Source organism: Microbacterium sp. Y832 (genome assembly GCF_057669765.1).
The window spans coordinates 1-113,838 of sequence record NZ_JBYHFM010000003.1 but is presented as its reverse complement, the minus strand read 5'-3'; the positions used below and the strand labels follow the sequence as shown (position 1 = coordinate 113,838).

At 68.1% G+C, this 113,838-nt stretch carries 110 protein-coding genes, 1 tRNA gene and 1 pseudogene (1 of these 112 only partly in view); 29 read left to right on the top strand and 83 right to left on the bottom strand.

Annotated features, from left to right (window positions below):
* Positions 1–155 carry the end of an FUSC family protein gene (locus tag AC25YV_RS06255; protein ID WP_488122979.1) on the top strand. The gene continues 883 nt to the left of window position 1, outside the view, so only the last 155 of its 1,038 coding nucleotides appear in the window; the start codon falls outside the window, past its left edge; its stop codon occupies positions 153–155.
* Here AC25YV_RS06255 and AC25YV_RS06250 read toward each other — a convergent pair.
* On the bottom strand, positions 145–516 hold the full coding sequence (locus AC25YV_RS06250; RefSeq protein ID WP_488122978.1) for a hypothetical protein: 372 nt from the start codon (positions 514–516) through the stop codon (positions 145–147). The genes AC25YV_RS06255 and AC25YV_RS06250 overlap by 11 nt on opposite strands.
* Positions 517–621: 105 nt before the next feature.
* On the opposite strand from AC25YV_RS06250, the gene AC25YV_RS06245 reads away from it, so the two are divergent.
* From AC25YV_RS06245 to AC25YV_RS06235, 3 genes are all read left to right on the top strand, one after another.
* Positions 622–1,164 carry a hypothetical protein gene (locus tag AC25YV_RS06245; protein WP_488122977.1) on the top strand — a complete coding sequence of 181 codons (543 nt, stop codon included), beginning with the start codon at positions 622–624 and terminating at the stop codon, positions 1,162–1,164.
* A gap of 8 nt (positions 1,165–1,172) precedes the next feature.
* The gene (locus tag AC25YV_RS06240; protein ID WP_488122976.1) at positions 1,173–1,925 is read left to right on the top strand and encodes a hypothetical protein; all 753 of its coding nucleotides are present in this window, start codon (positions 1,173–1,175) and stop codon (positions 1,923–1,925) included.
* A gap of 87 nt (positions 1,926–2,012) precedes the next feature.
* On the top strand, positions 2,013–2,945 hold the full coding sequence (locus AC25YV_RS06235; protein WP_488122975.1) for a 5'-3' exonuclease: 933 nt from the start codon (positions 2,013–2,015) through the stop codon (positions 2,943–2,945).
* A gap of 3 nt (positions 2,946–2,948) precedes the next feature.
* On the opposite strand, the gene AC25YV_RS06230 is transcribed toward AC25YV_RS06235, so the two are convergent.
* The 4 genes from AC25YV_RS06230 to trpD are packed head-to-tail and all read right to left on the bottom strand — an operon-like array spanning position 2,949 to position 6,886.
* Positions 2,949–4,247 carry an MFS transporter gene (locus tag AC25YV_RS06230; protein WP_488122974.1) on the bottom strand — a complete coding sequence of 433 codons (1,299 nt, stop codon included), beginning with the start codon at positions 4,245–4,247 and terminating at the stop codon, positions 2,949–2,951.
* A 19-nt stretch (positions 4,248–4,266) separates the two neighbouring features.
* A complete protein-coding gene (locus tag AC25YV_RS06225) occupies positions 4,267–5,262 on the bottom strand; it encodes a PHP domain-containing protein (protein ID WP_488122973.1) in 996 nt (331 codons plus the stop codon).
* 4 nt (positions 5,263–5,266) lie between these two features.
* Entirely contained in the window at positions 5,267–5,752 is a 486-nt protein-coding gene (locus AC25YV_RS06220; protein WP_488122972.1) for an aromatic ring-opening dioxygenase LigA, read from the bottom strand.
* A 45-nt stretch (positions 5,753–5,797) separates the two neighbouring features.
* On the bottom strand, positions 5,798–6,886 hold the full coding sequence (trpD, locus tag AC25YV_RS06215) for an anthranilate phosphoribosyltransferase (RefSeq protein ID WP_488122971.1): 1,089 nt from the start codon (positions 6,884–6,886) through the stop codon (positions 5,798–5,800).
* A gap of 166 nt (positions 6,887–7,052) precedes the next feature.
* Here trpD and ctaE point away from each other — a divergent pair, with 166 nt between their 5' ends.
* From ctaE to qcrB, 4 genes are read left to right on the top strand one after another with little or no spacing between them, the layout of a single operon-like run.
* The gene (gene ctaE, locus AC25YV_RS06210) at positions 7,053–7,694 is read left to right on the top strand and encodes an aa3-type cytochrome oxidase subunit III (RefSeq protein WP_488122970.1); all 642 of its coding nucleotides are present in this window, start codon (positions 7,053–7,055) and stop codon (positions 7,692–7,694) included.
* Positions 7,695–7,712: 18 nt separating this feature from the next.
* Positions 7,713–8,513 (top strand): cytochrome bc1 complex diheme cytochrome c subunit, encoded by an 801-nt coding sequence (gene qcrC, locus AC25YV_RS06205; protein WP_488122969.1) that lies wholly within the window; start codon positions 7,713–7,715, stop codon positions 8,511–8,513.
* Between the two features lie 40 nt (positions 8,514–8,553).
* Positions 8,554–9,633: a cytochrome bc1 complex Rieske iron-sulfur subunit gene (gene qcrA / locus AC25YV_RS06200; protein WP_488122968.1), complete on the top strand. Its 1,080-nt coding sequence runs from the start codon at positions 8,554–8,556 to the stop codon at positions 9,631–9,633.
* Entirely contained in the window at positions 9,630–11,423 is a 1,794-nt protein-coding gene (gene qcrB, locus AC25YV_RS06195; protein ID WP_488122967.1) for a cytochrome bc1 complex cytochrome b subunit, read from the top strand. The genes qcrA and qcrB overlap by 4 nt, the downstream gene beginning before the upstream one ends.
* Before the next feature lie 101 nt (positions 11,424–11,524).
* On the opposite strand, the gene AC25YV_RS06190 is transcribed toward qcrB, so the two are convergent.
* From AC25YV_RS06190 to AC25YV_RS06165, 6 genes are all read right to left on the bottom strand, one after another.
* Positions 11,525–11,827 (bottom strand): putative quinol monooxygenase, encoded by a 303-nt coding sequence (locus AC25YV_RS06190; protein WP_488122966.1) that lies wholly within the window; start codon positions 11,825–11,827, stop codon positions 11,525–11,527.
* Positions 11,828–12,445: 618 nt separating this feature from the next.
* Positions 12,446–12,910 carry an aa3-type cytochrome oxidase subunit IV gene (ctaF, locus tag AC25YV_RS06185; protein ID WP_488122965.1) on the bottom strand — a complete coding sequence of 155 codons (465 nt, stop codon included), beginning with the start codon at positions 12,908–12,910 and terminating at the stop codon, positions 12,446–12,448.
* Positions 12,911–14,674, bottom strand: coding sequence for an aa3-type cytochrome oxidase subunit I (gene ctaD / locus AC25YV_RS06180; protein WP_488122964.1), 1,764 nt, complete (start codon positions 14,672–14,674; stop codon positions 12,911–12,913).
* Between the two features lie 2 nt (positions 14,675–14,676).
* Positions 14,677–15,564, bottom strand: coding sequence for an aa3-type cytochrome oxidase subunit II (ctaC, locus tag AC25YV_RS06175; RefSeq protein WP_488122963.1), 888 nt, complete (start codon positions 15,562–15,564; stop codon positions 14,677–14,679).
* A gap of 159 nt (positions 15,565–15,723) precedes the next feature.
* The gene (erpA, locus tag AC25YV_RS06170; protein ID WP_488122962.1) at positions 15,724–16,089 is read right to left on the bottom strand and encodes an iron-sulfur cluster insertion protein ErpA; all 366 of its coding nucleotides are present in this window, start codon (positions 16,087–16,089) and stop codon (positions 15,724–15,726) included.
* Between the two features lie 82 nt (positions 16,090–16,171).
* Positions 16,172–17,566 (bottom strand): M20/M25/M40 family metallo-hydrolase, encoded by a 1,395-nt coding sequence (locus AC25YV_RS06165; RefSeq protein WP_488122961.1) that lies wholly within the window; start codon positions 17,564–17,566, stop codon positions 16,172–16,174.
* 48 nt (positions 17,567–17,614) lie between these two features.
* Between AC25YV_RS06165 and AC25YV_RS06160 the strand changes: the two genes are divergently transcribed.
* The gene (locus tag AC25YV_RS06160; protein ID WP_488122960.1) at positions 17,615–18,196 is read left to right on the top strand and encodes a DUF3043 domain-containing protein; all 582 of its coding nucleotides are present in this window, start codon (positions 17,615–17,617) and stop codon (positions 18,194–18,196) included.
* Here AC25YV_RS06160 and AC25YV_RS06155 read toward each other — a convergent pair.
* The 24 genes from AC25YV_RS06155 to AC25YV_RS06040 form a co-directional block, all read right to left on the bottom strand.
* Positions 18,171–19,205 (bottom strand): quinone-dependent dihydroorotate dehydrogenase, encoded by a 1,035-nt coding sequence (locus AC25YV_RS06155; protein ID WP_488122959.1) that lies wholly within the window; start codon positions 19,203–19,205, stop codon positions 18,171–18,173. The genes AC25YV_RS06160 and AC25YV_RS06155 overlap by 26 nt on opposite strands.
* A 29-nt stretch (positions 19,206–19,234) precedes the next feature.
* Positions 19,235–19,708 (bottom strand): transcriptional regulator NrdR, encoded by a 474-nt coding sequence (nrdR, locus tag AC25YV_RS06150; protein WP_488122958.1) that lies wholly within the window; start codon positions 19,706–19,708, stop codon positions 19,235–19,237.
* Positions 19,709–19,721: 13 nt separating this feature from the next.
* Positions 19,722–21,023, bottom strand: a complete 1,302-nt coding sequence (gene hisD, locus AC25YV_RS06145) for a histidinol dehydrogenase (RefSeq protein ID WP_488122957.1) — start codon at positions 21,021–21,023, stop codon at positions 19,722–19,724.
* A gap of 27 nt (positions 21,024–21,050) precedes the next feature.
* The gene (locus AC25YV_RS06140; protein ID WP_488122956.1) at positions 21,051–22,088 is read right to left on the bottom strand and encodes a hypothetical protein; all 1,038 of its coding nucleotides are present in this window, start codon (positions 22,086–22,088) and stop codon (positions 21,051–21,053) included.
* Positions 22,089–22,137: 49 nt separating this feature from the next.
* Positions 22,138–25,653 (bottom strand): DNA polymerase III subunit alpha, encoded by a 3,516-nt coding sequence (gene dnaE / locus AC25YV_RS06135; RefSeq protein ID WP_488122955.1) that lies wholly within the window; start codon positions 25,651–25,653, stop codon positions 22,138–22,140.
* Between the two features lie 290 nt (positions 25,654–25,943).
* Positions 25,944–26,864: an RluA family pseudouridine synthase gene (locus AC25YV_RS06130; protein ID WP_488122954.1), complete on the bottom strand. Its 921-nt coding sequence runs from the start codon at positions 26,862–26,864 to the stop codon at positions 25,944–25,946.
* A gap of 1 nt (position 26,865) precedes the next feature.
* A complete protein-coding gene (locus AC25YV_RS06125) occupies positions 26,866–27,573 on the bottom strand; it encodes a signal peptidase II (RefSeq protein WP_488123423.1) in 708 nt (235 codons plus the stop codon).
* Positions 27,574–27,634: 61 nt separating this feature from the next.
* Positions 27,635–28,231 (bottom strand): DivIVA domain-containing protein, encoded by a 597-nt coding sequence (locus AC25YV_RS06120; RefSeq protein ID WP_488122953.1) that lies wholly within the window; start codon positions 28,229–28,231, stop codon positions 27,635–27,637.
* 123 nt (positions 28,232–28,354) lie between these two features.
* Entirely contained in the window at positions 28,355–28,657 is a 303-nt protein-coding gene (locus AC25YV_RS06115; RefSeq protein WP_488122952.1) for a YggT family protein, read from the bottom strand.
* A 3-nt stretch (positions 28,658–28,660) separates the two neighbouring features.
* Positions 28,661–29,122 carry a cell division protein SepF gene (locus tag AC25YV_RS06110; protein WP_488122951.1) on the bottom strand — a complete coding sequence of 154 codons (462 nt, stop codon included), beginning with the start codon at positions 29,120–29,122 and terminating at the stop codon, positions 28,661–28,663.
* A gap of 32 nt (positions 29,123–29,154) precedes the next feature.
* A complete protein-coding gene (locus AC25YV_RS06105; protein WP_488122950.1) occupies positions 29,155–29,865 on the bottom strand; it encodes a YggS family pyridoxal phosphate-dependent enzyme in 711 nt (236 codons plus the stop codon).
* 40 nt (positions 29,866–29,905) lie between these two features.
* On the bottom strand, positions 29,906–31,060 hold the full coding sequence (gene ftsZ / locus AC25YV_RS06100; RefSeq protein WP_488122949.1) for a cell division protein FtsZ: 1,155 nt from the start codon (positions 31,058–31,060) through the stop codon (positions 29,906–29,908).
* A gap of 168 nt (positions 31,061–31,228) precedes the next feature.
* A complete protein-coding gene (locus AC25YV_RS06095; protein ID WP_488122948.1) occupies positions 31,229–32,185 on the bottom strand; it encodes a cell division protein FtsQ/DivIB in 957 nt (318 codons plus the stop codon).
* Positions 32,186–32,188: 3 nt separating this feature from the next.
* Complete coding sequence (murC, locus tag AC25YV_RS06090) at positions 32,189–33,598, bottom strand: UDP-N-acetylmuramate--L-alanine ligase (protein WP_488122947.1); 1,410 nt, start codon at positions 33,596–33,598, stop codon at positions 32,189–32,191.
* 55 nt (positions 33,599–33,653) lie between these two features.
* Positions 33,654–34,742, bottom strand: coding sequence for an undecaprenyldiphospho-muramoylpentapeptide beta-N-acetylglucosaminyltransferase (murG, locus tag AC25YV_RS06085; RefSeq protein WP_488122946.1), 1,089 nt, complete (start codon positions 34,740–34,742; stop codon positions 33,654–33,656).
* Complete coding sequence (gene ftsW, locus AC25YV_RS06080) at positions 34,739–35,986, bottom strand: putative lipid II flippase FtsW (RefSeq protein ID WP_488122945.1); 1,248 nt, start codon at positions 35,984–35,986, stop codon at positions 34,739–34,741. The genes murG and ftsW overlap by 4 nt, the downstream gene beginning before the upstream one ends.
* Positions 35,937–37,487, bottom strand: coding sequence for a UDP-N-acetylmuramoyl-L-alanine--D-glutamate ligase (gene murD, locus AC25YV_RS06075; protein WP_488122944.1), 1,551 nt, complete (start codon positions 37,485–37,487; stop codon positions 35,937–35,939). Before murD ends, ftsW begins: the two co-directional genes overlap by 50 nt.
* Positions 37,484–38,593: a phospho-N-acetylmuramoyl-pentapeptide-transferase gene (mraY, locus tag AC25YV_RS06070; RefSeq protein ID WP_488122943.1), complete on the bottom strand. Its 1,110-nt coding sequence runs from the start codon at positions 38,591–38,593 to the stop codon at positions 37,484–37,486. The genes murD and mraY overlap by 4 nt, the downstream gene beginning before the upstream one ends.
* Positions 38,590–40,002, bottom strand: coding sequence for a UDP-N-acetylmuramoyl-tripeptide--D-alanyl-D-alanine ligase (locus tag AC25YV_RS06065; RefSeq protein ID WP_488122942.1), 1,413 nt, complete (start codon positions 40,000–40,002; stop codon positions 38,590–38,592). Before AC25YV_RS06065 ends, mraY begins: the two co-directional genes overlap by 4 nt.
* Before the next feature lie 26 nt (positions 40,003–40,028).
* The gene (locus AC25YV_RS06060; protein WP_488122941.1) at positions 40,029–41,816 is read right to left on the bottom strand and encodes a peptidoglycan D,D-transpeptidase FtsI family protein; all 1,788 of its coding nucleotides are present in this window, start codon (positions 41,814–41,816) and stop codon (positions 40,029–40,031) included.
* A gap of 4 nt (positions 41,817–41,820) precedes the next feature.
* Positions 41,821–42,411 carry a cell division protein FtsL gene (gene ftsL, locus AC25YV_RS06055; protein ID WP_488122940.1) on the bottom strand — a complete coding sequence of 197 codons (591 nt, stop codon included), beginning with the start codon at positions 42,409–42,411 and terminating at the stop codon, positions 41,821–41,823.
* The gene (gene rsmH, locus AC25YV_RS06050; protein WP_488122939.1) at positions 42,408–43,361 is read right to left on the bottom strand and encodes a 16S rRNA (cytosine(1402)-N(4))-methyltransferase RsmH; all 954 of its coding nucleotides are present in this window, start codon (positions 43,359–43,361) and stop codon (positions 42,408–42,410) included. The genes ftsL and rsmH overlap by 4 nt, the downstream gene beginning before the upstream one ends.
* A gap of 108 nt (positions 43,362–43,469) precedes the next feature.
* Complete coding sequence (mraZ, locus tag AC25YV_RS06045) at positions 43,470–43,901, bottom strand: division/cell wall cluster transcriptional repressor MraZ (protein WP_376126190.1); 432 nt, start codon at positions 43,899–43,901, stop codon at positions 43,470–43,472.
* A gap of 209 nt (positions 43,902–44,110) precedes the next feature.
* On the bottom strand, positions 44,111–44,482 hold the full coding sequence (locus tag AC25YV_RS06040) for a DUF3040 domain-containing protein (RefSeq protein WP_488122938.1): 372 nt from the start codon (positions 44,480–44,482) through the stop codon (positions 44,111–44,113).
* Positions 44,483–44,546: 64 nt separating this feature from the next.
* Here AC25YV_RS06040 and AC25YV_RS06035 point away from each other — a divergent pair, with 64 nt between their 5' ends.
* Positions 44,547–45,644, top strand: coding sequence for a polyprenyl synthetase family protein (locus AC25YV_RS06035; RefSeq protein ID WP_488122937.1), 1,098 nt, complete (start codon positions 44,547–44,549; stop codon positions 45,642–45,644).
* 6 nt (positions 45,645–45,650) lie between these two features.
* Here AC25YV_RS06035 and AC25YV_RS06030 read toward each other — a convergent pair whose 3' ends face one another.
* Positions 45,651–46,001 carry an Rv2175c family DNA-binding protein gene (locus AC25YV_RS06030; RefSeq protein ID WP_488122936.1) on the bottom strand — a complete coding sequence of 117 codons (351 nt, stop codon included), beginning with the start codon at positions 45,999–46,001 and terminating at the stop codon, positions 45,651–45,653.
* 184 nt (positions 46,002–46,185) lie between these two features.
* Between AC25YV_RS06030 and AC25YV_RS06025 the strand changes: the two genes are divergently transcribed.
* Complete coding sequence (locus AC25YV_RS06025; protein WP_488123422.1) at positions 46,186–47,292, top strand: LysM peptidoglycan-binding domain-containing protein; 1,107 nt, start codon at positions 46,186–46,188, stop codon at positions 47,290–47,292.
* A 67-nt stretch (positions 47,293–47,359) separates the two neighbouring features.
* On the top strand, positions 47,360–49,303 hold the full coding sequence (gene pknB, locus AC25YV_RS06020; protein ID WP_488122935.1) for a Stk1 family PASTA domain-containing Ser/Thr kinase: 1,944 nt from the start codon (positions 47,360–47,362) through the stop codon (positions 49,301–49,303).
* A 45-nt stretch (positions 49,304–49,348) separates the two neighbouring features.
* Here pknB and AC25YV_RS06015 read toward each other — a convergent pair whose 3' ends face one another.
* Genes AC25YV_RS06015 through AC25YV_RS06005 form a run of 3 tightly spaced genes read right to left on the bottom strand, consistent with a single transcriptional unit; the run spans position 49,349 to position 52,372 of the window.
* Complete coding sequence (locus AC25YV_RS06015; protein ID WP_488122934.1) at positions 49,349–50,686, bottom strand: class II 3-deoxy-7-phosphoheptulonate synthase; 1,338 nt, start codon at positions 50,684–50,686, stop codon at positions 49,349–49,351.
* A gap of 50 nt (positions 50,687–50,736) precedes the next feature.
* A complete protein-coding gene (locus AC25YV_RS06010) occupies positions 50,737–51,423 on the bottom strand; it encodes a lysophospholipid acyltransferase family protein (protein ID WP_488122933.1) in 687 nt (228 codons plus the stop codon).
* Positions 51,424–51,427: 4 nt separating this feature from the next.
* Positions 51,428–52,372 (bottom strand): ROK family protein, encoded by a 945-nt coding sequence (locus AC25YV_RS06005; protein WP_488122932.1) that lies wholly within the window; start codon positions 52,370–52,372, stop codon positions 51,428–51,430.
* 198 nt (positions 52,373–52,570) lie between these two features.
* Between AC25YV_RS06005 and AC25YV_RS06000 the strand changes: the two genes are divergently transcribed.
* Positions 52,571–54,397: an AMP-dependent synthetase/ligase gene (locus AC25YV_RS06000; RefSeq protein ID WP_488122931.1), complete on the top strand. Its 1,827-nt coding sequence runs from the start codon at positions 52,571–52,573 to the stop codon at positions 54,395–54,397.
* Between the two features lie 118 nt (positions 54,398–54,515).
* Here the strand turns inward: AC25YV_RS06000 and AC25YV_RS05995 are convergent, their stop codons facing one another.
* Genes AC25YV_RS05995 through AC25YV_RS05985 form a run of 3 tightly spaced genes read right to left on the bottom strand, consistent with a single transcriptional unit; the run spans position 54,516 to position 59,903 of the window.
* Positions 54,516–55,007, bottom strand: coding sequence for a peptide deformylase (locus AC25YV_RS05995; RefSeq protein ID WP_488122930.1), 492 nt, complete (start codon positions 55,005–55,007; stop codon positions 54,516–54,518).
* A 1-nt stretch (position 55,008) separates the two neighbouring features.
* Positions 55,009–56,448, bottom strand: coding sequence for a MinD/ParA family ATP-binding protein (locus AC25YV_RS05990; protein ID WP_488122929.1), 1,440 nt, complete (start codon positions 56,446–56,448; stop codon positions 55,009–55,011).
* A gap of 47 nt (positions 56,449–56,495) precedes the next feature.
* A complete protein-coding gene (locus AC25YV_RS05985) occupies positions 56,496–59,903 on the bottom strand; it encodes a pyruvate carboxylase (RefSeq protein ID WP_488122928.1) in 3,408 nt (1,135 codons plus the stop codon).
* A 73-nt stretch (positions 59,904–59,976) separates the two neighbouring features.
* Between AC25YV_RS05985 and AC25YV_RS05980 the strand changes: the two genes are divergently transcribed.
* Entirely contained in the window at positions 59,977–60,777 is an 801-nt protein-coding gene (locus AC25YV_RS05980) for a ParA family protein (RefSeq protein ID WP_488122927.1), read from the top strand.
* 79 nt (positions 60,778–60,856) lie between these two features.
* Here AC25YV_RS05980 and AC25YV_RS05975 read toward each other — a convergent pair whose 3' ends face one another.
* The 3 genes from AC25YV_RS05975 to AC25YV_RS05965 all read right to left on the bottom strand — a co-directional run bounded on the left by AC25YV_RS05975 (position 60,857) and on the right by AC25YV_RS05965 (position 62,659).
* Positions 60,857–61,402 (bottom strand): MerR family transcriptional regulator, encoded by a 546-nt coding sequence (locus tag AC25YV_RS05975; protein WP_488122926.1) that lies wholly within the window; start codon positions 61,400–61,402, stop codon positions 60,857–60,859.
* Between the two features lie 88 nt (positions 61,403–61,490).
* Positions 61,491–62,174 carry a transcriptional regulator FtsR gene (ftsR, locus tag AC25YV_RS05970; protein ID WP_488122925.1) on the bottom strand — a complete coding sequence of 228 codons (684 nt, stop codon included), beginning with the start codon at positions 62,172–62,174 and terminating at the stop codon, positions 61,491–61,493.
* Complete coding sequence (locus AC25YV_RS05965; RefSeq protein ID WP_488122924.1) at positions 62,174–62,659, bottom strand: FHA domain-containing protein; 486 nt, start codon at positions 62,657–62,659, stop codon at positions 62,174–62,176. Before AC25YV_RS05965 ends, ftsR begins: the two co-directional genes overlap by 1 nt.
* Before the next feature lie 228 nt (positions 62,660–62,887).
* Here AC25YV_RS05965 and AC25YV_RS05960 point away from each other — a divergent pair, with 228 nt between their 5' ends.
* Positions 62,888–63,178 carry a hypothetical protein gene (locus AC25YV_RS05960; protein ID WP_488122923.1) on the top strand — a complete coding sequence of 97 codons (291 nt, stop codon included), beginning with the start codon at positions 62,888–62,890 and terminating at the stop codon, positions 63,176–63,178.
* Here the strand turns inward: AC25YV_RS05960 and AC25YV_RS05955 are convergent, their stop codons facing one another.
* Positions 63,179–63,445 carry a four-helix bundle copper-binding protein gene (locus AC25YV_RS05955; protein WP_488123421.1) on the bottom strand — a complete coding sequence of 89 codons (267 nt, stop codon included), beginning with the start codon at positions 63,443–63,445 and terminating at the stop codon, positions 63,179–63,181. It lies immediately after the preceding gene.
* Here AC25YV_RS05955 and AC25YV_RS05950 point away from each other — a divergent pair.
* The 3 genes from AC25YV_RS05950 to lpdA are packed head-to-tail and all read left to right on the top strand — an operon-like array spanning position 63,357 to position 65,743.
* Complete coding sequence (locus AC25YV_RS05950; protein WP_488123444.1) at positions 63,357–63,623, top strand: hypothetical protein; 267 nt, start codon at positions 63,357–63,359, stop codon at positions 63,621–63,623. The genes AC25YV_RS05955 and AC25YV_RS05950 overlap by 89 nt on opposite strands.
* A gap of 46 nt (positions 63,624–63,669) precedes the next feature.
* Complete coding sequence (locus AC25YV_RS05945) at positions 63,670–64,335, top strand: copper resistance CopC family protein (protein ID WP_488123420.1); 666 nt, start codon at positions 63,670–63,672, stop codon at positions 64,333–64,335.
* A gap of 10 nt (positions 64,336–64,345) precedes the next feature.
* Complete coding sequence (lpdA, locus tag AC25YV_RS05940; protein ID WP_488122922.1) at positions 64,346–65,743, top strand: dihydrolipoyl dehydrogenase; 1,398 nt, start codon at positions 64,346–64,348, stop codon at positions 65,741–65,743.
* Between the two features lie 48 nt (positions 65,744–65,791).
* On the opposite strand, the gene AC25YV_RS05935 is transcribed toward lpdA, so the two are convergent.
* From AC25YV_RS05935 to AC25YV_RS05915, 5 genes are all read right to left on the bottom strand, one after another.
* Positions 65,792–66,436 (bottom strand): CYTH domain-containing protein, encoded by a 645-nt coding sequence (locus AC25YV_RS05935; protein WP_488122921.1) that lies wholly within the window; start codon positions 66,434–66,436, stop codon positions 65,792–65,794.
* A complete protein-coding gene (locus tag AC25YV_RS05930) occupies positions 66,420–66,647 on the bottom strand; it encodes a response regulator (protein WP_488122920.1) in 228 nt (75 codons plus the stop codon). The genes AC25YV_RS05935 and AC25YV_RS05930 overlap by 17 nt, the downstream gene beginning before the upstream one ends.
* 23 nt (positions 66,648–66,670) lie before the next feature.
* Positions 66,671–67,771 carry a YhjD/YihY/BrkB family envelope integrity protein gene (locus tag AC25YV_RS05925; protein ID WP_488122919.1) on the bottom strand — a complete coding sequence of 367 codons (1,101 nt, stop codon included), beginning with the start codon at positions 67,769–67,771 and terminating at the stop codon, positions 66,671–66,673.
* 30 nt (positions 67,772–67,801) lie between these two features.
* Positions 67,802–68,308, bottom strand: coding sequence for a prepilin peptidase (locus tag AC25YV_RS05920; protein WP_488122918.1), 507 nt, complete (start codon positions 68,306–68,308; stop codon positions 67,802–67,804).
* A gap of 102 nt (positions 68,309–68,410) precedes the next feature.
* A complete protein-coding gene (locus tag AC25YV_RS05915; RefSeq protein ID WP_488122917.1) occupies positions 68,411–68,707 on the bottom strand; it encodes a DUF1905 domain-containing protein in 297 nt (98 codons plus the stop codon).
* A gap of 232 nt (positions 68,708–68,939) precedes the next feature.
* Between AC25YV_RS05915 and AC25YV_RS05910 the strand changes: the two genes are divergently transcribed.
* The gene (locus tag AC25YV_RS05910) at positions 68,940–69,596 is read left to right on the top strand and encodes a hypothetical protein (RefSeq protein WP_488122916.1); all 657 of its coding nucleotides are present in this window, start codon (positions 68,940–68,942) and stop codon (positions 69,594–69,596) included.
* 26 nt (positions 69,597–69,622) lie between these two features.
* Here the strand turns inward: AC25YV_RS05910 and AC25YV_RS05905 are convergent, their stop codons facing one another.
* Positions 69,623–70,006 carry a ribosomal maturation YjgA family protein gene (locus AC25YV_RS05905; protein WP_488122915.1) on the bottom strand — a complete coding sequence of 128 codons (384 nt, stop codon included), beginning with the start codon at positions 70,004–70,006 and terminating at the stop codon, positions 69,623–69,625.
* 240 nt (positions 70,007–70,246) lie between these two features.
* Here AC25YV_RS05905 and AC25YV_RS05900 point away from each other — a divergent pair, with 240 nt between their 5' ends.
* Positions 70,247–70,894: a dihydrofolate reductase family protein gene (locus AC25YV_RS05900; RefSeq protein WP_488122914.1), complete on the top strand. Its 648-nt coding sequence runs from the start codon at positions 70,247–70,249 to the stop codon at positions 70,892–70,894.
* A 42-nt stretch (positions 70,895–70,936) separates the two neighbouring features.
* On the opposite strand, the gene AC25YV_RS05895 is transcribed toward AC25YV_RS05900, so the two are convergent.
* Complete coding sequence (locus tag AC25YV_RS05895) at positions 70,937–71,923, bottom strand: aldo/keto reductase (RefSeq protein WP_488122913.1); 987 nt, start codon at positions 71,921–71,923, stop codon at positions 70,937–70,939.
* A 225-nt stretch (positions 71,924–72,148) separates the two neighbouring features.
* Here AC25YV_RS05895 and AC25YV_RS05890 point away from each other — a divergent pair, with 225 nt between their 5' ends.
* Positions 72,149–72,949, top strand: coding sequence for an SDR family NAD(P)-dependent oxidoreductase (locus AC25YV_RS05890; RefSeq protein ID WP_488122912.1), 801 nt, complete (start codon positions 72,149–72,151; stop codon positions 72,947–72,949).
* 182 nt (positions 72,950–73,131) lie between these two features.
* On the opposite strand, the gene AC25YV_RS05885 is transcribed toward AC25YV_RS05890, so the two are convergent.
* Positions 73,132–74,130, bottom strand: coding sequence for a diacylglycerol/lipid kinase family protein (locus AC25YV_RS05885; RefSeq protein WP_488122911.1), 999 nt, complete (start codon positions 74,128–74,130; stop codon positions 73,132–73,134).
* A gap of 234 nt (positions 74,131–74,364) precedes the next feature.
* The gene (locus tag AC25YV_RS05880) at positions 74,365–74,829 is read right to left on the bottom strand and encodes a hypothetical protein (RefSeq protein ID WP_488122910.1); all 465 of its coding nucleotides are present in this window, start codon (positions 74,827–74,829) and stop codon (positions 74,365–74,367) included.
* A 190-nt stretch (positions 74,830–75,019) separates the two neighbouring features.
* Here AC25YV_RS05880 and AC25YV_RS05875 point away from each other — a divergent pair, with 190 nt between their 5' ends.
* Complete coding sequence (locus tag AC25YV_RS05875) at positions 75,020–75,187, top strand: hypothetical protein (protein ID WP_488122909.1); 168 nt, start codon at positions 75,020–75,022, stop codon at positions 75,185–75,187.
* A gap of 450 nt (positions 75,188–75,637) precedes the next feature.
* Here AC25YV_RS05875 and AC25YV_RS05870 read toward each other — a convergent pair whose 3' ends face one another.
* Together AC25YV_RS05870 and AC25YV_RS05865 are read right to left on the bottom strand one after the other, a co-directional pair.
* The gene (locus AC25YV_RS05870; RefSeq protein WP_488122908.1) at positions 75,638–76,141 is read right to left on the bottom strand and encodes a hypothetical protein; all 504 of its coding nucleotides are present in this window, start codon (positions 76,139–76,141) and stop codon (positions 75,638–75,640) included.
* A gap of 221 nt (positions 76,142–76,362) precedes the next feature.
* On the bottom strand, positions 76,363–76,890 hold the full coding sequence (locus AC25YV_RS05865; protein WP_488122907.1) for a MerR family transcriptional regulator: 528 nt from the start codon (positions 76,888–76,890) through the stop codon (positions 76,363–76,365).
* A 378-nt stretch (positions 76,891–77,268) separates the two neighbouring features.
* Here AC25YV_RS05865 and AC25YV_RS05860 point away from each other — a divergent pair, with 378 nt between their 5' ends.
* Positions 77,269–78,981: a DUF5979 domain-containing protein gene (locus tag AC25YV_RS05860; RefSeq protein WP_488122906.1), complete on the top strand. Its 1,713-nt coding sequence runs from the start codon at positions 77,269–77,271 to the stop codon at positions 78,979–78,981.
* Positions 78,982–79,065: 84 nt separating this feature from the next.
* Here AC25YV_RS05860 and AC25YV_RS05855 read toward each other — a convergent pair whose 3' ends face one another.
* A complete protein-coding gene (locus AC25YV_RS05855; RefSeq protein ID WP_488122905.1) occupies positions 79,066–79,350 on the bottom strand; it encodes a hypothetical protein in 285 nt (94 codons plus the stop codon).
* Positions 79,351–79,535: 185 nt separating this feature from the next.
* Here AC25YV_RS05855 and AC25YV_RS05850 point away from each other — a divergent pair, with 185 nt between their 5' ends.
* Positions 79,536–80,102, top strand: a complete 567-nt coding sequence (locus tag AC25YV_RS05850; RefSeq protein WP_488122904.1) for a hypothetical protein — start codon at positions 79,536–79,538, stop codon at positions 80,100–80,102.
* A gap of 67 nt (positions 80,103–80,169) precedes the next feature.
* Here the strand turns inward: AC25YV_RS05850 and AC25YV_RS05845 are convergent, their stop codons facing one another.
* Both AC25YV_RS05845 and AC25YV_RS05840 read right to left on the bottom strand, forming a co-directional pair.
* On the bottom strand, positions 80,170–85,596 hold the full coding sequence (locus AC25YV_RS05845; protein WP_488122903.1) for a DUF4011 domain-containing protein: 5,427 nt from the start codon (positions 85,594–85,596) through the stop codon (positions 80,170–80,172).
* Between the two features lie 97 nt (positions 85,597–85,693).
* The gene (locus AC25YV_RS05840; protein ID WP_488122902.1) at positions 85,694–89,095 is read right to left on the bottom strand and encodes a DEAD/DEAH box helicase family protein; all 3,402 of its coding nucleotides are present in this window, start codon (positions 89,093–89,095) and stop codon (positions 85,694–85,696) included.
* A 190-nt stretch (positions 89,096–89,285) separates the two neighbouring features.
* Between AC25YV_RS05840 and AC25YV_RS05835 the strand changes: the two genes are divergently transcribed.
* On the top strand, positions 89,286–90,203 hold the full coding sequence (locus AC25YV_RS05835) for an Ltp family lipoprotein (RefSeq protein WP_488122901.1): 918 nt from the start codon (positions 89,286–89,288) through the stop codon (positions 90,201–90,203).
* Between the two features lie 64 nt (positions 90,204–90,267).
* On the opposite strand, the gene AC25YV_RS05830 is transcribed toward AC25YV_RS05835, so the two are convergent.
* The 4 genes and pseudogenes from AC25YV_RS05830 to AC25YV_RS05815 all read right to left on the bottom strand — a co-directional run bounded on the left by AC25YV_RS05830 (position 90,268) and on the right by AC25YV_RS05815 (position 93,815).
* Complete coding sequence (locus tag AC25YV_RS05830) at positions 90,268–90,516, bottom strand: restriction endonuclease (RefSeq protein ID WP_488123419.1); 249 nt, start codon at positions 90,514–90,516, stop codon at positions 90,268–90,270.
* 23 nt (positions 90,517–90,539) lie between these two features.
* Positions 90,540–91,250 (bottom strand): annotated as a pseudogene (locus tag AC25YV_RS05825) (restriction endonuclease); the annotation flags it as partial.
* Positions 91,198–92,349, bottom strand: a complete 1,152-nt coding sequence (locus tag AC25YV_RS05820; RefSeq protein ID WP_488122900.1) for a restriction endonuclease subunit S — start codon at positions 92,347–92,349, stop codon at positions 91,198–91,200. The pseudogene AC25YV_RS05825 and the gene AC25YV_RS05820, both read right to left, overlap by 53 nt.
* Positions 92,346–93,815, bottom strand: a complete 1,470-nt coding sequence (locus AC25YV_RS05815; RefSeq protein ID WP_488122899.1) for a type I restriction-modification system subunit M — start codon at positions 93,813–93,815, stop codon at positions 92,346–92,348. The genes AC25YV_RS05820 and AC25YV_RS05815 overlap by 4 nt, the downstream gene beginning before the upstream one ends.
* A gap of 270 nt (positions 93,816–94,085) precedes the next feature.
* Between AC25YV_RS05815 and AC25YV_RS05810 the strand changes: the two genes are divergently transcribed.
* A complete protein-coding gene (locus tag AC25YV_RS05810; RefSeq protein WP_488122898.1) occupies positions 94,086–94,658 on the top strand; it encodes a tyrosine-type recombinase/integrase in 573 nt (190 codons plus the stop codon).
* Here the strand turns inward: AC25YV_RS05810 and AC25YV_RS05805 are convergent.
* Together AC25YV_RS05805 and AC25YV_RS05800 are read right to left on the bottom strand one after the other, a co-directional pair.
* Positions 94,636–95,346, bottom strand: coding sequence for a hypothetical protein (locus tag AC25YV_RS05805; RefSeq protein WP_488122897.1), 711 nt, complete (start codon positions 95,344–95,346; stop codon positions 94,636–94,638). The two genes, AC25YV_RS05810 and AC25YV_RS05805, sit on opposite strands and share 23 nt — an antisense overlap.
* A 111-nt stretch (positions 95,347–95,457) precedes the next feature.
* Positions 95,458–95,531, bottom strand: a tRNA-Pro gene (locus AC25YV_RS05800).
* Positions 95,532–95,671: 140 nt separating this feature from the next.
* On the opposite strand from AC25YV_RS05800, the gene AC25YV_RS05795 reads away from it, so the two are divergent.
* Genes AC25YV_RS05795 through AC25YV_RS05785 form a run of 3 tightly spaced genes read left to right on the top strand, consistent with a single transcriptional unit; the run spans position 95,672 to position 97,335 of the window.
* Positions 95,672–96,253, top strand: coding sequence for a GNAT family N-acetyltransferase (locus tag AC25YV_RS05795; RefSeq protein ID WP_488122896.1), 582 nt, complete (start codon positions 95,672–95,674; stop codon positions 96,251–96,253).
* Between the two features lie 54 nt (positions 96,254–96,307).
* Entirely contained in the window at positions 96,308–96,979 is a 672-nt protein-coding gene (locus AC25YV_RS05790) for a lysoplasmalogenase family protein (RefSeq protein ID WP_488122895.1), read from the top strand.
* Positions 96,976–97,335: an RNA-binding S4 domain-containing protein gene (locus tag AC25YV_RS05785; protein ID WP_488122894.1), complete on the top strand. Its 360-nt coding sequence runs from the start codon at positions 96,976–96,978 to the stop codon at positions 97,333–97,335. The genes AC25YV_RS05790 and AC25YV_RS05785 overlap by 4 nt, the downstream gene beginning before the upstream one ends.
* Here AC25YV_RS05785 and AC25YV_RS05780 read toward each other — a convergent pair whose 3' ends face one another.
* From AC25YV_RS05780 to AC25YV_RS05700, 17 genes are read right to left on the bottom strand one after another with little or no spacing between them, the layout of a single operon-like run.
* Positions 97,336–98,232: an NUDIX domain-containing protein gene (locus tag AC25YV_RS05780; protein WP_488122893.1), complete on the bottom strand. Its 897-nt coding sequence runs from the start codon at positions 98,230–98,232 to the stop codon at positions 97,336–97,338.
* Positions 98,229–99,752: a ribosome biogenesis GTPase Der gene (der, locus tag AC25YV_RS05775; RefSeq protein WP_488122892.1), complete on the bottom strand. Its 1,524-nt coding sequence runs from the start codon at positions 99,750–99,752 to the stop codon at positions 98,229–98,231. Before der ends, AC25YV_RS05780 begins: the two co-directional genes overlap by 4 nt.
* The gene (gene cmk / locus AC25YV_RS05770; RefSeq protein WP_488122891.1) at positions 99,742–100,452 is read right to left on the bottom strand and encodes a (d)CMP kinase; all 711 of its coding nucleotides are present in this window, start codon (positions 100,450–100,452) and stop codon (positions 99,742–99,744) included. The genes der and cmk overlap by 11 nt, the downstream gene beginning before the upstream one ends.
* Positions 100,445–101,575: a prephenate dehydrogenase gene (locus AC25YV_RS05765; RefSeq protein WP_488122890.1), complete on the bottom strand. Its 1,131-nt coding sequence runs from the start codon at positions 101,573–101,575 to the stop codon at positions 100,445–100,447. The genes cmk and AC25YV_RS05765 overlap by 8 nt, the downstream gene beginning before the upstream one ends.
* Positions 101,572–102,378: a pseudouridine synthase gene (locus AC25YV_RS05760; RefSeq protein WP_488122889.1), complete on the bottom strand. Its 807-nt coding sequence runs from the start codon at positions 102,376–102,378 to the stop codon at positions 101,572–101,574. Before AC25YV_RS05760 ends, AC25YV_RS05765 begins: the two co-directional genes overlap by 4 nt.
* Positions 102,375–102,941: an SMC-Scp complex subunit ScpB gene (gene scpB, locus AC25YV_RS05755; RefSeq protein ID WP_488122888.1), complete on the bottom strand. Its 567-nt coding sequence runs from the start codon at positions 102,939–102,941 to the stop codon at positions 102,375–102,377. The genes AC25YV_RS05760 and scpB overlap by 4 nt, the downstream gene beginning before the upstream one ends.
* The gene (locus tag AC25YV_RS05750; protein WP_488122887.1) at positions 102,931–103,752 is read right to left on the bottom strand and encodes a segregation and condensation protein A; all 822 of its coding nucleotides are present in this window, start codon (positions 103,750–103,752) and stop codon (positions 102,931–102,933) included. Before AC25YV_RS05750 ends, scpB begins: the two co-directional genes overlap by 11 nt.
* Entirely contained in the window at positions 103,736–104,620 is an 885-nt protein-coding gene (locus AC25YV_RS05745; RefSeq protein ID WP_488122886.1) for a ParA family protein, read from the bottom strand. Before AC25YV_RS05745 ends, AC25YV_RS05750 begins: the two co-directional genes overlap by 17 nt.
* A gap of 59 nt (positions 104,621–104,679) precedes the next feature.
* Positions 104,680–105,603 carry a site-specific tyrosine recombinase XerD gene (xerD, locus tag AC25YV_RS05740; protein WP_488122885.1) on the bottom strand — a complete coding sequence of 308 codons (924 nt, stop codon included), beginning with the start codon at positions 105,601–105,603 and terminating at the stop codon, positions 104,680–104,682.
* Positions 105,604–105,607: 4 nt separating this feature from the next.
* The gene (locus AC25YV_RS05735; RefSeq protein ID WP_488122884.1) at positions 105,608–106,195 is read right to left on the bottom strand and encodes an NUDIX domain-containing protein; all 588 of its coding nucleotides are present in this window, start codon (positions 106,193–106,195) and stop codon (positions 105,608–105,610) included.
* Entirely contained in the window at positions 106,188–107,891 is a 1,704-nt protein-coding gene (gene pyrG / locus AC25YV_RS05730; protein ID WP_488123418.1) for a CTP synthase, read from the bottom strand. The genes AC25YV_RS05735 and pyrG overlap by 8 nt, the downstream gene beginning before the upstream one ends.
* 17 nt (positions 107,892–107,908) lie before the next feature.
* On the bottom strand, positions 107,909–109,600 hold the full coding sequence (gene recN, locus AC25YV_RS05725; protein ID WP_488122883.1) for a DNA repair protein RecN: 1,692 nt from the start codon (positions 109,598–109,600) through the stop codon (positions 107,909–107,911).
* Positions 109,597–110,547, bottom strand: a complete 951-nt coding sequence (locus tag AC25YV_RS05720; protein ID WP_488122882.1) for an NAD kinase — start codon at positions 110,545–110,547, stop codon at positions 109,597–109,599. The genes recN and AC25YV_RS05720 overlap by 4 nt, the downstream gene beginning before the upstream one ends.
* Positions 110,544–111,344 carry a TlyA family RNA methyltransferase gene (locus AC25YV_RS05715; protein WP_488122881.1) on the bottom strand — a complete coding sequence of 267 codons (801 nt, stop codon included), beginning with the start codon at positions 111,342–111,344 and terminating at the stop codon, positions 110,544–110,546. Before AC25YV_RS05715 ends, AC25YV_RS05720 begins: the two co-directional genes overlap by 4 nt.
* Positions 111,341–111,502, bottom strand: coding sequence for a hypothetical protein (locus AC25YV_RS05710; protein WP_488122880.1), 162 nt, complete (start codon positions 111,500–111,502; stop codon positions 111,341–111,343). The genes AC25YV_RS05715 and AC25YV_RS05710 overlap by 4 nt, the downstream gene beginning before the upstream one ends.
* A gap of 38 nt (positions 111,503–111,540) precedes the next feature.
* Positions 111,541–112,581: an HAD-IIA family hydrolase gene (locus tag AC25YV_RS05705; protein WP_488122879.1), complete on the bottom strand. Its 1,041-nt coding sequence runs from the start codon at positions 112,579–112,581 to the stop codon at positions 111,541–111,543.
* Complete coding sequence (locus AC25YV_RS05700) at positions 112,581–113,519, bottom strand: hypothetical protein (RefSeq protein ID WP_488122878.1); 939 nt, start codon at positions 113,517–113,519, stop codon at positions 112,581–112,583. The genes AC25YV_RS05705 and AC25YV_RS05700 overlap by 1 nt, the downstream gene beginning before the upstream one ends.
* Between the last annotated feature and the right edge of the window lie 319 nt (positions 113,520–113,838).

Below are 113,838 nucleotides of genomic sequence, written 5' to 3'. Positions count from 1 at the left end.
AGCACCTGCCCGTCGACGACCGCGAGCCGGCACTCACGTCACCGCTGACGGTGCACATGCCGGACTCCTCCCACTGGATGCTGATCGGATCCCTGCTCGAGGACCTCCGCCGCATCCATGAGACGTTGAGCGCGCCGGCGGAACCTACTCGGTGACGCGCACCGTGAAGACGACGTCTGGGATGCCGCCGTCGGAGTTCTCGAGCGTCACTTCGGTCTCGCCCTCGGCGAGCGCCGTGATGCCGGGATTGAACGTCGCCGTGGCGTCTGCGTATCCCTCCACGAACTCGGCGACGGCGGGGTCGGCGATCGTCGCGGTATAGCTGTCGACGGCGAGGTCGCCCGTGTCGATGTTGAGCACCTGCCCGACGACGAGGTCGACCGTCGTGCCTTCGAGCTCGCCCGCCCCCTTCGTGACGGGAGCGATGACGTCTCCTTCGACGGATCCGGAACACGAGGTGAGTGCGAGAGCCGAGACGGCGAGCACACAGACGGCGGCGAAGCGAGTGAACTTCATATGGTCAGCCTGACGGTGCGGATGCCTCGGCGCCAGGGCGAGATCGGGAACACCGGCTGTGGATAAGTGCTCATCGGCACCGGCGCTGCGGATTACGGTGGTCGCGTGTTCAGCCGCCTTCGCTCCGTCACCGCCGCGTGCGCCCTCGCGCTCGCGCTGGGTGGCTGCGCCACGTCTTCCGACCTCACCGAGCCCTCACCCGCCTTCTCTTCCGAGGCCGACGCATTCGCCGCCGCAGAAGAGACCTACCGCGCATACGTCGATGCGCTGAACCAGGTGGATCTGAGCGACCCCGAGACGTTCGAAGCGGTGTACGCATGGACGACCGGCGAGGCGAACGCGGGAGCGCGGGAATCCTTCTCACGGATGCATGCCGATGCCTGGACTGTGGAGGGCGTTACAACAGTGGACCTCGTTGCACGTGGGCCCATCGACCTAACGGCCGGCACGCTCGAAATGGTCGTGTGTTTGAACGTCGCGGACGTGACCCTCGTCGAGGAGGAGGGGGAATCCATGGTGAGTACGGACCGCTGGGACGTGCAACCAATGCGGATCTCGTTCCAGACACAACCCAGCGGCGAGAACGACAACCCGATGCGGATCTCGAGCATTGCAGGCCGAAACGGTGCACCGGAATGTGGTCGCTAGGGGCCTGGGTGGTCACTGTGCTTCTTGCGACGCCCGGTGCACTCATGAACGGGTCAGGCTTGCCCGACGACTGCAACTCGGCAGGCTGGGCCGGAAACTGCGTTTCAAACTCAGGCACGTCCGTTGAGATCGGCGCATCCACGATGCGGCCGGGCGGCTCCGCCGGGCCCAGCACGCCCAGCAGCGACCGGCCCGCCCCCGAACTCGCCCTGCCCACCGCCCCGGAGACGTGCGGGCCGCTGGGATGCCGCCCGACCTACTCCGTCGTCATGGTCCCCGACGTCACGATCGACGATCTCGCGTCGTTCCGCCCGGCGGCACCCTCGCTCGCGGGTGAGCCGATCGGATTCGCGGTCGCCGGGCTGCCGGCGAACTTCGTGGCGACGGCATCCGAGCAGCGCATCGCAGGTGAACTCCTCGGGTGGGATGTCACGGTGCGGTTCGTGCCCGTCGGCTTCGTCTTCGACTACGGAGACGGCACATCGCATCCGTCGCCGACGGGCGGCACGACGTGGGCGGCGAGCGGAGCGCCGCAGTTCGCGCCGACGGCGACGAGCCATGTCTACCGCGGGCGCGGCGAACACACCGTGACCGCGGCGGTTCGCTATGCGGCATCCGTCGATTTCGGCACGGGCTCGTGGCGCCCTGTTCCCGGGCACGTCGTCGCGACGAGCCCGGGCTACGGCGTGCGCGTCGTCGAGGCGTCGACAGCCCTCGTCGACCGCACGTGCCGTGAAGGAGCCCCCGGCCCCGGCTGCTGACGGCGTCGACGCGACGGCGACCGCGTCCACAGCCACCGCGTCGACCGCCACTGCCCCTCGCGATTCGGCGGACAGTACCCTGTCGATGTGTCCCACCGTCCACAGAAACTGCTTCTACTCGACTCCGCGTCGCTGTACTTCCGCGCGTTCTTCGGCGTACCCGACACCGTCCGGGCGCCCGATGGGCAGCCCGTCAACGCCGTGCGCGGGTTTCTCGACATCATCACGAAGCTCGTGACGACGTACGAGCCGACGCACGTCGTCGCCTGCTGGGACGACGATTGGCGCCCGCAGTGGCGCGTGGACCTCATCCCCTCGTACAAGACCCACCGCGTCGCTGAGGTCATCGCGGGCGCACCCGATGTCGAAGAGGTCCCGGATCCGCTCGAAGTGCAGGTCCCGGTGATCCGCGAAGCGCTCGCCGCGGTCGGCATCGTCGTCGTCGGGGCCGCCGAACACGAAGCCGACGACGTCATCGGCACACTCGCAACGCGTGCCGAGATGCCCGTCGATGTCGTGACGGGCGACCGCGATCTCTTTCAGGTCGTCGACGACGCGCGCGGCGTGCGAGTCATTTACACGGCGCGCGGTATGAGCAATCTCGACGTCGTGACGGACGACGTCGTCATGACCAGATACGGCGTGCGGCCCGACCAGTACGCCGACTTCGCGACGCTGCGCGGCGACGCCTCTGACGGGCTGCCGGGCGTCGCGGGCGTCGGCGACAAGACCGCCGCGAAGCTGCTGCAGGCCCACGGCGATATCGCCGGCGTCATCGCCGCAGCCGCTGCGGGCGAGGGGATGTCCGCGGGACTCCGAGCCAAGATCGAGGCGGCTCTGCCGTACCTCGAGGTCGCCCCCACGGTCGTCGGCGTCGTGCGAGACCTCGACCTGCCCGATGTCGACGCCCGCCTGCGGCCGCTCGACGATCAGCAGAAGACGGATGCCACGGCCCTGGCCGAACGCCGCGGTCTCGGCACGTCGATGAACCGCCTCATCACGGCGCTCGACCGCGTCTGATCCTCAGCGCAGCGGCGTCGAGCGAGCCGTCGCCGCCAGAAGCAGCCCGCAGTAGACCACCGACAGTGCGACGCACACGACCAGCGGCGTGTTCCATCCGCCCGAGACGTCGTGCAGCCATCCGATGAACGGGCCGCCGGCGGCGCCGAGCGCATATCCACCGCCCTGCACGAACGCCGACATGCCCGCCGCTTCGCGGTCGGACCGCGAGACGCCGATGAGCGCCGTGAAGACGACGACGAAGCCTCCCGCGTGGCCGACCGCGCCGATCATGAGCCACAGCCACAGCATCTCGGGCGCGAAGACGAGTCCCACCGTGAGAATGAGCCAGGACGCGCAGATCGTCAGGGCGGGCACGTAGCGCGGCGCGTAGCGGGCCAGCAGCGGCACGATGAAGGCGCCCGCGATGCCGGCTCCCTGGTAGAGCGACGACAGCGCGCCGGCCGCCGACGCACCGAGGCCCAGCTCATCGGCCGTGAGCGCCGGGAGCCACGTCGTCAACCCGTAGTAGATGAGGCATTGCGCACCGAACGCGCCCACGAGCAGCCACGCGATGGGCCGCCGCAGGATGCCTTGTTCGTCCCGGCGGCTCCCCACGACAGGCAGCGGGCCGGTGATCGTCTCGGCCAGTTCCACTGTGCGCTGCTCTTCCGCCGAGCGCGGCGGGCCCCGATGCGCCGCCGGTTCGCCCGACAGACGGTCCTCTGCCCCTGCGTGCCATTGCCGACGCGCGTGAACGGTCCACAGCGCCAGCCCGCCGAGCGTGAGACCCGACCACATCAGCAGCGCCCAGGACCAGCCCACGAGGTCAGCCAGCGGCACCGTGAACAGCGCCGTCACGAGCGAGCCGACGTTCGTCGCCGCCGCGTACGCCGCGGTGACCGTCGCGACCCGTTCGGGCGGAACGTCGCGCCGGATGATCACGGGGATGACGATGTTGCCGATCGTGATCGAGGCTCCGATCACGACCATGCCCGCGAGCATCCACCCGAACCCCGGGATGGCGCGCACGAAGGTGCCGACGAGCACACCCGCGAGCGACGTGAAGAGGGCGATCTCGGCGCCCGTGCGCCGGATGATGATCGCCGCGACCGGGGTGAGCACGGCGAACATCAGCACGGGCAGCGACGTGAGCAGCCCGGCCGCGACGGACCCGACGCCGTAGTCGTGCTCGATCTCGCGCAGCACGGGGGTCGGCGCGATGATGGGTCCGCGAAGGCTCAGCGCGGCGACGAGCACACCGGCCACGACAAGCCAGGGGATGCCCCGCCGCGCGCCTCCGGCAACGGGGAACGAGCTCATCCGGCGAGCCTATCCCCGGTCACCGGCGACGCTGCGTCCACGCGCGCAGACGCTCGAGCGGCCAGGTCGTCACGATCCGCTCCGGGGGCACGCCGGCTCGCTCTGCCCTCTCGGCGCCGTAGTCGAGCAGGGACAGCTGGCCGGGCGCGTGAGCATCCGAGTCGATCGAGAACAGGCAGCCTTCGTCGAGCGCGACCGCGATCAGCTCGTCGGGCGGGTCCTGGCGTTCCGGGCGCGAGTTGATCTCGACGGCGACACCGCGCTCGGCGCATGCGGCGAACACGGCGCGCGCGTCGAGATCCGATGGCGGCCGCGTGCCCCGCGACCCTTCGACCAGGCGACCCGTGACATGGCCGAGCACGTCGACCCGCGGATTCGACACGGCCGCGACGATGCGCCGCGTCATCGGGCGGCGCTGCATCCGCAGCTTCGAGTGCACGGATGCCACGACGATGTCGAGTTCGTCGAGCAGGCCTGGTTCCTGGTCGAGGGCACCGTCGTCGAGGATGTCGACCTCGATACCCGACAGCAGCGTGAAGCCGTTGTCGCTCAATCCCGCGACGATCTCGAGCTGCGCGCGCAGCCGCTCGGGCGACAGGCCGTTCGCGACGCGAAGCCGTGGCGAGTGGTCGGTCAGTGCGAGGTACTCGTGCCCCAATCGGCGGGCCGCATCGACCATCAGGTCGATCGAGGTGAGCCCGTCGGACCAGTCGCTGTGCGCGTGCAGGTCGCCGCGCAGGAGCGCACGCAGCGCCGAGGAGCGCTCGATGCCCGCGCGCTCACGGAGCTCGACGAGGTACTCGGGCACCTCGCCGGCGAGAGCCTGCCGGATGACCGCGAACGTGGATTCCCCGATGCCTTTTCGTCGCCGCAAGGATGCGGCATCCCGCAGCTCGTCCTCGGTGAGCGGCGCGATGGTGTCGGCTGCCGCGCGGAAGGCTTTGGATTTGTAGCGCGACGACCGCTCGCGCTCGAGGAGCGTCGCGATCTCGGCGAGGGCGTCGTGTGGCCTCACGCCCTCACGCTCCGGCGGCGAACCTCGAGGTCTTGACGACGACAGGAGCCGCGGCTATTCGGTTGAGAGCCCAGCCGAACAGGATCGACAGCACGCCCATCCCCATCGCGAACGCCGCGACGCCGAACGAGACGACCGAGGTGAACAGCGAGGCACGCAGGAACGAGGCGTTCATCATCGTCGCGCGCACGGGGTCGTCCTGCGGCAGTTCGGCATACGTCTTGCCGCCCGAGGCCTCCAGGGCGTGGTGCTGGATGATGTCGGCCTGCACATAGGCCGTCAACGGCCCCTGCACGATCTGTCCCTGGAATGCCGCCGCATCGTCGGGGATCGTGATGTTCTCGGCACGGAGCTGCGACGACACCATGATCCACACGATGACACCGACGACGATGAGGACGATGCCGCCCACGATCCCGAGCGTGCCCACCACCTTCACTGCACCGAGGTTCCGGGCGGGGGCTTCGACTGCTGCTGGTGCATCGCTCATTGCGTTCTCCTCAGGTCGTTGCTGCCGCTTTCACGCTAGCCCCGGTCAGCCCCCCTGCGGAAGAGCACTCGCGCCCGCGGCCAACGCGCGTGTCGCCTCGATCCACTGGTCGAGCTTCGTCTGCGCGGCGCCGCTGTCGATCGCCGCGGCCGCCTCGTCGCGGGCCTCAGCGAGGCGCTCGAGCATGGACCGCTGCACCTGGGCGGGATCGCGGAAGAGCCGGTACGAGACGATTCCCGCCGCCGCATTCAGCAGGACGATGTCACGGACCGCACCCGTCTCACCGCCGATGACGCGGCGCACGACCGCGGCGTTGTGCGCGGGATCGCCCCCGAGCAGATCGCCGATCTCGGCAAGGGGGATGTCCAGGTCGCGCGGGTCGACGTCGTGCTCGTGAATGTCGCCGCGGCTGACCTCCCACAACCGGCTGTGGCCGGTCGTGGTCAGCTCATCCAGTCCGTCGTCGCCGCGGAAGACGAGTGCCGTCGCGCCGCGCGTGCGGAAGACGCCGGTGATGAGCGGCACCCGGTCCAGCTGCGCGACGCCCACCGCGTTGGCCTCGGCACGCGCGGGGTTGCACAGGGGGCCCAAGAAGTTGAAGACCGTCGGCACACCGAGTTCGGCACGCGTCGTTCCCGCGTGCCGGAAGCCGGGGTGAAACGCCGAGGCGTACACGAACGCGATGCCGGCACGCGCCAGCGTCTGCGCGACGGCGTCGGGGTTGAGGGTGATCTCGATCCCCAGCGCACCCAGCACGTCGGAGGAGCCCGACGACGAGCTCGCGGCACGATTGCCGTGCTTGACCACGGGAACACCGGATGCCGCGGCGACGATCGCTGCCATCGTCGAGACGTTCACCGTGCCGAAACGGTCGCCGCCCGTGCCCACGATGTCCAGAACGCCAGGGTCGACCGGGAGCGGCAGCGCGGCCTCGAGGATCGCGTCGCGGAAGCCCACGATCTCGTCGACCGTCTCGCCCTTGGCTCGCAGCGCGAGCAGGAAGCCGGCGATCTGCGACGGCGTCGCCTCGCCGTTCATGATGCGTCGCATCGCCCACGTCGATTCCGACACGCTGAGGTCACGTCGCTCGAGAAGCGAGGTCAGAATGCCGGGCCACGCGTACAGATCCACCATGGGAAAAGAGCCTACCCACCGCGCCAGCCGCATGACTGCGCGGCGTCCGGTCGCGTCCTCATTCACTTCACAGCGCGCTCTCGGCGTTCTCTTAGGCGCCCCTAAGTCCGCACTCGGGTGGCGATAACCACCTGAGTGGGAAAATCTCGGCGCAGTTTCAGCAATAATGGGGAGCGTGACGACCACCCCAGCTACGTACTCTCAGGCGATGAGGTCCGTTAAGCGACCCGATCCGGTCGCCGTCGGCACCATCGTGTGGCTCGGCAGCGAGGTGATGTTCTTCGCGGGCCTTTTCGCGATCTACTTCACCCTTCGCAGCACTTCGCCCGAATTGTGGGCCGAACGCTCCGATCTGCTGAACATCCCCTACGCGACCGTGAACACGATCATCCTCGTGCTCTCATCGGTCACGTGCCAGATGGGGGTGTTCGCTGCCGAGCGGTTCCAGCCTTACTCGAACAAGAAGCGCGGCTGGCTCGGCTGGGGCATGGTCGAGTGGTTCTGGCTGACCTTCATCCTGGGCGCGATCTTCGTGTCAGGTCAGGTGTGGGAGTACGCGCAGCTCGTGTACGAAGGCATGCCGATCGCCTCCGACGCCTACGCTTCGGCCTTCTACCTCACGACGGGCTTCCACGCCCTGCACGTGACGGGAGGACTCATCGCATTCCTCCTCGTCATCGGACGCGCCTACGCCGTCAAGAACTTCGGGCGCAAGGAGATGACCACCTCGATCGTCGTGTCGTACTACTGGCACTTCGTCGACGTCGTCTGGATCGCCCTGTTCCTCGTCATCTACTTCCTGAAATAGAGCGGAGCTGAATCCCCCATGGCACGAGACAAGACGCGCCGCTCGAACGGTCGTCGCAGCCCCTTGGCTGCGGCCGCAGTCGTCGGAATCGGACTGCTGCTGACCGGTGGCCTGTATGCGGGTGCATCTGCGGCGATGGCCGCGACCGATGACACGCAGACCACGACCGTCCTGACCGTCGACGACGGCAAGAAGCTGTTCGACGCCAACTGCGCGACCTGCCACGGCCTCGACGTGCAGGGCACGTCCGACGGACCGTCGCTGTACGGCGTCGGCGAGCTCGCCGTGCACTTCCAGATGAGCACCGGTCGCATGCCGCTGCAGATGCAGGGGCCGCAGGCTCCGCAGAAGCCCGTGCAGTTCACCGATGCCCAGATCGAAGCGATCGGCTCCTACATCCAGTCCATCGCACCGGGACCTGGCTTCCCGAGCGACCGGGTGCTCGACGGCGAGGGCAACCTGTCCGAGGGCGGCGATCTGTTCCGCATCAACTGCGCCATGTGCCACAACGTCGCGGGCGCCGGCGGCGCCCTCACCGAGGGCAAGTACGCACCTGCTCTGCACGGGACCTCGGCGCTCAACATGTATGCGGCGATGGTCACCGGCCCGCAGGCGATGCCGGTCTTCAACGACATGACGCTTACGGCCGAAGAGAAGCGCGACGTCATCTCGTACCTGCTGTATCTGCAGCAGAGCGAGTCGGTCGGCGGCTTCACGCTCGGTTCACTCGGTCCCGTCTCAGAGGGACTCTTCATCTGGATCTTCGGGATCGGCGGCCTCATCGCCATAACCGTGTGGATCACGGCGAAGTCCAACTGATCGACCAGACGACGACATTCAGGCACTAACGAGGAGCAGCATGGCACACGAGGACGACCCGCTCGAGCTGGAGAGGGCTTCTTGGCAGCCCTCCCCCGGGCTCGCCGTCGCGGTCACCGATCCGGTGCGCAACCCGGGGCTCCCGCCGCATCGCGCGCGGGTGACCGACAAGGATCCCGCCGCGATGAAGCGTGCGGTACGGACGGTGTACACGCTCTTCTACATCTCGGTCGCCGCGAGCATCTGGGCGGTCGCGGCGTACATGATCTTCCCGATCGAGAGTGGCCGGTTCATTGATATCCGGCACAACAACCTCTTCATCGGTCTGGGCATCGCGCTTGCACTCCTGGCGATCGGCATCGCGGCGATCCACTGGTCCAAGGCGATCATGTCCGACAAGGAGTTCACCGAGCCTCGTCACGCCACGCGTGGACGCGACGAGACGCGCGAAGCGGCCATTCAGGTCTTCGCCGACGCGAACGAGGAGTCCGGTTTCGGTCGCCGCACGATGATCCGCAACTCGCTGATCGCAGCGGTCGTCGCCTCGGTGGCACCGGGAATCGTGCTGTTCCGCGGTCTCGCGCCGCACAGCTCCGAAGAGCACCCCTTCGCGGGCGACCCGGTTCACCTGCTCGAGCACACCATGTGGAAAAAGGGCATGCGTCTTGCGCACGACCCCTCGGGTGAACCCATCCGCGCCTCGGACCTGACACTCGGTTCTGCCGTGCACGTCATCCCCGAACCGCTCGCTGATCTCTCTCACCACGACGGCTACCTCGAAGAGAAGGCAAAGGCCATCGTGCTGCTGATGCGTCTGCTCCCCGAGCAGCTCATCGAGTCCGAGGAGCGCAAGGACTGGTCGTATGACGGCATCGTCGCGTACTCCAAGGTCTGCACGCACGTCGGATGCCCCGTCGCCCTCTACGAACAGCAGACACACCACCTGCTGTGCCCGTGCCACCAGTCGCAGTTCGACGTGACGGATGAGGCCAAGGTCATCTTCGGCCCCGCCGCCCGCGCACTGCCTCAGCTGCCGATCATGGTCGACGACGAGGGCTACCTCGTCGCACGCAGCGACTTCACCGAACCCGTCGGCCCGAGCTTCTGGGAGCGTCATTGAGCACCGCAACCGTCACCGAGAAGACCCAAGAGCGCGATAAGCCGCTCGGGGGCCGCTTCGTCGGCGCCACGGCGAACTATCTCGACGAGCGCACGAGCATTTCGGGCATCGTCAAAGAGCTGGGCCGCAAGGTCTTCCCCGACCACTGGTCGTTCATGCTCGGCGAGATCGCGCTGTGGAGCTTCGTCGTCGTGCTCCTCTCGGGCACATTCCTGACCTTCTTCTTCGATGCGTCGATGTCGCCGGTTCACTACCACGGCGCTTACCTGCCGATGCGAGGCCTCGAGATGTCGGCGGCCATGGCCTCGACGCTCGAGATCTCGTTCGACATCCGCGGCGGCCTGCTCGTTCGCCAGATGCACCACTGGGCGGCTCTCGTCTTCGTGGCCGGCATCGGCGTGCACATGCTGCGCGTCTTCTTCACGGGTGCGTTCCGCAAGCCCCGTGAGCTGAACTGGGTCATCGGCTTCGTGCTGTTCGTCCTGGCGATGGGCGAAGGCTTCACCGGCTACTCGCTCCCTGACGACGTGCTCTCGGGCAACGGCCTGCGCATCATCGACGGCATGATCAAGGGCATCCCGCTGATCGGCACGTGGACCTCGTTCCTGCTCTTCGGCGGCGAGTTCCCCGGCACCGAGATCGTCGGACGCCTGTACGCGCTGCACATCCTTCTGCTGCCGGCGATCCTCGTGGCGCTCCTCGCGCTGCACCTCATGCTCATGATCATCAACAAGCACACGCAGTTCGCCGGCCCCGGCCGCACGAACGACAATGTCGTGGGCTACCCGATGATGCCGGTGTACATGTCGAAGATGGGCGGCTTCTTCTTCGTGGTCTTCGGCTTCATCGTCCTGATCGCCTCGTTGTTCTCGATCAACGCCATCTGGGCGTACGGGCCGTACGACCCGTCCCCCGTCTCGGCGGGAACCCAGCCTGACTGGTACATCGGCTTCGCCGACGGCGCGCTTCGCCTCGTGCCGCCGCATCTGGAGACCGTGTTCCTGGACCGCACGTGGTCGTGGAACATCCTGATCCCGCTCGGCGTGCTCGCCGTGTTCATCCTGCTCGTCGCGATCTACCCGTTCATCGAGTCGTGGGTCACGGGTGACAAGCGCGAGCACCACATCGCGCAGCGTCCCCGTAACGCAGCGACCCGCACGGCCATCGGTGCAGCCGGCGTCACGTTCTACGCCGTGCTCTGGGCGGCGGCCTCGTCCGACATCATTGCGACGCACTTCTGGCTCACGATGGAAGGTGTGATCCACGGTCTGCAGGCCTTGCTGATCCTGGGTCCGATCATCGCCTACTTCGTCACGAAGCGGATCTGCATCGCACTGCAGCGCAAGGATCGCGAGATCGTGCTGCACGGCTACGAGTCCGGACGCATCGTGCGGCTCCCCGGTGGCGAGTACATCGAGGTGCACCAGCCCGTCGACGAGTACGAGCGCTTCAAGCTCGTCGATTTCGAGACGTACGAGCCGCTCGTCGTGCGCCCCAATGCACAGGGCCGCATCCCGTGGCACGAGAACCTGCGTGCGAGCATCTCGCGCTGGTTCTTCGAGGACCGCCTCTCCCCCATGACGCAGACCGAGCTCGATGCAGCCGATGCCCACCAGCATCACGAGCTCGACCACATCGCGGAAGAGGAAGACGCTGAGATCCAGGGTGCGCACGAGCGCGCCGGAGTCCCGGATGCTCCCCACGTGCCGATCGACGACGGACACAACTCCGAGACGGCAAACCGCCCGTCGAACGTGATCATCCCCGACGAAGAGGCCCGCGACAAGTAGCGCCCCGTGTCACTGAAGAAGCCCCGGGCTGCATCACGCAGCCGGGGGCTTCTTCGTTCCTGCACCGGCCTCGCGAGCCGTAGCGGCGCGACCCAGCCTTCTCAATCACGCAAGGGCGAACCGGCGACCACGAAGCGGTCGCCGCCCATCTGTCCCGACAGCAGAGGCATCGCCTCAGCGATAGCCGCGCGCACCGTGTCCAGCGTCAACGACGCCTGATGAGCTTCCGCTGAGGTCCAGAGTTCGGCGACGTACACCGTATCCGGCTCATCGTCGTTGGTGCCGACCTCGTACATCAGGCACCCGGCGCCAGCCAGCTGCCGGTTGCGGCGCGTCAAGATTGCGACCACCTCGTCTCGTTTGCCGGGCTTCACTCCGAGGGTGCCGACATTCGCAAAAGTCATGGCCTCACCATACGAGGAGGTTGCGTCTGACACCGAGCACGACGCAGCCGCGCACCCATCACGCGCTCTGGTCTATGCGCCATCCGTGCTCCCCACCCCTGGCCCACTCACACGCGAGAACGCCCGTCGGCAAACCCGCCTTGGGGTCTGTATCGATGAGCGGCTACGGCAACCACGAGTGCTGCAGATCGACGAGCTCGAGATCACCACTGACGACGTGAGCGAAGCGCCGCGAGCACCCTCGTCATCGCCGCCTGGCCGACGGCCTTGCGCCACAGAAGCAACGACACACAGCGCCGACGATGCCCCCCTCTCGGCAGCCGACGACGGCCCATACGTACCGACCGTGGCACCGTTGCTCTCCGGGCGCGACTCGTATCGCGCGCAGCCGGTGGGTCTTCCAGCGAGCCGGCGTCACGCCGGTCCCGACGTTCCTCGCGGCGGCGCCATACGCCTTACCTGCGGGCGAGTGGCCACGGTGACCCAAGAGGGGTGTCCCTCACCGCAGCGCAACCCACGAGACTGGCACAGACGCCGCAGCACGGGCCTATAAAGCAAAGCGGCCGGCATCCGGACCGAAGTCCAGGATCCCGGCCGCTTGTAAGCCGCGGGCGAAGCTCAGCGGGCGAAGTAACCGCGGTAGTACTCGAAGACCCAGCCGACAATGGCGACGACGAACAGTGCGATGCCGATCGGGAACATCCAGACACCCACCGCGAGTCCGAGGATGGCGACCGCGGCCGAGCCGGCCAGCACGATGGGCCACCAGGACCAGGGGCTGAACTCGCCGACCTCGGGGTCACCGTCATCGATGTCCGACGTCAGGATGTCCTCGGGCAGCTCGCCGCCCTGAGCCTTGTGAACGCGACCGGTGTAGAACCCGATGAGAGCGGTCATGAAGGCGGTGAACAGCAGCGCGATGCTACCGACCCACTCGATCGACAGAGTGACCGTTCCCCACACCGATTCGCTTCCGGTGAAGTTGGTGTCCCAGTGCGTGATCAGGTTCCACGCCGTGTACACGGCGAAGACGAAGACGAAGAAGACGGTGAGGATCCACCAGAGGACCGTATTGGTGCGCATCTACTTGACCTCTCCCTCGGCCGCATCGACAACCGGGGCGTCGGGCGCATCCTTGGCTGGACCGACTCCGACGGGGACGCCGGCCTCGGGGTGGTTCAGATCGAAGGCGGGACGCTCGCTGCGGATCCGCGGGATCGACGTGAAGTTGTGCCGCGGCGGCGGGCAGGAGGTTGCCCACTCGAGCGAAGCGCCGTAACCCCACGGGTCGTTGACCGTGACCTTGGGTGCCTTGCGCGCCGTGATCCACACGTTGAACAGGAACGGGATCATCGAGGCTCCGAGGAGCATCGCACCGACCGTCGAGACCTGGTTCTGCCATGTCCAGCCGTCAGCTGCCGAGTAGTCGGCATAGCGGCGGACCATGCCATCGACACCCAGCCAGTGCTGGACGAGGAACGTCATGTGGAAGCCGATGAACAGCAGCCAGAAGTGCACCATGCCGAGTCGCTCGTTGAGCATGCGACCGGTCCACTTGGGCCACCAGAAGTAGAACCCGGCGAACATCGCGAAGACCACGGTGCCGAAGACGACGTAGTGGAAGTGGGCGACGACGAAGTACGAGTCGGAGAGGTGGAAGTCCAGCGGCGGCGAGGCGAGGATCACACCGGTCAGGCCACCGAAGACGAACGAGATGAGGAACCCGAGCGAGAACACCATCGGTGTTTCGAACGTCACCGACCCTCGCCACATCGTTCCGATCCAGTTGAAGATCTTCACGCCCGTCGGCACGGCGATCAGCATCGTCATGAGCGCGAAGAAGGGCAGGAGCACGGCTCCCGTGACGTACATGTGGTGCGCCCAGACCGCGATCGAAAGCGCAGCGATGGCGATCGTGGCGTAGACGAGCGTCTTGTACCCGAAGATCGGCTTACGGCTGAAGACCGGCAGGATCTCGGAGATGATGCCGAAGAACGGCAGTGCGATGATGTACACCTCTGGGTGTCCGAAGAACCAGAACAGGTGCTGCCAGAGCAGGACGCCGCCGTTCTGCGGATCGAAGATGTGAGCGCCGAGAACACGGTCGGCCGCGGCGGCGAGGATAGCCGCAGCGAGAACCGGGAACGCCATCAGGATCAGGATGCTGGTGACCAGCGTGTTCCACGAGAAGATCGGCATGCGCCACATCGTCATGCCGGGAGCGCGCATGGTGATGATCGTGGTGATGAAGTTCACGGCACCGAGGATCGTGCCGAACCCGCTCATGCCGAGTCCGAGCATCCACAGGTTTCCGCCGACGCCTGGTGAGAACGTCGTGCTTGCCAGTGGCTGATAGGCGAACCATCCGAAGGATGCCGCACCCTGAGGCGTGAGGAAGCCGGCGACGGCGATGAGCGAACCGAACGAGAAGAGCCAGAAGGCGAAAGCGTTCAGACGCGGGAAGGCGACGTCGGGGGCACCGATCTGCAGCGGCAGGATCGCGTTCGCGAAGCCCGCGAACAGCGGCGTCGCGAACATCAGCAGCATGATCGTGCCGTGCATCGTGAACAGCTGGTTGTACTGCTCCTTCGTCGGGACGATCTGCATGCCCGGTTCGAAGAGCTCGGCGCGGATGATGAGCGCCATGACGCCGCCCAGCATGAAGAAGATCACCGAGGCGATCAGGTACATGTAGCCGATCGTCTTGTGGTCGGTGGAGGTGATCCACTTGACGATGATGTTGCCCTTCTGCTCTACGCGAGATGCGCTGAGCAGAGCGGCCTGGCGAGGAGGCAGGGTCGTCGGACGCCCCTGCGTCGGTTCATTGAGGGGAAGTGTCGTCGCCATGGTCAGTCTTGTCCCTCCGGTGCGATCCCGCCGGTGCCCGGAAGGTTCTGGAGTCGGTTGTATTCGTCGTTGATGTCACCGGTCTGACCGGCGGCCTCCAGCGAGTCGAGGTAGTCCTCGTACTCGGCCTCGCTGACGACCTTGACGTTGAAGAGCATCATCGAGTGGTATTCGCCGCAGAGCTCGGCGCACTTGCCCGCGTACTCGCCCTCGCGGGTCGGGGTGAACGACCACAGGTTGTCGCGGCCGATGTACATGTCCTTCTTGTACAGGAAGTCGATGATCCAGAAGGAGTGGATGACATCGCGCGACTGCAGGTTGATGGTGACGGACTTGTCGACCGGCAGGTAGAGCGTCGGCAGATCGTTGATGATGTTGCCGGCTTCGTCGGTCTGCGCCTGTACGCCCATCGACCAGACGGTGTCGTCCTCGGTGTCGCCGTTGTACTGGAAGTCCCAGGCCCACTGCTTGCCGATCGCCGTGATCGAGATGTCGGGGTCCTCGTCGTAGTCCTCGAGGATCGCCTGGTCACGCGCGGTGAAGGCGAAGAAGCCGAGCACGAGGATGACCGGGACGATCGTGTAGAAGATCTCGATCGGCATGTTGTAGCGAAGCTGCACGGGCAGAGCGGTCTGTCCGCGGCGACGCCGGTAGACGATGGCGGCCCAGAGCGTCAGCCCCCACGTGATGACACCGACGGCGAGCAGCACGATCCAGGAGTTGACCCAGAGACCGGACACCATCTCGGTGTGGTTGGTTGCAGCGGGACCGTCCTCGACGAAGCCCGGCAGATATCCGTTGAGCTCCGTCGGGGTGCATCCAGCCAAGACGGCGGCCGTTGCGATCCCAACGGGGAGGAGGGCCCAGCGGAGGCGGCGTTTCGAGGGCACGGTGCACCTTTCCAAGTCGCGAATGTGACTTCCGCCAGTCTAGAGCAACCGCTCAGGCACTTCAGGCCATCTGTCCAGCTTGCGGCGTTCGATCTGGGTCCGGAAACGACGAAACCCGGCGCGTCGTGACGCACCGGGTTTCGTGAAAATGCCGTTCGATCAGTGGAAGCTGTCTCCGCAGGCGCAGCTGCCGCCAGCGTTGGGGTTGTCGATCGTGAATCCCTGCTCCGAGATCGTGTCTTTGAAGTCGATCGTGGCGCCGTCGAGATACGGGACGCTCATCTCGTCGACGATGACCTCGACGCCCTCGAACTCGACGGCCTGATCGCCCTCGAGGAAGCGCTCATCGAAGTAGAGCTGGTAGATCAGGCCGCTGCAGCCGCCCGGCTGAACCGCGACCCGCAGACGCAGATCGTCGCGCCCCTCCTGGTCTAGCAGGCTCTTGACCTTGAGCGCGGCCGCATCGGTGATGGACACGTTGTGCGCGCGGGCTTCCTGGTCTGTAGACAGGGCGGTGTCGGTCATGTGATCCTCCGAGATCGGTGCAGCCGGATGCCACGATTCTACGCCGCGCGGGCGATAACGGCTCCGCGCGCGGCGTTTCGGCTCAGTTCTGGCGCGCGTCGAGTTTCGCGAGCAGAAGGGCTTCGGACACGAGCGCGTTGCGGAATGTCTCGAGGTGCAGCGACTCGTTGGGGCTGTGCGCCCGCGCGTGCGGATCCTCGACACCCGTCACGAGGATCTGGGCGCCCGGGAACTCGCGCATCAGGTCGGAGATGAACGGGATCGAGCCGCCGATACCGAGATCGACCGATGGCACGCCGTAGCCCTCGCTGAGCGCTTCACGCGCCGTCGCCACGCCCCATCCGGACGAGTCCACGAGGAACCCGTCGCCGAAATCGACGTCGCGGAACGTCAACTGCGCACCGAACGGGGCGTGCGCGCGCAGGTGCGCTTCGATCGCCTCGTACGCATCGCGGGCGGACTGGCCGGGGGCGACGCGGGCGCTCACGACGACCGACACCTCGGGCGTGAGCGTGTTCGACGCGTTGACGACGCTCGGCGCGTCGATCCCGGTCACGGTGATCGACGGCTTGTTCCAGATGCGGCTCAAGATCGTGCCGTCGCCGATGGGGCTGACGCCGGCGGGCAGCCCGGCCTCGGCCCGCAGGGTCTCTTCGGTGTACTCCGGCGTGGCTGCATCCCGGGCCTGCAGACCCTCGACGGCGACGGAGCCGTTCTGGTCCCACAGCGTCGCGAGCAGCGTAACCGTGGCCATCATGGCGTCGGGCACGGCACCGCCGAACATGCCGGAGTGCGACGCGTGCTCGAGCGTGCGCACCGACATCGTGAAGCGCGCGTTGCCGCGCAGCGACACCGTGAGTGCCGGGGTCTTGTCATCCCAGTTGCCCGAGTCGGCGACCACGATGACATCGGCGCGAAGTGCGTCGGCGTTGTCGGAGAGGAACTGCGCGAACGAGCGCGATCCCGCCTCTTCCTCGCCCTCGATGAAAAGTGCCACCCCGAGGTCGAAATCCGTTCCCAGGACCTCTGTGAGTGCGCGCAGCGCGCCGATGTGAACCATGACGCCGGCCTTGTCGTCGGCGGCGCCGCGACCGTAGAGGCGTCCGTCGCGCACTGTGGGCTCGAACGGCGCCGACTCCCACAAAGTCTCATCTCCGACCGGCTGCACGTCATGGTGCGCGTAGAGCAGAATCGTCGGTCGGCCGTTGCGCGCGGGGCGCGTGGCCAGCACGGCGGGCATCCCCCGCTCGGAGGTCCCCGGGATCTGCGCGTCGCGAATCTCGACCCGGTCGAAGATGCCGAGGTCTTCGGCGAGGGACGCCACCGTTTCCGCGCTGCGACGCACTTCAGCAGGGTCGAAACCGGGAAAAGCGATCGAGGGAATGCGCACGAGAGTGCCGAGATCGGCAAGTGCCGACGGGATGCCGGCGCTCGCGGCATCCGCGACGGCGTTCTGGCGGGAGAGCTCTGAGGTCATGCGGGTAATCTTAACCGGCACCCGTTCCCGCCGAACCGAGGATCCATCGTGGCCAAGACCCCCGCAGCCTCCGCGTCCAGTGACGCGCCGTCCGAGGGCACCGTGCTCAACGGCACCCCCACAGGGAAGGGTCGCCCCACCCCGACGCGCGCTGAGCGCGAAGCAGCCCGCAAGCGCCCGCTCGTGCCCGACACGAAAGAAGCGAAGGCTCGCGCGAAAGCCGACATGGCCTCACAGCGCGAGAAGGCGCGCGCCGGCATGGCCGCCGGCGACGATCGTTATCTGACTCCGCGAGACAAGGGTCCGCAGCGCCGGTGGGTACGCGACTTCGTCGACGCCGGGTGGCACCTGGGTGAGGCCGTCATGCCCGCCATGGTGCTCGTCATCGTCGCGACGTTCATCCCCGTCGCCGGAATCCAGTACTACTCGTTCATCGCCCTGTGGGTCTTCATCCTCTTCGTCATCGGCGACATGATCATCACGTCGATCCGCGTGAAGAAGGCCGCGGCGGCGAAATGGGGCGACCGCATGGAGAAGGGCCTCGGCTGGTACGCCGCGATGCGCACCATCCAGATGCGGTTCCTGCGTCTGCCCAAGCCTCAGGTCAAGCGCGGCGGGCGCCCCGTCTGAGTCCCTTGTTGATCTGGCGCGCCCACAACGGACCGCGGTAGAGAAACGCCGTATAGCCCTGCACGAGGGTCGCACCGGCGTCGAGTCGCTCCTGCACGTCGGCGGCCGTCTCGACTCCCCCGACCGAGATGACGCAGAACTGCGCCGGAACGACGGCGCGCACGATGCGCAGCACGTCCAGTGACCGTGCTTTCAGCGGCGCGCCGGACAGGCCACCCGCGCCCGCGGCCTCGACGACGGCGGCCGGCGTGCGCAGCCCCTCGCGCGAGATCGTGGTGTTGGTCGCGATGATCCCCGCAAGGTCGGCGTCCACGGCGAGGCGCGCGATCGCCTCGACCTCGTCATCGGACAGGTCGGGCGCGATCTTGACGAGCAGCGGCGTGGAGCCTGCGGCGGCCCGCACGGCGTCGAGCAGCGGACGCAGCGTTTCGACCGCCTGCATGCTGCGCAGCCCCGGCGTGTTCGGTGAGGAGACGTTGACGACGAGGTAATCGGCCAGCGGGGCGAGCAGCGTCGCGCTGCGGACATAGTCGGCGGTCGCGTCGGCGACGTCGACCACGCGGCTCTTTCCGATGTTGACCCCGACGACGGGTCGCCGCCGGCGTCGCCGCAGCTTCTCGAGCCGGACCGACGCGGCCGCGGCGCCCCCGTTGTTGAAGCCCATACGGTTGATCACCGCGCGGTCGGGAACCAGCCGGAACAGCCGCGGACGAGGATTTCCCGGCTGCGGGATCGCTGTGACGGTGCCCACCTCGACGTGGCCGAAGCCGAGCGCCCACAGCCCGCGTGCACCGATGACGTCTTTGTCGAAGCCCGCCGCGACGCCGAACGGCGAATCGAAGCGCAGCCCGAGCGCTTCGGTGGCGAGCTCATCGTGCGGCCGGGTGACGGCACGCGGAGCCCAGGCGAGCACAGGATGCCCCAGCACCCGGATCACCCTCATCGCGAGGTGGTGGGCCGATTCGGGGTCGAAGCGCGACAGGACGGTGCGAAAGAAAAACGGATACATCAGGGTTCAGGCTATCGGGCGGCGCGCGGTCACTCGTCGACGGCGGCGGCCTGCGGCTGCCGGTCGGCACGCAACCGGTCGATCGCCGATTCGAAATCCTCGAGCGACTCGAACGCCTGATAGACGCTCGCGAACCGCAGGTAGGCCACCTCGTCGAGTTCGCGCAGGGGTCCGAGGATCGCCAGCCCGATCTCATTGGCGTCGAGCTGCGACGATCCGGTCTGACGGATCGACTCCTCGACCTTCTGCGCAAGCATCGCCAGATCCGCATCGGTGACGGGCCGACCCTGACATGCCTTGCGCACGCCGGACACGACCTTCTCGCGGCTGAATGGCTCGACGACTCCGGATCGCTTGATGACGCTCAGGCTCGCCGTCTCGACGGTCGTGAAGCGGCCGCCGCACTCGGGGCACTGGCGACGTCGGCGGATGCTGAGCCCGTCATCGCTCGTGCGCGAATCGATGACGCGCGAATCGGAGTGGCGGCAGAACGGGCAGTGCATGTCGGGCCCCAGCCTACGCGTCGAACCGCACGTCGACGGCTTCTCCGTGCGCGGGCAGGTGCTCGGCTTGGGCAAGAGTCACGATCGCCTCGCGCACGCCCGCCAGGGCATCCCGGTCGTACTCGATGACCTGCTGGGGGCGAAGGAACGTCGCCGCAGACAGGCCGGCGGCGTAACGCGCCTGGCCCCCGGTCGGCAGCACGTGGTTGGAACCGGCGAGGTAGTCACCGAGACTCACGGGCGAGTGGGGACCGACGAATACGGCGCCGGCGTGCACGAACTCTTCGGGGCGGGGATCGGCGAGGTGCAGTTCGAGGTGCTCCGGCGCGTACGCGTTGCTGAACGCCGTCGCCGCCGCGAGATCGTCGACGAGCACGATGGCCGACTGCGGCCCGGCCAGCGCCGTCGCGACGCGGTCGGCGTGCCGAGTGCGGGGAGCGCGCTCTTCGAGGTCGGCCAGCACCTCGGCAGCGAGAGTCGGTGAGTGCGTCACGAGCACGGCCGAGGCCTGCTCGTCGTGCTCGGCCTGGCTGATGAGATCGGCCGAGACGAGCCGTGGGTCGGCCGTCTCGTCGGCGACGATGAGGATCTCGGTTGCCCCCGCCTCGGAGTCGGTCCCCACACGTCCGGCAACGGCGCGCTTGGCGGCAGCGACGAAGTTGTTGCCCGGCCCCGTCACGACGTCGACGGGGCCGAGTCCGAGGGACGCGACACCATGTGCGAAGGCCGCGATGGCGCCCGCGCCACCCATTGCGTAGACCTCGTCGACCCCCAGCAGGCGGGCTGCGGCGAGGATGACGGGGTGCACGCGTCCGTCGGCGTCCCGCTGCGGAGGCGAGGCGAGGGCGATGCGCTGGACACCCGCGACCTGCGCCGGCACGACGTTCATGACGACGCTCGACGGGTACACCGCCTTGCCGCCGGGCACGTATAACCCGACGCGCCGAACCGGCTGCCAGCGCTGGGCGACACGGGCGCCCGGTGCGAGCTCGGTGACGACGGGCGCCGGAACCTGCGCGACCGATGCCGTGCGCACGCGTTCGATCGCCTCTTCCAGGGCCGCGCGCACCGCCGGGTCGACGGCGGCGAGGGCCTCGTCGAGATGATCGGCGGGCACCCGGATGGCGTGACCGGTAACGCCGTCGAAACGCTCGGCCTGCTCACGCAGCGCGTCTTCGCCGCGCGCGGCGACGTCGGCGACGATCTGCGCGGCGGCCGAAAGCGCCTCATCGCGGGCCGCCACAGCGCGCGGAACGGCGGAGAGGAGCTCGGCGGGTGAAAGCGAGCGTCCGCGAAGGTCGATCGTGCGAAGCATCCGTCTACGCTAGCGCGGCTGCGGGCATCAGCCGCGCGTCACGCCCGTGACGTCGTGCAGGTGCCCGACGCGGCCGTCCTCGTGGCGCACGATGAAGCGGTCGCCGTGATCCTCGATGACGAGTGCCCATGCGGTCGGTCCGATGCGGAACAGCGGCACGCCGTTCTCGTCGACGACGTCGCGCTCTTCGGGCACGAGGGCCCAGAAGGCCTGGTAGCGCACGGGTGCGGCTTCGGCGACATCTGCCTGGGCGGCGGGTTCGTGGGCCTCGCTCGCGTGATCGGATTCCCAGACGACGTCAGCGTCGGCGGGCTCGGTGCCGTAGGCCGGCTCGTCGATCGGACCGGCCTCGTAGGCGTTGCCCTCGGCGACCGGTGCGTACGGGCTGGGCGCCGAGTCCTCTCCGGCGAACGCGTGCGGAGCCGGCTCCGGCTTGGGCCGGGCCGGACGCGGCGAGACGGCACGGACGGGCCGTGCGTTGCGGTGCGCGGGGACCTCACGCCGACCCTGGAAGTCTTCGGAGAACGGTGGGACGAGCGGAGCGAACACCGTCAGCAGCACGCCACCGAGCATGAGGAACAGCTCGACCCAGATCACCCACGAGCGGAACCATGCGCCGCCCGCGAGCGAGAATGCGATGGTCTCCCAGACGAGCTGCAGCCAGATGATCGCCGACACCGAGAAGGCGACCGAGGCGAACTGGTCGATGCCGAGAGAGCCGAAGCGACGGATGCCCTCGGGCGAAAGCCGCCGCAGCACCAGCAGGAAGACGGCGATCGTCGGCAGGCCGATCGTGAGCACCCAGCCCAGACCCGTGGTCCATACCGTGCCGAAGCCGAACAGGAGGCTCTCGCGAGGGCCCCCGATGATCGCGGCGACGGGGAAGAACGACACGACGAACGCCGCGAGCCAGATCCCCGTGAGCGCGACCTCGCGGATGGTGAACGGTCCGACCCCGTACTGGGGTCGCTCATCCGCGACCGCGGGTTCGTTGACCGTCTTGTCGGTCTCGTCGACCGTGATGTCCGTCTCGACGACGTTGATCTCGTCCTGGTGGTCGGTCACGATGGTCCTTCCGGTTCCGAGCAAGGGGTCCCCTGATCCTACCGGCGCATCACCCGAGGCACTGGGGTCCGAGCAGTCCTTTGAGTTCGCCGAACAGGTCGGCGGTCACGGTGACGGTCAGCGGAACCTCGAACACTTTGGCGGTGCCGCCCTTGTGCAGCTTGAGGGTCACCTCGGTGTCGCCGCGATGACGTCCGAGCACCCCAGCGAGGTCGCCGATGGTGCCTTCGGTAGCGCGATGCTCAGGCATCGTCAGGGTGAGTGGGCCCGCAGCATCCATCGTGCCGAGATCCGGCGAGAAGACGGCCTGCGCGTGCAGATTCATTCCGTCGTCGCGGCGGGACACCCGGCCGCGCACGACGAGGATCGAATCGGCCTGCAGCATCGACGAGAACTCGGTGTAGGTCTTGCCCATGAACATGACGGTGATCTCACCGTTGAAGTCCTCGACGGTGATCATGCCGTAGGGATTGCCGCTCTGCTTCGCGACGCGATGCTGCACGCTCGTCACGAGCCCCGCGATCGTGACCTGGTCGCCGTCGTCGAGCACCTCGCTCGCGAGCAGATCGTGGATGCTGATGGACGCGTGCTTCGCGAGCGGTATCTCGAGGCCCGCGAGCGGGTGGTCGGAGACATACAGGCCGAGCATCTCGCGTTCGAACGCGAGCTTGTCCTTCTTTGTCCACTCGGGGCGATCGGGCACCTTCGCGGCCTTCTGCGGCTCGTCGTCGCCCCACAGCGAATCGAAGTCGAACCCGACCTCGCCGTTGGCCTCGCGACGCTTGTCGAGCACCGCCGCCTCGGCAGCGTCCTCATGGATCTCCATCAGCGCGCGCCGGGTGTCGCCGAGCGAATCGAACGCGCCCGCCTTGATGAGCGACTCGACGGTGCGCTTGTTCGCGACGTGCACGGGCACCTTCGCGAGGAAGTCGTGGAACGACGTGAACGGCTCTTCTCGGGCCGCGACGATCGCGTCGACGACGTTCGTGCCGACGTTGCGGACGGCGCCGAGCCCGAAGCGGATGTCTTCGCCGACGGCGGCGAAGTAGCGGATCGACTGACCGACGTCGGGCGGGAGCACCTTGATGCCCATCCGGCGGCACTCGTTGAGGTAGATCGCGAGCTTGTCCTTCGCGTCACCGACGCTCGTGAGCAGGGCAGCCATGTACTCGGCCGGATAGTGCGCCTTGAGGTACGCCGTCCAATACGAGACCAGTCCGTACGCGGCCGAGTGTGCCTTGTTGAAGGCGTAATCCGAGAACGGCAGCAGGATCTCCCACAGCTTCTGGATCGCCGGATCCGTATAGCCGTTGGCGTGCATGCCGGCCTGGAAGCCCTCGAACTGCTTGTCGAGCTCGGACTTCTTCTTCTTGCCCATCGCGCGACGCAGGATGTCGGCCTGACCCAGGCTGAACCCGGCGACGCGCTGGGCGATCGCCATCACCTGCTCCTGGTAGATGATGAGGCCGTAGCTCGTGTCGAGGATGTCCGACAGCGAGTCGGTGAACTCCTCGTGGATGGGCGTGATCTCCTGCTGCCCGTTCTTGCGCAGGGCGTAGTTGATATGCGAGTTCGCCCCCATCGGCCCGGGGCGATACAGCGCGATGACGGCCGAGATGTCCTCGAAGTTGTCGGGCTTGAGCAGCCTCAGCAGCGAGCGCATCGGCCCGCCGTCGAGCTGGAACACCCCCAGCGTGTCACCGCGCGAGAGCAGTTCGTACGACGCCGGGTCGTCGAGCGTGAGGTCTTCGAGCACGAGCGGATGACCGCGGTTGGCCTCGATGTTGTCGAGCGCATCGTTGATGATCGTGAGGTTGCGCAGCCCCAGGAAGTCCATCTTGATGAGACCGAGCGATTCGCACGCGGGGTAGTCGAACTGCGTGACGATCTGGCCGTCCTGCTCGCGCTTCATGATCGGGATGATGTCGATCAGCGGCTCGCTGGACATGATGACGCCGGCGGCGTGCACGCCCCACTGACGCTTGAGGTTCTCGAGCCCGACCGCGGTGTCGAACACCGTCTTCGCCTCGGGATCGGTCTCGATCAGAGCACGGAACTCAGAGGCCTCTTTGAACCGCGGATGCTTCGTGTCGAACATGCCCTCGAGCGGCATGTCCTTGCCCATGACGGCGGGGGGCATGGCCTTGGTCAGCTTCTCGCCCATGCTGAACGGGAACCCGAGCACACGCCCGGCGTCTTTCAGCGCCTGCTTCGCCTTGATGGTTCCGTAGGTGACGATCTGGGCGACGCGCTCGTCACCGTACTTCTCGGTGACGTACTGGATGACCTCGCCACGGCGGCGGTCGTCGAAGTCGACGTCGAAGTCGGGCATTGAGACACGGTCGGGGTTGAGGAACCGCTCGAAGATGAGTCCGTGCTGCAGCGGGTCGAGGTCGGTGATGCCCATCGCGTACGCCGCCATCGAGCCGGCGCCCGACCCGCGACCCGGGCCGACGCGAATGCCGTTGCGCTTGGCCCAGTTGATGAAGTCGGCGACGACGAGGAAGTAGCCGGGAAAGCCCATCTGGACGATGACGCCCGTCTCGTACTCGGCCTGCTTGCGCACATCATCGGGGATGCCGGCGGGATACCGGACGTTCAGCCCCTGTTCGACCTCTTTGATGAACCACGACTCTTCGGTCTCGCCGTCAGGCACGGGGAACCGGGGCATGTAGTTCGCCGAGGTGTTGAACTCGACGTCGCACCGTTCGGCGATCAGCAGCGTCGTGTCGCACGCCTCGGGATGCTCGCGGAAGACCTGGCGCATCTCGGCCGCCGTCTTGACGTAGTACCCGTCGCCGTCGAACTTGAACCGCTTCGGATCGTCGAGGGTCGAGCCGGACTGCACGCACAGCAGGGCCGCATGACTCTTTGCATCGTGCTGGTGGGTGTAGTGCAGGTCGTTCGTCGCGACCAGCGGGATGTCGAGGTCTTTCGAGATCTTCAGCAGGTCGCCGATGACGCGCCGCTCGATCGACAGACCGTGGTCCATGATCTCGGTGAAGTAGTTGTCTTTGCCGAAGATGTCTTGGAACTCGGCTGCGGCCGCACGCGCCGCGTCGTACTGGCCGAGCCGCAGACGCGTCTGGATCTCGCCAGAGGGGCACCCTGTCGTGGCGATGAGACCCTTCGAATAGGTCTGCAGCAGTTCGCGGTCCATGCGGGGCTTGAAGTAGTAGCCCTCGAGGCTCGACCGCGACGAGAGCCGGAACAGGTTGTGCATGCCCTCTGTCGTCTCGGACAGCAGCGTCATGTGGGTGTAGGCACCCGAGCCCGACACATCGTCGTCGGACTGCTCGGGAGTGCCCCACCGCACTCGCGAGCGGTCACCGCGGTGCGTCCCGGGTGTGACGTAGGCCTCGATCCCGATGATCGGCTTGATGCCGGCATCCTTCGCCGTCTTGTAGAACTCGAAGGCCGCGAAGGTGTTGCCGTGGTCGGTGACGGCGATCGCCGGCATCTCGAGCCGGGCCGCCTCTTGCACCATTGACCCGATGCGTGCCGCCCCGTCGAGCATCGAGTATTCGCTGTGCACGTGCAGGTGTACGAAGGAGTCGGATGCCACCCATCGAGTCTACGAGCGGGCCCGGACATCGGGGCACGGACCTCGGGTGCGAGCCGGTGCACCCGCCCCGTCTGCCGCGCACCATCGACGCGATTGAGCACGCAGAGCCGCCGCCGGCAGCACGCAAGCGCACGTGCCCCCCACGGCAACCGGCACGGCTAGCACGGCACCGCGCGCGATCCGCCCTCGCGGCGGCGCACACCCGCCTAACGTCGACGTGCGCCGCCGGCATGAGGAGGTCCGTGGGGGATGTCATCCCGTGCCGGCGTCGCGACCTCTTCTTCGCCGGCTCAGTCTCCGCGCAGGACCTCGAGCGCGTGAGCGAGGTCGTCGGGATACTCCGAGGTGAAGGTGGCCCACTCTCCCGTCGCGGGGTGCGCGAACGCGAGCTGGTGCGCGTGCAGCCACTGGCGAGTGAGCCCGAGCTTGGCGGAAAGGGTCGGATCGGCGCCGTACAGCGGATCGCCGACACACGGATGCCGGTGGGCAGCCATGTGCACCCTGATCTGGTGCGTCCGGCCCGTCTCAAGATGGATCTCGAGCAGTGAGGCACCGCGGAATGCTTCGATCGTCTCGTAGTGCGTCACGGAGTCCTTGCCGTCGGGCGTCACCGCGAACTTCCAGGAGTGCGTCGCGTGTCGCCCGATCGGCGCGTCGATCGTGCCGACGAGGGGGTCGGGATGCCCTTGCACGACCGCGTGATAGATCTTCTCGACCTCGCGCTCCTTGAAGGCGCTTTTGAGTGCCGTGTAGGCGCGCTCGGACTTCGCGACGACCATGAGGCCGCTCGTTCCGACGTCGAGCCGGTGGACGATGCCCTGACGCTCGGCCGCGCCCGTCGTCGCCACGGCGATGCCGCCGGCCGCGAGGGCGCCGAGCACCGTAGGGCCCTCCCAACCGACCGAGGGGTGTGCAGCGACGCCGACGGGCTTGTCGACCACGACGATGTCGTCATCCTGATGCACGATTCCGAGGTCCGGCACCGCGAGCGGTACGACGACCGGCTCCTGGCGATCGGTCCACGTGATATCGAGCACGCTTCCGGCCGAGACGCGGTCGGACTTGCCCACGACCTGTCCGTCGAGCAGCACGCCGCCGGCTTCGGCGACCTCGGCCGCGAAGGTCCGCGAGAAACCGAGCATCTTCGCGAGAGCCTGATCGACCCGCGTGCCCTCGAGCCCTTCAGGGACGGGCAGCATCCGCGCGGGCATGTCAGCGGTCGAGGCGGCGCTCGTCCGCCTGCTGGTCCGCCTCGCGTTCGACCTCGCGCTGCTGTCGCTCGGTCAGAGGCGGCAGCCCGCGCTCGTCGGCCGGCACGCCGGCGTCAGGATCGGCGACGGGAAACTCGTCACCGAAGCCCGACACCGCACCACCGGGCGGCACTTCGTCGCCCTCGCCGAGAATCGTCTCGCTCTCGGCGTCGCGCCGCGAGTCCCGTGTTCCGTCCAAGTGAACCCCCAGGATGATCAACAGGGCGACAAGGATCATGTCGCACACGATGAAGATGTCGGCGACGTTATAGATCGCCGGCGACATACCCGGGAAGAACCACATCCAGGGCGTGTTGATGAAGTCGATCACATGCCCGATCGCGAAGCCGGGCTCGCGGAAGATGCGATCGGTCAGGTTGCCCAGCACGCCGCCGAGCAGCAGGCCGAGCACGACCGCCCACAGGCGCGAACGCACGCGGGTGACAGCGAGCCATCCGATGACGACCGCGACGACCGCCAGAGCGATCGTGAAGATCCAGGTGACCCCCTCGCCGAGCGAGAAGGCCGCTCCGGGGTTCTTCACGAGGTAGAAGCTCAGGAAGTCCCCGAGCACGGGGACCGTCTGCTGCAGGGGCAGGTTCTCGAGGGCGAGATACTTCGTGAACTGGTCAGCGGCCAGCACCAGCCCCGCGAGGATCGCGATGGTGATGCCGGCCGCCGCCGGACGAAGCTTCGACGCGCTCTTGTGCGGGCGTGTCAAAAGGAGAGGTTCAGAGGCCGACTGCAGAGACCGGGGCCGAACCCGATGCCGTGCCGGTCGTCTCCAGATCGCGGAGGTGGCTCTCGATGTAGCTGCGCAGCTGCGTGCGGTAGTCGCGCTCGAACTGACGCAGATCCGAAATACGACCCTCGAGCGAGACGCGCTCGCGGTCGAGGCGCTCGATCTCTTCGCGACCACGGGTCTCGGCATCCGAGATGATGGCTGCGGCCTGCGCCTTGGCGTCGGCGATGAGCTTGTCGCGCTGGGCTTCACCCTCGGCGACGTGCTCGTCGTGCACGCGCTGAGCGAGCTCGATGAGGCCGGCAGACGCCGACACGGGCGCGGGCGTGGCCTGCGGTGCGGCTTCGGCAGCGGGGGCGGACACCTCTTCGATGACCTCGACCGACTCGATGGTCTCGGAGACCTGGGCCTCGCCGGACTCGTACGCGGCGAGCTTGGCCTTCAGTTCTTCGTTCTCAGCGAGCGTCTTGCGCCACTCGACGACGATCTCGTCGAGGAAGTCATCGACCTCGTCGGGGTCGAAGCCCTCCTTGAAGCGGACGTGCTGGAACTGCTTGGTGACGACGTCATCCGGGGTCAATGCCATGGTGATTCCTCTTTCGAGCGCTCAGGTCGGTGGCAACGGTCTGGGGCGGACCCGCCGACTGGCAAGCCGTACCTGCCAAGCATAGCCGCGGCGTCGACGTGTGTGGTGTCGGTCGGTGATCGGTCAAACAGACATGAAGGCTCTCGTGATCGAGAGCAGCACGAAACACAGCAGCATCGTTATCGCGAAACCGAAGTCGATCGCGATGGCCCCGACGCGCAGCGGAGGAATCAGGCGTCGAAAGAACCGGATGGGCGGATCGGTCACGGTGTAGACGAGCTCCGCGGCGACGAGTCCGAGCCCCTTGGGGCGCCATTCGCGGTTGAAGATCGGCACCCATTCCAAGACGAGTCGCACCAGCAGCACGAGCACGAACAGGACGAGCGCGCCGTTCAGAATGGCCGCGGCGAGGCTGACGAGCTCCACGGCTTACTGCTGGGAGAAGGGCACGGACTCCGTGTCGGCGTGCGCAACCGCGCCGTCACCCGACACGGCGACGTTCTCAGGCGACAGCAGGAAGACCTTGCTCGTCACCCGCTCGATGCGTCCGTAGAGGCCCAGCGAAAGCCCGCTCGCGAAGTCGATCAGACGACGCGCGTCAGCGTCGCTCATCTGCGAGAGATTGATGATGACGGGCACGCCATCACGGAAGTTCTCGGCGATGACCTGCGCGTCACGGTACTGCTTGGGGTGCACCGTCAGGATCTCGCTGATCGCGGTCGGTGCGGGCTGGCGCACGACGGCGGGACGATGAATCGGGGTCACGGGCGCTGCTTTCTCGACGACGGCTTCCGGCTTGCGTCCGCGGGGCTGCGCCGCAGGCTCCTCGTAGACCTCTTCCTCATCGGCGAGGCCCAGGTACACCATGGTCTTCTTGAGCGGGTTCGACATCGCATCCTCCGTTGTGCTCGTCTGTTCCGAGGTTAACCGCGGTCGGGCCGCGGTCCCGTGATTGCCGAGCCGATCCGCAGGTGTGTCGCACCCGCAGCGATCGCCTCGGCGAAATCTGCTGTCATGCCGGCCGAGATCCAATCCGCCCCTGGCACGATCGCGCGAACCACGTCGCTGAAGCCCGCCAGTCGGGCGAACGCAGCCGCGGGATCCTCATCGAGGGGCGCGACGGCCATAATCCCCCGCACGCGCAAGGAGGGTCGCTCGGCGACGTCTTCCGTGAGCTGCACGAGGTCTTCAGGCGCGACGCCACCCCGAGCGGGATCGCTCGTGAGGTTGACCTGCAGCAAGACGTCCAGGACGGGATCGGATGGCTCTGCGGCGGCGTCGAGCGCAGCGGCGACCCGGCTTCGGTCGACGGAGTGCACGACGGATGCCGCGGCCCGCACGGCGCGGGCCTTCTTCGTCTGCAGCTGGCCGATGAAATGCCAGGTGATGTCGAGATCGGGCAGTTCGGCGTGCTTGGTGGTGAGCTCTTGCTGGCGGTTCTCACCGACGTCGCGCACACCGAGGTCGGCGAGGGCTGCGACCAGCGCCGCGGGATGGAACTTCGTCACGACGATGCGCGTGATGGCGCCCGGATCGCGGCCGACGTCGCGTGCGGCCTGTGCGATGCGTTCGTCGATGTCGACCAGTCGCGCCGACAGCGCCGCGACGTCGACAGACTCCGGGGACGGGGGCATGAACATCCGTTCTCTGGGTCTGTCGATCGTCGCGTGCGAGTTACTTGAGGAAGTCCGGGATGTCGAGGTCGTCGTCACCGAACGCCGAGTCGTAGGCGTCGGGCACCGACACGCCGACCGACACCGTCTCGGCGGGAGCCGCCGCGGGTGTGTCGAGGTCGCGGGCGACGTCCTGAGCGGGAGTCGCCGGCACGACCGGAGCCGAGAAGTCGCGCGACGCCGTGATCGGCTCGATGCGCGTCTGCGGCTGTCCGCCGTCGAAGCCGGCCGCGATGACCGTGACCCGCACTTCGTCGCCGAGCGTGTCGTCGATGACGGTTCCGAAGATGATGTTCGCTTCGGGGTGCGCCGCCTCTTTGACCAGCTGCGCAGCGTCGTTGATCTCGAAGATGCCGAGGTTCGACCCGCCCTGGATCGACAGCAGCACGCCGTGCGCGCCCTCGATCGATGCTTCGAGCAGGGGCGATTCGACCGCGAGTTCGGCGGCCTTGATGGCGCGGTCCGCTCCGCGAGCCGAGCCGATACCCATGAGGGCCGAGCCCGCTCCCTGCATGACCGACTTGACGTCGGCGAAGTCGAGGTTGATCAGACCCGGCGTCGTGATGAGGTCGGTGATGCCCTGCACACCGGCCAGGAGCACCTGGTCGGCGGTCGCGAACGCCTCGATCATCGAGATGCCGCGGTCGCTGATCTCGAGGAGTCGGTCGTTCGGCACCACGATGAGGGTGTCGACTTCTTCCTTGAGCTTCGCGACGCCGGTCTCAGCCTGCTGCTGACGGCGACGCCCCTCGAACGAGAACGGCTTCGTCACGACACCGATGGTCAGCGCGCCGATCGACTTCGCGATCTTCGCGACGACCGGAGCACCACCGGTGCCCGTGCCGCCGCCTTCGCCCGCGGTGACGAAGACCATGTCGGCACCGCGCAGGGCCTCTTCGATCTCTTCCGCGTGGTCTTCTGCCGCCCGGCGGCCCACTTCGGGGTCAGCGCCTGCGCCGAGTCCACGGGTGAGTTCGCGTCCGACGTCGAGCTTGACGTCCGCGTCGCTCATGAGCAGGGCCTGCGCGTCGGTGTTCACCGCGATGAACTCCACGCCACGCAGTCCGAGCTCGATCATGCGGTTGACGGCATTGACGCCGCCGCCGCCCACGCCGACCACCTTGATGACTGCGAGGTAGTTCTGGTTCTGGCTCATGCCGGCCTCCGTCTTTCGAACCAAACCTTCAACCTCTTCTAGAGGTTTAAAGAATTGCTCGGTATGCAATTCCTGATTCCGAACGTAGGCGGATGCCGCGCCCCGACGCGGAAGAGCGCGGGCGTGTCGCGACATCGCCCCCGAAGTTACTTTCGGAGGCCGACTCCGTCAGCGGATGACGACGGCCGCCGACGATGAGACGTCGTACTCGGCGACGGTGTCGGGCGGCCGCGCTGCCATCGCCGTCTCGAGCACGACGGCCTTCGTGGCGGAGTCGTCGGCGCTGCCCCACACGATCGTCGCGTTCGAGCCGCCGAGCGACAGTCGCACGTCATCGGGCGAGGTCGCGGCGACAGCCGTCACCTGCGCGCGAATGGCCGCGGGGAGCGTGCGCATGACCTGTCCGACGGCCCGGAACGCGGATGATCCGACCCCGCCCTGCACCGTCAGCACGGGCGTTCCTTCGCCGGGCGCCGGCGCCGTCGACAGCGCCACCCCCGCGGCATCCACGAGCGTGAACCCCGCCGGGGTCTCGATGTAGCCGACCGGCGTGCGCTCGATGATCCGCACGACCAGCTCGTGCGGGGGGCGCGCTTCGAGCGTGTACGTCTCGACGAGGGGGAAGCCGACGAGCGCGGCCTTCACCTCGCTCTCGTCGACCGAGGCCAGCGGTGTGCCGATCTGCCCCGACAGCGCCTCTTGGACCGCGTCTGGATCCAGCTGCGACGCACCGACGACCGTGACCTGCTCGACGGCGAAGAGCGGGCTGTAGGCCACCCCCACGGTCGTCGCCGCAAGCAGCGCGACCGAGGCCACAGCGCCGATCCACACGGCGCGCCGCTTGCGCTGCCGGGCCGTGAAGCGGCGCACTTCGGCGCGAAGCGCGCGGCGGCGCGCACGGGCCGCGAACCAGACATCGCGCATGCCGATGTCATCGGCTGCCTCACCCGCGAAGGGCTCAACGGGTGAGGTATCAGCGGGGCGGGCGGTGGCCTCCGGACCGGGCGCGCCGGCGAGGGTGAGGGGCAGGATCGGCGCCGTCGCGCGGGACTCGTCAGCCGTCGCCGGACGGCTCGGCTGCGCCGCAGGCGGGCCTGACGGCGGCAGCGGCGACGGCCTGCGCATGCGCTACTCCACCGCGGGCGCCGTGCGACCCAGCGCCTCGAGCACCTGCGGCACGATCAGATTCACGTTGCCGCACCCGAGCGTCACGATGAAGTCACCCTCGCGAGCGACGGATGCGGTGTAGTCGGCCGCTTCTTGCCAGTCGGCGACGAAACGGACGCGCGTCGGGTCGGAGAAGGCGTCGCTCACGAGAGCGCCGGTGACACCGGGAACGGGGTCCTCGCGGGCGCCGTAGACGTCGAGGACGACGGTGTGGTCGGCGCGCGACTCGAGCACGTCGGCGAACTCCTGGAACATCGACGCGGTGCGCGAGTAAGTGTGCGGCTGCTGCAGGGCGATGATCCGACCGTTGCCGACCACCGTGCGTGCGCCGGCGAGGGCAGCCGCGACTTCCGTGGGGTGGTGAGCGTAGTCGTCGAAGACGCTCACGCCACGGACGACGCCGTGCAGCTCGAATCGACGGGCTGTGCCCTGGAACCCCTCGACGGCGCGGGCCGCGTCGAGCACGTCGTACCCGAGGGCGATGAGCACGGCGACGGCGCCGGCGGCGTTGATCGCGTTGTGGGCGCCGGGCACGGCGAGCTGCACGGCCGCCGCCGAGGCACCGTGACGGATCGTGAAGGACACCGGGCCGTCGGTGACGATGTCGGTCACGCGCACGTCGGCCGTGGGGGCCTCGCCGAAGGTGAGCACATTCGGGTGGGTGATGCGCTCGCGCACCGCGACGGCGCCCGGGTCGTCGGACGAGATCACGACGGCATCCCGAGTCTCGTTCGCGAAGCGGGCGAACGCAGCGTCGAACGCGTCGCGCGATCCCCAGTGGTCGAGGTGATCAGGGTCGACGTTCGTGATGAGCGCGACCGCCGTGTCGTAGAGCAGGAACGTGCCGTCGGACTCGTCGGCCTCGATGACGACGAGCTCATCGGTCCCGCTGCCGCTCGAGACGCCGAGCTGTTCGATGACGCCGCCGTTGACGAACGTCGGGTCGGCGCCGAGCGCGTGCAGCGCCGTGACGATCATGCCCGTCGACGTCGTCTTGCCGTGCGCTCCGGCCACCGAGACGAGCGGGCGCCCACCGATGAGCCAGTGCAGCGCCTGTGAGCGGTGGATGACGTGCAGTCCGCGCTGCTTGGCGAGCACGAATTCGGGATTCTCGGGCCAGATGGCCCCCGTGTGCACGACCGTGTCGACGTCGTCGGCGAGGTTCGCGGCGTCGTGGCCGACGTACACCGTCGCGCCCAGCGCGGCGAGCTGCTGCAGCCCGGGGCTGTCGGCGCGGTCCGAGCCGGACACGCGGATACCGCGCTGAAGGAACATGCGCGCGAGTCCGGACATACCGGACCCCCCGATGCCGATGAAGTGCGCGGCGTCGATGTTCTCGGGAATCGGAAGACTCAGGTCGGGTCGGATCATGGCCCGTCAATCCTAAGTCGGCCCCGGATGCGACGGACCTCGCCGCGCGGGCGGATCAGCCCCGCGCCTCGTCGATGAGGGCCACGACGTTCTCGGTTCCCTGACGTATGCCGATGCGCGAGGCCGCGTCGCGCATCGCCTCGCGCGCTGCCTCGTCGGCGAGCAGGGGCACGATCTCGGACCGCACGCGGTCGGGCGTGAACTCGGCGTCGGCGATGAGACGGGCGGCACCCGCGCGCACGGCGGAGGCGGCGTTGAGCGCCTGCTCGCCGTTGCCGACGGCGTAGGGCACGTACACGGCGGGGATGCCCAGCGCGCTGATCTCGCTCACCGTCGCCGCCCCCGCACGCGAGACGACCAGATCGGCGATCGCGAAGGCGAGGTCCATTCGGTCGATGTACCGCAGCACGACATACCCCGGGGCACCGGGGTCGGCCAGGTCGGAGCGCTCCCCCGTGACATGCACGAGCTGCCATCCCGCGTCGAGCACATCGCGCCAGGACCCCTCGAGGGCGGAGTTGAGTCGTGCGGCGCCGAGTGACCCGCCGAAGACGAGAAGCGTCGGGGTCTCGGGATCGAGCCCGAAGTGCGCGGCCGCTTCGGCACGCAGGGCCGTTCGGTCGAGGTCGACCACCTCGCGGCGCAGGGGCATCCCGACGAGGCGGGCGCGCTTGATGGGCGTGCCTTCGAAGGCGACCCCGACGGATGCGGCCGAGCGGGCGCCGAGGATGTTCGCCAGCCCCGGCCGGGCGTTGGCCTCGTGGACGACGACGGGCAGGTGCTCGCGGCGCGCTGCGACGTAGGCGGGTGCCGACGCATAGCCCCCGAAGCCGACGACGACCGCGACGCCGCGATCGCGGATGATGTCGCGCACCTGGCGGATGGCCCGCAGAAAGCGCAGCGGAAAGGCCGCGGCATCCCGATTCGGGCGTCGGGGAAAGGGGACCTTGTCGACGAAGACGAGCTCATACCCGCGCGCCGGCACGAGCCGAGTCTCGAGGCCCTCGCGCGTGCCGAGCACGAGGATCCGCGCATCGGGCTCCCGCTCGCGCAGCGCGTCGGCGACGGCCAGGAGCGGATTGACATGACCGGCGGTGCCGCCGCCGGCGAGCAGGTACGTGCGGGACGGGGCCGAAGAACTCACCGAGAGATCTTCGCACGCCCCGCTGGGACCATCCGGGATGCCGGCGGCGGCAGGGAGCGCGCGAACGACAGCAGAACGCCGCACGCCACGAGCACCGACAGCAGCGACGTCCCACCCTGCGACATGAAGGGCAACGGCACGCCGAGCACGGGGAACACCCGCAGCACGACGCCGATGTTGATGAGCGCCTGCCCCACGATCCATACCGTGATCCCACCCGCGACGATGCGCACGAACGGGTCTTCGGCCTTGCGGATGACGTGGAAGGCGCCGACTGTGAACAGAGCGAACAGGGCGAGCACGACGACGCAGCCGATGAGACCGAGCTCCTCGCCGACGATGGCGAAGATGTAGTCGTTCGCTGCGGCGGGGAGCCAGTCGTACTTCTCGCGCGAGTTGCCCAGACCGAGACCGAAGATGCCGCCGCCGGCGAGTCCCCACATCCCGTGCAGCGGCTGGTAGCACGTGGTGAGGTACTCCTCGAGACAGTCGTCGTTGAGGAAGCTCATGATGCGCGCCATGCGGTTCGGGCTCGTGATCGCGAAGACGGCGACCGCGACGACGGCGAGGATCGCCGGCACGAGGAAGATGCGCAGCTTCACGCCCGAGAAGAACAGCGCGCCCAGCACGATGAGCACGAGCACCATGGCCGTTCCGAGGTCGCGCCCGGCGAGCACGGTTCCGATCACGAGGATCGAGACGGGGATGACGGGGATCACGACGTGCTTCCAGGACGCGAGCAGCGTGCGCTTGCGAAACAGCACGTAGCCGAGCCACAGGGCCAACGCGAGCTTGAGGAACTCAGCCGGCTGGAACTGGAATCCGGCGATCTCGACCCAGTTGCGGTTACCGTGCGACTCCACGCCGAGTCCGGGGACGAACACGAGCAGCTGGAAGATCGTCGCTCCGATCAGTGCCAGCCACGCGATCCGTTTCCAGAACGCGACCGGGAAGCGACTCGCGATGAACATGAGAGGCACGCCGAGGAGCGCGAAGACGCCCTGTTTGAGCACGTCTTCGACGGGCGATCCACCCGAGGCCGTCGCGGTCGCCGATGTCGCCGAGAGCACCATCACGAGCCCGAAGATCGTCAGCAGCAGCGCGGTCGACGAGATCAGCAGGAACTCGCTCGGCACGGGCGCGAACGCCCGCCCGAGGGACACGCGCGCGGCGAGGCCGCGCTTCGCGTCCGGGTCAGGCTCGCGGGGCGCCGGACCCGTCCGGGTCGACGTCGTGTTCGCCATCGGTCCCCTTCTCGAGCCGCTCCCTCACCGCGTCGGCGAAGCGCCGACCGCGGTCGGCGTAAGACGAGAACTGGTCGAACGACGCCGCGGCGGGGGCGAGCAAGACGACGTCCCCGTCACGCGCGACCTCGGCCGCCAGTTCCACGACTCGCGCCATGACGTCTTCAGTCTGTGCGGGGTCGACCTCGAAGACGGGCACCCCGCTCGCGTGTCGTGAGAACGCTTCGACGACGGCGGTGCGGTCCGCGCCGATCACGATGGCTGCCTTCGTCGAGGCACCGCGCTGCGCGACGAGATCCGAGATGTCGACGCCCTTCAGCAGGCCTCCGACGACCCACACGGCTCCGGGGAACGCCGCGAGGGAGGACGCTGCGGCGTGGGGGTTCGTCGCCTTCGAATCATCGACCCACGTGATGCCCGCCGCCGTGGCGATGACCTCGATGCGGTGCGGATCCAGCCGGAAATGCGCAAGCGCCTCACGGATCGCCGCAGGCGGCACGTCGAGCGAGCGGGCGAGCGCGGCGGCGGCGAGGATGTTCGCCGCGATATGCGGCGCCGCGAGCCCGCGGGCTGCGAGATCGGCGACCGTGGTCAACTCGAGCGCGCTCGTGCGGCGGTCCTCGAGGAAAGCCCGATCGACGAGGATGCCGTCGACGATGCCGAGATCGCTCGGGCCCGGCACGCCCAGGTCGAACCCGATGGCGCGTGCGCCCTCGACGACGTCGGCGGCTTCGACCATCTCGCGCGTCGCGATATCGCTCTTGTTGTAGACGCACGCGACCCGCGTGCGGTCGTACACGTGCGCTTTCGCCGCGCGATACTCCGCCGCGCTGCCGTGCCATTCGAGGTGGTCGTCGGCGAGGTTCAGGCACACGGCCCCGTGAGGCGAGAGCGGCTGCGGCCCCGACTGCAGGCCGAGGTACCACAACTGGTGGCTCGACAGCTCGACCACGAGCGCGTCGAAGCCCGCCGGGTCGCGCACGGCGTCGAGCACGGGAGTGCCGATGTTGCCGACGGGCGCAGCACGCAGGCCTCCTGCGACGAGCATCGTGGCGGCCAGCCGTGTCGTCGTGGTCTTGCCGTTGGTCCCCGTCACGAGAAGCCAGTCGGCCGGCGCCCCGTCGGGGCGCACGACCTTGTCGCGCACCCGCCACGCCAGTTCGATGTCGCCCCACAGCGCGATTCCTTCGCGGCGCGTCCATTCGATGAGCGGATGCCGCGGCGAAAAGCCCGGCGAGGCGACGACGACGTCGGGTGCGAACTCGACAAGCTGCTCCGGGACGCTCTGCAGCGATCCTTCCCACAGGCGCGCGCCGATGACGGGCACGAGGCGTGCATACTCCTCGTCGGCCTGCTCCGTCAGGACGAGCACGTCGGCGCCGAGCTCGGTGAGGGTGTCTGCGACCGAGAACCCCGTGACAGAGAGCCCGAGCACGGCGACGCGCAGTCCCTTCCAGTCGGCATGCCAGCTCGTGAGGGCGTCGAGTCGGGAGGAGGTCATGTGCGAGAGAGCCATTCGACGTAGAAGAATCCGATGCCGGAGACCGCCAGCATCCCCGCGATGATCCACATGCGCACGACGATCGTGATCTCGGACCAGCCGCGCATCTCGAGGTGATGGTGGAACGGGCTCATCAGGAACAGCCGCTTGCCGCGCGTGATCTTGAAGTAGAGACGCTGCAGGATCACCGAGCCGGGGCCGATGATGAAGACGCCCGCGACGAGCACGGCGAGCAGTTCGGTGCGGGTCAGGATCGCCATCGCAGCGATGACACCGCCGATGGCCATCGAGCCGACGTCGCCCATGAAGACCTTGGCTTTCGGGGCGTTCCACCAGAGGAAGCCGACGAGAGCACCGACGAACGCCGCCGAGATGATCGCGAGGTCGAACGGATCTCGCACTTGATAACAGGCGGCCCCGAGATCGGGCGAGAGTGCCGCTCCGCCGCACGCCTGATTGAACTGCCAGAAGGCGATGAGGCTGTAGGCGCCGACGACGAAGATGCCTGCGCCGGCGGCGAGACCGTCGAGCCCGTCGGACACATTGACGCTGTTCGAGAAGGCCACCCCGATGAAGGTGATCCACAGGAGGTAGACGATCCAGCCGACGACGAGTCCGAGCGTCATGAAACCGAGCCAGGGCACGTCACGGAAGATCGAGATGTACGGCGAGGCGGGGGTCTGATTCGAGGCGTCCGGGAACATCAGCGCCACGATGCCGAACGGCACCGAGACGATCACCTGCCCGAGCACCTTGCGCCACCCGGTGAGGCCGAGACTGCGCTGGCGGCGCACCTTCATGAAGTCGTCGATGAACCCGACGGCGCCGAAGCCGACCATCATCCAGATGACGAGCCAGCCCGAGATCGTCGGCGGGTTGTTCCCCGTGTACGTCCCGACGAGGTAGCCGACGATCGCGCCGACGATGAAGATCGTGCCGCCCATCGTGGGCGTGCCGCGCTTCTCGCCGTGGCTGGGGTTGTGCACGTTGTCCGGCGTGCGGATGACCTGCCCCCAGCCCCACGCGCGGAACAGCCGAAGGAAGACCGGGGTGAGGAACAGCGTGAAGGCCAGAGAGATCGCCGCGGCAGTCAGGAGTGATCTCACGCGAACGATTCTCCCAGACGATCCCCCAGGAATCGCAGACCCGCCGCGTTCGAGGATTTGACGAGCACGCGGTCGCCGTCGCGCAGTTCGCCTATGAGGTAGTCATAGCCCTCATCGGGTGTCGCGAAGAAGACGGCCTCGTCGCTCCACGAGCCCTCGCCGACGGCGGCGAGGAAGAGCCGCCGAGCCTCAGTGCCGACCACGACGATGCGCGGGATCCGAAGCCGCACGGCGAGCTCCCCGATGCGGTCATGCTCTTCTCCGGCATGGTCGCCGAGCTCACTCATGGCGCCGAGGACAGCCACCATGCGCTCGCCGGGTCCCGTGATCTGTGCGAGGGTCCGAAGCGCCGCCGACATCGAGTCGGGGCTGGCGTTGTAGGCGTCGTTGATGATGCGCACGCGATCCGAGCCGAGGGGCTGCATGCGCCAGCGTTCGGCGATCTCGACGGCTTCGAGCCGCTCGATGCAGTCGCCCAGCGGCACACCCAGCGCCGTGGCCGCCGCGATCGCCGCGAGGGCGTTCATGATGTGGTGCTCGCCGAGCACGCGCAGCCGCATCGGGATCGATTCGCCATCGACCGTCACGACGCACGATGTTCCCGCCGCCGTCACCTCGACGTCGGCCGCGCGCACCTGGGCGTCAGGCCCCCGCCCGAACCACCGCACGTCGATGCCGCGTCCGCGGGCGAGGGGCGCCATGGCCGCGACCCGGGAGTCGTCGGTGTTGAGCACGGCGATGCCGCCGGGGCGCACGGCTCGCACGAGCTCGGACTTGGCGAGGAACGTCGCCTCGATGCCGCCGAAGCCGCCCGCGTGGGCCATGCCGACCATGAGCACGACGCCGATGTCGGGTTCGACCAGGCCGGCAAGCCGAGCGATCTCGCCTGGTGCGCTCGCACCGAACTCCGAGACGAGGAATTTCGTCGATTCGGTGACCCGCAGCATCGTGAGGGGTGCGCCGACCTCGTTGTTGAACGAGCCCTTGGGCGACACGGTCTCGCCCACGGGCTCGAGGATGCGCGCGAGCATGTTCTTGGTCGTCGTCTTGCCGTTGGAGCCCGTGATACCCACGATGCGCAGGTCTCCCCGCGCGCGCACGTCGGCGACGACCGTCCGGGCGAGGTCGGCCAGAGCCGCGACGACATCGGGCACGACGATCTGAGTGACGGCGGACTCGACGGGGCGCTCGACGAGCGCCAGCACCGCGCCGCGCTCGACGGCGGCGTCGACGAACAGGTGCCCGTCGGTGGACTCACCGGGCTTGGCGGCGAAGATGCCCCCGGGCTCGATGAGACGCGAGTCCGTGTCGACGGCGCCCGACACGATCGTGTCGGCGGTGTCGGGTGCTGCGAGTCGCAGATCGCCGCGGACGGCGTCCGCGACACGCGCGAGAGTGAGGGCGATCATCGAGTCTCCGGCCGGGTCATCACTGCTCAGCCGAACTTCGGCAGCAGCGTCGGCGTCGTGGTCGAGGGCATGACCCGGTACGTCTTGAGCACCTGCGTCATGGCCTTCTGGAACGCCGTCGCGTTGGCCGCAGACGATTTTACCTTCGTCGGCTCATCCATCGTGACGACGACGACGTACTCGGGGTCCTCGATCGGAGCCATGCCGATGAGTGTCGTGTAGTACGCGCCGGCCTTGTAGCCTCCGGTCTCCTTGTCGTACTTCTCACCCGTTCCGGTCTTGCCGCCGACGCGGTAGCCGGGAACGCTCAGCTGCTTCGACATGCTGCTCTGCGCGATGACGTTCTCGAGTATTTCGCGGGTCTCCGCCGCGGCCTCGGGGCTGATGACCCGCGTGGGCTCAGCGGCGTCGGGCTCGACGACGGTGCCCTCGGGGGTCGTGCAGGACTCGACGAGCGACAGCGGCATGCGCAGCCCATCGTTCGCGATCGCGGCGTATGCGCCGGCGAGCTCGGGCATCGTCGTCGTGAGGCCCTGACCGAACGAGGTGTTGTAGAGCGTCTGGTTGTCCCAGGCCTGCACCGGATGCAGCGTGCCGCGCTCTTCCGCGTGATAGCCGACGTCGGTGCCCTGGCCGATGCCGAAGCGCTCGAAGTACTCGTGCCGTGTCGCGGCATCGACGGTCTCGCTGAAACGGGCGATCCCCGCGTTCGACGAATCGATCAGCACGCCCGCGAGCGTGTAGGTATAGGCCGGGTGGTTGAAGGCATCGTTGACGCGTGCCCCGTTCGCGAAGGTCTCGCGCCCGGAGGCCACGACAGTCGAGGTCGGCGTCTGTCCACCGGCATCCAGCACCGTCGCCGCGGTGAGGGCCTTGAACGTCGAACCGGGTTCGAAAGTGCCGCGGAAGATCCGGCTCGCGCGGTCGTCCTCTGCGGCGGCCGTCGGCTCATTGGGATCGACGGTGGGGTACTCGGCCGCCGCTCGGATCTTGCCGGTCTTGGTCTCGACGACGAGGATCGCGCCGCTGCGCGCCTGCATGTTCTGCACCTGCTCCGCGATGAGCTGCTGCATGTACCAGCTGAGGTCACGGTTGATCGTGAGCTGCAGCGTGCCGCCGTCGACGGCCGCAACCTCGCGAGCAGTGCCCGGAATCGTCACGCCGTCTTTGCCCTGCTGATAGGTCCGCAAGCCGTCGGTGGCCGCGAGGCACTGATTCTGCGACAGCTCGAGCCCTTCGATCGGCTCGCCGTCCGAGGTCAGGAAGCCCACCACGTTGCCGCCGACCGCCCCGTCGGGATAAGCCCGGGCGGGGTGCGGAGCGCACGTGAGGTAGGGCACGCCGGTCTCGGCGAGCTTGCGGTACTGCTCGGTCGACGCACGCTTGACCAGCTGCGCGTAGCGCGAGTTCTCATTGGCTGCGAGGGCATCGCCGACGATGCGCTGCACTTCTGCGACGTCCTTGCCGATGACCTGAGCGATCGTGACCGACACCCTCGACCAGGGCGTCGCTGCTGACTTGCCCTCGGCGATCTGTGCGTCGATCTGCGTGATGAGCAGGGGGTCGAGCTGGCAGTCGTACTCGACGATGCTGCCGGCCAGCGGCTGTCCGGTCTCGTCGACAATCGCGCCGCGTGTTCCGTAGAGGGTCTGCGACGCCCCGAACGCCTTCTCCATCGAGTCGGCGATGTGCTCCTCGGCGCTGACCACCTGGATGTCGATGAGCCGCACGAGGAAGGCGCCGAGGATGGCGAGGACGACCGCGAGGGCCACGACGGTGCGGCGGCGTGTGCCGCGCGTGCTCTTCGTGGTCATGTGATCAGTGTGTGCTCGGGGTGGGCAGTCCGTCGGTGATCGGGGGCGGTGTGTTGGACACTCCGCCCGTGAGATCCGCGGGGGTATCGACCGGGACCTGGGCGATCGTTGCGTCGGGGGCGGTGATGAGCGGCGTCGAGGTGATGAGCGAGTTGGCGACCGACCCTCGGTTGTATGCGTCGACGGACGAGGTCCAGGATGCCGCCTGCCCGGTGCCGAGAACGGCTCCGTCGCTCAGGCGCAGATAGCTGGGCGACTCGTCGATGACCATCCCCAGTGCCGCTGCGTTCGCGGCGAGGTACTGCGGCGAGCTGAGGCCTGCCAGGTCGTCGGCGAGGATCTGGCGCTCCCACGTCAGTTCGCGGTGCTCGCGGGTGAGCGTCGAGATCTCGTACGAGGTCTGCGTCGTGAGGATCGACAGCCCCATCTGGGCGGCGCCGATCACGAAGGCGCCGATCAGGGCGACGACACCGTAGACGAGGCGCGGGCGGCGGCGGGGTGCCGGCTGCTCGACGACGCGAAGCCCGGGACGGGGCCGCTGCTCGCGGATCGGGGCGACGCTCGGGCGAGAGGGCACGGCGGCGGCGAGACTCATGTGGCCTCCCTCACTCGCTCGGCCGCGCGCAGGCGCACGGGGGTCGCACGCGGATTGCGCGCGCGCTCTTCTTCGGATGCCAGCTCGGCGCCCTTCACGAGCAACCGGAAGCGCGCCGCGTGCTCGGGCAGCTCGACGGGCAGGCCCGCGGGCGTCTTCGAGGTCGAGGCATCGGCGAACTCGCGCTTGACGAGGCGGTCCTCGAGCGACTGGTACGCCAACACGACGATGCGCCCGCCGACGGGAAGCGTGCCCATCGCCGCCGGGATGGCACGCTCGAGCACGGACAGTTCGCGGTTGACCTCGATGCGCAGCGCCTGGAAGACGCGCTTGGCCGGGTGACCGCTGTGCTTGAGGGCCGCGGGGGTCGCGTCCTGCAGGATCTGGACGAGCCGCCCCGACCGGTCCAGGGGTGCCTCGGCCCGTGCAGCGATGATGGCCCGCGCGTAGCGGCCGGCGAGCTTCTCTTCGCCGTAGCGCTCGAAGATGCGCCGCAGATCTCCCTCGCCGTACGTCGCGAGGATGTCGGCCGCCGTCGTTCCGCTCGTCTGGTCCATCCGCATGTCCAGGGGCGCGTCCTGCGCGTATGCGAACCCGCGGTCGGCCACGTCGAGCTGCAGCGACGAGACGCCGAGGTCGAACAGGATGCCGTCGGCCGCCGCGTATCCGGCTGAGGCGACGGCATCCGCGATGCCGTCGTAGACGGTGTGCACGAGCGTCACCCGATCGCTGAAGCGCGCGAGCCGCTCCCCCGCTATGCGCAGCGCGTCGGTGTCGCGGTCGAGCCCGACGAGCCGCAGTTCCGGAAAGCGCTCGAGAAAGGCTTCGGAGTGACCGCCCATGCCGAGCGTCGCGTCGACGAAGACGGCTCCGGGCCGTTCGATCGCAGGGCCGAGCAGCTCGATGCAGCGCTCGAGGAGGACGGGGGTGTGGATGTCGCGGAGGCTCATGATGTCGGGACCACTCGGTTCCTGTGCCCTGATCCCCATCCGCTCCGACCTGGCACCGGGGAAGTGCGCCAGGGTGTGAGCGGCTGGGAGTCGGGACACAGGGGCCGGTCAGAACAGGCCCGGGATCACCTCCTGCTCCAGTTCGGCATAGTTCTCTTCGTTGGCTTCGGCGTAGGTGTTCCATGCATCGGCGTTCCAGATCTCGGCGTGCGCGCCGACGCCCGTGACGACGAGTTCCTTCTCGAGGCCCGCATAGGCGCGCAGCGGCGGTGGGATCGTGATGCGGTTCTGGCTGTCGGGCTTTTCGGCACTGGCTCCGGAGAGGAACATGCGCAGGAAGTCGCGGGCCTGCTTGTTGGCCAGGGGTGCTTCGCGGATGCGTTCGTGCACGCGCTCGAACTCCTGCGTGCTGAACACATAGAGACAGCGGTCCTGTCCGCGGGTCACGACGACGCCGGAACCGAGGTCGTCGCGGAACTTCGCCGGAAGGATGACGCGGCCCTTGTCGTCGAGTTTGGGAGTGTGCGTGCCAAGAAGCATCGGTCCACTCCTCCCCTGTCAGTCCGGCCCCCGCTGGAGTGCGCACCACTTTACTCCACTTCACTCCACTTAGCTATCGATTTCGGGGCGGATCCTCCCCTGGTCCCCCGTCGAGGCGTGCCGCGGCGCCCGAACGCGAAAAAAAGCACCGACCCGAAGGTCGGTGCTTTGTGACGCTGAGACGCGCGGCCGCGGTCAGGTGAAGTTAATCAGCGATCGCCCTGCCGCTTGTCCCAGCGGTCATTCATGCGATCCATGAAGGTGCCACCGGCCGCCTGAGGCGACGGGCGAGACGGGCGTTCGGGCGTCGGCTTGCCGAGCCCGCGGGTCGGGGTGACGGCGAGGATCACGCCGCCGAGCATAAGGAGGAATCCGATGATCCCCACGACAAGGAGCGAGGGAACGGCGACTCCGACGAGCAGACCCCCGAGCCCCAGCAGGACGAGGATCGTCCCGTAGACGATGTTGCGGTAACTGAGCGTTCGCCCGTCGCTCGGCGCACTCACGACGTCGGCATCGTTGTGCATGAGATGGCGTTCCATCTCGTCGAGCAGGCGCTGCTCCTGTTCGGAGAGTGGCATGCATCCCCCTTGGCTGCTGGTCTTCGACGATTCTACGCGCCGTGTCGATCACTAGGCTAGGCCCGTGCACCACTCCCCGGAGCCTATCGCGGCGGTTTCCCAGCGACTCGACACGTTCTTGGCCGCCCAACGCACTGCATCCGCCCCTCTGGGCGATGAGGCCGACGTATTCGTCGAGGCCGGACGAGCCACCGTGAGCGGCGGCAAGCGCCTGCGCGGACGCTTCTGCATCGCGGGGTGGAGGGCTGTGGAGGATGCCCGCTCGAACGGCGCCTCGATCCCGGATGCCGTCGCCTCGGCGGCCGCCTCTCTTGAGCTGTTCCACGCCGCTGCGCTCGTGCACGACGACATCATCGACAACTCCGACACGCGACGCGGGCGCCCCGCCGCGCACCGCGCGCTCGAGCAGATGCATCGCGAAGCGGGATGGGCCGGCGATGCCGCGGCGTTCGGCCGCTCGGGCGCGCTCCTGCTCGGCGACCTGCTCGTCGCGTGGAGCGACGACCTGTTCGAAGAAGGACTCGAAGAGCTCGCCGATGCAGACCGCGCCCGCGCCGCACGCCGCGAGTACGCCACGATGCGTCGGGAGGTGACGATCGGGCAGTTCCTCGACATCGCCGAGGAGTCCGCCTTCGTCGTCGAGCCCGACGACCAGCATGCCGAGCGCGCACTGCGCGTCGCGTCGTTCAAATCGGCGCGCTACTCCATCCAGCAGCCGCTCGCGATCGGCGCGGCCCTCGCCGGAGCCGACGCCGACCAGCTCGCGGCGCTCGTCGCCTTCGGTCACCCTGCCGGCATGGCCTTCCAGTTGCGCGACGACGTGCTCGGCGTCTTCGGCGACGAGGCAGAAACAGGCAAACCTTCGGGCGACGACCTGCGTGAGGGAAAGCGGACGGTTCTGATCGCCTTCGCCCGCGAGGCTCTCTCGCCGACGGCCCGGCCCATCATGGACGAGCTGCTCGGCGACCCGTCGCTGGATGCCGCCCAGATCGCGTCGCTGCAGCAGACGATCCGCGAGACGGGAGCGCTCGACCGCGTCGAAGCGCTCATCGACGACTACGTCGGCCAGGCCCGGCAGTCGCTCTCGGGCGCACGGCTCGGCAACGCGGCGGTGTCGTCGCTGCGCGACCTCGCGCACGCCGCGGCGGTGCGCACGGCCTGAGCCGGGTTACGCGAGCGTCAGGGCGACGCGGCGCACTTCGCTCTTGCGACCCGCGCGCAGGGATTCGATCGGTGACGTGCCGATCGACTCCTCGTGGGTGAGGAGCCAGTCGATCACCTCGTCATCGTCGAAGCCCGCATCGTGCAGCACGAAGACGGTGCCCCGAAGCGCCGGCACCGGCTGACCGTCGATGAGGAACACCGAGGGCACCTTGAAGCCGCCGTCGCGGCGCGAGCCGATGAGGTAGAAGTCTTCGAGGAGGCGGCGCACGCGTCCGAGCGGTTCACCGGTCAGCTCGACGAGGTCGGGCAGGGTGAGCCAGTCGGTCGGGGTGCGCGGCGCGGTGTCAGCGGTCACGAACCCATGATCTCACCTCTGCCACGACCCGGTCGACACAACTCGAGTCACAGTAACCACATGCGTCACTCTGAATGCCACCTGTTGACAGGGCATTACATCCGTGACAGCGTTTTCGCGTCGACGAAGGGACCCGAAACCTGTGGACATCGCTGTCAAACCCATCCGTGATGCACGACCTCTCGTGCCCGTGGCCGTCGCAGGATCGCTCGCCGTGATTCTGTCCTCCACTCCGTCTGCCGCCGTCCAGCGAACGGCCGAGCACTCGCAGTCGCCGCGTGCGTTCCCGGCGGCCGCCCTCACCGGCGCGCGCCCCGCCGCCGCCGCACCCGCGACCCACACCGTCACGACGGGCGACACCGTCAGCGGGATCGCTGCCCAGCACGGTCTGCGCACCGACGACGTGCTCGCGTTGAACGGGCTCAGCTGGAACTCGGTCATCCGCCCCGGCCAGGTGCTCGTGCTCGGCGGAGCGCCGGCCACCGCTCCCCCCTCCGCCGCGGCGGGAACGCACGTCGTGCAGGCGGGCGACACGCTCTTCGCCATCGCGGGTCGGCACGCTGTCTCGACGGATGCGATGTTCGCCGCCAACGGGCTGGACGGGTCCTCCATCATCTACCCCGGTCAGCGACTCACGATTCCCGGTGCCGGGGCTTCGGCACCCAGCCCCGCACCCGAGCCGGCCCCCGCGCCCGTTCCCGCCCGAAGCCACACGGTGAGCGGCGGCGAGACCATCAGCGGCATCGCAGCGCACCACGGCGTCTCGGTGCAGGGCATGCTCGATGCGAACGGGCTCGATTGGTCCTCGATCATCTACCCCGGCCAGCAGCTCACGCTTCCCGGCGCACCCGTGCTCGCGGCATCCGTCTCTGCCGTCGTGGCCGACCTCGATGCCGAGCAGACCGCCAACGCCCGCGTCATCATCCAGGTCGGGCGCGAACTCGGTGTACCCGATCGCGGCATCGCGATCGCCCTCGGCACCGCGATGGTCGAGTCCTGGATCCGCAATCTCGACTGGGGCGACCGTGATTCGCTCGGGCTGTTCCAGCAGCGACCGAGCATGGGCTGGGGCACCGCCGAGCAGATCCGCGACCCGGATCGCGCGGCGCGGGCCTTCTACGGCGGAGCGCACGACCCGAACGGTTCGGCGACGCGGGGACTGCTCGACATCCCCGGCTGGCAGAACATGTCGTACGCCGATGCTGCGCAAGCCGTGCAGATCTCGGCGTTCCCGGATCGTTACGCGCTCTGGGAGCAGCCCTCCTACGCGTGGCTGGCAGCCCTCGGGTGAGCCGCGACACCGGGTCAGAGGTGCGCCGCTGCCCGGTGACACGCTCCGCGCTCCGTAGACTTTGCGCGTGAGCACGAGCCAGCAGACGGACCCCTTGATCGGCCGTCTCGTCGACGGCCGGTATCGGGTGCGTGCTCGCATCGCCCGCGGCGGCATGGCGACGGTGTACGTCGCCACCGACCTGCGCCTCGAACGGCGCATCGCTCTGAAGATCATGCATGGGCATCTGAGCGATGACACGGTGTTCCAGAGCCGCTTCATCCAGGAGGCCCGCGCGGCCGCCCGGCTGGCCGACCCGCACGTCGTGAATGTCTTCGACCAGGGCCAGGACGGGGACATGGCCTACCTCGTCATGGAGTACCTGCCCGGCATCACTCTGCGCGAACTCATCCGCGAGCAGCGCCGGCTCACGGTACCGCAGGCGATCACGATCATGGATGCCGTGCTGTCAGGGCTCGCCGCGGCACACCGTGCCGGCATCGTGCACCGAGACGTCAAGCCAGAGAACGTCCTGCTCGCCGAAGACGGCCGGGTGAAGATCGGCGACTTCGGGCTCGCTCGCGCCACGACGGCGAACACCGCGAGCGGCGCGCAGCTGCTCGGCACGATCGCCTACCTTGCCCCCGAGCTCGTCACGCGCGGCACCGCCGACGCGCGCAGCGACATCTACGCCCTCGGCATCGTGCTGTACGAACTGCTCACGGGCGAGCAGCCGTACAAGGGCGAGCAGCCCATGCAGATCGCCTACCAGCACGCGACGGACTCCGTTCCTCGACCGAGCGCGAAGAACCCCGGCGTTCCCGAGCCGCTCGACGAGCTCGTGCTGTGGGCGACGGCGCGTGAGCCCGACGACCGCCCCGTCGATGCGAGTGAGATGCTCGACCGGCTGCGGGAGATCGAGCGCGAGCTGGGCGTCTCGCCCCAGGCCGCGCGGGCGACGACCGCCGTCGGCGTCGTGCGCGACGAGGGCCTCGCCTCGGGCGAGCTGACCCAGGTGCTGCCGACGACGGCGGCTCTGCAGACGGCATCCTCCGACGACGTGGACCACGGCACGCAACTGCGCCGCGCCGCGCACCGCCGCACGACGCGGGGCGTATGGCTCGCCGTTCTCGTGGTGCTGCTCGCCGCCCTCGCCGGTGGCGCAGGATGGTGGTTCGGTTCGGGGCCGGGATCGCTCGTGGCCGTGCCCGCTGTTTCGGGCACCTTCTCCGACGCGCAGGCCCAGCTCGCCGAGCACTCGCTGGTCGCCGTCGAACGCGGCGAGGCGAGCCGTGACGTTCCCGCGGGCCAAGTCGTCCGCACCGACCCCGAAGCCGGGCAGCGCGTCGACCGAGACGCCGAGGTCGAAGTGTTCATCTCGCTCGGCCCCGCAGAGGTGACGGTGCCCGCGCTGATGGGAGCGGCCGAGGCCGAGGCCCGAGACACGCTCGCGAGCTTGTACATCGAACCCGCAGACGAGAACGCCGAGTTCTTCACCGATGCCGCACCCGGCACGGTCGTCGGCGTCATGATCGAACCGGCCGGAGGCGGCGAAGGCGTGCCGTGCGGAGAGGGATGCACGGCGCGTGAAGGCGACGGAGCGACCCTGTGGATCTCGCTCGGCCCTCTGCCCGGGGTCGTCGGCGAGTCGGCCGAGCGCGCGCGCAGCATCCTGACCGATGCCGGTCTCGAGGTCGACGAGGCCGTCGCCGAGGAGTCCAGCGAACAGATCGCTCGCGGCAGTGTCATCCGCACGAGCGAACGCGAAGGCGGGGGCTCGTGGAGACCTGGCGACCGAGTTTCGCTCGTGGTGTCGACAGGACCTCCGCTGTTCGAGGTGCCCGACGTGACGGGCGCGACGCGCGATGCGGCGGCACAGACTCTGCGCGACGCGGGCTTCGAAGTGAACTACTCGGCACTGTGGAACGTCTGGCCCGACGCGCTTACCGAGGTCACATCGCAGGATCCCGCCGGCGGAGAGCTGCGGGAGCGCGGCACCCCCGTCACCATCCAGATCACCGTCACCGGCTGACCTCGAGACCGCACCCTGCGCCAGAGACGACGCGAGAGAGAGGTGTCAGCGCTTCTCGAGCTCTTCGGCGACCAGGAAGGCCAGTTCGAGGGACTGCATGTGGTTGAGGCGCGGGTCGCACAGCGACTCGTAGCGCGTCGCCAGCGTCGCCTCGTCGATCATCTCCGAGCCGCCGAGGCACTCCGTGACGTCGTCGCCGGTCAGTTCGACGTGGATGCCGCCGGGGAAGGTCCCGACCGCCCGGTGGGCCTCGAAGAACCCGCGCACCTCGTCGACGACGTCGTCGAAGCGACGGGTCTTGTAACCGGTGGGCGTCGTGATGCCGTTGCCGTGCATCGGGTCGGTGACCCACAGCGGCGTCGCTCCCGAGTCCTTGACGGCCTCGAGCAGGGGCGGCAGTGCGTCGCGGATCTTGCCCGCTCCCATGCGCGTGATGAACGTGAGGCGGCCCGGCTCGCGCTCGGGGTCGAGCTTGTCGATCAGGGCGAGCGCCGTCTCGGGCGTCGTGGTCGGACCGAGCTTGACGCCGATGGGGTTGCGGATGCGGGAGAAGTAGTCGACGTGCGCCCCGTCGAGGTCGCGCGTGCGCTCTCCGATCCAGAGGAAGTGCGCTGACGTGTTGTAGGGGGTGTCGGTGCGGGAATCGATGCGCGTGAGCGGCCGTTCGTAGTCCATCAGCAGACCCTCGTGGCCCGTGAAGAACTCGACGCGGCGCAGCTCGTCGAAGTCTGCCCCCGCGGCCTCCATGAAGTTGATGGCGCGGTCGATCTCACTCGCGAGGCGCTCGTAGCGCTGGTTCGCCGGGTTCTTCGCGAATCCCTTGTTCCACGAGTGCACTTCGCGCAGATCGGCGAAACCACCCTGCGTGAACGCGCGAATGAGATTCAGCGTCGAGGCGGCCGTGTGGTACCCCTTCATCAGGCGCGCAGGATCCGCCCGGCGCGACCCCTCGGTGAAGTCGAAGCCGTTGACGATGTCGCCCCGGTAGGCCGGCAGCGTCACATCGCCGCGCGTCTCGGTGTCGCTCGAGCGGGGCTTGGCGAACTGGCCCGCCATGCGTCCCATCTTGACCACCGGCAGCGACGCGCCGTACGTGAGCACGACGGCCATCTGCAGCACCGTCTTGATGCGGTTTCGGATCTGGTCGGCGGTTGCTCCCGCGAACGTCTCGGCGCAGTCCCCGCCCTGCAGCAGGAACGCCTTACCGGATGCCGCGCGGGCAAGCCGGTCGCGCAGGTTGTCGACCTCGCCGGCGAACACGAGCGGCGGCAGGATCGAGAGCTCGGCGGACACGGCCGCGACAGCGTCGGCGTCATACCAGGTGGGCTGCTGCTTGATGGGCAGAGTCCGCCAGTGGTCGAGCGCATCGGGGTGCTGGAGCATCCTTCGAGTCTATCCGCGCCCGCGCGGGGGCAGAGCCAGGTTACGCGCCGTCAGGACCGGGTTTTGAGCCGGTCCTTCACGGTCGAGGCGTACACGTCGTCGTACTCCTGCTCGCCCAGCCGCTGCAGCGCCACCATGATCTCGTCCGTGATGGAACGCAGGATGTAACGGTCGCTCTCCATCCCGGCGAACCGCGAGAAATCCAGCGGCTCGCCGATGACGATGCCCACACGCGCGACGCGCGGCACGCGCGTGCCGATCGGCATCATCGTGTCGGTGTCGACCATGACGACGGGCACGACGGGAACGTGCGCCTCGAGCGCCATCCGCGCGATGCCCGTGCGTCCGCGATACAGCTTGCCGTCGGGACTGCGCGTGCCCTCGGGGTAGATACCGAGCAGGTCGCCCCGGCCGAGCACCTGAAGGCCCGTGTTCAGCGAAGCCTCCGACGCCTTGCCGCCCGATCGGTCGATGGGCAGCTGGCCGGTCGCCTTGAAGAAGATGCGCGTCGCCCAGCCTTTGAGCCCTTTGCCCGTGAAGTAATCGCTCTTGGCGAGGAAGGACACAGGCCGGTCGATCATGAGCGGCAGGAAGACGGAATCCACGAACGAGAGGTGGTTGCTCGCGAGGATGGCGGCTCCCTGAGCCGGCACGTTTCTCCGGCCCACGATCCAGGGCCGGAAGATCGCCTTCACGATCGGTCCGATCACCACGTACTTCATGAGCCAGTAGAACACCGGGCTAGCCCTCCCTCTGAGCCCGGGCGGCGAGGTCGGCGACGCCGATGACTCCCGCCGCGTTCCCGAGCTGCGCGATCGCGAAGTCCGCGACGGGTCTCTCACCCACGGCCGGCACGGCACTCGCGTACGCGGTGCGGATGGGCGTGAGCACATGCTCACCGAGCTCGGCCACTCCCCCGCCGATGACGAACAGCTCAGGGTCGAGCACGGCTTGGAACCCGCCGCATGCTTCGCCGAGCGCCGTCGCCACACGGTGCAGTGCCTCGAGTGCTCCGGGATCCCCCGCGAGCACGAGCTGCGAGACGGCGTGCCCCGCGATCTCGCCGTGCTCGGCTCGCACGTCAGCCAGAGCGGCGCCGATCCCGCCGGCATCCGCGATCTCGTTCGCCTCGCGCTGCAGCGCGCGACCCGAGGCGTACTGCTCGAGGCATCCCCGCTGGCCGCAGCCGCACCAGCGACCGTCGCGCATGAAGCGGATGTGGCCGAGCTCGCCGGCGATGCCATGGCCTCCTCGGTACAGCTCTCCGCCGAGCACGACCGCTCCGCCCACGCCCGTGCCCATCGTCAGCATCACCATGTGGTCGACGTCGCGGCCCGCGCCGAAGCGGAACTCCGCCCAGCCCGCCGCGTTCGCGTCGTTCTCGATCGTCACAGGGCGCGCGATCCCGGCTTCCATGGTCGCTTTGAGCGGTTCGCCGCGCCACGCGATGTTCGGGGCGTGCATGACGCGCGCCCGCTCGCGGTCGATGAACCCGGCCGCGGCGACACCCACAGCCGCCACGTCGTGCGAGGCGAGGAAGCCGCCCGCCATGTCGATGACGGCGCGAGCAAGCGCACCGGTGTCGACGGGGGTGTCCACGCGGACAGAATCGAGGATGCGCCCCTCGACATCGACGACGCCGCCGGCGATCTTCGTTCCGCCGATGTCGATCCCGACTGTGAGCACGTGGTGTCCCTCATCCCGCCGTGCGTGGAGACGGCGACAAGAAGTCTAGTCGTGGGCGATTCGCCGCGGCGGGCTGGGACCGAGGCTCAGGATGACCGGCGCCGAGTCTCGTCAAAACCGCCCGTGACAAGGGCTCTTTCCGCATTAGACTCATGTCACCCGAAGCCGATGTTCAGCACCGGTACCGAAGGAGTTACCGTGGTCCAGTTCGAAGTACCCGCCATCGTCCCCGCAGACCCGCAGGCGAATGTCACCGACCTGCTCGTCGAACGCGTCAAGCTCACCCCGAATCAGCCCCTGTTCGCTGTGCCCGACGGTGGCGCCTGGCGCGACATCACGGCTTCCGAATTCCACGCCCAGGTCATCGCGTTGGCCAAGGGTCTCGTCGCCGGCGGCATCGAGCCGGGCGACAAGGTCGGTTTCGTGGCGCGCACGACGTACGAGTGGACGCTCGTCGACATGGCGATCTTCTTCGCCGGCGCCGTCATGGTCCCGATCTACGATACGAGCTCCCCCGCGCAGATCGCGTGGAACCTCTCTGACTCGGGCGCGATCGCCTGCATCGTGGAGTCCGCCGAACACACGGCCCGCCTCGACGAGGTCATCGCCGACCTGCCGCTCGTGCGCACGGTCTGGTCGATGCACAAGGGCGATCTCGACAAGCTCGTCACCGACGGCGCATCGGTCGCCGACGAAGAGATCGAGCGCCGCCGCAACATCGCGAACGGGTCGGATATCGCCACCCTGATCTACACCTCGGGCTCGACCGGACGCCCCAAGGGGTGCGTGCTCACACACAGCAACTTCGTCGAGCTCTCACGCAACTCCGCAAAGGCGCTGCACGCGGTCGTCGGGACGCCTGGCGCCTCGACGCTGCTGTTCATCACAACGGCGCACGTGTTCGCACGCTTCATCTCGATCCTGAACATCCACTCCGGGGCGAAGACCGGCCACCAGCCCGACACGAAGCAGCTCTTGCCGGCGCTCGGCTCCTTCCAGCCGACCTACCTGCTCGCCGTCCCGCGCGTCTTCGAGAAGGTGTACAACTCCGCCGAGCAGAAGGCCGAAGCAGGCGGCAAGGGCAAGATCTTCCGCGCCGCCGCGCACGCCGCCGTCGAGCACTCGACGCTCCTGCAGGACGGCAAGAAGGTGCCGCTCGGCCTCAAGATCAAGTTCGCGCTGTTCGACAAGCTGGTCTACAGCAAGCTGCGCGCCGCTATGGGCGGGCGCGTCCAGTACGCCGTCTCGGGTTCGGCACCGCTCGGGCCACGCCTGGGCCACTTCTTCCACAGCCTCGGCATCACGGTCCTCGAGGGCTACGGCCTGACCGAGACGACCGCACCCGTAACGGTCAACCTCGCGAACAGGTCGAAGATCGGCACCGTCGGACCCGTGCTCCCCGGCGTCGGCGTCCGGCTGGGCGAAGACGGCGAAATCGAGGTGCGCGGCATAAACGTCTTCAAGGAGTACTGGCGCAACCCCGAGGCGACGGCCGAGTCGTTCGACGGTGACTGGTTCAAGACCGGGGATATCGGCTCGTTCGACGACGAGGGCTTCCTCACGATCACAGCCCGCAAGAAGGAGATCCTTGTCACGGCCGGCGGCAAGAACGTCGCCCCCGCTGCGCTCGAAGACCCCATTCGGGCGAACCCGATCGTCGGCCAGGTCGTCGCTGTGGGCGACAAGAAGCCCTTCATCGCCGCGCTCATCACGCTCGATCCCGAGATGCTGCCGACCTGGCTCGCGAACAACAATCTGCCGGGTGACATGTCCCTCCCAGATGCCGCCGTGCATCCCGCCGTCCGCGCCGAAGTGCAGCGCGCGATCGACCACGCCAACGCATCGGTGTCGCGTGCCGAGTCGGTCCGCAAGTTCACGATCCTTACGACGGAGTGGACCGAGGCGAGTGGTCACCTGACCCCCAAGATGAGCATCAAGCGCAACGTCATCCTCGACGACTTCGCCGCCGAGATCGTCGAGATCTACGACCTCCCCGTGTCGACGACGAACGTGTCGCTGGGCTGACCCGCGGTGGGGTGGCCGGACGCGCCACCCCACCGGGTCGCCGGCGTTGTGAAGGCGCTACCCGCTGGTGATCCGAACGGCGTCGACGCACGCTAAACGCGCGCTGATCCCACTCGCATCAGAACCAGTCGGACTCCCGGATCTGCCGCATCGCGACACGGCGGGTCTCAGCCGGCAGCCGGTCGAGGAAGATCTTGCCGTCGAGGTGGTCGGTCTCATGCTGCAGCGCCTGCGCGAGCAGCCCCTCTCCCTCGATCACGACCTCGTTTCCGTCGAGGTCGATGCCGACGACCTTCGCGCGCGGGTGCCGCAGCGCCTCGTGCCACAAGCCCGGCACCGACAAGCAGCCCTCGGCGACCAACTCGGGGTCACCGTCGACCTCGACCAGCACGGGATTGAGCACGTACCCGATGTCGCCGTCGATGTTGTAGCTGAACGCGCGGATGCCGACGCCGATCTGGCACGCCGCGACGCCGGCGCGGCCAGGCAGGGCGACGGTGTCGAGCAGGTCCTGCACGAGGGAACGGACGCCGTCGTCGATGACCTCGACGACGACACTCGGCGCCCGCAGCACGGGGTCGCCGAACACACGGATCGGGCGGACGGCCATGTCAGGCGGCCGCAGCGAGCGAACGGAGACCCTCGACCACCTTGGCGGCGAGCTCGCGCGCGGCCAGCCGCGTCGCCGGCTGCAGGTCGCGGAATGCGATGGCGCTCCCAGCGGCGACATGCGGGTCGTACGGCATGCGCACGACCGCTCGCACGCGCGAACGGAAGTGCGCCTCGAGCTCGTCGGGCCGCACGAGCGGGACCCCGGGACGGGCGTTGTTGAGCACCACGACCGCGCCGCGCACCTGCTCGGAATAGCCGTTCGTCTCGAGCCAGGTGAGCGTCTCGGATGCAAGGCGCGCCTCGTCGACGCTCAGACCCGTCACGATGACGAGCTGGTCGGCGCGGCTGAGCGTCGCCTCCATGACGGAGTGCACGACTCCCGTGCCCGTGTCGGTGAGGACGATCGAGTAGTAGTGCGCGGCGATCGAGGCGACGTCGTTGTAGTCGTCGTCGCTGAACGCCTCGGACACCCGCGGGTCGCTGTCGGAGGCGAGGACGTCGAGCCGCGTCTCGTCGCGGGCGACGATGCCAGACAGGTCGTTGTATCCAAGGACCTCGGCGCGCGAGCGCACCAGGTCGCGAACCGTCTTGCCGCTCACGCGGCCGATGCGCTCGGCGAGCGTACCCCGGTCCGGGTTCGCGTCGACGGCGATGACGCGGTCATCGCGCGCGTCAGCGAGCGCCATCCCCAGAAGTGTCGTGACCGTCGTCTTCCCGACGCCGCCTTTGCGTGACATGACGGGAACGAAGTACGCGCCGCCGGTCAGCGGAGCAGCGATTCGGCGGTCGAGCTCCTTGCGGGCCTTGGCACGTTTGCCGTCGCCGAGGTTGATGCGCCGGCCGGACAGCGAGTAGACGAGGTGCCGCCAAGCACCCTCGGGTTCGGGCCGCACGATGTGATGAGGGTCGAGCAGACGGTCCGCCGTCAGCAGATCGGCGCTCTCGCGATCAGGCTCGAACTCGCCGATGCGCTTCGACGTCAGCGCGACGTCGGCACGCGCCGGAACCCGGTCGAGGTGACCACGATCGGGGCGAGGCGAATCGGGATGCTGTGCTTCCCACCGCGTCGTCGGGATCGACGACGTTGCGGGGTGCGCGTCGGGCGCAGGTGTCTCATCGGGCTGAACGGTCATGTCATCCTCCACCTCTTCGGCGTCGGCGATGTCTTCGGACACGGAGGCCACGGGCACCGGATCAACGGCGTCGACCATTTCAGCCTCGGCCGTCTCGAGGGAGACATAGCCGAGGTCGATGGGCACCTCGTCGCCGATGACGTCGTCATCCTCGTCGTCATCTTCGGAGGCCAGGGCGAACGACAGATCCACCTGGGCCGTCGCGCCACCGAGGATCCCGATCGAGGCGGTACCGAGGCTGCCCGTGTCAGAGAGGACGCCGTTCAGGGCATCTTCGTCGGGCTGTTCGAGGCGATCAGACGTCACTGCGGGTGTCTCCAGAAGCGGGTTTCGAGCGTATGCGGCCCTCCAGGCTACTGCGACGGGCGGATGACGACCAAAAGGTCGCCCGCTTCGACCTGCTGCGTGGCCCCGATCGCGATCCGTTCGATGACTCCGTCGACGGGGGCCGTGATCGCGGCTTCCATCTTCATCGCCTCGATCGACGCGAGCGCCTGGCCCGCTTTCACGGTGGCGCCGATCTCCGCCTTGACGGTCACGACCCCGGCGAACGGCGCGGCCACCTGGCCGGGCTTGCTCGTGTCTGCCTTCTCGACCTGGCGGGTCTGGATGGTGATGCTGCGGTCGCGCACGTAGACGGGTCGAAGCTGACCGTTGAGCGTCGTCATGACGGTGCGGATGCCCTTGTCATCGGGTTCGCCGATCGCTTCGAGACCGACGTGCAGCTGCACGCCGGGATCGATCTCGGCGACATGCTCCTCACCGGGCTTGAGGCCGTAGAGGTAGTCCGGCGTCCCGAGAGCGGACAGATCCCCGTAGGTCTCGCGGTTCTTCTCGAACTCCTTCGCAGGAGCGGGGAAGAGCAGCCGGTTGAGGGTGCGCTGACGGGTCGGGGCATCGCCCGCGAGACCGTCGCGCTCTTCGTCGGTGAGGGGCGGGATCTCGATCGACACCTCGCGACCCGCGAGAACCTTCGTGCGGAAGGGCTCCGGCCATCCGCCGGGCAGATCCCCGAGTTCGCCCGCCATGAAGCCGACGACCGAGTCGGGGATGTCGTAGTTCTGCGGGTTCTCGGCGAAGTCGGCTGGGTCGGCCTTGGCCGCCACGAGCGCGAGCGCGAGATCGCCGACGACCTTTGATGAGGGCGTCACCTTGGGGATCCGGCCGAGGATGCGGTCGGCGGCGGCGTACATGTCCTCGATCAGCTCGAAGTCGTCGGCCAGGCCCAGCGCGATCGCCTGCTGACGCAGGTTCGACAGCTGACCGCCCGGGATCTCGTGGTGGTACACCCGGCCCGTCGGGGCGGGCAAGCCGGACTCGAACGGCCGGTACAGCTGGCGCACACCCTCCCAGTAGGGCTCGAGGTCGCTGACCGCCTGCAGATCGATGCCGGTGTCGCGGTCGGTGTGCGCGAGAGCTGCGACCAGCGCCGACAGCGACGGCTGGCTCGTCGTTCCCGACAGCGGAGCGGCGGCGGCGTCGACGGCGTCGACGCCGGCGGCACTCGCGGCGAGGAGTGTCGCGAGCTGGCCGCCCGCCGTGTCGTGCGTGTGCAGGTGCACGGGCAGGTCGAATCGGTCGCGCAGCGCCGTGACGAGCTTGGCCGCTGCGGCGGGCCGCAGCAGACCCGCCATGTCCTTGATCGCGAGCACGTGGGCACCGGATTCGACGATCTGCTCAGCGAGGCGCATGTAGTAGTCGAGCGTGTACAGCCGCTCGGCGGGGTCGAGCAGGTCGCCGGTGTAGCAGACCGCGACCTCGGCGAGCGCGGTTCCCGTCTCAAGAACCGCCTCGATCGCCGGCCGCATCTGGTCGACGTCGTTGAGGGCGTCGAAGATGCGGAAGATGTCGACGCCTGTCGCCGCGGCCTCGCGGACGAACGCGTCGGTCACCTCGACCGGTCGCGGCGTGTAGCCGACCGTGTTGCGTCCGCGCAGCAGCATCTGGATCGGAATGTTGGGGATCGCCTCGCGTACCGCAGCGAGCCGCTCCCACGGGTCCTCCGCGAGGAAGCGCAGCGCGACGTCATAGGTTGCCCCACCCCACGCTTCGACCGAAAGCAGCTCCGGTGTCATCCGGGCGACATGGGGGCCGACGCGCACGAGGTCGCGCGTGCGCACTCGTGTGGCGAGAAGCGATTGGTGCGCGTCCCGGTAGGTGGTCTCGGTGACGGCGAGAGGCGCCTGCTCGCGCAGCGCACGGGCGAACCCGGAGGGTCCGAGGTCGCGCAGACGCTCGAGGGTGCCGGCCGGCGCCGGGGCGGCGAGGTCGATCTCGGGAAGCTTGCTGCCGGGCGACACCGAAACGGGCTTCTCGCCGTACGGGCGGTTGACCGTGACGTCGGCGAGCCAATTGATCAGCTTCGTCGCGCGGTCGCGCGACGGGTGGCTCGTGAGCAGCCCCGGGCGCTCATCGATGAATGCCGTGCTGAGGTCGCCCTGCACGAAGGCGTCGTCGTCGAGGACGGCGCGCAGGAACGGAATGTTCGTCGAAACACCGCGGATGCGGAACTCCGCCAGCGCGCGCCGCGCACGGGCGACGGCGGCGGGAAAGTCGCGGCCGCGGCAGGTGAGCTTGGCGAGCATCGAGTCGAAGTGCGGGCTGATCTGTGATCCCGCCGCCGTCGTGCCGCCGTCCAGACGGATGCCGGCGCCACCGGGCGACCGGTAGGTCGTGATGCGTCCGGTGTCAGGCCGGAACCCCTGCGACGGGTCCTCGGTCGTGATGCGGCACTGCAGCGCCGCTCCCCGCAGCACGATGTTGCTCTGCTGCAGCCCGAGGTCTTCGAGGGTCTCGCCCGCGGCGATGCGGATCTGCGACTGCACGAGGTCGACGTCCGTGACCTCTTCGGTCACGGTGTGCTCGACCTGGATGCGCGGGTTCATCTCGATGAAGACGTGCTGACCGGCGCGCTCTCCGGCCGTGTCGACGAGGAACTCGACGGTGCCCGCATTGACGTAGCCGATCGACTCGGCGAACGCTACGGCGTCGCGGTGGATGCGCTGACGCAGTTCCTCGTCGAGATTCGGCGCGGGAGCGATCTCGATCACCTTCTGGTGACGACGCTGCACCGAGCAGTCGCGCTCGAACAGGTGCACCGTGTGCCCCGCGGCATCCGCGAGGATCTGCACCTCGATGTGGCGGGGGCGCACGACAGCCTGCTCCAGGAACACGCGGGCGTCACCGAACGCGGCGGCGGCTTCGCGCATCGCCTCGGCGATGGCCGGGGGCAGGTCGCCTGCCGTCTCGACGCGGCGCATGCCGCGCCCTCCGCCGCCGGCGACGGCCTTGACGAAGATGGGGAAGCCGATCTCATGCGCCTGAGCGACGAGTTCGTCGACGTCGTCTGACGCCGGAGTGGACCTCAGAACCGGCACGCCGGCGGCGATCGCGTGCTCCTTGGCCGTGACCTTGTTGCCGGCCATCTCGAGCGCTTTCGCCGGAGGCCCGATGAACGTGATGCCGTTCTCAGCTGCGCGGGCGGCGAGCTCGGGGTTCTCGGAGAGGAATCCGTATCCCGGGTAGATCGCATCCGCCCCGGACTCGAGCGCGACGCGGATGATCTCCTCGACGTCGAGGTATGCCCGGACGGGATGACCCTGTTCGCCGATGACGTAGGACTCGTCCGCCTTTTGGCGATGGAGTGAACCACGGTCTTCGTAGGGGAACACCGCGACGGTGCGCGCCCCCAGCTCGTAAGCCGCGCGGAACGCCCGGATGGCGATTTCACCGCGGTTGGCGACCAGAATCTTTCGGAACATGTGCACCTCGCAGAGCGGCCACGACGATGGGCCAAGTGTGTTCTCAGCCTAGGGGACGGTAACGTAGTCGCTTGTGCACGTACTCTCGGTGAGCTCCCTCAAGGGCGGCGTCGGTAAGACGACCGTGACGCTAGGTCTCGCCTCGGCAGCCTTCGCCCGGGGAGTGCGCACTCTCGTGGTCGATCTCGACCCTCAGTCCGATGTCTCGACGGGCATGGACATCCAGGTCGCCGGGCGGCTCAACGTCGCCGATGTCCTGGCCAACCCCAAAGAGAAGGTCGTCCGTCAGGCGATCACATCGAGCGGGTGGGCCAAGGTGCATCCCGGCACGATCGACGTCATGATCGGCAGCCCGTCCGCGATCAACTTCGACGGTCCGCATCCGAGCGTCCGCGACGTGTGGAAGCTCGAAGAGGCCCTCGCCACGATCGAGCCCGACTACGACCTCGTGCTCATCGACTGCGCTCCCTCGCTCAACGCGCTCACGCGTACGGCATGGGCCGCCAGCGACCGGGTCATCGTCGTGACCGAGCCCGGTCTCTTCTCGGTTGCCGCCGCCGACCGCGCGCTTCGCGCCATCGAGGAGATCCGTCGGGGTCTCTCACCCCGTCTGCAGCCGCTGGGCATCGTCGTGAACCGCGTGCGCCCGCAGTCGATCGAGCACCAGTTTCGGATCAAGGAGCTGCGCGACATGTTCGGTCCGCTCGTGCTCTCGCCGCAGCTGCCCGAGCGCACGTCACTGCAGCAGGCGCAGGGTGCGGCGAAGCCGCTCCACATCTGGCCGGGAGACTCCGCTCAGGAGCTCGCCGCCGATTTCGACGCTCTGCTTGACCGCATCATGCGGACAGGGCGTATCCCCACCCCGAGCGCGTAAAGGCGCGGACGACCCTTCGTCAGGCGTCGGCGAGGCGCTTCAGCGGCCGCTCAGGCAGCCGGCGCTCAGGCGACGTTGCTCAGGCTGTGCGAGCGGCGCGACGAGCGGCGAGCTCGTCTTGCACGTCGGGCACCTGCGGGTCGAACTCGACGAGGGTCGACTCGACTTCGCGCAGCACCTTGCCCACGGCGATGCCGAAGACGCCCTGCCCACGGCTGACGAGGTCGATGACCTCATCGTTCGACGTGCACAGGTAGACCGATGCCCCATCGCTCATGAGCGTGGTCCCGGCGAGGTCGCGGATGCCGGCGGCGCGCAACTGGTCGACAGCCGTGCGAATCTGCTGCAGCGAGATGCCGGTGTCCAGAAGACGCTTGACGAGCTTGAGCACCAGGATGTCGCGGAACCCGTACAGGCGTTGCGATCCGGATCCGGATGCGCCGCGCACGGTCGGTACGACCAGCTCGGTACGCGCCCAGTAGTCGAGCTGACGGTACGTGATGCCGGCCGCGCGAGCGGCGACGGCTCCTCGGTAACCGACCTCGTCGTCCATCTGCGGAAGTCCGTCAGTGAAGAGGAGATCGGCGGCGAACCGCGGCTCGCCTGCCGTTTCTCGAGCGGTCATACGCTGATCCTCCCCATCGGACTCCTCCACGCTAGATCAGCACGACCCCCCGAGCAACGACATCCGCTCTGGCGTGTCGCGCCCGAGTTCATCCGAGCAGGCGCTCGAGGGCTGTCCGCACGAAGATCGCGCGGACGTCTTCGAGGCGCTTGGCGAGTTCGGGAGCGACTTCCGCCGCGCGGCCGCGCGACCCGGCATCCGTACGCCGCAGCAGCGGAGACAAGGCAGACTCGACGAGCGCGACGTCGCGCTCCGAACTCTGCCGCAAGGCACGCACGTGACGCGGCTCGATGCCGTGGCGGTCCAGAGCGACGAGGGCGCGCAGCAGCGCGACGGTCTGATCGGTGTATTCCGACCCCGTGATGACACCCGTGCTGATCGCGTCGTTGAGCAGCTGCGGGGCGGCACCGGCCGCCGCGAGCAGCTCTTCACGCCGGAACCGCCGCGGCGCCGGCACGATCGAGGGGACGGACGCCGGCTGCACGGGCTCGCGGCCCGCGTCGAGGTCGGCGAGGTAGTCGCGGATGACGCTGTGCGGCATGAAGTGATCACGCTGGAGCGTCAGCGCCAGGCGCAACCGCTCGACGTCGGACGGCGAAAACTTGCGGTACCCGGATTCAGTGCGCGTGGGCGTGATGATGCCTTGCACTTCGAGAAAGCGCAGCTTGCTGGCGGACAGTCCGGGGAACTCAGGAGTGAGCCGGGCGAGCACCTGACCGATACTCAGCAGACCCGCGGACGTAGACCGTTCGCGGGGGGCAGGAGACGCCATCAGTCGTCCGCCGCCTGAGCCAGGTCGGCGGGCGAGACGAAGAAGTTCAACCGGAACTTGCCGATCCGGACTTCTGCTCCGTTGCGCAGCGTCGCACGGTCGGCCCGCTCGCCATTGACGTAGGTGCCGTTGAGCGAGCGCTGGTCGATGAGCTCGAACGACGTACCGCTGCGCGTGATCTCGGCGTGCCGGCGGGACACCGTGACGTCGTCGAAGAAGATGTCGGCCTCGGGGTGACGCCCCACGGTGGTCACGTCGGTGTCGAGCAGGTAGCGAGCCCCGGCAGTGGGACCGGAGCGCACGAGGAAGAGCGCGGCACCCGAGGGGAGCGCGTCGATCGCCTCGAGCTCGGCGCTGGACAGATCACTGCCGAAAGGCACGAACGAGAGGTCGGAATCGTGACCGAAGGTCTGCGTCGTGTCGTTCGCGCGCTCAGCACCCGCGCCACGACGAATGTCGTCTGGTTCGGGTCGACGGTTGTCCACGGTGCTCCTCCTTCTGCGCAAGCCTATCCGATCGCTCCCTGTGCGAAACAGGTGGATCCGCCGATTCGCCGAAGGGAATCCGACGAAGTGTTTCGCCGTGTTCCACGCGGGATGTGGTGACGGCGAGGGCGGCTTAGCGTGGCTGAACGAACCTACTGACAGGAGACTCCCGTGTCGAGCCCGCACTTTCGCACATCGTCCGCCCCGGCGCGCGAGGCTGCGACGTGCATGTGCGCGTTCGATGGCGCCTGCTCTTCGTTCGCCCGCGGTCACGCGCTGCATCTGATCCAGGCGCGCCTCGCATCCGCGACGCCGACGGAGTGGACGGACGCGATCGTCGAGCAGACGGATGCCGCGAGCGGCACGCTCGTCGTCCGGACTCTCACCGGCGAGATCATAGAACTGTGGAACGGCGCCGGTGCGGCGGATGCCGTCGCAACCGGGACTCCCGTCGCCGTGCACGCGCGCTATGACGTCCTCGCGGTCGGACGCCGGCAGTTCAACGTGCTGCGGGGCTGATCAGGCCATCGCGGCCTTCAGCGACATGCACGCGTCCATGCATGCCTGACAGGCTTGCGCGCACATCCGACAGACCTCGCTGGACTCGGCGTGCGACGCGCACTCGTCCATGCACATGCGGCACATCTCGATGCACGCGTCGAGCATCGCCATCATCGCGGTGGCGTTCATCCCCTGCATGCGCAGCATCGAGCGCATCATCGTGTTGCACATATCGGCGCAGTTCATGCACGTCGTGGCACACGACATCAGCTGGGTCGCGCACACGGTGCACGCCTGCTCGCATGCGGCGCAGGCGTCCATGCACGCCTGCATGAGCGACATGTCCATCGTGTCCATGCCGGGCATCGTCATCATGTCGTTCGACATGGCATCCATCATCATGGCGTCCATCGGGGGCCTCCTCGTCGGCGGGGCCGGGGCGGTCCCCTGGCCGTCATGCTAGGCCGCCAGCGCCCGGCCAGTAAGGGGTTGGCTAGGCTCGACGCGTGATGACACAGGTTTCCCACCGCGTCTCCCGCGGTCTCCTCGCCCTCTTCGCCGTGCTGCTGGTCGCGGCATCCGCTCTCATCGCCTCGCCCGCGTCGGCGCACGATCGGCTCATCGGATCGGATCCCGCCGCCGGTGCGACCGTCGACCAGTCCCCCGAGCAGCTGACCCTCACCTTCAGCGGAGCGATCTCGGCCGACGCCGGGGCGACCGAAGTGCAGGTGACGGACGCCGCAGGCACCCAGCTCGCTGGAGACCCGGTAGCCACCGACAACACCCTCACGGTGCCGCTCGTCGCTCAAGCCGAGGGCGCGGTCACCGTGCTGTGGAAGGTCGTCTCGAGCGACGGTCACCCCATTTCGGGCGAGTACGCGTTCACCGTGGCGGCGCCCGCGCCGGAGCCGGCGCCCGTGCAGACCGAGACCTCCTCCCCCAGCCCCACCACCGAGCCGACGACGCCGGTCGCCACGCCCGAGCCGACGACGTCAGAGACGCCCGCCGCCGACACGCCCTCGGATGCCGCCGACACGACCCCGTGGATCATCGCCGGCGTCATCGTGCTCCTGGCTGTGGCGGCCGGGATCATCTACCTCGTCGTCTCGCGATCCCGTCGTGCCAAGGCCGCTCAGGCAGCCCAGGCCGACTCCCCGGATCGCTCCGAGCGTTAGGCTGGAACACATGCCTCACTACGACGTCGTCATCCTCGGCGCGGGCCCCGGCGGCTACGTCGCGGCCGTGCGCAGCGCTCAGCTCGGCCTCTCGGTCGCGATCATCGAAGAGAAGTACTGGGGCGGTGTCTGCCTCAACGTGGGCTGCATCCCCTCCAAGGCACTGCTGCGCAACGCCGACCTCGCGCACACCTTCACCCACAAGGCCGAACTCTTCGGCATCTCGGGCGACGTGCACTTCGATTTCGGCACCGCGTGGGATCGCAGTCGCAAGGTCGCTGACACCCACGTCAAGGGCATCCACTTCTTGATGAAGAAGAACAAGGTGACCGAGTACGAGGGCCGCGGATCGTTCACCGGTCCGAAGGCGATCACGGTCACGAAGTCCGACGGCTCGACCGAAGAGGTCACGTTCGACAACGCGATCATCGCGACCGGGTCGACCGTGCGCCTGCTTCCCGGCGTCACTCTGAGCGACAACGTCGTGACCTACGAAGAGCAGATCCTCACGCGCGAGCTGCCGTCGTCGATGGTCGTCGTCGGCGCCGGCGCGATCGGCATGGAGTTCGCGTTCGTCCTCTCGAACTATGGCGTCAAGGTCACGATCATCGAGTTCCTCGACCGTGCACTGCCCAACGAAGACGCCGACGTCTCGAAGGAGATCGCGCGCCAGTACAAGAAGCTCGGCGTCGACATCCTCACCTCGACGAAGGTCGAGACGGTCGTCGACTCGGGCGACAAGGTCACCGTCACCTACACCGGCAAGGACGGCTCGCAGGGCTCGATCGAGGCCGACAAGGTGCTCATGTCGATCGGCTTCGCGGCGAGAGTCGAGGGCTTCGGGCTCGAGAACACCGGCGTCAAGCTCACGGAGCGCGGCGCGATCGACATCGACGACCACATGCGCACCTCGGTCCCCCACATCTATGCGATCGGCGACGTCACCGCCAAGCTGCAGCTCGCGCACGTCGCCGAGGCTCAGGCCGTCGTGGCAGCCGAGACCATCGGCAAAGCCGAGACGATGACGCTCGGCGACTACCGCATGATGCCGCGCGCGACGTTCTGCTCGCCGCAGGTCGCGTCGTTCGGACTGACCGAAGATCAGGCCCGGGCCGCCGGCCACGAGATCAAGGTGGCGAAGTTCCCGTTCTCGGCCAACGGCAAGGCGAACGGCCTCGGCGAGCCCGTCGGCTTCGTCAAGCTCATCGCCGACGCCGAGCACCTCGAGCTGCTCGGCGGCCACATGATCGGCCCCGACGTGTCCGAGCTTCTTCCCGAGCTGACGCTCGCACAGAAGTGGGACCTGACGGCCCTCGAGGCGGCGCGCAACGTGCACACGCACCCGACGCTGTCCGAAGCCGTGCAGGAGGCCTTCCACGGCCTCGCCGGCCACATGATCAACATGTGATGCGAAGGGGTCGATGCTGCCCAGCGGCATCGACCCCTTCGAGTCAGATCACTGCCCGAGTGCGCGTGCGAGCTTCGACGCGGATTCCGCGGGCTGGCCGCCGACGGTGCTGACGGCTGAACCGGCGGCGGCGAACAACGCCGCCCGCGCGTCGGCGTCGGTGGGTGCGGCGGGCCCGAGCTCGATCTCCCACTCGCGCCAACGGCGAACGGTGCCCGAGCGCTCGTCGGTCGCGACGACCCGGTCGTCGACGAACTCGGCGACGACGCCTCCGTCATCGTCGAGCAGCAGGTACGGCGTGCGGGTGTTGAGGATGCGCGCGATGAGCTGAAACGGCTCGTCGGTCACGTGGGCGACGGCGGCACGCACGACGTCGGGCACGACGTCGGCGTCCGCTTCGGCGCCCAGCGGCCAGCCGAGCTCGACCCGAGCAAGCCCTTCACGAGGGCCCTTCAGGTGCCACCCGGCATCCGGACCGCCCGTGCGCCGCCGCACGGCGAAACCGGCGCGGGCGAGATCGAGGCCGGCGGTGTCGAAATACCGGGCATCCAGGTCGCGCCGCGGCGCTTCGGCGACGCGGGCGATGCTCGGCAGGTCGTCCCACTCGGGCAGCGGCGCCCGATCGTCGACGTCGAACGTCAGCTCGATCTCGACGGAGCGGATCGGCTGGTCGGGGTCAGTCGTCCCGACCATCGGGGTTCGGGTTGATGTCCTCGGTCGCCTCGACGTAGACGAAGCGGACCTCGGTGGGACCGTCGTCATCGCCCGTGTTGATTTCGTCACCGTCGCGGTGATAGACGAGCTGTCCCTCACCGTAGGGGGCGATATAGGTGTCGGTGGTGCCTTCCTCGAGGGGAAGGATCTGCCCGTCGAGCGGGCCGCCGTGCAGTCGCGCAAGTGCCATTCCCCGAGACTACTCCTGCCTCATCAGGACCCGGCGGATGTCCGCGTGCCGCCGTGTTTCGCGGCCTCTTCGCGCGTCTTCTTCGCTTCTTCTTCGCGCTGCTTCTTCTCTGCATCCGCGCGCTCCTTCTCGACGGCCTCGCGCGCGCTGCGCAGTTCATCGGTCGCGACCTGCACGGCGTCCTCGGCACGCTGGACGCGCCTCAGAGTCAGCGACGGCGCGCCATGACGCTGACGCACGCGGTCGGTCTCTTCGCGCGTCGCCACGATCATGTACGAGCTCGCGATCAGGATCGCCTGCGTCGAGAGATTGAGCCACAGCAGCAGGGCGATGAGCGCTGCGAACGTCGCCAGCAGGGGATTCGACGACGTGCCTCCGACGAACCACGACGACAGTTGCTGAAGCACCGTCAGCGCCGCGCCGCCGAGGGCGGCACCCGTGAACAGCACACGTCGACTCGCGCGCACACCCGATAGCACGCGGAAAAGCACGGCGACCACCGTGGCATCCAAGAGGAACACGATCAGGATACTGCCGGCGCGGGCGATGAAGACCGCGACCGGGTCGTTCTCGGTCAGTCCGACCCAGCCCGTCACGAGGCCGATGCCGATGTCGGCCAGGAACATGGCGCCGGCCGCGGCGGCGAGCGCCGCGCCGATGCCGATCGCGAGAGCCAGGTTGCGCAGGATGACCCAGATGAACAGCACGTCTTCGTTGACGATGTCGGCGAGGTTGCGCAGAGCCACACGAAGCGACCCGATCGCACCGATCGCGGCGACGACGAGTCCCACGAGCGAAAGAATGCCGGCGGTCGTCAGCCCCGCCGGCGCTTGGATGTCGTTGGGGTCGACGATCGAGCCGATGAGTCCGGGGATCGCAGCGTCGACCGCCTCGATGAGCGCCTCCCATGCGGCGGGATTTCCCGCGAGCCACAGGGCAGCGATCGAAAAGCCCAGCAGCACGCCCGCGAAGACGCTGAAGAGGGTGCGGTAGGTCACACTGTCAGCGAGCATCGGTCCACGGTGCTCGCTGTAGTGCAGTAACGCGCGCACCGCCCGACGCGAGAGCGCCCAGGCCGTGACGCGCGCGATGAGGCCGGGGCGAGGCGCGGAAGCGGTATCCATGTCGTCAGGGTATCCGCGGGGTCGGCTGGCTCAGGCCCCCGTTGACAGGAGCCCGGCGCTCAGGGCAGGGCCGGCGAGGATGCCGAGCCACGCGCCCGCGAGCATGAACGGGCCGAACGAGATTCGCGTGCGCCGATCCCCTCGCCGCGTCACGAGCAGCGCTGTGCCGAACAGCCCGCCGAGCAGGAATGCGGCGAGCGCACCGAAGGCGACTGCATCCCATCCGATCCACCCGAGCACGAGCCCGATGACTCCCGCGAGCTTGACGTCACCGCCGCCCATGCCGCGCGGGCTGATCAGCCGCAGCACGAGGTAGAAGACGAACATCGTGACCATCGCGAGCAGCGATGTGCGCAGGCGGTGCCCCTCGGCGCCCAGCAGGCAGGCGAGCGAGAGAAGCCCGATCCCGAGCGGATACGCCGGCAGCACGAGCACGTTCGGCAGGCGGTGCCGGCGGATGTCGATCACGCTGAGGGAAACGCTCAGCGCCGCGAACAGAGCCAGTGCGACGCTGAGCGTGAGGTTCACCGCAGACACACGTGCATCCCGTGACGGGATGCACGCAATCCCAGAGCGGCCCCGCCTCCCCCACCCATGATCATGAGAGGTTTCTCATGTCGCGTCAAGTCCGAACGAACCTCAGACATCGAGGATGTGCAGGCGCACAAGAATCGTCCCCCCGTCGACGATGCCTTCGGCATCGCGCACCGCCTTCTTGAGCGGGAGGACGTATGCGTTGCGCTCCGCGTCGGGAAAGATCGATGTGCGCCATTGCGAGCCGCCGATCCGCGCTTCGACACGAACCGACCCGAACCCGCGGGGCGGACGGGGCAACTCGCGAATGTCGGCACTGAGCACTTCGGGCAGCGCAGCGAAGTGCCAGTCCTGCTGGCGGGTCTCCCAGCGGAAGACCTCGCCGTCGAAATCGACGATCACTGCTGTCTCCTCTTCGTTCGGGGCCCCTCACACCGCGCCCCAGCATGCCACCGCCGAGCCGCCGTCCGGCACCCCCTGTGCACAACCCCGACCCCCACGTGACACCGCAGCGAACAACCGACCCTGCGGGGTCAGGCCGTCGTCTCGGCACGCCGTCTCTCGGGCGTGAGGTTCGGGCTATGGTGGCCGGATATACGCCGGGCGACCGGCGCACCGAGCGAAGGAGCGGGCAGTGAAGGGCAGTCGACAGGTTCGGGACGCCGTCGCGCTGGCAGCGGGTCTCGCCGTCGTCGCGATCATCGTCTGGCTCGACATCTCATCGGGGCTCTGGCAGGACCTCGTCGTGCTGTCGGGGCTCGCCGCGGGGCTCGTGACCTTCCTGCTCACGGTGCTCGTCCTCGACCGCGTCGTCGCGCGATCGACCGCGCGGCGCTGGGCGCCCATCAACCGGCTCGCCTTCACGGAGTTCCTGCACGCCCTCGCCGACGAGCACAGCGAGATCTCCCGCGGGCACGTTGTGACGCGGTCGCTGCCCGAGCTGCGCACGTCGCCCGCGTCGACCGACTACGCCGACGAGATGCGCCGTGTGCGCGAAGCTGTCGTCGACGAGCGGACACGTCTCGCCGACATCCTGAGCCGCTGGGCACCGTTTCTTGCCTCGAGCGGTGACAACGAGACGATCCTCTTGCACGTCGCCGACATCGCGCTCGCTCTCGACGCGGTGCGCGATGCCGCGCTGCAAGCCGAGCAGTCACTCGCGAGCGCCGACCACGACCTGCTCGCGCACGAGATCGACGCGTGCAACGAGCGACTGTGCGCGCTCACCGCCGAGCTACGAGACAGGCTCGACGAGACCGAGCAGCAGCGCGCCGTCCTCGCCGGCCGCTGACACGGCGGCATCTCGCGGGCGACAGCTCACGCGCGCGCTTGTGCGCGCCGCACGACGACGTCGAGCGCGACGGCCACGACGACCGCCGTGGCGTAGACCACGAGGTCGCGGGCATCGAAGACCGTGCCGAGCACGAGCATCACCGGCGGAAATCCCGCCCCGAGCGCGAGCGGAATGCCCGTCAGCTGGAACAGTTCCACCCCGACGCACCAGGCCACCGCGACACCACCCGTCGCAAGCGAAGACCACCGTGGAGCGAGGATCACGACGAACGCGAAGACAGCCACGGCGTACAGCGCATCACCGGCGATGTCGGTCGCGGGCACGTCGGGCAGTAGAAGGTGCACCGCGAGTCCCGTCGCGACGACCGCGGCGAGCGCCACGGCACCGGCGATTCGGCGGTGCCTCACGCGATCACGAGCGGGGTCACGGTGTCGTGCGCATGGTGGCACTCGGTGCATGTGAAGGGCATGCGTTCTAGCATGCCGCCTCGATGGGTTCCCTCCCCTGCGCGATACACCGTTGACGGTGGCGAAGAACATCGCAATGCTCAGGCTCGTGCCTGACTTTTCTGGCAACGAACCTCGGCGGGAGCAGCAGGCGGACCGGCTCGGCGTCCGCCTGGTCCGCCACACCGGAGGAGAGCGCTCATGACCCGCGTCCGCGTCAGCTTGTTCTCATCGCTCGACGGATACACCTCTGCACCCGACGCGGCATCGGACAACCCGATGGGCGAGGATTGGGGGCCGCTCACCGCCGCCTACACGGCGACGCGCACCTTCCAGCGCACAGTGTTCGGCGATGCCGGCGGCGCCGGCACGGCCGGAGTCGACGACGACTACGCGGCGAGGTACTACGCCGGAGTGGGCGCCGAGATCATGGGAGCGGCGATGTTCGGGTTGCACACGTACCCCGACGACCCGGATTGGAAGGGCTGGTGGGGTGATGAGCCACCGTTCGGCTACCCCGTCTATGTGCTCACCCACACCGCCCCGCGTGCCCCGATCACGATGGCCGGCGGCACCGTCTTCGAGTTCCGCACCGGCGCGATCGAGGACGTGCTCGCCGAGGCGACAGCGGCAGCCGGCGACCTCGACGTGCGCATCGGCGGCGGTCTGCGCACCGCCCAAGCGTTCGTTCGCTCCGGGCTCGTCGATGATCTGCACGTCGCCATCGCTCCGATCGTGCTGGACCGCGGCCACCGGGTGTGGGAAGGTCTTCGCGGCCTCGAGCTCACTCACACGGTGACGACAGAGGTTGCGGAAAGCGGCACGATCCACGTCACCTTCACCCGGTAGGGCACGAGCAGGACTCTTAAGCGTCGGCTTGGCCGTTCAGAGTCACCACAGCGGGTGGATGGAGGCGCGCAGCATTCGGTCGTAGACGTCGTGGACAGCGTGGTCGAATTCGGTCAGGTCCGCGCTCAGCAGATCGGCCGCGCCCGCGTTCGCCTGTGCCTGGCCGACGTTGCGGGCACCCGGGATGACGCTGGTGACGCCCTCAAGCCCGGCGATCCACGCGAGCGTCGTGGCCGGCAGGGTCGCGCCCTCGGGGACCGCGGCGGTCAGCTCGCGCACGGCGGCAAGACCGGTCTCGAAGTCCACGCCTGAGAACGTCTCGCCGCGGTCGAACGCCTCACCGTTCCTGTTGTAGGTGCGGTGGTCATCAGGGGCGAAGGTCGTCTCGCGCGTGTACCGCCCGGACAGCAGGCCCGATGCCAGCGGCACGCGGGCGAACACAGCGACACCGGCCGACGCAGCGGCCGGAAGCACCTCGTCGAGCGGCTTGAGACGGAAGGGGTTCAGGATGATCTGCACGTTGGTGACGTTCGGGCGCGCGATCGCCGCAAGCGCCTGCGCGCACGTCTCGACCGAGACTCCGTACGCCGCGATGACGCCGTCTTCGACCAGGTCGTCGAGGCCGTCGAAGGTCGCGTCATCCTCGATCACTGCCGTCGGTGGGCAATGCAGCTGCACCAGATCGAGCGTGTCGACGCCGAGATTGCGGCGCGAGCGATCAGCCCAGGCGCGGAAGTTCTCGCGCGTGTAGTTCTCGGGCTCCTGAGCGACCCGGCGCCCCATCTTGGTGGCCACCGTGATCGCGTGACCGGGTCGCTCGGCCAGGAACTCGCCGATGATCGACTCGCTGCGGCCGTCGCCATACACATCGGCTGTGTCGAACAGCGTCACCCCGGCGTCGGCGGCTGCCGCGAGCACGTCCCGCGCCTCGCCTCGCGAGACGTCGCCCCAATCGGCGCCCAACTGCCACGTTCCCAGACCGATCGCAGATACCTGACGGCCGGTTCCGCCCAACGCGCGCTGCTGCATGTTGTTCCTCTCGTCGCGGCTTCCAGCATGGCACTGCGTCGCGGCTGCGTACCCCCTGTCGGTAAACGCCCTTCTACGCCGCAGGACGAACTCCCATGAGCGTGTGCTCCAATAGCTCTACATCAGCGGACTCTCGCTCGCAGACTGCGAGTTCGACGGGAGACGCGCGGGCGCACACGGGGCACAGCCAGCCCCCGCCCACATCGACACCGACACGGAGAGCGCATGAACATCACTGGAAAGGTCTTCGTCGTCACGGGCGCGGGCAACGGAATCGGCCGCGAAGTCACCCGCATTCTGCTCGCCGGCGGCGCATCGGTGGCAGGCGTGGACCTGAGTGAGTCGGGCCTGAGCGCTACTGCCGCGCTCGCAGACGCCGGCCCCAGATTCTCGAGTCACGTCGTCAACATCACCGACCGGGACGAGGTCTTGGCGCTGCCGGACGCGGTGCTCGCCGCACACGGGCAGGTCGACGGTCTGGTCAACGTCGCGGGAGTCATCCAGAAGTTCGTCAAAGTCATCGACCTTCCGTTCGAAGAGATCGAAAAGGTCATGAACGTCAACTTCTGGGGCACCATGAACATGGTGAAGGCCTTCCTGGCGATCCTGGTCGAACGCCCCGAGGCCAGCATCGTGAACGTGGCGAGCATGGGTGCCTACGCACCCGTTCCCGGCCAAGCGGTCTACGGCGCGTCGAAAGCTGCGGTGCGACTTCTCACCGAGGCTCTCTACGCCGAACTGCTCGACACGAACGTCACGGTGACGTCGATCTTCCCCGGAGCGATTGCAACCGACATCGCGAGCAACTCTGGAGTCGCCATGGCCGACGGCTCGTCGACCGATGCGCCCGCATTCAAGATGACCTCTGCGGCCGATGCAGGGGAAGCCATCGTGGATGCCATCCGCAAGGGCAGCTTCCGAAAGACCATCGGGCAGGACGCCGCCGCGATGGACAAGCTCGCCCGCCTCAACCCGCGGCTCGCGGCTCGAACGATCGCGAAGCAGATGGGGTCCCTGCTCGGCTGAAGGCCCGGCCGCAGCCACCGCAAGCACAACGTTCACCCAAGAACGATCGGACGCGCCCGTTCCGGTCCCGGCCATGCGGCAGTCCTGTCTGGCGAACGATCGACGTCGCTGATCCCGAAGGGGTCGTCGCGACCGGGAGCCGTCCTCATCTGCGGGTCACGCGGTAGAACGGGCGCCGCCATCTACATGGTCCCAGGCTCGGCCGGGAGCTCCCGGGCGCCATGGGGGACTGACGGCGGAATGCTTGACGGCGCGACACGTACGAGCAGTGCGGTGGGGTGCAGGCCTATTCTGACGCGTGTGACACGTCCGAAGCTGTCCCCGTCGAGCTCGATGGCGTGCGGCGTGTCGAAGTGTGCTTCGAACCGCCGACCCTGGACATAGGCGAGCGAGCGAAGGTCTCGAGTGCGCCGGATCATGTTTCCGGTCATCCGGGAGTGACGGGCGATGCCCTGGAGGGTCAGCCGTGTCCCGATCCGCGCCCACCCGAATGGGCCCTCCGGGCGCATCATCACGACGTCCAAAAGCCCGTCGTCGATGACTGCGGCGGGCAGCAGGAGCAGATTCCCCGTCAGTGTTCCGCAATTACCGACGATGACGGTGTGGGCGCGGGTGGAACTGACGCGTTCGTCGTCGATCCGGTAGTGGAGATGGAAGAGTCGGTTCCTGATGATCGATCTCGCGATCGGGCTGACGTACGCGAACCATCCGAGATGCTTCTTCGCGATCGCGCTGGTGTGCTGGGCCATATCCGCATCCAGTCCGATGCCCGCCATGACCACGAACACGTGCGTGCTGCGTGTTCCGGTCTCGTCCTCCATCTCGGCTGTCCCCACATCGATCCCGCGATCATCGCCAGTGAAGGCGACCGCGATGCACGCGGCGACGTCGTTGAGGGGCGTACGGAGTTCGCGCGCGAGAAGGTTGCCGGTGCCGGTGGGGAGCAGCGCGACGGGGATACCGCTTCCGTGCATCACTTCCGCGACGGTTCGGACCGTGCCATCGCCGCCGACCACGATGACCACCGCAGGTTGCTCTCCCAGAGCCTGGGTTGCGGCCGACCGTCCGGAATCTGCGCTGCTCGTCTCGTACCAGCGTGTGTGACCCCACCGGCTGGCCCGTTCCTGATCAGCGACTGCCCTGCGAATCGGGTCAAGTCGGGAGTGGACGGGGTTGTACACCACGGCAGCATGTCGGTGTGTGACGGCTACCGACTCCGCCGCGGTCACCGCGAACCCATCGTCGAGCGGACCGGCTGAGGGCCCGCTGCTGTCGTCCGTGCCGCGGAGTGGTCGCACCACCGCGGTCCTCCGTCACGTTCGCGCGTAACGCCCGTGCCCGCCTTCGCTGCTCCGACCGGCGATCTGCTCGCTGTCCTCGTTGCCGGAGGACTGGGCGCCCGTCGGCGTGCCGGGTCAAGGACGCGCTGCGCTCCGTGAACTCTCGAATGTGATCGATTCCGCGAGAGCGGTGACAGCTGCGGCACGTGTGTGCTCACGCATGGCCGCTTCTTCGGACCGGACCGTGGCAGCGTCCTGCCTCTCATTGATCTCCCTGCTGATCGTGGCAAGTCGGTCGGCGATGACGGCGGCGAGCCCGTCGCGCAACTCATTCAGATTCGTGTCGGCGATCACGAGGCGTCGGTCGGCGACCGCCAACTCGACCGTCGGATACCCAGCACCGACGAGAGCATCACGTGTCCGGGTGCCCTGAATCTCCACCACTTCGTGCTTCTCAGGACGGCGGGTGAACACGGCTTCCACCGTGTACCGGTCAGGCGCTGCCGCAGTCATCAGCGCAGCCGGCAACGATGCCACCAGCACCGATCCCAGACCCAGCGTCGCGGAATATGCATCGCTCGCGCGCATGTTCGTGTCCATACTCCCGACGCTACGCCTCCCAGATGTACGCCTCACAGGTTCGACCCGACGACGCATCAGCGGTCTCACCGGTGGGCGCAGCTGACGGACCGCTCCTGTGCGAGCGCATCCAGGCTGCGAAGGCGAGCGCTGGTACCACCGACCACGTCACCTCCTAGCCGTGCGCCGACGGCGGGAGTAGCTTGTGATGATGACGGTCATCGTGATCCTCCTGGTGGTGTGGGCGATCCTGGCGGTAGTCGGGTTCGCCCTGAAGGGCTTGCTCTGGCTGGGAATCATCGGGGTGATCCTCTTCGTGGGCACGCTCGTCTTCTTCTTCGTTCGGCGCACGGCCGACCGCCGCAGCAAGGGTGTCTGAACAGCCGTCGCGCCCGATCCACACCCCATCGCACGAACCCCAGGCTGCACGCAACGGCACATCCACCCTGTGTTCTCCTCCACCGTCCGCGACCCAAACCCAGACGGGCCGCGAGCCATCCGCTGGCGGAATGGGGATGATTGGATCGACGATCGGAGGCCAGAGCCGTCGGTCGGCGCATAAGCACCGACCTCGCAACCGCATCGCGCCCACTTACGGCTTCGCCGGCGCTTTCGAGTCCTCGAACCACAGCGTGGCGTTTCCGGGTGCGAATCGGCTCACCTCCGCCGAATACCGACGCATCGTCGGCTTCCCAGATCCCTGATTCGACACCATGACTCCATCCTCGTTTCCAAGGTCAGGAGCCTCCACCAAACCCAGGGCGCTTCAATCGCGCCGAGCGCTGCGCCGAGGAGGGCGGCGAGGAGGGCGGCGAGGGTTGGGTCCACGTCAGACCGGCCGCGGGATGACGCCGCCGACCCGCTCCCAGTGGCGCAGGAGCTCGGGCTGCACAGCGACGCCCAGTTCCTCGGCGGCCTCTTCCTCGCTCTCGCGAAGCGCGTGCTTGAGCGGTTCGGCCACGCCGTCGTCAGTCAGGCCTCGCTCCTTCCAACCCGGGATCATCTGCTCGAGGTAGTAGTTGACCCTCTTCACCTGCGGGGCCGCGTTGTACTCCACCGTGCGTACGCTGTTTTCTCCTGCGAGGGCACGCAGGGTCCTCAGCAGCTGCACCGTGACGACGTGACGGTCGTCAACGACGATGCCGCCGGTCGCGGCGAGGCCGTAGCGGAGCGCCACGCGCACGTCATCGTCGTTCGACGGACGCTCTGCGTTCTCCCACCAGTCGTTCATCAACCCGAGGTCCTTGCCCTGGGTGCGTGCGACGTCGATCAGGGTCTGATCGGCGTTCACTGTCCACGCGAGCTGTCCGAACGGCTTGACGAAGTAAAGCAATGGGTCCTCCCCCCAGGTCCATCCGAGCGTATCCACCGTCACCCACACCGCACGTCTGGCGCCCCAGTGCTCGAGCGGCAGGCTTGTTCTCGGCGGCGACGGGCGTCGGCAGACGCCCGGATCGAGCCAGAAACTCGTACCGACTGATGATTGTGTCGAGCGTTTGGGGCAGCCGTTTCGCGGCCGATGTCTGGACCGTGCCGGGAACGAGGGTTTTCGGACTACAGCCTGCGGATGAGGCGATGTACTGACGCGGACGCCTCTAGTAGAGCAACGCTGCGGTCCGCGAGGTGTTGCAGTCGGACGGTCAGCAGCGCGTCAGCGCCGCCCGGGCCTGAGTAGTCGCGCACTCGTTCGAGAACGGCGGCGATCGTTGGAATGCGGTGGCCGCCGGCCCGGAGGGCAGCCACGATGCGCGCGTCGATGATGGCTTGCCAGGAGTAACGTCTGGCGAGTCCAGAACCGACCATTTCGGGGCGCAACAGCCCCGCGTGCCCTCTCCATACGGAATCGCGGCCCGCCATTGATTGCGTAAAGCTGTGACCGGCGATGGCCGCCGGCACGGCAGCACGCTGAGAAGAGTCAGCGTCGAGCACCAGGGGCGCGCGCTCCGGCGGAGCAGCGTCGTCGATGTCAGCCGGATCTACCAGGTCGAACTGAAACTCGTCACTCTGGGTGGTGGGGTCAGAGTTCGCGAGTGCCCAGATCAGGGCGTGCCAGAGCGGCTGCGTCTCCTGGAGCTTGCGCATACGACTCACTGGACGGGTGCCGCGCATACCGTCCGGGCCGAGCCTAGAGGGACTCCGTCACTTCGGTGGTGACTTTCCGCGGATCGGGGGTCGGCCACCGGGCGGCGAGGGACCTTCTGCCCTATCCCGGCGTTCGGCACGGATGATTCAGTGGGGACGAGCTACTCAGGAGACGCCATGAACCTGCACGCCGCTCCGAGCCGCTCGGCGGCCTCGTTGCCACCCCGGCGTCCGCGCGGGCGCTCGGCCCGAGCCACCCTGGTTGCCTGAAGCGAACCGCGGACGAAAGGCCTCCCCGTGACCAACTCGCGCCCCCGCCTGAGATCCAGGAATACAGGCAGACGTCTGCCGGCGCCCGTCCTCTGGGCGACCGCCGCGATGGCCGCTCTCGCCTTCGCCTTCCTCCCGCTCGGGGAGCCCGCTCAAGCGAGGCTTACCGCCGAGACGCCCATCATCGAATCGCCGGACGGACCGAACACCGATGTCGAGGTGACCGGTCTCGGAGTCGGAGCAAGGTTGACGGGTGGGTATCCGGCCACCCCGACGCCGCAGGATCCGTTGGCGCCCTACCCCGCGGCACCCCCTGCGGGGTACACCCTGGGCGGCGGCTTCACCGCGCTGATCAACACCGTGAGCGTGACAGATCGCACGCTGACCGCCGAGATGTACTGCATCGACGTCCGCACCGGGACCCTGGTCGGCGGCGGTTACCAGAACGGTTCGTGGGACCAATCGAACGTTCAGAACCTCGGGTACGTCGCCTACATTCTCAACAACTTCTACCCCTCGTTCCCCGCTGAGCCGGCGGGTCTGGCCTCCGAAGGCGAGCAGGCCGCCGCCGTGCAATCGGCCATCTGGTACTTCACGGACGGCTTCATCCTGGACGCAGCCTCACCGCTACGGGCAGCGACGGCAGGAGTCATCGCGGCCGCGCAGCTCAACGGCCCGGTGACGGAGCCGCCTCCCCCGGCGGTATCCATCACCCCGTCCGCTGCCGCCGCGCCGGCGGGGTCGGCGGCCGGCCCGTTAACCGTGACAACGGACGCCCCCAGCGTGACCCTCTCCGTGCCCGACGGGTACACGATGTTCGCTGACGCGGCGGCCACCGCCCCTCTCCCCAACCCCTACACGACCACCACGGGGACCCAGGTGTGGGTGGGCAGCGGAACGGACGCTGTGGACGAGACGCTGCTGAGCGCTCGAGCGGTCGTGACCGTCCAGCGCGGGCGGGTGTACCTCTACGACGGCCTGGCACCCGGCGTTGATGACTTGCAGAAACTCGTCCTTGCCGAAACCGCCACGTTGGAGGCGACCACCCAAGCGCCTGTCGAGTTCTTCGCGGCGGCCAGCCTCACCGTCAACAAGGCATTTGCGGGGGCCGGAGTGGGCCGACAAGGGGCAAGTCAGCTGACCGTCGATTGCGGTGACGGCGTGGCACGGGTAGCGGACATCCCGGCGGGAGTCACCACCACCCAGACGTCGACATTCGAGGGCATCGCCGTCGGGGCGACGTGCCTGATCAACGAACCAGCGACGGGAGAGACCACGGCCGTGGCCGTGACCACCGACGCGCCGCAGAGCGTTCCGATAACGCAGACGGGGGCGACGGCGATCATCACCAACACCGTGACCGTCCGTCCCGGCTCGCTGAGCGTCAGCAAGGTCCTCACCGGCGCGCAGGCCGGCCGGCAGGGTCAGATCACCCTCTCCGTGGACTGCGGAACGGCGCTCACCGACACCGTGATCATCCCGGCGGGAGCGGCAGCGGGAACCTACACCGAGACTTTCGCGGATCTGCCCGCGGGCACCGAGTGCACCGTCACAGAGCCGGTCTCCGGCGAGACGAGCGCCGTACGCGTCATCTCCAGCGGCACGGTGAACGCCACGATCCAGCCGGGCGCCGCCGCGACGGTCGAGCTGACCAACACCGTGATGCAGCGCGCGGCCTTCGCGACGATGCTGCCCCCCACGGGTTCGGAGAGCCTGATGCCTCTGCTGTGGGTCGCCGGCGGCGGAATCGCGGCTGGCGCGCTGCTGCTGGTGATGGGCGCCGTCTCACGCCGCAGGACCGCACGTTCCACGCGGGGCTGACGCGCAAAACACGAAGGGCTCCTGCGTCTCGCAGGAGCCCTTCGTGTTTCCGACCCGAACAGTCGGCTGTTGGCACAACTACTCCTAGTGCGGATAGGAGCCGACTGCCGTTCCCGTGTTTCCTGTGGAGCACGCTCGATTTTCCTGTAGCGCAGGGGCGCCCATCAGCCGCGCGACTCTTAACTGTCCGCCCTCGAGCTGGCAGAAGGGCAAGAACGGAAGGCTCCGCCAGGAGGAGACCGCGCCGACGTCGGCGGCGATCGCGGCGATGTACCCGTCCGGGCGGACGAAGACGACCGAGCCTTCCTCCACTCCGCAGAAACGAAAGAAGTCGTCGTTGCGCTCGGAGTCGAGTTCGACGACGTTCACCGTTGCACCGTCCTTCGCCACGGGACGACTCGGGCGGCCTCGGCGGCACGAACCCCGACGGCGAGAAGGGTGAACTGCGGTCCTCGGAGGAGGTCGAAGGGCGTCGCGCGCTCCCTCCATGACCACCGACACCGCGCTCAAGCAGCCCGCGAATTCGCTGCCCGCCCACTCCGAACATCCAGTGAGTGGCCGTCCGGGCGTCCATTGCTGCACTAGCTAAGCGGCGCGACCTGATCGCGAAGAGTACCGAGCAGCTGCTTGCACGGATGGTCGCTGCCGCCGTAACGGCGAACAACAAGGTCCTCTTCCATCCGCTCAAGCCGGCAGAGGTGGCGCGTTCCAGCAACGAGGTAGGCGCCGATGTGATGGTCTTCCACGAGACTCTCGGCATCACTGACAGCCGCGTGAACCTCGAGAAGAAGCGGTGGACCGTCGCTGCCGCCGAAGCGCGAGACACCGTACGTGATACCGGGGTGGCTGGCATCCAAAACGCAGCAAAGCTCGGTGCGCGCAGTTCAGCTGCCGAATGCAGCCGGCAAGGCCACGAACAACGTCGTCGCGAGGCTGCGTCGAGGCGATACCGATACGTCGAAGCAGGCGGGCACCGAGGAGGAATGACGCTGCTTGATGAGCGCGCGTTCCAGTCGGCGCGCGAGGTCGACGCAATCGTCCCCGACGCCTTCACATGTTCATGTCATCCGTCTTCGAACCGGTTCAGGGCTCCCGGGACTGGTCGAGACGTTGCTCGATGAGTCAAGCACTCACCCGATCTACATCGGGCAAGCCGAGAAGCAGACCCTGGGCGGACCCACCTAGGGGTCAGTCTCCCGCGGTGGGCCGCAACACTCCGCCGGTTTCAGCAATCGTCCCGTTCGAGAGGTTCTCCGCAACGACATGAGCAACGCGCGTGGTGAGATCAGGGGACGTACGCAGCCAGCCGAAGGCCCGCGCCACGGACAGTGCGAGCTCCTCGCGGTTCGCGCCGACCTGGCTCTCTAGAACCTGCAACACCGCGAGCCGGAACTCTGCGTCGGGAATCTGAGCGAGCGACCGTGGCCCGGCAAGACGCACTTCCGTCACCTCGGTGCGCGGCCGCTGCACGAAGTCACCGTCCAGCGTGACCGCGGCCGCCTCGATGGCGTCCATGATCGTACGGATCGCGCGCTTGTTGATGCGGTCCATTCCGGTGTGCTCGCGCAGGCGCGCCTTGATCTGGTCGATGTGGACGGGGCCTTCGGTGTCGGTCATGGCCTCGATGAAGCTCACGAGGTGTCGTGCGTTCGACCGCTCAGTCCAGTCGAGTGCCCTCAGCTTGTACCCCGTGAGCGGGACGTAGTCTTTGATCCAGGCGGGACGGGCTTTGACGTCTAACTCCTGAGTTTCCACCTCTATCACGGGCGACGCTGCACGGGCAGGCTTCCGCCCGAGCCGCCCAACGGCTTTCTGGGTCTCCAGCTCTTTCAGGAGCGTGCGCAGGCGCTGTTCCTCTCGGTCACGGTTGCGGTACCAGTCGGTGCCCCAGATGTGGTGCAGACTCCAGCCGAGCCCTTCCAGGATCTCGTGGCGAAGGCGGTCGCGGTCGCGCGCGGATCTTGACGAGTGGTACATGGCACCGTCGCATTCAACGCCGAGCATGAACACACCAGGCGCGTTCGGGTGCTTCACTCCGATGTCGATGCGGAACCCGGAGACCCCGACCTGCGGTTGCACGTCGTACCCCCAGGAGCGGATAGCGCTGATCACTGCGTCCTCGAACGGCGAGTCCGTGCCCAGTCCCGCCGACCCCAATTCGATAGCGAGCGCAAGCGGGCCGCGCTCGGCGTAATCGAGATAGCGGCGGAGGTGGCGGCCACCCACGCTGGGCACATCGCCGATCTGCCCCGCGGTCATCGAGGAGACGACCTCGGTCAGTTCCTTTGCGCGCGTGATGGCGACGTTCAGACGGCGTTCGCCGCCCTTCTTGTTGATGGGGCCGAAGTTGCGGAACACGGTGCCGGTTTCATCAGGTCCGTATCCAATGGAGATGATGATGACGTCACGTTCGTCTCCCTGCACCTCTTCGAGGCTCTTCACGAAGATGCCGTCCAGACGGCTCTCCACGAACTTCTCGTCGAGGTCGGGACGCGCGGCGCGCTTCATTACGAGAGCGTTGAGGATCGCGTCACGCTGAGCGGCCGACATCGCGACCACGCCGACGCTCTTACCCGGACGGGTGTCGAGGTGGTGGATGACCCGGTCGGCCACGAACTGCGCCTCCTTGGGGTTGTCCTGGCCCTGGGAGCGCCGGTAGACGCCGTCGGCTTTGAGGAACTTCACGCCCGCGTCCGGAACATCGGCCAACGCGCCTGGGAAGGTCACCAGGCGGTCCTCATAGAACGAGTTGTTGCTGTACGCGATGAGGTGCTCGTGCCTGCTGCGGTAATGCCACCGCAGCCCGATGCTGGTGAAGGACCCGCTCGACTTCATCAAGTCGAGGAGCGACTCGTAGTCGTTGGCGAGATCCTCGTCCGCGTCGATGTCGTCGTCCGACGATTGCGCCGCGGCGAAGAAGGACGTCGGCGGAAGCTGCTTCTGGTCGCCGGCGGCGATCACAGCACCCGCACGATAGATGCAGTTGATCGCGTCGCCTGGTGGGACCTGGCTGGCTTCGTCGAAGATGACGACGTCGAACTGGATGTCCGGCGGGAGGTACTGCGACACGGCGAGCGGACTCATCATGAAGACCGGGTGGATCGCCTGGATCACGTCACGCGCATCGGCGATGAGTTCACGCACCGGCAGGTGACGCCTCTTCTTCTCCGCCTCACGGTGGATCAGCGTGGTCTGCCGTGAAGGCGTGGTTGGGCGGCGGCGCACCACGGCGGCGAGCACGTTCGCGGCCGCGTTGTCCACGAGAGCACGATCAAGCTCCCGGAAATTGGCCGCCATAGAATCACGCGGGAGCGGGATCCGGGACCGGAACCGCGGATCTCCGGCCTCCGTTTCCGCTACCCAGGCCGACAGTGTGATCGCCTGGATATGGTCGGCGATCTCGGCAGCGTCAATGTCGGATCGGAGGAGCGCGTCAAGAGCATCGGCGAGGCCGAGGTCGCGCAGCCGCGCCTCGTGACTTCGCGCATCAGACAGGGCGTACGCCCCGCCGATATTAGCCGCGAGGTCCGCCAGCAGCGATTCCCCATCGTCCGGGTCGTTCAGCTCCGAAGCGTACGGATCACCTGTGAAGTGGCGTGCGAACCTTTCACGTGCGGCATCCCACCGAAGGCCGGCCCGCTCGAGCGCGTCGCTCGACACCATGCCGTCCAGTGCGAGGAAACCACGCCGGTCGACACCTGGGATCAGTTCGCGTAGAACAGCTGTCCACTTGAGCCGTTCGCCGAGGGTCGCCTTCCAATCTTCAGAGACGGTCGCCCCTAGTCCAGGGAACGTGAGCGCGAGATCAGCAAGCCGCGCATCGAACCGCCGCCACATGGCGTCGCTATCGTCGGCATCGTTCTGCAGGCGAGCGACATCAGCGAGCGACCGGGTTCCACCCGCGGCGAAGGGGTCTGTGCTGGTCAGCAGTGCATCGATCTCCGCCGTGGCACGTTCGGCATCACCGGTCAGATCCGAGATCAAGCGACTCGGGTCGTCGAACGGCGCGGCCAGACGGGTCGACAGCACTTTGAAGTGTTCGAGTTTGTCGGTCAGGTCGCGGATCGACCGTTTCGTTGCCTGCCAGCCGAACTCGCTCGCCTGCGAAGTCGTCAGTTTCGCGGTACCCACGTCACCACTGCGGTCGAGCACGGTCCGGCAGCGCGCGAGGACGTCGCGGGCGCTGACCCAGGACACGTCGTCCACCGGAACATAGCCGAGCAGACGGCCCACAGTCGCAGACTCGGCCTCGAGCTCCTCACGTGCATGCTGCCAGTCGGAGGCGGTCGCGATGCTGCGGAACGCGACGCGCGGCTTCACTCGTGCATGCGGCGCGATCAACTTCGAATCGGAACCAGCCAGCCCGAAGACCTTCTGCAACGCGGAACGGCCTTCCCATCGCTCTTCGATGGGATCGATGTCGACCTTGCGGATGGAGGGATGGAACACCTCCGCCGCCGTCTGCGCCGCGGCGCGCTCCTTATCCTGCGCGGCGGCGAGCGCGTCGAGTGCCGCGGCAAGCTCATCGAGTCCGTGTCTGGTGAGCCATGCCGACTGCAGGGCTGGTTCTCGGGCGATGGCATCGGCGAGGTCGCGGAGTGTGCCGATGTCGCCGAGGAAGCGAGGTTCGCGGAGACCGAGGTCACCGGCGACTTCGTTCGCGGTCTGCTGGAGGGCGGTGATCTCGGCGGACCATTGGGCGACGGCCGCGGATCGCTCCTTAGTCACAGATAGGGGCGCGTTCTCGTCGACGGGGAAGACGGCGCGCGTCTGACTGCTCAGCGGTTTCGGTCGCTCGAGTCCGACTTGGGTGCGCCACTGGGGACCGAGCTGACTAGTGAGACGCGCATGGGCGCCGAGGACGGCCTCGGAGTCGCGGAGGAGGTCTGTCAGTTTCGCGATTGAGTCGGCGGGGGCGGTGGCGACCCATGCTTCATCACGCCACTCCTGCTGACCGGAGTGCCAGTGCTCGGCGACCGCGTCCAGCTGGCTCCAGGTGTCTGTGCCGTCCAGGCCGAGGTCGGCGCGTGCAGGGGCGACCGTGTCCATCGCAGTGACGAGCTCTTGGAGGGCGGTACGAGCCGATGCGACGTCGTATTCCAAGTCGGCGAGGACGTTGATGCCGCGCCACAGATGGTTGTCACCCTGTACGAGGTGCGGCCATGCGGCGCTAACGGCCGCGCTGAGGTCGACGATCTCGTCCCATTTGAGCGGATTCAGCGGGCCACCGTCCGTGCCGGCGCGAGGGAACGCGTCGACGGCGGGAAGGCCGGCGAGCATGCCGAGGACTTCGTGGATCGTCCATCCGGCGGGTTCCCGACGTTCGTTCATCGCGGCGGCGTACCCGCTCAGGGTCTCGCGCAGCTCCTTCGCCCGCTCGGTGCCCTGCGAGGCGCCCGTGGCGACGATGCTCGGCTTCTCGCGGAGCGCCTTCCCGAGAGACTTGGCGACCTCCGCGCGCGTGGCCTTGTGGCTGTGCAGTTCGAACAGCAGCGGGCCGAGGCCGCGGCCGGAGAGGCGGTCACGAACCACATCAAGCGCGACAGCCTTCTCCGAGACGAACAGCACCTTCTTTCCCGCACCTGCCAGCGTGGCGATGATATTTGCAATCGTCTGGCTCTTTCCGGTACCGGGAGGCCCGTCCAGGACGAAGCTCTTACCTTCGGCGGCGGCGGCGACCGCGACTCGTTGGGTCGAGTCAGCGTCGAGGATGAGCGGCACCTGCTCAGGTGGAGCGATGGTGTCGATGTCGTCCGGTTCCGCAGGCGCAAACACGAGTCGTTCGCGCGCCTCGGCAGTACTGCCACCCAGCGCCTGCACGAGCGGGCTGGCAAGCACGCGTTCCTCGTTCGCTTCGAGGTCGCGGAACATCGCCTCTTTGGCGAACATGAAGGCGGAGAGCACGCACAGCGGCTCAACCCTCCAGCCCTTCGGCATTGGCAATGCACTCACGACGCGTTCCACGGCGGCCATGCCGCCCTCGGCGATGAGCTGCTCAATCGCCGCCTGGTCTGGCAGGGCGACCCCCTCTTCACGGAGACGGATCTCAAGGGCCGGGTTTACGACGAGGTCCTCTTCCGATGGATACACCCGCTGCGGTTGCTTCGGCCCGGCGGCGCGCAGCTCCACAGGGAAGAACACCAGTGGGCTGACGCGCGCGTCACCGTTGGCTTCGTTCCAATGCAGCGATCCAAGCGCGAGATACAAGACGGACAGGCCCCGGTCGAGGAACTCACGGCTCGCCGTCGCCGCGAGGGTCTTCAACCCGCGATCCACATCGCGCTGCGTCTTGTTCACGAACAGGTGATCCGGGAAGGCGTCGTACGCAAAGTCCTCGATGACGTCGAGCGCCTGAGCTTCCAGGTCTTCCTCCCCGGCAGCCCCTTTCGCAGCGGCAGGATCGGCGGGCGGGACGAGCCCGACCACGGGAACGCCCTTGCCCTTCTCGACGACCGCGATCACCTCATCGGCCGTTGCCCGGGTGAACTCGAGAGTGGACGAGCGGGTGGGGCGGTAGTTGAGCAGGCGATTGCGTCCGGAGAGCAGGATGAGAGATTCTCGCCAGGCTTTGGCCGCCGTCGCCAGCCGCTCATCTTCCTTGACCGTGTCAGCCATCGTGCCTAACTCCCTACCTGCGTGACACCGCTGTTCCACGCCTCACTCGTGCTCGTCTTCGGGCGCGCAGACGAGGATGGATTACCGCGCCCGGCGCTCATGCACTTTCCGCTGTAATGGGAACAGCAGAATCCGAGATGGCCCGGATGCGTTCGATCAGATCGGTCACCTGCGCGTCGGTGAACAGCTCATCGGGGCCCTCTGCGGCGACGCCCGTGAACGGATCCTCGTACAGCCGACGCGGGTCGAGCACACCGGCCATGGTGAGCTGCTCGACTATCAGGTCGACGAAGTGGTGCTGACGCGGGGTGAATCCCGGCGCGGCGACGAAATCGGCGAGCGCCGCCTCGGCGGCGGAGCGATCGAGGCCCACGATGGAGCGGATGAGCCTGCCGAGGCCCCCGGCGTCGGTCGATGCGCTGTGCAGCTGCGCGGCATCCACTCCCCCGGCGTCGACAAGGACCTCCTCGAGTTGTTCCAGGTCGAGGGCAGTGAGCGCGCGTCCGGTGCGGAGCTTGCGCAGCGCGAGGTTGTCGGCGTGGGCGTCGAGGAACCCGAGCACTTTCTGCCGGAAGGCCCGCCGGTCCAGTCCCGGAACGACACGCGAGAGGGTGACGTCGCGAACACCGTCGAGAGTGTCCTCGAAGTCGGTGTAGACGATGACCTGCCGGTCACGATCGATCAGCCGCACGAGATCGCGCAGTCGCACACGCACGCGTTCGAGCAGTGCGACGCTCGTCGCCTCCCACCATGCCGGGTCGGCGATGGCGTCGAGGAGAGCAGCCTGAGCGGCAACGGCAGGGATGCTCCGCCGGTCGCCGAGCGCCTGCGCGATCGCGATCACCCGGGAGGCGACAGCCGCCGGAACGGCGCCGCCCTCGGCGAGAGCCACCTGCGCGTCGAGAAGGAGTGCGTCGAAGCGCTTCGCGGCTTCGTCGGGGTCCTGCTCGGCGGCAGTGGGGAGACCGGCGAGCGCAGCCGCCGCGTCGAGGTCGCCCACGGTGAGGGTGTCCCAGGCCAATGCCATGCCGAAGCGTTCGACGGCACGCAGGTGCTTGCGGACGAGGAAGTTGTCGCGGTTCATGCCGCCCACGCCGCGGTACAGTCGCCCGGCCAGCCCCGCGCGCAGCGCTTCGGTGTCGGCGTCGTGCGCGTCCACAGCGGCGGCGTTCAGCGCGGCGAGCAGACGAGCGCGCAACAGGAAGGTGCGTTCCGAAAGCGACAGAGAACGCGGGGTGGATCCCTCGGGGAGCTCCTCGTTGAAGAAGTCGATGTTGCCGCACACGTCGAAGATGACGAAGTCTCGTTTGTCGTCGCCGGGCCCGTACAGGTCGGGGCGTAGGCGCGTGCCGCGCCCGACCATCTGCCAGAACTTCGTGTGCGAGTGCACCGGCTTGAAGAACACCAGGTTGACGACGTCGGGGATGTCGATGCCGGTGTCGAGCATGTCGACCGAGATGGCGATCTGCGGGCTCTTCCCCGGCGTGGAGAAATCGTCGATGAGCGTCTGCGCGTACGGCCCCGCCGCGTACGTGATCACACGCGCGAGCTGGCCGCGCTGCTCGGGGAAGTTCGCGTCGAACCGCTCTTCGATGAACTCGGCGTGCCGCTGGTTCTTGGCGAAGACGATCGTCTTGCCGAGCACGTCGCCGCCGCCCACGCGGTGGCCCTCGGAGACGAGCACCTCGAGCACCTTGTCGACGGTGTCTTCGTTGAACAGCCACCGGTTCATCGCCGCCGCATCGATGGCGTCCGGGATCTCGCCGTCCTGCCACTCCATCTCGTCCCACCGCTCGCGTTCCGCGTCGGACAGATCGGCGTAGCGGATGCCGCGTTTCATGAACCCGAGATCGATCGGGCGCGCCACGGGTGGCACGAGGTAGCCGCCGGCGATCGCGTCATCGAGTTCGAACGCGTCGGTCGGCACACCGTCGTCGAGGTCGAAGAGCCGGTAGGTGTTGTGGTCAACGTCTGCGCGGGGCGTCGCTGTGAGTCCGACGACGAGGGCGTCGAAGTAGTCGAAGATCTCGCCGTACCGGTTGTAGATCGACCGGTGCGCTTCGTCGACGACGATCAGGTCGAAGTACCCGGGGCCGAAGCGGCGCAGCGCGTCTTGGCCCGCGTCGATGAGTCCCATCACCGTCTGGTAGGTGGAGACGAAGACGCGACCCTCGCTGTCGCGGTCGGTGACGAGGTTCACCGGAGCACTGTCGGGCAGGTGGGCTTTGAAGGCGCCGACCGCCTGGTTGACAAGCGCCGTGCGGTCGGCGAGGAACAGCACCCGCTTGACCCAGTTCGCCTTCTGAAGAACGTCGACGAGGGCGATCACGGTGCGCGTCTTGCCGGTTCCGGTCGCCATCACGAGCAGCGCGCGGCGTCGCTGGTTCTCGAAGGCTTCGGTGACGGCGCGGATGGCGCGCAGCTGGTACGGACGCTCCACGATCGTGCGGTCGATCGTCGCCGTGGTGAGCGGCTTGAGGGACTGCCGCCGCTGAATCGCTAGCGCGAGCTGATCCTTGGTCATGTAGCCGGCGACGCGTCGCGGTGGGTAGCGGCGGTCGTCCCACAGCCAGGTCTCGTAGCCGTTCGTGAAGTAGACCAGAGGACGCTGCCCGAAGTCGCGTTCGAGCGCGTCGGCATAGATCTCCGCCTGCAAGCGGCCCTCCTTCGCGCTCTTGGCCGTGCGTTTGGCCTCGACGACGGCGAGCGGCTTGCCGTCGTCACCCCACAGCACGTAGTCGACCCTGCCGTCACCCGTGGGGCTGGGGATGCCGTGCACCAGCCACTCGCGATCGCGTGTATCGCCGAGCGTCCAGCCCGCCTCGTTCAGGTGCAGATCGATGAGGTCGCGACGGGTCTCGGCCTCGGTCGCCAGCGTCGGGTCGGGGATGCCGTGTTCGGCGTTCGCCTTCGCCTTCTCCGCCTTCGTCGCTTCGGCGGCGACACGGAGCTCCTCGAGTTCCTGCTTCAGCGCGTCGTTGCGCTCCCGTTCCTCGGCGAGGGCTCGGCGCGCGTCCTCGAATTCGGTCTGGGCGCGCTCGAGTTCGGCGCGTGTGTGGCGGATCACGGTGGCCGGGGCGGGAGGAACCAGAGCGAAATCGAACGGGGCGGGGGCGCCCGCGCCGGGGTCGCCGTAGCAGTGGTCGAGCCAGCGGCAGATCGTGTGCACCTGCTCGAGCGAGCCCCGCGCGCGCCCCAGCGGCATCTCCTCATCTTTGTGGACCGCGTCGTTGCCGACGCGCCGTACGATCTGCAGGCTGCCCTCGACGTTCGCACCGACCGCCTGGCGGAAGGGCTGCTGCGCAGTCAGGTTCGCGAAGGAGCTGTCGTAGGGGCGGGGCAGTGCTTCAGCGGCGTAGATCCACTCGGTGAATATCTCGCCGGCACGCCGCGAGTAGGTGGCCGACGCGCGCGGGTCGCTGCGCAGGTAGGACTCGGCGCGGGATGCGGCCTCGAACACTTTCGGCCAGCGATCCCGGACGAAGTCGAAGTTCCCCACGAACGGCTCCCGGTGGCAGGTTCGGCCCTGCCTGCCGCAATGCTAGCGAAGTGCGTCGACTCCACCGCATTCGACTTCTTCGGCCGCGGAGTGCCGCAATGTCGGAGGTCTGGTGTGTCCTGATCTACTGGCCATCGGCCGGTGGCGCACACCTGGGGGTCTGCGCCTCGCACAACCAGAAAGCTCTGTCATGTCCGAGAACAGCAACAACGCCGCACACCCCGACGCTCCCAGCGGGCCGGCGCCCGCCGGATGGTACCCCGACCCGCAGGACCCTGCGGCGACGCGGTACTGGGACGGAGTCGCGTGGACCGAGCACGCGGCCTTGGTCGACGCATCCACCGCTGTAGTGGACGCCCCTACCGCCGTGGTGACTCCGCCCGTCCCGCCCGCAGCCGCACCTTCCGCGGGCGGGGCAGTCGCGGCCTCATCGAAGCGCGGGCTGCCGAGCCTGAAGTGGTGGCAGTGGGGCCTCATCGCGCTGGGCGTGCTCGTGCTGATCAGCATGATCACGACGGGTATCAGCGGTGGCAGCGCTTCCGATGACGACGGATCCTCCGAGCAGGTGTCCGTCGCCGAGGAGGTCGAGGAGCCGGTGGTGAAGGCGGAGCCCGAGGACACCACCGTCGCCGTACCCAATGTCGTCGGAAAGACGGTCGGCGAGGCGCGCGCCGCCGTCGAGTCCGCCGGATTCGCCTTCGTGGTCGACGCCGGTGCCGGCGACGACTGGGTGATCCTCTCCCAGGGCCCGGCCGGTTCCGGCAAAGCGGAACCGGGCACCCCGGTGTCGGTGACGGCCGAGGCGCCCAAGCCGGTGTACACGTTGGCTCAGCAGAATGCGATCGGCAAGGCGCAGTCGTACCTGAAGCTCACGGGCTTCTCGCGCGCCGGACTGATCGGCCAGCTGGAGTTCGAGGGCTTCTCCACGGAGGAGGCCGCTTTCGGCGCTGACAACGCCGGGGCCGATTGGAACGCCGAGGCGGCCGAGAAGGCGGCGAGCTACCTGGAACTCTCCTCGTTCTCGCGCCAGTCGCTCTACGACCAGCTCGCTTTCGAAGAGTTCACCGATGCCGAGATCCAGTTCGGGCTCGCCGCTGTGGGTTACTGACGGTGAGCGGGGTGGCCGTCACGCCGGTGGCGGCCACCCCTCGCGCTCTTGCCGCAGAGCGGGGTCACTCGTCGGCGAAGAAGTCCACGTCGACCTTGAGGAGCTCGATCGTGCGCGCCACCTGCACGCCGACCTTGTGCCGCAGCATCAGCGCCGTCAGGCGCTCACCGTCGACCAGGGCGATCTCCTGTGGAACCCGCTCTGCCGCGTCGACCGCCTCGACCGTGAAACTACTGGTAGTGAAGAACACCCCGACATTGGCTCCCCGCGTCGCGAGCGCTCCGACGAACTCCTGCACCTTCGGACGGCCGATCGCGCTTCTGCATAGCGCTTGGCCTGCACGTAGATCTTGCTGAGGCCCAGCTCGTCGCGATCGATCACGCCGTCGAGTCCACCGTCCCCCGAGCCGCGCAGCGGCGACATCGTTCCGTCGCGGCCGTACCCCATCTTCACCAGCAGGGCCCGCACCACGCGCTCGAAGTCGTACGGGTCACTCTCCTTGAGACGCTGGAGGAGAGTGGACTTCGTATCGTTCTCGATGAGTTGGATGCCGGAACTGATCAGCTCTTCGGGGTCCGCCTCGTCGACGATGGGTGGCGTCGTGTCGGCTGGGCCGACCTTGCGCCCGCGCGCCGGCACGTACTCGCTGTAGGCCGGGATGGCGTACACCGCAGGCTCGGGGATGGGCCCCGGGTGCTCGGCAAGGAGCTGTCGTCCCGTGTGGGTGATGCGGAAGTGCGCACGCGACGGCGACTCGATCGCCTTCGCGCGGCGGAGCGCGGACGTCGCCCAGCCGATCCGGTTGAGCGCCCGGGGTTGGCCAGAACTAAGGGTTTCCGCGATCTGCTCGTCGGTGAGTCCGACGTGGTTGACGATCGCTCGCTCCGTGTCGCGCTTCTGCCACGTGCGACCGTCGGCTAGGACCTCTAGGAGTGGCCGGAAAAACTCGTACCACCGAGGGATCGGCGATACAGGCTGGAGCCCGTGTTGTCCGTCATAGCTCTCCTCGGAAGGCGCGGTGCTGGAGTGAGGTGAAGAGGGCGTCAAGCCGCTCGGCCTGCGCGCGCGCCACGCGCTCCTGCTCGCGCAAGACCAGAACCTTCTCAGCGAATTCATGCTGCATCGGCATAGGGGGAACGGCGAGCTCGAGATTGCGAAGATCGCGTTGCGACAGGTTCGGCTGAGCTCCGCCCACCGCCTGAGCCTTGAGAGCCTGCTTTCTCGCCCTCAAGGATTCCACGAGGAATTGACGGTCTAGATCTGGCCCTGGGGTGATGCAGCAAACTGCTTGGTTGGTCGCCGCTTCCATTGCTAGTTGCCCGACTTCGCCTGCCGTAGCTCCGTACATTGCGACGAGGACTGTTCCCGCAGGCATCAGCTTTGCGGAGCTGTTCTGCAGTCCAAGGTCGCTGATTGTCTCTTCTGTCGAACTCACCGTTCCCTGCGCTACTTCCCCTGACTTCACCCAAGGGATGTCACCGCGGTAGTACTCCGGCCTAGCGCGCGAGGGCGTTCCCCCACTCGTCGTCTGGGCCACTTCGCTCAGCGGGGCGCTGCGCGCTACAGGAGCCGAGGACAGACTGCGGTAGAGGGAATCGATCAGTTCCTGCCGAGATGCGGCGCGACGGCGGAGCCGGCGAAGGGCGTCGGCCTCGTCGAGGATCGCTGCGATGCGGCGCTGTTCGGGGAGGGGTGGGAGGGGGATTGATACCAGATCGACGAACCCGCGCCCGATGCCTCCAACGGTGGCACCACGGAAGTCCTTGAGGATCTCGCCCTTGCCGACCGGTGAGAACAAGAAATGGAACACGTAACTCGGGTCGGCCAGGGAAGGGTTGATGCGCAGGCGGAATACGTGTTCGTTTACGGCTGCAGGCAAGTATCGGGACCCTCGGACCAACGCCACCTTGCCGGTGGTAGCGCCGTCCTTGACGATCAGCACATCACCGACACGCAACCTGCCGGTACGCATCGATTCGTAAAACTCCCGCGCAATGTACTTGGTGGGTACAGCCAGCTGTCCATTAGCCAGGATATGTTCGCCTCCTACACTCGGTATCCCGCTAGCGTGGGCGCCACCGCGCGGTCGCGAGCCCGATTCGAGCTCCTCGACCAGGCGTCGGAGGGGAACGCTCTCCCAGGTCACGCGAGCATCTCCCGCAGTCGCTTCAGGCCGTCTTGGATCTCGACTTCGAGCGCGTCGAGTTCGTCGAGGATTTCCTGCGGCGAGCGGTGCTCGACGTCCTCGAGAACGACCTCCTTATAACGATTGAGGGAGAGATCGTAGCCGTTGTCGACGATCTCCTGCTTCGGAACGTAGAAGCTCTGATCCGTGCGGGCGCGGTCGGCCTCGGCATCCCGATTGCGCCACCGCGCCAGCACGTCGGGCAGGTCGTTCGCGTCGATCGGGGTGCGCTTGTCATCCAGAGTCATGCCGTCGGCGCGGACGTCGTAGAACCACACCCGGTCCGTGCCGCCCGATGAGGTCTTCGTGAACAGCAGGATCGCGGTCGACACCCCCGTATAGGGCTTGAACGTCCCCGATGGAAGTTTGATGACGGCATCCAGCTTGTGGTCCTCGACCAGCATCCGCCGCACCGCCTTGTGGGCGTTCGATGACCCGAACAGCACCCCCTCGGGCACGATGACGGCCGCGCGGCCGCCGTTGCGCAGCATGCGGATCATGAGGACCAGGAACAGCAGCTCCGTCTTGCGCGTCTTGACGAGCTTCTGCAGATCCTTCGACACGGTCTCGTCGTCGAGCGACCCCGCGAAGGGCGGATTGGCGAGGACGAGCGTGTAACCGTCGTCGCCCGGGTGCCCCTCCGACAGCGAGTCGGCCCGTTCGATCGTGGGATTCTCGACGCCGTGCAGCAGCATGTTCATGCTCGCGATGCGTGCCATCGCGGCATCGGAGTCGTAGCCGGTGAACATTGGGCCGTTGAAGTGGGCGCGCCGTTCGGCATCCGTCCAGATCTCCGGGTGGTGAGCGCGCAGGTGCTCCTCCGCGGCGACCAGGAACCCGGCGGTGCCGACGGCCGGGTCGATGATGAGGTCGTCGGGCTGCGGCTGTTGCAGGTCGACCATGAGCTTAATGATGTGGCGCGCGGTGCGGAACTGCCCGTTCGTGCCGCTGGTCGAGAGCTTCGAGAGCATGTACTCGTAAATGTCGCCTTTGGTGTCGCGATCCTCCATCGGGATCTCGGCCAGCAGGTCGACGACTTTCGTGAGCAACGCCGGGGTCGGGATCGTGAAGCGGGCGTCACGCATGTTACGGGCGTAGCTCGACCCTTCGGCGCCGAGACGGCGCAGCCAGGGGAAGACGTGCTCGGACACGACCTCGAACATCTCCGCGGGCGCGTAGTTCGTGAAGACACTCCACCGCAGATCTCGGTAGGGGCGTCGGCCGGGCGCATCACTGTCGTACCCCTCGGGGAACACCGGGTCCTCGATCGGGTCGCCGAAGCGGGTCGCTTTCCGCTCGGCGAGCGTATGCAGGTCGTCAAGGCGCTTGATGAACAGCAGGTAGGTGATCTGCTCGATCACCTCGACCGGGTTGGCGATGCCGCCCGACCAGAACGCGTCCCATACCTTGTCGACTTGGCGTTTCAACTCACCTGTGACCACTGTTTCCCTCTTTCGCGTGCCGTGTCCACGGTAGTCGAGCCTGCGGGGGGCCAACGCGCCGTGAGCGGACGCGCCAGTGCTGCGGGGCGCCGCGACGATCTCTCCGCTCATCCTTCACGGATCTCTTCAAGGTAGTTCGGGCCGAACGCGGACGATTACTTTTCAGCGTGATCGTGGATCTGCTGTCCGCTCTGCGCCGCCCTACGACCTGCTGGTGCGCTTCGCGGCGCTGACGGGGCTGCGCGCGGGGGCGAGGTGGCAGCGCTTCGCATCCGAGACATCGACATGCGCCGAGGCGAAGTGAACGTCAAGCTCAACAAGACGCACACGAGCAAGGGCTACGCCACCGGCGCGCCCAAGACCGCGCGGGCCGTGCGAAGCGTGCCGATCCTGGATGAGGTGCTGTTCCGTGACCTCGGCGCGCACTTGCGCTCTCATCCGCACCGCGACGACCTGGAGACGGGACTGCGGCCGGGGAAGGTTCCGGGGCACAACCGCCTGAGCTACGACCGCGAGTTCGACCCGAAAGGGTTCTATCGCTACACGTTCAAGCCTGCGTGTGAGCGGGCGGATCTAGCCGGACTCCACTTCCACGAGCTGCGGCACACCTTCGCCACGCTGGCGCTCGAAAGCGGCGCGCTCGACATGCACGAGCTATCCCGGGCGATGGGGCACGCGAGCTACGCCATCACCGACAAGGTGTACGCCCACCTGCGCCCGCGGGACTACTCCCGCCACCGCGCCGCGTTCTCGGCTCACATCGCCCAGCAGAGCGTAGCGGCCGCTCCGGTTCGGGTCATCGGAGTTAGCCACCCAGGCGCGGGTTGATGAGCTCTTCGGTTGCTTGCACGTACTCAACCAGCAGCAAGAAGACGTTGTTGCAGAGATCGAGCGAAGCCTTCATGTTCCGATCACGCTTCTCCGCGTCGCCCTGGCCTCTGGACGGTTTCAGATCGAGTTCATGCGCGATCATGTTCCGCGCCGCGAAGAAGTCGCGAAACGACTCCAGACGCTGATTCGAGAACACCTTCAGGTCAAGTCCCAACGCGTCACGCACATTCTTGAGTTCGTCCTCGCCCTGCAGACTGCGCGTCGTGAGCGATTCGATGTAGGCAGTCAGCAGGGCTTCATCGACGGACGAGCTTCTCAGGACGGCAAAGACAGAGCGCTCCTGCTTGCTCAGATCGCCCAGGAACTTCATCCATTTGCCGATCGTCCGCGGGTGGGCGTTGAGCAGTATCGGCAGATTGTCGCGCACGAGTTGCTTCAGCACCGCATCCACCCCCGCCCCGGAGAAGAGGATGGCCGCCCGGAGCAGATCGCTTTCTGCATGGCCGAGCCGAGCGAGCTTGGTCCCCTCGACCTTCTTCGCGGCGCGCAGATCACTCAGGTTGTCCAGCAGAGCCTGCACGCTTGCATGTGATGCGCGGAGCCGCCGCACAGTCTGCACGAATGCCGAGAGCGCCGGGAGCTTCGCGGGAAGCGGCGTGAGCTTGAGAATGACTGGCGACGGCACGCCCAAATCCTGACAGAGCGCGCCGACAGTCGGAGTCCTTTTGGAGTCCTCGGCGATTCCCGGGCATGCAGAAGGCCCGGAACCTCTTGCGAGATTCCGGGCCTATACCGGTCGGGATGACAGGATTTGAACCTGCGACCCCTTGACCCCCAGTCAAGTGCGCTACCAAGCTGCGCCACATCCCGGATCCATCGTCCGCTGCGCGGACAACTCCACCATCCTACCCGGTCCCGAAGGGTGCCGCGAACGCGACCGACCTCTGAGGGCGGTCCGCTCCGCACAGGGCGTGGTTGTCGATGTCGCCGACCGGGAGTACCGTCGGCGCATGCCTGAGATCCGGATCGAACCGGCCACCCGCTTCGACGACGTCGAGCATGCGCTTACCGGCGGCGGCGACGGACCGGGGTGCCAGTGCCAGTGGTGGACGCTCACCGCATCGGAGTGGAACCGTACACCGGTCCCCCAGCGCGAAGCCCTTCTGCGTGACGAGATCGCGACGACGCCCGCTCCCGGTCTCGTCGCCTATGTCGACGGTGATCCGGCGGCGTGGGTGCGCGTCGGCCCTCGCACGGCTCAGCCGCGCCTCGCCCGCACGCGCAACTTCGCCACAGCGACCGAAGAGCCGTGGGATGACCCGTCGGTCTGGGCGATCACGTGCTTCGTGGTCCGCAAAGAGCACCGGCGCGCCGGGCTCACCGCGGCGTTGCTCGACGCGGCCGTCACCTTCGCCCGTGAGAACGGCGCGCGCGTCGTCGAGGGCTACCCCATCGACCCCGACGCGGGCCGGCGTCGTTCCTCGAACGAGCTGTTCCACGGCGTCGTGTCGACCTTCCGCGCGGCGGGATTCCGCGAGGTCGCCCGGCCGCGCCCCGACCTCGCGGTCGTAGCCCTCGACCTCACCCGCTGAGCGACGACACACGTGCGACGATGGTGACTCTGCCGCACACCGTCGAGGAGGACCATGCCACGGCTCTGGATCGGGTTCATCCCCTACATCGTGCTCTCGATCGTGCACGTCACGGCCCTCGCGTTCGGTTCCGACGCGGTCGCGGCCCCCACCAAGCTCACCCTCATGCCGCTCCTCGCGCTCGCAGTACTCTGGGGTTCTCGCGGACGACCCTGGACGGGAGCAACGACGCTCCTCCTCGTCGCGATCGGGCTGTCCTGGCTCGGTGACGGCGCCGGCACGTTCTTCCCGTGGGCTCCGACCGTGCCGCTGATGTTGCTGTGGTTCGGCCTCGCGCACGTCTGCTACATCGTGCTCTTCGTCCGCACCCTCGCGCGGCGCCGGCTGCCGCTGTGGTCGGCAGTCTTCGCGCTCTGGTGGGTCGCCCTCCTGCTCGTGCTCGCGCCGCACCTGGGCGCGCTGCTCATCCCGGTCGCGCTCTACGGTCTCGTCCTGGGCGGCACCGCCGCCACGGCATCCCGTTGCCACCCGCTCATCGCGTGGGGCGGTGTGTTCTTCCTGGCGTCGGATTCGATCCTGGCCTTCCGCCTCTTCCTGCCCGACGCGGTGCCCGACTGGACGAGTCCTCTCGTTATGCTCACCTACACGCTCGGCCAAGGCCTCATCGCCGCGGGCGCCCTCGTCAGCCTGCGCGCCCCCCACCGCACGACGCACCCGGTCTCATGACGGATGCCCCGGCTCGCGTCGACGCCTGGCTCTGGGCCGTGCGCGTCTACAAGACGCGCACTCTCGCGACGCAGGCGTGCCGCGCCGGACACGTGCGCGTCAACGGAGAACGGGCGAAGGCTGCACAGCAGGTGCGCCCCGGCGACGAGGTGCGGGTGCGGATCTCGGGCTTCGACCGCCACCTCGTCGTCCGCAAGACGATCACAAAGCGAGTGGGCGCTGCGCTCGTCGCCGAGTCGGTCGAAGACCGCACGCCCCCGCGCGAGAGCATTCCGGTCGTGGCGCAGCGCGACCGCGGCGCGGGTCGGCCGACCAAGCGCGAACGGCGCGAGATCGAACGATTCCTCGGGCGCTGACTACAGGTCGAGCAGCCAGCGAGCACCCTGCACGCGAGCGGCTCCGGCGGAGATCACGCGATCAGCGAGCTCACGGTCGCTCGTCACGACCGTGACAGGTCCGCGCGACGCCGCGAGCCGGGCGACCGTCGCGACGATCGCGTCGTCACCCGATGCGTCCGCGCGCACGACCTCGACGCCCTCGGCCTCAGCCACTCCGCGCGCCGCTCCCTCGACGACGACCACCCAGTCGGGAAACCAGACGTCTTCTGCGAGGTCCAGCGCCGACGCGGCGACACCGGCGCGGGCGTGCGCGGCGACCCGTTCGAGCAGTCGCTCGTTGGCCCCGGCGCGGTCGCGCCACCAGCCGTCCGGCACCGAGCCGACGACGTTCGCGGCGTCGACCACGACGACGGGGCGAACGCCCAGCAGCCCGCGGAGCCGTTCCCACGACGCCGCGAACCCGGGGTGCAGGGGGCGTTCGGCGACCTCGTCGACGGCAACCCACTCCAGGGCTCGGCTCTCGGGGTCGGTGATGACCGCCTCGAACGGGACAACCACGTCGGCGACGACCGTCGTATAGCTCCAGTAGCCGAGGTCGAAGACACTCAGCACGCGCGTGCGGGTCGCGCCTTCGGGGAGTCCCGCTTCCTCCTGCGCTTCGCGCACGGCGCCGGTCGTCGCCGGCTCGCCTTCATGCAGCGCGCCGCCGGGCAGCCCCCACGTGTCGCCGTGATGGCTCCACGCGACACGGTGCTGCAGCAGCACGCCACGCTGGGCATCGATCGCGAGCAGGCCGGCGGCGCCGAAGCGCCCCCAGTACCGCTCCCCCGTCGGTGCGACGACCCACGCGTCTCCCGGGTCGCGCGGCCCGAGAGGGCGGCGCGGCTCGCCACCGACCGGAGGAACGATGCTCACCGCTGGCGACGCTCCCGGACACGCATGTTGATGACGATGGGGGTTCCTTCGAAGCCGTACAGCTCGCGCAGGCGGCGCTGAATGAATCGACGGTAGCCCTGATCGAGGAAGCCCGTCGTGAACAGCACGAATGTGGGCGGACGGGTCGACGCCTGCGTCCCGAACAGGATGCGGGGCTGTTTGCCGCCGCGCACGGGGTGCGGGTGCTCGGCGACCAGCTCGGAGAGGAACGCGTTGAACTTGCCCGTCGCGATGCGCTGATCCCACGACTCGAGCGCCGTTTCGAGCGCCGGCACGAGCTTGTCGAGGTGACGACCCGTGCGCGCCGAGATGTTGACCCGCGGAGCCCACGCCACGTGCGCGAGATCCTGCTCGATCTCCCGCTCGAGGTAGCGGCGGCGATCGATGTCCTCCATGTCGTCGTCGTTCAGACGATCCCACTTGTTGAACGCGAGCACGAGCGCCCGGCCCGACTCGAGAACGAGGTCGATGATCCGCACGTCCTGCTCGCTGAGCGTCTCGGACACGTCGAGCACGACGACGGCGACCTCGGCCTTCTCGAGCGCGGCTGACGTGCGCAGCGACGCATAGAAGTCGGCGCCCTGCTGCAGGTGCACGCGACGACGGATGCCGGCGGTGTCGACGAACCGCCACAGCCGCCCGCCGAGCTCGACGATCTCATCGACCGGGTCGCGCGTGGTGCCCGCCAGTTCATTGACGACGACGCGCTCTTCGCCCGCGGCCTTGTTCAGCAGCGATGACTTTCCGACGTTGGGCCGGCCGAGGATCGCGACGCGGCGGGGGCCGCCGATCTCGTGCTTGGCGACAGCCGACACGTCGGGCAGCACCTTGACGACCGCATCGAGCAGGTCGGCGACGCCGCGCCCGTGGATCGCCGAGACCGGGTGCGGTTCACCCAGACCCAGGCTCCACAGTGCTGCGGCCTCGGGCTCCTGACGCGCGTCGTCGACCTTGTTCGCGACGAGGAAGGTCGGCTTGCCGCTCTTGCGCAGCAGCTTGACGACGTGCTCATCGGTCGACGTCGCGCCGACCATGGCGTCGACGACGAAGAGCACGACGTCGGACAGGTCGATCGCGACCTCGGCCTGCGCGGCGACCGAACGGTCGATGCCGCGGGCATCGGGCTCCCAGCCGCCGGTGTCCACGAGCGAGAAGCGCCGTTCGAGCCACTCCGCCTTGTACGTCACGCGGTCACGCGTGACGCCCGGCGTGTCTTCGACGACGGCCTCGCGGCGGCCGAGGATGCGGTTCACGAGCGCCGACTTGCCGACGTTCGGGCGACCGACGATCGCCACGACGGGAAGAGCGGGGAAGAACTCGATGCCGTCGATCCCCGACTGCAGCCCTTCGAGCAGAGCCGCGTCTTCCTCGTCGAGGTCGTAATCGGCCAGGCCCGCGCGCAGCGCTTCGGCTCGCTGGTCGGCGAGTTGTTCGTCCAGGTCGGCGAGTTTTTCGGCCAGGTCGTCCGGCCCCGCCTCGTATTCGTCTTCAGCTGCCACGGGTTTCTCCTGCCTCGTTCGTGAGCGTCGCGTGCACGACATCGAGCACGGCGCGCACGGTCTCATCGAAGTTAAGTCGCGTCGAGTCCACCACGGTCACCCCGGGTGCCGCTGTGAGGAAGTCGACGACGGACGAGTCGGACGCATCCCGGCGGTGCAGGGCGGTCGCGACAGCGGCGGCATCCTGCGTCGTCACTTCGGCGCTGCGGCGCGCAGCGCGCACCTCGGGAGCGGCCGTCAGCAGGATGCGCACGGGCGCGTCGGGGGCGACAACGGTCGTGATGTCACGGCCCTCGACGAAAACGCCGGGCCACTCGGCCGCGGCCAGCAGGGTGCGGAACATGGCGTTGATCGCCTCCCGCACGGCGGGAACCCGCGCAACCCCGCTCACGGCGTCCGAGACGGCGGGCTCGCGGATGGCGTCTGTCACATCGGTCTGGCCGACCCGCACCACGTAGGCGTCGGGGTCGAGCGAGATCTCGAATTCGAAGTCGGCGGACACGTCGAGGACGGCGGCCGAATCGACGGTGTCGATTCCGCGCGACAGGGCGTGCCAGGCGAGGGCGCGATATGCAGCGCCGGTGTCCAGGTAGCCGTAGCCGAGCGAACGCGCCGCCTGCTTGGACACGCTCGACTTGCCGCTGCCGGCCGGGCCGTCGATCGCGACGATGACGGGGGCGCCGTGCGAAGAGTCAGTCATTCGAGGTACTCGCAATCTTCCAGCCGCGGGATTCCAGGCCCTCTACGGCACGACCCACAGCATCGGGCTCGACGCTGATCTCGGCGAGGCCGAACTGCGCGCCGGGCGAGTGCTCGAGACGCAGGTCCTCGACGTTGACGTCGAGGTCGCCCAGTTCACCGAAAAGTCTGCCGAGTTGTCCGGCCGTGTCGTCGACCATGACGACGACCTGCTCGAAGCGCCGATTCTGCCCGTGCTTGCCCGGGAGCCGCTCGACACCCTCGTTGCCCCGGCGGATCGTATCCGCGACGGCGCGGCGAGCACCCGGTGCTTCCGGTGCGCGCAGCGCGTCGGCGACCGATCTCAGGTCTGCCGCGAGCGCATCGAGCACATCGACGACGGGCGCCGCGTTCGCGCCGAGGATCTGCACCCACAGCTCTGGAGCCGACGCCGCGATCCGGGTCGTGTCGCGCACGCCCTGCCCGGCCAGTCGCAGCGAGCCCTCGCTGACGCCGACGAAGCGGCCCGCGAGCAGACTCGCGACGAGCTGCGGCACGTGCGAAACAAGAGCCACCGAGCGATCGTGCTCGTCGGGCGACATCTCGATCGGCATGGCGCGCAGATCCAGCGCGAGGCCCTCGACGAGCGCGAGATGCGCCGACGAGGTCTCTTCGTCACGGCACACGACCCAGGGCCGTCCGACGAAGATGTCGGCGCGCGACGAGATCGCGCCGCCGCGCTCGCGTCCGGCGAGCGGGTGCGAGCCGATGTAACGGGTGAGGTCGACGCCTCGCTCACGCAGCTGGTTCAACGGCTGGAGCTTGACGCTCGCGACGTCGGTGACGACCGCGCGCGGGTGCGCCGCGAGTTCGCGCTCGATGACGTCAGCGGTCACGTCGGGCGGAACGGCCACGACGACGAGGGTCGGGTCATCGTCTTCGCTCGCCGCGCGGCCTGCGCCGTAGTCGACGGCGAGGCGCAGCTGAGAGGGCGATGAGTCGTCCAGGGCGACATCGACGCCGAGCGCACTCAGGGCGTGGCCGATGCTCGCGCCGAGCAGGCCCGCACCCACGATGCGGACGGTGCCGTGCACGCGCGGTGCGAGCGTTGCGGCACGCCCGGATGCGGCGCTGGAATCGCTCACTCGGTCTCCTGGTCCCCTGCGGGGTCCTCCCCGTCCGGCGGGGCGGCCTGTCGCGACAGCGTCAGCAGCTCGCCCCGCTCCAGCTTAGTCAACTCGCGGGCCTTCCCCACGGGCAGGGTGCCGAGATGCAGCGGACCGAACTGCCGTCGCACAAGCTCTTCGACCGGATGCCCGACGGCATCCATCATGCGGCGGACGATGCGGTTGCGCCCCGAGTGCAGAGTCAGTTCGACAAGGGATGCCTCACGACCGGCGTCGAGCAGACGCGCCTTGTCGGCGGCGATCGGTCCGTCCTCGAGCTCGATGCCCTTCGTGAGCACCGCCACGGTCTGCGGCGTCACGCGACCTGTCACCTTGGCGATGTAGACCTTGGTCACCCCGAACGAGGGGTGCGCCAGCACATGGGCGAGGTCACCGTCGTTCGTGAGCACGAGCAGACCGCTCGTGTCGGCGTCGAGGCGTCCGACGTTATAGAGCCGTTCGGGCCAGTCCTCGGTGTAGCGGCGAAGATCGGGTCGGCCGCGATCGTCGCGCATCGAGCTCACGACGCCGGTGGGCTTGTTGAGCATGACGTAGCGCTTGGACTGGTCGAGCTGCACCGCCGTCCCGTCGACGTCCACGAGGTCGCTCTCGGGGTCGATGCGGCTGCCGAGCTCGGTCACGACGGTGCCGTTGACGCGCACCCGCCCCTCGACGATGAGCTGCTCCGACACGCGGCGCGACGCGACGCCGGCGTTGGCGAGCACCTTCTGCAGGCGGATACCCTCGCCACCGGTCTCTGAGTTCGTTGAAGGGGTCGTCATCTCATATTCTCCAAATCGAATCCGTCGGCGCCGTCATCGAGCAGCGGCGAGATCGGCGGCAGCTCGTCGAGTGAGTTGATGCCGAGGTTCACCAACAGGGCATCCGTCGTGCCGTAGTTGATGGCGCCCGTCTCGGCATCCGTGAACAGTTCGGTGATGAGGCCGCGAGCCACGAGCGTACGCACGACCGAGTCGACGTTGACAGCCCGGATCGAGGCGACCTGCGAGCGGGTCACCGGCTGCTTGTAGGCGATGACGGCGAGCGTCTCGAGCGCAGCCTGCGACAGCCGGGACGGCGCCTGCCCCCCGACGAACTCGGCGACGAGGTCGTCGTGCTCGGCCCGGACGTACAGCCGCCACCCGCCGCCCACTTCGCGCAGCTCGAATCCGCGGCGCGGGCCACCGGACAGTCCGTCGTAGTCGGCCACGAGCCCTTCGATCGCCTGCCGCACGGCGGGGATCGGCGCGGATACCGCGGTCGCGAGATTCACGAGGCTCTGCGGCTCGTCGACGATCAGCAGGATCGCCTCCAGCCGCCGCGCGAGCGATGAGTCAGTTGTCATAGTCGGCTCCCAGGCTCGCGAGATTCTCATCGGACCAGCGCTCCGCGGTCCAGCGCAGGGTCAGCTCGCCGAGCGGTTCGAGCTGCTCGAACGAGAGGGCGGCGTGGCGATACAGCTCGAGCACCGACAGGAACCGTGCGACGACGACACCCTGCTGGGCGACGCCCGCGATGAGTTCGCGAAACGTCAGGGTCCCGGCGTTGCGCAGCAGGGTCACGACGACGGCAGCCTGTTCGCGGATGCTGACGAGCGGGGCGTGCAGGTGATCGAGGCCGACGTGGGGAATCTCCTTCGGCGTCATCGCCACGATGGCGAGCGCCGCGAAGTCCTGCGGCGTGAGGCTCCACACGAGCTCGGGCACGGCCGTGCGGTGCTTCTCGTCGAGCGGGACGGCCCGCACGTGACGCCGGTCCTCGGAGTTGAGGCCCGCCGCGAACCAGGTCGAGACCTCTTTGAACGCGCGGTACTGCAGCAGCCGGGCGAAGAGCAGGTCGCGCGCCTCGAGCAGAGCGACCGACTCGGCGTCGACGAGCTCGCCCTGGGGCAGGAGCCCGGCGACCTTCATGTCCAGCAGCGTCGCCGCGACGACGAGGAACTCCGAGGCCTCTTCGAGCTCTTCGTCGGGACCGAGCTCGCGCAGGTACGACAGGAACTCCGCTGTCACCTGCGACAGCGCCACGTCGGTGATGTCGAGCTCATGCTTGGACAGCAGCGTCAGCAGCAGATCGAACGGCCCGTCGAAGACTCCCAGCGAGACTCGAAAGCCTGCACCCTCTTCGGTCTCAGCGGCCTGTTCAGGCGACGGCGCCACGGGCGACCAGCTCCCGCGCGAGCCGCAGATAGGCCTGCGCGGCCGCGTGCTCGGGCGCGAAATCGGTGATGGGCATGCCCGACACCGAGGCATCCGGGAACTTCACGGTGCGACCGATGACGGTCTCGAGCACGTCGTCGCCGAACGCATCGACGACGCGCTCGAGAACTTCGCGCGAATGCAGCGTGCGCGGGTCGTACATCGTCGCGAGCACGCCATCGAGTTCGATCGTCGGGTTGAGACGGTCGCGCACCTTGTCGATCGTCTCGATGAGCAGGGCGACTCCGCGCAGTGCGAAGAACTCGCATTCCAGCGGAATGACGACGCCGTGGCTCGCAGTCAGTGCATTGACGGTGAGCAGGCCCAGCGACGGCTGGCAGTCGACGAGGATGACGTCATAGTCCCCCGCCACCTTGCGCAGCACGCGAGCGAGGATCGTCTCGCGGGCGACCTCGTTGACCAGGTGCACTTCGGCCGCCGACAGGTCGATGTTCGCCGGGACGACATCGAGCCCCTCGACGCGCGTGTGAACGATCACGTCGTACGGGTCGCGCTTGGGGTCCAGCAGCAGATCGTAGACCGTGGGGATGTCGTGGGTCTGGATGCCGAGGCCCGCCGACAGCGCGCCCTGCGGATCGAAGTCGACCGCGAGCACTTTGCGACCGTAGCTTGCGAGCGCGGCGGCCAGGTTGATGGTCGTCGTCGTCTTTCCGACGCCACCCTTCTGGTTGCACAGCGAGATGATGCGCGCGGGCCCGTGGCTGTCGAGCTTGGGAGGAGTCGCGAAGCCCTGGTATGGACGACCGGTCGGCCCGACCGGGATGTCGCCCTCAGACGCCTGCTTCGCGCCGCGCGTTCTGCCCGCCACCGACTCTCCTGTCTTCGCTTTGCCGTGCACCGATTCTCGCACACGGCTGCCCGCGCACCTCAGCGCGCGCGCGGGTGAGACGTCGCGTAGACATCGCGCAGCGTGTCGACCGAGACGTGGGTGTAGATCTGCGTCGTCGCGACCGACGCGTGTCCGAGCAGCTCCTGCACGACGCGCACGTCGGCGCCACCCTGCAGCAGGTGCGTCGCGAAGGAATGGCGCAGCGTGTGGGGCGAGACATGAGCGGCGAGACTCGCCCGCTCGGCGGCATCCCGCATGACGAGCCACGCGCTCTGTCGCGACAACGGCGCGCCGCGCATCCCGAGGAAGAGGCGAGGCGTCGCGGCACCTCGCGTCGACAGTTCGGGCCGCACCCGGGTGAGGTAGGCGTCTACCGCGGCGCGCGCATACGAGCCGATCGGCACGATCCGCTCTTTGTCTCCCTTTCCCCGCACGCGCAGCACGTCGCCGTGCGCGAGATCGTCGACGTCGAGCTGCACGACCTCGGACACGCGGGCACCCGTCGCGTAGAGCATCTCGAGCAGGGCCCGGTCGCGCAGGCCCCGCAGGTCGCCGGGCGCAGCGTCGGACGGCGCGGGTCCGGCGGCATCCAGCAGCTGTTCGACCTGGGTGATCGTGAGCGCCTTCGGCAGTCGGCGCGGCTGCTTCGGCGGGCGCAACCGCTGCGTGGGGTCTTCGGTCTCGATCCCCTCCCGCACGAGGAAACGATGCAGCCCCCGCACCGAGGATTGCAGGCGCGCCAGACTGGATGCCGCAGGAGCGGGGTCGGCGGATGCCCGCGCCGCCACGAAAGAGGCGACGAGGTCGGCGGTCACCTCGGACGACTCCGCGACACCCTGCTCGTGCAGCCACTCCGCGTAGACGGCGAGGTCACGCCCGTACGCCGCGACGGTGTGGTCGGACAGGCCACGCTCGATCGCGGTGTGACGCAGAAACGCATCGACGGCGCGCTCGAGCTGCACGGGACTACCTGCCGGCTGCCGCCGCACGCAGCCGCTCGGCCGCCGCGAGGACGCCGACCGCGAGGATCCCGTTGCGCAGCCTGCCCGCGAGCACACCCGCGACGACGTCGTGAAGCGGTGCCCATTCGACGCGGATGTCTGCCTCTTCGGCTTCGCGTGGGTGCGGGGTCTCGAGCGCCGAAAGTGCCCGCGCGAGGAACACGTGCACGACCTCGTCGTTTCCGCCGGGTGTCGTGAAGACGCTCACGAGCGGCTCCCACTCCGCCGCGCGCAGATCCGCCTCTTCGGCGAGCTCGCGGGCCGCCGTCTCGAGCGGCGACTCCCCGGCGACGTCGAGGAGCCCTGCCGGGATCTCCCAGTCACGCTGGCGGATCGGGTGACGGTACTGCTGTACGAGCAGCACCCGCCCCTCGTTATCGAGCGCGACGACAGCGGCCGCGCCGGGATGGTCCACGTACTGCCGCACGATCTCGCCGCCGCCGTAGCTCACCGTGTCGCTGCGGACGTCCCACACGTGGCCCTCGTAGACGAGCTCGCTGTCCACGACGGGGTGGTCGGCGGGCTCGTCTGCCAGGGGCGCGGAATCAGCCATTGTCGACGTCGAAGAGCTCGCTGGAGCGGTGCCGCTCGAGCGCGGCGCCGATCAGTCCTCGGAACAGGGGGTGTGCCTTCGTCGGGCGCGAACGCAGCTCGGGGTGCGCCTGCGTCGCGATGTAGTACGGGTGCACGTCGCGGGGCAACTCGACGTACTCGACGAGGTCGAGGTCGGGGTTGATACCCGAGAACACCATGCCGGCCGCGGCGATCTGATCGCGGTAGCGATTGTTCACCTCGTAGCGGTGCCGGTGACGCTCCTCGGCGCGCAGCGAGCCGTACACCTCGGCCGCGATCGACCCCTCGGCGAGGTCGGCGGGATAGAGCCCGAGCCGCATCGTGCCTCCCAGGTCGCCGCCGGCGAGGATGTCGACCTGCTCCTCCATCGTCGCGATGACGGGATGAGGCGTCTCAGGGTCGAATTCGCTCGACGATGCGTCTTCGATTCCCGCGACGTTTCGCGCGTACTCGATCACGATGCACTGCAGGCCGAGACAGATCCCGAGCGTCGGAATGCCCTGCTCGCGCGCGAACTTGAGCGCACCGAGCTTGCCTTCGATTCCGCGGATGCCGAATCCGCCCGGGACGATGATGCCGTCGAGGTCGCTGAGCGCCTTCTCGGCGCCTTCGGGCGTCTCGCATTCGTCCGAGGGGATCCAGCGGATGCTGACGTGTGTCTCCAGCGCGAAGCCGCCGGCCTTGAGCGCCTCGGTGACCGACAGGTACGCGTCGGGCAGGTCGATGTACTTTCCGACGAGACCGATCGTCACTTCGTGCTTGGGGTTGTGCACGGCCGAGAGCACGCGGTTCCAGCGCGACCAGTCCACCTCGGCGGCCTTCGTGAGCCCAAGGGTGCGCACGATGTACTCGTCGAGGGCCTGCTCGTTGAGCATCGAGGGGATGTCGTAGATGCTCGGCACGTCGACGGCGTTCACGACAGCGGCCTCGTCGACGTCGCACATGAGCGCGATCTTGCGCTTGTTGGACTCGGTGACGGGGCGGTCGCTGCGCAGCACGAGCGCGTCGGGCTGGATGCCGATCGAGCGCAGCGCGGCGACCGAGTGCTGCGTGGGCTTGGTCTTCTGCTCACCGGAAGCGCCCATGAACGGCACGAGCGACACGTGCACGAAGAAGACGTTGTTGCGGCCGAGTTCATGGCGGATCTGCCGCGCCGACTCGATGAACGGCTGCGACTCGATGTCGCCGACGGTGCCGCCGATCTCGGTGATGATCACGTCGGGGCGGGGGTCTTCGCTCGCCTGCAGACGCATGCGCCGCTTGATCTCGTCGGTGATGTGCGGGATGACCTGCACGGTGTCACCGAGGTACTCGCCGCGACGCTCACGCGCGATGACGCGCGAGTAGATCTGTCCTGTCGTGACGTTCGCGGCTTCGCTGAGCTCGATGTCGAGGAAGCGCTCGTAGTGGCCGATGTCGAGGTCCGTCTCGGCGCCGTCATCGGTCACGAAGACCTCGCCGTGCTGGAACGGGTTCATCGTGCCGGGGTCGACGTTGAGGTACGGGTCGAGCTTCTGCATGACCACGTGCAGTCCACGCGCCGTGAGCAGATTGCCCAGACTCGCGGCCGTGAGGCCCTTGCCCAGCGAGGAAACAACACCCCCGGTCACGAAGATGTGCTTGGTGGTGTCGTCGGTGGATCCCGCGGAATTCATTCCGGAATCAGAAGTCTGCATCACGGGCTTCAATCCTATCAGTCGGTCTGGATGCCCAGGTCGAGCAGTTCACGCGCATGGGACAGCGCAGCATCGGAATCGGGCATTCCCGAAAGCAGTCTCGCCATCTCGGCCTCGCGTTCGGCTCCGTCCAGGCGCCGCACATCCGACGCCGTCACCGAACCGTCACTCGCTTTGACGACCGACAGGTGGTTCGAGGCGAAGGCCGCGACCTGCGCGAGGTGGGTCACGGCGATGACCTGCGACGTGCGGGCGAGCCGGGCGAGTCGCCGCCCCACTTCGATCGCGGCGGCACCGCCGATTCCGGCGTCGACTTCGTCGAAGACGAACGTGGGCACGGGGTCGGTGCCGGCGATGACGACCTCGATCGCCAGCATGACGCGACTGAGCTCGCCACCGGAGGCACCCTTGGCCACAGGGCGCAGTGTCGCCCCCGGGTGCGCCGCGAGCAGGATGACGACATCGTCGCGGCCCGCCGCTGTTTCAGCGCCCGGGGCGACCGAGACCTCGACGCGTGCGTCGGGCATCGCGAGCTCGCGCAGCTCGGCCGTCACGGCATGCCCGAGCGCGGACGCTGCGACCTGGCGCGCCGCGGTGAGGGCGGCGGCTGCCGTGTCGAGGGCGGATGCCGCGGCATCCCGTTCGTCCGAGAGTCGCTCGATGCGGTCGCCGTCGTCGTCGAGTTCGGCCAGCCGCGCTGATCCGGTCGCCTGCAGCTCGATCGCGGCGTCGAGCGAGCCGTGTGCCCGGATGAGAGCGCCGAGCACGGAGCGGCGCTCTTCGACGGCGGCGAGCTCGTGCGGTCCGGTGTCGTCGAGGTCGGCGAGGTAGCCCGACAGCGATGCGGCCACGTCGACGATGCGATAGCCGAGGTCGGCGATCTGCGTCGTGAGTTCTTGCAGCGCGGGGTCGGGCGCGCGCTCGAGTGCGCGTCGCGCCTCTGCCGCGAGCGTGGCCGCGTCGGGCTGCTCGCCGTCGCCGGCGAGCGCGGCGTGGGCGGTCGCCGCGGCGAGCCGCAGGTCTTCGGCGTTCGCAAGACGCTCGGCTCGCAGCGCCAGGTCGGCGTCCTCGCCGGGCAGGGGCGCAGCCTGCTCGATCTCGGCGAGCTGCGCGCGCAGCTCCTCGGCCTCGCGGGCGCGCGCGTCGCGCTCGGCCGTGAGCGTGGTCAGCTCGCTGTCGACGACCCGCCAGCGCTCGTACGCGGTGGTGTACTCCTGCAGCGCAGAGCGGATGGGCTCGCCCCCGAACCGGTCGAGGGCGTCGCGCTGCGCCGCGGCCGACGTCAGCCGCAGCTGGTCGGATTGGCCGTGCAAGACCACGAGGTGCTCCGCGAGCTCGGCGAGCACGCCGGCCGGCGCCGCGCGACCGCCGACCGAGGCGCGGCCGCGACCCTCGCTCGAGATGGAGCGGCCGACATAGAGCTCGGCTCGGCCGTCGCCGAGGGGTTCGAGATCGCCGCCGGCGTCGCGGACGCGCTCGGCGACGGGACCGGTGTCGGGCACGATCCACACGCCGTCGACGGCGGCCTGGGCAGCGCCGGCCCGCACCGCTCCCGAGTCGGCGCGCTGACCGAGCAGCAGTCCGAGGCCGGTGACGACCATCGTCTTGCCCGCACCGGTCTCACCCGTGATCGCGGTGAAGCCCGGCCCGATGGGCAGCGTCGCTTCGGCGATGACGCCGAGGTCGCGAAGGCGCATCTCTTCGATCACTGCGCGGGGCCTCCTTCGGAGGCGTCGCTCGTGATGGCGGCGGGGCCGCGCCATCCCTCGACGGGCAGGCGGAATTTGCGGACGAGTCGGTCGGTGAATGCGGCCGGGTGCAGACGCGCGAGCCGGACGGGGTGCGGCGAGCGGTTCACCACGACGCGCGCTCCGGGCGGGAGGTCGTGCGAGCGACGGCCGTCGCACCACAGGATGCCGACGCCGTTGGTGCGTTCGAGAACTTCGATCGCGACGGCGTGCTCAGGGCCGACGACGAGAGGCTTGGCGAACAGCGCATGCGCCGACAGCGGGACGACCGAGATCGCCTCGACGGTGGGCCAGATGACGGGACCGCCGGCTGAGAAGTTGTACGCCGTCGACCCCGTCGGCGTCGAGACGACGACGCCATCGCAGCCGAACGACGACAGCGGGCGCCCGTCGATCTCGATGACGACTTCGAGCATGCGCTCGCGACTCGCCTTCTCGACCGTGGCCTCGTTGAGTGCCCACGTCTCGTAGATGACGTTGTCGTCCGCATCTTTGACGCGCACCTGCAGCGCGAGTCGCTCCTCGACCTGGTAGTCCCGATCGATGACCCGACGGACGGCATCGTCGAGCTCGTCTCGTTCGATCTCGGCGAGGAAGCCCACGTGCCCCATGTTGATGCCCAGCACGGGAGCGGTGCTCTCGCGCACGAGCTCGGCTGCGCGCAGGATCGTGCCGTCACCGCCCAGCACGATCACGAGCTCGATGTCATCGACGGACACATCGACGCCGAGGCGGGCGATCGAGCGGAACGAATCGAGGACGTCGCCGAGCTCCGCGGCATCCTCCGGCAGAAGGACGGGCCGCGCACCGGCGTCGCGGAGCGCACCGATGACGCGGTCCGCAGCGTGCACCGTGTCATCTCGACGCGCGTGGGCGACGACGAGGATGCTGCGCTGGTGCTCTGTCATGGGCTTCCCGCCAGTCGATTCACGGTGCTCGACCATTCTGACGGATCCGTCCCGCGGCCCGGCGCGAGGTGCACGACGTATTCACGGTTGCCGTGCGTACCCGTGATGGGCGAGGCGATGAGGCCGAGCACGCCCAGGCCCTCGTCCCACGCGTGCCACAGCACGCGTGCCACGGCATCCGCGCGCAGCACGGGGTTCGTCACGAGGCCGCCCTTGACGGCCGTGCGGCCCACCTCGAACTGCGGCTTGATGAGAAGCACGACATCTGCGTCGGGCGCGATGACTCCCCGAACGGCAGGCAGCACATGTTCGAGTGAGATGAACGAGAGGTCGCCTGTCACGAGCGAAGGCGCGGCGGCGATGCCGCTGGCGGCGGCGAGCGACTCGGCGGTCATGTGCCGCACGTTGAAGCCTTCGACGACGCGCACTCCGGGATCTTCCGCGACGGATGCCGCGAGCTGGCCGTGTCCGACATCGACGGCCATGACGGGGTCGGCGCCGCGTTCGCGCAGCACCTGGGTGAACCCGCCGGTGGATGCTCCCATGTCGAGGGCGACCCGTCCCGCGACGGCGATGCCGAACGCATCGAGCCCCGCGAGCAGCTTGTGGGCGGCGCGACTGACGTAGTGGTCGGCGCCTTCGACGACGAGCACTGCGGCGTCGTCGACGGGGGTCGAGGGCTTCACGACGGGTCGCCCGTTGACCGTCACAAGCCCGTCGGCGATGAGTGTCGCTGCGTGCGTGCGCGAGCGCGCGAGCCCGCGTGCGGCCAGGGCAGCGTCGAGGCGGGACGTCACGGGCGACCGTTGCCGGTGACGTCGGTGTCGAGCCGCCGGGAGAGCGCGTCGTGCAGCGATTCGTAGGCCGCTGCCCGCGCGGCGAGGGGCTGCGCTTCGATCACCTCGAGGCTCGAGAGCAGGTCATCAGACTCGTCACTCGCCGCAGACTCTTCCATGCCGCCAGGATACGTGTCCCCGCCGACGTGGCCGAGTGTCACGGCCGGTGGAAGGGGTCGGCGTAGAGCAGCTCGGGCACGCGGAACCCGAAGATCGCACGTCCGGTATCCCAGATCGCCTTCGCGCCCGCGCGGAGAAGATCGAGCGGATCGTCGCCTTCCGACAGGATCCGCACGTCGGGGCCCTCGATGCGGACGCTCGCTCCACGCACCGTCACGACGCCATCCCGCACGCGCGCCAGGGGATACGGCTCGTGCAGATCGCGAAGGTCGCGCAGAAGATACGTGGGCTGTGAGCCCGTGGGCGCTGCGAGCACGTGCTTGGGGCGGTCGATTCCGGTCAGCACGAGTGCCGAGGGGATGCCTGCCCGGTTCGCCCCGAGGATGTCGGTGTCGAGACGGTCACCGATGAACAGTGGACGCTGAGCGCTGAAGCGTGCAACCGCTTCTTCGAAGATCGGCACCTCGGGCTTTCCCGCGACGGTCGCCAGTCGCCCGACGGCGGTGTGCACGGCAGAGACGAGCGTGCCGTTCCCGGGTGCGACACCGCGCGCCTGAGGAATGGTCCAGTCTGTGTTGGTGGCGATCCACGGGATACCGCCCTCGGCTTCGGGTACCTTGAGGGCGAACGCAGCTTCGGCCAACTGGGTCCAGCCGACCTCGGGCGCGAAGCCCTGCACGACCGCGGCAGGGTTGTCTTCTGCGCTGCGCGTCATGACGAAGCCGGCCTTCTCGACCTCGACGACGAGACCTTCTCCCCCGACGACGAGAACCGTGGAGCCGGCGGGAATCAGGCTCGACAGCAGACGCATCGCCGCTTGAGGGCTTGTGACGACCTCGCTGGGCTCGGTGCGCAGACCGAGATCGGTGAGGTGCTGAGCAACCGTCGCGTCGGTGCGTGCCGCGTTGTTCGTGATGTACGCGAGCCGACGCCCTTCCCGTGCGCGCGTCAGGCTCTCGACGGCGTGCGGGATGGGGCCGGGCCCGGCGTACACGACGCCGTCGAGGTCAGCGAGGATGACATCGACACCATCGAGCGGTGTCTGGGTGCGTTCGCGGTCTCGGCGGAAGAGCGCCATCAGGCGTCGTCCTCCTCGTCGACCCCCGCTTCCGCAAGAATTGCGGCGACCTCGTCCTCGACCGATTCGGCGGGCGCCGTCTCGACTGCCGAATCCTCCTCAGCCTCGACCGGCTCCTCAGCCTCGACGGACTCCTCGGGGTCGAGAGCGATCGACACGGCGTGCTCCTCGTCAGCGGGGTCATCCGTCTCGAAGACCTCCTCGACGAGGACCGTCTCGAGATCACCGGCGCCGCTGGCCGCATCGAGAGCCTCGGCGGCGATGACGGCGCGACGCTGCCACTGTGCCGCCTCTTCGTCTCGACCGAGTTCTTCCAGCACTGCCGCGCGCGCTGCGAACAGCACCGGGCTCCACTCGAACGCCCGGTCGGGGTTGAGTTCGGGGATGTCGAGTTCGAGCAGGGCACGATCGGCCTGACCGAGGTCGAGACGAGCACCGGACATCGCGATCGCCAGTTCGACACGGACCGCTGCGGGCAGAGCCGTGCGATCGACGGCACGACCTGCTTCCAGAGCACGGTCGGGCCGGCCGACGCCACGCTCGCTGTCGACGAGCAGGGCGATCTGGTCGTCGCGACCGGAGATGCGCCGGTAGGTGCGCAATTCACGCAGAGCAAGCGCATAGTCACCGGTGGCATATGCCGTGATCGCGAGGGTCTCGCGAACGACCGCGATGCGGCCGGCACGGCGCGACGCCGACAGTGCATGCTCGTGAGCCAGGGCCGGATCCTCGTCGATGAGCCTCGCCGCCATCGCGAGGTGGCGGGCGACGCCCTCGGCGTTCTCCTTGCTCAGGGTCTTGAGCTCGTTGCGGGCGCTGGGGTGCAGATCCTGCGGTGTGACGTCATCCGGGATCGCGGGGTCGTCGTGCCGCGGCCGAACCGCGCGGATCTCTTCAGGGCGCGTTGCTCGGTCTGGCCGGTCGGCCCCGCCTCGCAACGGACGACCGGATCCCCCGCGGGACCCGTCGCGCGAGGCATACGGCTTCCGGTCACCGTCGCGCGCAGGGTACGGCTTCCGGTCACCATCGCGCGAGGCGTACGGCTTCCGGTCACCATCGCGCGAGGCGTACGGCTTCCGGTCACCATCGCGCGAGGCGTACGGCTTCCGGTCACCATCGCGCGCAGCGTACGGCTTCCGGTCACCATCGCGCGCAGCGTACGGCTTCCGGTCACCATCGCGCGCAGCGTACGGCTTCCGGTCACCATCACGTGCAGCGTACGGCTTCCGGTCACCATCACGCGAGGCGTACGGCTTC

Bases quoted from the DNA above. Each gene is read 5' to 3' on its own strand.
- AC25YV_RS06250 (WP_488122978.1), bottom strand. From the start codon at position 516: ATGAAGTTCACTCGCTTCGCCGCCGTCTGTGTGCTCGCCGTCTCGGCT.
- AC25YV_RS06230 (WP_488122974.1), bottom strand. From the start codon at position 4,247: ATGAGCTCGTTCCCCGTTGCCGGAGGCGCGCGGCGGGGCATCCCCTGG.
- AC25YV_RS06220 (WP_488122972.1), bottom strand. From the start codon at position 5,752: ATGAGCGATGCACCAGCAGCAGTCGAAGCCCCCGCCCGGAACCTCGGT.
- trpD (WP_488122971.1), bottom strand. From the start codon at position 6,886: ATGGTGGATCTGTACGCGTGGCCCGGCATTCTGACCTCGCTTCTCGAG.
- ctaE (WP_488122970.1), top strand. From the start codon at position 7,053: ATGGGGAGCGTGACGACCACCCCAGCTACGTACTCTCAGGCGATGAGG.
- qcrC (WP_488122969.1), top strand. From the start codon at position 7,713: ATGGCACGAGACAAGACGCGCCGCTCGAACGGTCGTCGCAGCCCCTTG.
- qcrA (WP_488122968.1), top strand. From the start codon at position 8,554: ATGGCACACGAGGACGACCCGCTCGAGCTGGAGAGGGCTTCTTGGCAG.
- AC25YV_RS06190 (WP_488122966.1), bottom strand. From the start codon at position 11,827: ATGACTTTTGCGAATGTCGGCACCCTCGGAGTGAAGCCCGGCAAACGA.
- ctaF (WP_488122965.1), bottom strand. From the start codon at position 12,910: ATGCGCACCAATACGGTCCTCTGGTGGATCCTCACCGTCTTCTTCGTC.
- ctaD (WP_488122964.1), bottom strand. From the start codon at position 14,674: ATGGCGACGACACTTCCCCTCAATGAACCGACGCAGGGGCGTCCGACG.
- erpA (WP_488122962.1), bottom strand. From the start codon at position 16,089: ATGACCGACACCGCCCTGTCTACAGACCAGGAAGCCCGCGCGCACAAC.
- AC25YV_RS06165 (WP_488122961.1), bottom strand. From the start codon at position 17,566: ATGACCTCAGAGCTCTCCCGCCAGAACGCCGTCGCGGATGCCGCGAGC.
- AC25YV_RS06155 (WP_488122959.1), bottom strand. From the start codon at position 19,205: ATGTATCCGTTTTTCTTTCGCACCGTCCTGTCGCGCTTCGACCCCGAA.
- nrdR (WP_488122958.1), bottom strand. From the start codon at position 19,708: ATGCACTGCCCGTTCTGCCGCCACTCCGATTCGCGCGTCATCGATTCG.
- hisD (WP_488122957.1), bottom strand. From the start codon at position 21,023: ATGCTTCGCACGATCGACCTTCGCGGACGCTCGCTTTCACCCGCCGAG.
- AC25YV_RS06130 (WP_488122954.1), bottom strand. From the start codon at position 26,864: ATGCCCGCGCGGATGCTGCCCGTCCCTGAAGGGCTCGAGGGCACGCGG.
- AC25YV_RS06120 (WP_488122953.1), bottom strand. From the start codon at position 28,231: ATGGCATTGACCCCGGATGACGTCGTCACCAAGCAGTTCCAGCACGTC.
- AC25YV_RS06110 (WP_488122951.1), bottom strand. From the start codon at position 29,122: ATGTCGAACCCGCTCAAGAAGACCATGGTGTACCTGGGCCTCGCCGAT.
- AC25YV_RS06105 (WP_488122950.1), bottom strand. From the start codon at position 29,865: ATGCCCCCGTCCCCGGAGTCTGTCGACGTCGCGGCGCTGTCGGCGCGA.
- ftsZ (WP_488122949.1), bottom strand. From the start codon at position 31,060: ATGAGCCAGAACCAGAACTACCTCGCAGTCATCAAGGTGGTCGGCGTG.
- AC25YV_RS06095 (WP_488122948.1), bottom strand. From the start codon at position 32,185: ATGCGCAGGCCGTCGCCGCTGCCGCCGTCAGGCCCGCCTGCGGCGCAG.
- murC (WP_488122947.1), bottom strand. From the start codon at position 33,598: ATGATCCGACCCGACCTGAGTCTTCCGATTCCCGAGAACATCGACGCC.
- ftsW (WP_488122945.1), bottom strand. From the start codon at position 35,986: ATGGCGAACACGACGTCGACCCGGACGGGTCCGGCGCCCCGCGAGCCT.
- murD (WP_488122944.1), bottom strand. From the start codon at position 37,487: ATGACCTCCTCCCGACTCGACGCCCTCACGAGCTGGCATGCCGACTGG.
- AC25YV_RS06065 (WP_488122942.1), bottom strand. From the start codon at position 40,002: ATGATCGCCCTCACTCTCGCGCGTGTCGCGGACGCCGTCCGCGGCGAT.
- AC25YV_RS06060 (WP_488122941.1), bottom strand. From the start codon at position 41,816: ATGACCACGAAGAGCACGCGCGGCACACGCCGCCGCACCGTCGTGGCC.
- ftsL (WP_488122940.1), bottom strand. From the start codon at position 42,411: ATGAGTCTCGCCGCCGCCGTGCCCTCTCGCCCGAGCGTCGCCCCGATC.
- rsmH (WP_488122939.1), bottom strand. From the start codon at position 43,361: ATGAGCCTCCGCGACATCCACACCCCCGTCCTCCTCGAGCGCTGCATC.
- mraZ (WP_376126190.1), bottom strand. From the start codon at position 43,901: ATGCTTCTTGGCACGCACACTCCCAAACTCGACGACAAGGGCCGCGTC.
- AC25YV_RS06040 (WP_488122938.1), bottom strand. From the start codon at position 44,482: ATGCCACTCTCCGAACAGGAGCAGCGCCTGCTCGACGAGATGGAACGC.
- AC25YV_RS06015 (WP_488122934.1), bottom strand. From the start codon at position 50,686: ATGCTCCAGCACCCCGATGCGCTCGACCACTGGCGGACTCTGCCCATC.
- AC25YV_RS05995 (WP_488122930.1), bottom strand. From the start codon at position 55,007: ATGGCCGTCCGCCCGATCCGTGTGTTCGGCGACCCCGTGCTGCGGGCG.
- AC25YV_RS05985 (WP_488122928.1), bottom strand. From the start codon at position 59,903: ATGTTCCGAAAGATTCTGGTCGCCAACCGCGGTGAAATCGCCATCCGG.
- AC25YV_RS05975 (WP_488122926.1), bottom strand. From the start codon at position 61,402: ATGACCGCTCGAGAAACGGCAGGCGAGCCGCGGTTCGCCGCCGATCTC.
- ftsR (WP_488122925.1), bottom strand. From the start codon at position 62,174: ATGGCGTCTCCTGCCCCCCGCGAACGGTCTACGTCCGCGGGTCTGCTG.
- AC25YV_RS05960 (WP_488122923.1), top strand. From the start codon at position 62,888: ATGTGCGCGTTCGATGGCGCCTGCTCTTCGTTCGCCCGCGGTCACGCG.
- AC25YV_RS05950 (WP_488123444.1), top strand. From the start codon at position 63,357: ATGCGCAGCATCGAGCGCATCATCGTGTTGCACATATCGGCGCAGTTC.
- AC25YV_RS05945 (WP_488123420.1), top strand. From the start codon at position 63,670: ATGACACAGGTTTCCCACCGCGTCTCCCGCGGTCTCCTCGCCCTCTTC.
- lpdA (WP_488122922.1), top strand. From the start codon at position 64,346: ATGCCTCACTACGACGTCGTCATCCTCGGCGCGGGCCCCGGCGGCTAC.
- AC25YV_RS05935 (WP_488122921.1), bottom strand. From the start codon at position 66,436: ATGGTCGGGACGACTGACCCCGACCAGCCGATCCGCTCCGTCGAGATC.
- AC25YV_RS05930 (WP_488122920.1), bottom strand. From the start codon at position 66,647: ATGGCACTTGCGCGACTGCACGGCGGCCCGCTCGACGGGCAGATCCTT.
- AC25YV_RS05925 (WP_488122919.1), bottom strand. From the start codon at position 67,771: ATGGATACCGCTTCCGCGCCTCGCCCCGGCCTCATCGCGCGCGTCACG.
- AC25YV_RS05900 (WP_488122914.1), top strand. From the start codon at position 70,247: ATGACCCGCGTCCGCGTCAGCTTGTTCTCATCGCTCGACGGATACACC.
- AC25YV_RS05895 (WP_488122913.1), bottom strand. From the start codon at position 71,923: ATGCAGCAGCGCGCGTTGGGCGGAACCGGCCGTCAGGTATCTGCGATC.
- AC25YV_RS05890 (WP_488122912.1), top strand. From the start codon at position 72,149: ATGAACATCACTGGAAAGGTCTTCGTCGTCACGGGCGCGGGCAACGGA.
- AC25YV_RS05880 (WP_488122910.1), bottom strand. From the start codon at position 74,829: ATGGACACGAACATGCGCGCGAGCGATGCATATTCCGCGACGCTGGGT.
- AC25YV_RS05875 (WP_488122909.1), top strand. From the start codon at position 75,020: ATGACGGTCATCGTGATCCTCCTGGTGGTGTGGGCGATCCTGGCGGTA.
- AC25YV_RS05865 (WP_488122907.1), bottom strand. From the start codon at position 76,890: ATGCGCAAGCTCCAGGAGACGCAGCCGCTCTGGCACGCCCTGATCTGG.
- AC25YV_RS05860 (WP_488122906.1), top strand. From the start codon at position 77,269: ATGGCCGCTCTCGCCTTCGCCTTCCTCCCGCTCGGGGAGCCCGCTCAA.
- AC25YV_RS05845 (WP_488122903.1), bottom strand. From the start codon at position 85,596: ATGGCTGACACGGTCAAGGAAGATGAGCGGCTGGCGACGGCGGCCAAA.
- AC25YV_RS05835 (WP_488122901.1), top strand. From the start codon at position 89,286: ATGTCCGAGAACAGCAACAACGCCGCACACCCCGACGCTCCCAGCGGG.
- AC25YV_RS05795 (WP_488122896.1), top strand. From the start codon at position 95,672: ATGCCTGAGATCCGGATCGAACCGGCCACCCGCTTCGACGACGTCGAG.
- AC25YV_RS05790 (WP_488122895.1), top strand. From the start codon at position 96,308: ATGCCACGGCTCTGGATCGGGTTCATCCCCTACATCGTGCTCTCGATC.
- AC25YV_RS05785 (WP_488122894.1), top strand. From the start codon at position 96,976: ATGACGGATGCCCCGGCTCGCGTCGACGCCTGGCTCTGGGCCGTGCGC.
- cmk (WP_488122891.1), bottom strand. From the start codon at position 100,452: ATGACTGACTCTTCGCACGGCGCCCCCGTCATCGTCGCGATCGACGGC.
- AC25YV_RS05760 (WP_488122889.1), bottom strand. From the start codon at position 102,378: ATGACGACCCCTTCAACGAACTCAGAGACCGGTGGCGAGGGTATCCGC.
- scpB (WP_488122888.1), bottom strand. From the start codon at position 102,941: ATGACAACTGACTCATCGCTCGCGCGGCGGCTGGAGGCGATCCTGCTG.
- AC25YV_RS05735 (WP_488122884.1), bottom strand. From the start codon at position 106,195: ATGGCTGATTCCGCGCCCCTGGCAGACGAGCCCGCCGACCACCCCGTC.
- pyrG (WP_488123418.1), bottom strand. From the start codon at position 107,891: ATGCAGACTTCTGATTCCGGAATGAATTCCGCGGGATCCACCGACGAC.
- AC25YV_RS05720 (WP_488122882.1), bottom strand. From the start codon at position 110,547: ATGACAGAGCACCAGCGCAGCATCCTCGTCGTCGCCCACGCGCGTCGA.
- AC25YV_RS05710 (WP_488122880.1), bottom strand. From the start codon at position 111,502: ATGGAAGAGTCTGCGGCGAGTGACGAGTCTGATGACCTGCTCTCGAGC.
- AC25YV_RS05705 (WP_488122879.1), bottom strand. From the start codon at position 112,581: ATGGCGCTCTTCCGCCGAGACCGCGAACGCACCCAGACACCGCTCGAT.